The sequence below is a fragment of the Stappia indica genome (assembly GCF_009789575.1).
GTDB lineage: Bacteria > Pseudomonadota > Alphaproteobacteria > Rhizobiales > Stappiaceae > Stappia > Stappia indica_A.
The window spans coordinates 1803863-1914509 of sequence record NZ_CP046908.1; the positions used below are offsets into that span (position 1 = coordinate 1803863).

The following is a 110647-nucleotide window of genomic DNA, read 5'->3' on the forward strand; positions in this document are numbered from 1 at the left end:
CCGGGGGCGGAAGCGCGCGGACGGCTGGCGCTGGAGATCCTGCGCGAGCGGATCGCAGCAGGCGGCGTGCCCTATCTGGAGACGCGCGGCGACCTGATCGGCGTCGACGCGATCCTCGGCGGATCGAACTCCGGCGCCCATGAGGCGCGCGAGGTGCGGGTGCGCTTTGCCGCGCGCGCCAGCACGGCGGAGGAGGCCCGGCTGGTCGCCGACGAGGTGGAGAGCCTCTATCTCAACGGACCGGCGGCCGGCGGCGGCGTGACGCGCCAGGTGCGCGAGATCGTCGGCATTCTCTCCACCCTGATCCCGGAGGCCGAGGTCTCCCCCGCCCTGACCCTGATGGAAAGCTGAGCCATGCTGCTGCGCGACATCGCCCATTCGCGGACCGGCGACAAGGGCAACATCTCCAACGTCTCGGTCATCGCCTACGAGATGGCGAACTGGCCGCTGATCGAGGCGGCGGTGACGCCCGAGCGGTTGCGCGCCCATCTTTCCTGGCTGGAGATCGGCGAGATCGAGCGCTTCGCCCTGCCCCGGCTCGGCGCGCTCAACTTCGTGCTGCACGGCGCGCTGAAGGGCGGCGTCACCCGCTCGCTCGCGCTGGACGCGCACGGCAAGTGCCTGAGCTCGGCGATCCTCGACATGGAGATCGCCGGGCCGGCGTGATGCGTGCTCAGCGGCGCGGCACGGTCTCGGGGCGCAGGTGACGCTTCTGCGCGGCGATGCGGAACTGCGCATTGGCCGCGCCGTAGCCGCGATAGCCGCCGCGCCGCTCGACGATCTCGAAGAAGAAGCCTTCGCCGTAGTTCGGGCCGTAGAGCTGGAAATATTCGCCCTCCCCGTCCCGGTCGTAGAGGATGTTCTCGGCCCGCAGCCTGTCGGCGAAATCCGGATCGAGGCCGAAGCGCGCCTCCAGGTCGTCGTAATAGTTGCGCGAGATCTCCAGCGACGTGAAGCCGCAGGCCTTCAGCGCGGCGGCGGTCGCGAAGATGTCGCGGCTTTCGAAGGCGACATGCTGGACCGCCGAGCCGAAGCTTTCGGCGATGAAGCGGCCGGCGAGCGTGCGCCGGTTCTCCGCCCCGTTCAGCGTGATCCGCAAGGCCCCGTCCGCCGTCTCGATGGCCTGGCTGCGCACCAGCCCGGCCGGGTCGACCACATCCACCATCGGCGTCTTCGCTGTCGCGAAGATCGAGGTGTAGAACAGCGTCCAGGTCAGCATCTCCTCGTAGTTCATCGTCTGCGCCAGATGGTCGATGGAGACAAGCCCGGCGGCGGCGGCAGCCTGGCCGCCCTCGATGGGGCGGAAGTCGGTCTCCCACAGGCCGGCGAGCCCGCTCTTGCGGTCGATGAAATGCATCACGCCGCCGCCGACGCCCCGGATCGCGGGAATGGCGAGTTCGCCCGGGCCGACCGGCTGGTCGAACGTATCGGCGCCCAGCGCCCGCGCGCGCACCACGGTGGCTGCGGCATCGGCGACCCTAAGGCCGATGGCGCAAACGGACGTGCCGTGCACCAGGTAGGAGGAATGGGCAAAGCCCTCCCGCTCGGTGTTGATGAGCAGGTTGATCCCGCCCTGCCGCCACAAGGTGACGTCCTTGGAGACGTGGCGGCCGGCCTTGACGAAACCGAGGCCGGCGAACATGCGCGCCAGCTCCTCCGCCTCCGCCTCGTCGACGGCGAACTCGACGAACTCGATGCCGTCGGCCTCGATCCGGTCGGGCATCTCGGGCAGCGGAATGCGCAAGTCCGGCTCGCGCCTGCGCACCTGGTCCATCAGGTAGACGAGCGAGCGATGGCCGTCGACGGCGATGGATTTCGGCGAGCCGCCGCGGAACTGGTCGTTGAAGATCTCCAGCGACAGCACCCCGTCATAGCCGGTGGCGGCGACCGCCCGCATGAAGTCGGTGACCGCAAGGTCGCCCTCGCCCGGCATGTTGCGGAAGTGCCGGCTCCAGTAGAGCAGGTCCATGTCGATCATCGGCGCGTCGGCCAGCTGGACGATGAAGATCCGGTCGCCGGGGATCGCGCGGATCGTGTCGACATCGGTCTTGCGCGCCAGCGTGTGGAAACTGTCGAGGATGAGGCCGACATTCGGGTGGTCGGCCCGGCGCACCACCTCCCAGGCATCGCGGTGGTCGTTGACGTGCCGGCCCCAGGCCAGCGCCTCGTAGCCGACGCGAAGGCCGCGCGCCGCCGCCCGCCCGCCGAGCTCGGCGAAATCGTCGGCCGCGCGATTGATGCCGCCGAGCGAGACCGGCGAGACGTTGGAGCAGACCAGCATCAGGTCGGTGCCCAGCTCCTGCATCAGGTCGAACTTGCGCTCCGCCCGGTCGAAGGCGCGCGCCCGGTGCGGCTCCGGCATGCCCTCGAAATCGCGGAACGGCTGGAACAGCGTGATCTCCAGCCCGGCATCGCGGATCATCGCGCCGACATCGCGCGGGCTGCCGTCGAAGGCGAGGAAGTCGTTCTCGAAGATCTCGATCCCGTCGAAGCCGGCGGCCGAGATCGCCGCCAGCTTTTCCCGAAGGTCGCCGCTGATCGAAACGGTGGCGATGGACGTCTTCATGGGGCACCGGCCTTGCTGTGGGAGGAAAGGGAAACGCCTGAAACGGACGCAACGGCCGCGCCGAGCGGCGGGGCAACCTCGACCTCGCCGCCGGTCTCGGCCGCCCGGCGGATGGCGGCGAGCACGTCGAGCGTCGCAAGGCCCTCCTCGCCGGGGACCAGCGGCACGGCACGGCCGAGCGCGACCTCGCAGAAATGGCGCATCTGCAGCGCGAAGGGATCGCCGCCCTGGCGGGTCAGCACCTTGCGCGAGATCGGCTGCGCCCAGTCGGCGGCCCCCTCGTAGTGCCAGAGCCCGAGATCGGGCAGCGACAGCGACCCGGCCGTGCCGCCGATCGTGTAGCAGCTGGCCGAGGTTTCCGGATAATCCGGGTTCTCGCCGGCCGTCAGCTCCCAGCTCCAGGGCGCGGCGACCGCATCGGAAACGGTCATCGTGCCCAGCGCGCCATTGGCGAAGCGGAGCAGCACGGCCGCCGTATCCTCCACCGCGTGGCCGCGCGCCAGCGACGAGGCGCGCGCCTGCACGCTGGCGACGTCGCCGCACAGATGGCGGAGCAGGTCGATGTCGTGGATCAGGTTGGTGAGGATCGGCCCGCCGCCCGGCTGGGTGCGCCAGGGCACCTCGAAATAGCTGTCCGGCTTGCGGAACCAGCACAGCGCGTTGACCGCGACCAGCCGGCCGATGGCACCGCTCTCGATCTCGGCCCGCGCGGCCGCGATCAGCGGATTGTGCCGCCGGTGATGGCCGACGAGGAGCGCAACGCCGGCCGCACGCGCGGCCACCACCACCTCGCGCGCCGCCTCCGCCGTGTCGGCCAGCGGCTTTTCCACCAGCACCGGCACCCGGGCCGCGATGCAGGCGAGCGCCTGCGGCGCGTGCAGCCGGTTGGGCGTCGCCAGCACCACCCCGTCGGGGCGCAGCCGGGCCAGCATCTCGTCACAGCTCTCGAACCACGGCGCGCCAAAGGCCTCCGCCGCCTGCCGCCCGTCCGCGGACGGGTCGGCGACGCCGGCAAGCTCGCCCTCGCGAGCGACCTGAGCCATGTGCACGCGGCCGATCTTGCCGGCCCCGACAATGGCGATGCGGGCTTTCGTCTTCATCTCTTCGCTCTTTCGCGCCATGAGGCCCGCCCCTTTCCGGGCGCGGCCTCAGGTCTCCGGCAGATCGGCCCTGCCGGCGATCATCCCGCCCCGCGTCCCTGCGCCCGCCTTCCCCGCCATGCTTCGCGCGCCAATCGGCCGAGCGGCGTCTGCGAGATCAGCAGCGCCAGGAAGGCGATCAGCAGCACGCAGGAAATCGGATGCGACAGGAAATCCCAGATGAAGGTCGCCGGATCGTTGCGCGCCCCGATCATCGCCCGCCGATAGTTGGCGTCCATCATCGGGCCCAGGATGACGCCGAGGATCACCGGCCCGACCTGGAAGCCGTAGACCTTCAGGAAATAGCCGAACACGCCGAACAGCAGCATCCAGTAGATGTCGACCGGGTTGTTCTGGATGGCGTAGGAGCCGACCGCCGACAGGATGATGATCAGCGGCAACAGGATCGCCTTCGGGCACTCGACGATCTTGGTGAAGATGCGAATGCCGGTCAGGCCGAAGATCAGCAGGAAGACATTGGCGAGCGCCAGATTGCCGACCGTGAACCAGAACAGGTGCGGGGTCTCGACCAGGAGCAGGGGACCGGGCTTCAGCCCGTGGATGAACAGCGCGCCGATGATCACGGCGGTGACCGCATCGCCCGGAATGCCGAGCGTCAGCATCGGCACGAAGGCGCCGCCCACGGCCGCGTTGTTGGCCGCTTCCGGCGCCACCAGCCCTTCCTTGGCGCCCTCGCCGAAGGGCACTTCCGGGTTCTTCGTCGACCGCTTGGCATCGTCATAGGCCAGCAGGGCGGCGATGTCGCCGCCGGTGCCCGGCAGCGCTCCGATCACCGTGCCGATGCCCGAGGCGCGCAGGGCGACGCGGAAATAGCGGCGCACGTCGGCAAGGCGCGGGATCACCCGGTCGATCTTCTGCTTCACCGCCGGCAGGTCGAGCTGGTGCAGCTGCACGAAGGCCTCGGCGACGCCGAAGAAGCCGATCATCGCGACCACGTAAGGGATGCCGCCCATCAGGGTGATCGTGTCGAAGGTGAAGCGCCCTTCCGCCGTCATCGGATCGAGGCCGACCATGCCGATCAAGACGCCGAGCGCACCGGCAAAGACGCCCTTGGCGAAGCTCTCGCCGGACAGGGTGCCGACCAGCAGGATGCCGATCATCGCCAGCAGCAGGTAGTCGCGCGAAGTGAACATCAGCGCGAAGTCGGACAGCATCGGTGCGAACAGGGCGAGCGCCGCGACACCGACGAAGCCGCCGAACACCGACATCACCGTGGTCAGGCCGACCGCCTCGCCGGCCTCGCCGCGCTTGGCCATCGGGTAGCCGTCGAGCGCGGTTGCGATGGCGCTCGGCGCACCGGGAATGTTGAGCAGGATCGCGGTGCGCGACCCGCCATAGACGCCGCCGACATAGACGCCGGCAATCAGCGCCAGCGCGTCGTTGACGCTCCACTTGAAGGTGAAGGAGATCAGGATCGACACGGCCATCGTCACCGACAGGCCGGGGATCGCACCGACATAGATGCCGGCAAGCGTGCCCGCCGCCGTGAGCATCAGCAGCCAGGGGTCGAGCCAGGAGATCGCCAGGTATCCGAAGGACTCGAGCATGTCAGAACAGCCCCTGCAGCAGGGTGCCCTTGGGCAGCACCACCTGGAAGACGAGGCTGAACACCACGTGGATCGCCGCCAGTCCGGCAAGGCTGACCAGAGCTGTCAGCCAAACCGCCCGCCGCCACAGGAACTGGATCGACACGAAGAGGAAGAGGCCAGAGGCGGCGAGGAAGCCGAGCCAGGGCATCGCCAGGATATAGAGGCCGACCAGCACCACCATCACGGTCTGGCGCAGCGGCGTGATGTCGGTGAGGAAACGGCGCAGGCCCCCGCCGGCCGGGGTCATCGCCAGCGCCTTCAACAGGATCACCAGCGAGCAGACGACCATCAGCCCGGTCGCCAGCATCGGAAAGATGCCGGGGGTCGACAGGCCGGAAAAGCCGGAAATCTTGTAGGCTTCGGCGAACAGCCACAGGCTGAGCGCGAGAAGGGCGACGGCGAAGGCGAGCTCGCCCGGCCGCCGCTGGGCTCGCGAGGACATGATGACCCTCCTGGCAGCATGAGGGCTGCGGCCGGAACCCCGTCGTCCCGGCCGCAGCGCTGAGGCGTTACGGGCGCGGGATGCCCAGGCTCTCCGGGCTGACCTTGGCGGCGCCCGTGTCCTGCAGCGCCCAGGCCGTGACCTGCTGCCACTTGGCGAGGAAGGTTTCGGCCTCCTCGCCGGAGATGTTCATCATGACGTTGCCGCGATTGGCCATCAGCGTCTTGAATTCGTCGCTGCCGGCCGCCGTTGCGAAGGCGTCGACCAGCTTGGCCTTGACGTCGTCCGGCGTGTCCTTGCGCACGAAGACGCCGTAGAACGGGCCCCACGGCAGGTAGGACGACATGCCGGGAAGCGTGTCGGTCACCGCCGGAACGCCCGGCAGCGTGTCGACCGGCTCGGCATTGACCACGGCCAGCGCGCGCATCGTACCGGCCTTGATCTGCTCGGCCGCCGCCGACAGGCCCGACGGCATGAAGTCGACCTCGCCGCCCAGCATCGCGGTCAGGCCGGGGCCCTCGCCGTCGAAGGGAATGGCGGTGACGTCGAACGGCGCGGAGTTGGAGAGCAGCGCGCTGACCGTCGAGGGCAACCCGCCGGGGCCGGTGGAGCCCATCTTGACCTGGCCCGGATTGGCCTTGATGTCGTCCAGCAGCTCGGCCAGCGTCTGGTACTTGGAGGCCTGCGGCACGACGATCACGGCAACGCCGCGGCCGAGAATGTTGACCGGGTAGAAGTTCGAGTAGTCGAGCTTGCTGACGCCCATGATCGGGTGCAGCTGCGGGTTCTCGGCGCCATAGAGGAACGTGTAGCCGTCGGCGGGCGCCGCGTTCACATAGGCGGTGGAGATGGCGCCGGCGCCGCCGGACTTGTTGAGCACCACGATGGGCTTGCCGAGCGCGGCTTCGGCGGCCGGGTTGACCGCACGGGCGACGACGTCGGTGGCACCGCCCGCGCCCCACATCACCACGCCCAGCATCTCGCGCTCGGGGAAGTCGGCGCTGGCAACGCCGGCGGACAGGGCAAGAGCAGCGACTGCTCCGGCAAGACTGCGGATCATCATTTCCTCCCAGGATCGTTGTTGCGGCCTGCCGGGTCCTCCCAGACCCTGAAGATGGCGGCCGCTATTGCCTGTCAAAAATCGCATGCCGAAAAACTTAACGCAAATACCAATAATGAAGAGATCAATAACCTGTGGTTATGTCGCTGTCCGCCGGGTCGCCGCCTCCATCTCGCCGCGCAGCAGCTCGACAAAGGCCTCGGCAAAGCCGGAGATCTCCAGGTCCGAGCGCCGCGCCACATAGGTGCGGAACGGCGTCGGCTCGGCGATCGGGATCAGGCGGATGTCCGGCTCGACGCGTGGCAGATCGGCGACGGTGAAATTGTCGAGAACGGCAACGCCGAGGTTCTGCCGCACCAGCCCCAGCACCGTCGTGCCGAAGCGGGCGCGGATCTCGATGTGGAAGTCTAGGCCCTGGCGGGCGAAGATCTCGGCGAGGATCGCGCCGTAGGGGTCCGCCGGGTCGATGCCGATCAGCGGAAAGGCGGCGATCTCAGCCGCGCCGACGCTGCTGCGCGCGGCAAGCGGATGGTCGCGATGGGCGACGCAGAACAGGTGCCCCTGCGCCAGCGGCTCGAAGACGATGGAGGAATGCTCGAAGCGGTGGCTCATGCACACGAACTGGCCCTTGCCGAGCAGCAGGAAGTCGATGGCCTCCTCGATCTTCAGGATCTCGATGTTCATGCGGATGTCGGGATAGCGGGCCTTCAGCCCGGCCGCCGCCAGCGGCACCATCACATTGGCGATGCTGGGCACGGAGGCGAGCGAGATCTCGACGTCGTGGCCGCGCTCCAGCTGGCCGATGGAGAGCTGCAGATGGACGAGCTTCTTGTGAACCTCCTGCAGCTGCAGGAACACCTGCTGCGATTCCGGCGTCGGCACGTAGCGGCCGCCGCTGCGGGTGAACAGCTTGATGCCGAGCGAGGCTTCCAGATGCTTCATCGTCCGGCTGATGCCGGGCTGGGCGACGTTGAGAATGCGCGCGGCACCGGCAATCGAGCCCGCCACCATGACGGCGCGTAGCACTTCGATCTGGCGGAGCGTCAGCGGGGTCTCGTTGGCCATGCGCGGGCAAGGCTACAGCCGCGCCCGCCGCTTGGAAAGCGGCAGCTTGCGGAACGGTTCCTAGGCGAGAGAAAGGCCGTAGAGCGCCTTCACTGCCGCAGCGTCATCGTCGATGCCGAAGGCCTCGCGGCCGGCCGCCGCCCGGTCGTAGTCGACAATCGCCTCGTGCTGGGTGTGCGGCCAGTCGGTGCCCCAGACCACATGGTCCGGCGGCAACAGCGCAAGCAGCGCCCGCGCATGCGGAGCGACGTCGACCGGCGAGCGGTAGGGGGCGGAGAACTTCACGAAAAGCCGCGACAGGTCGCCGGCCTGCGCCAGTGCGCAAAGCCAGGGATCGCGGGCAGGATCGGCCTCCGCCGGCAGGCCGAAATGGTCGACGACGACGGTGACGCCGCGCGCAAGCAGCGGCCCGACGATGGCCGGCAGGCGCGGCCCCTCCAGCTGGATCTCCACATGCAGGCCGCGCTCGCGCAGGTGCTGAAGCAGCCCGGCGACGGCTGGGCTCTCAAGGTCGGGGAGCGGTGCCCCGCGCACCAGGTTCCAGCGGATGCCGCGAATGCCGGCGGCGACCAGCGTGTCGAGCGCGGCCGCGTCGATCTCGTCCGGCACGACAGCGACGCCGGCAAAGCGCTTTGGGTCGAGCCGCGACAGGGCATCGAGCAGCTGCGAATTGTCGAAACCGAGAAAGCTGACCTGGACGATGACGCCGCCGGAAAGGCCGTGCCGCGCCAGGCCGGCCTGCCAACTGGCGAGCGGCGCCGGCACCGCCGGCACGTAGCGCGCACCGCGCGTCGCCGTTACTTCCTCATAGACATGAACGTGGCAATCGAACCGGATCATCCGCAACTCCCGAGAAGAATTCATATATATGACTAGTTGACTGAATGGGTCAACGTCCGCTAAGGAAGATGCGGAGGAGGAGACGGAATGGCCCACAGGATACCCAGCGCGGACGAGCGGCTGCCGGCCTATGCCAGGCTGCGCGACGCCCTTGCCTCCCGCATCGCCAGCGGCGAGTGGGGCCCGAACCATCCGATCCCCTCCGAGGCGCGTCTGGCGCGCGAGTACGGCATCTCCATCGGCACGGTCCGCAAGGCGGTCGACGGGCTGGTGGCGGAAGGCCTGCTGGAACGGCGCCAGGGCTCTGGCACCTATTTGCGCCGCCCGTCCTTCGACGCGACGCTCTTCCGGTTCTTCCAGGTACGCGGCCCCGACGGCGCCCCCTCCTCCATCCCGACCAGCGAGCTGATCCTGCGCGCCCGCACCACGGCGCCGAAGGAGGCCGAGGTGGCGCTCGGCACGCACGACGTCATCGGCATCATCCGTCTGCGGTCCCTGTCGGACCAGCCGGTCCTCTTCGAAGAGCTCTACATTCGCGCGGATCGCTTTGCCGGCTTCGAAAGCCTGCCCGACAGCGCCTTCGGGCCGCTGCTGTATCCGCTCTACTTCGAGCGCTTCGGCGTGCTGGTGAAGCGCGCGACCGACGACCTGTCCTTCGGCCGCGCCGACGAGCAGGTCGCCGCCCGGCTGAAGCTCAAGGCCGGCGACCCGCTGGCGATCATCCGGCGAACCGCCTTCGACATCGACGGCACGCCCGTCGAGTGGCGCATCGCCCGCGGCAGTGCCGCGCAGTTCCACTACCGCAGCGAAATCGGCTGACAAAAGCCGCCTCACGGGAGAGAAACAACATGAAAATCAACAAGATCATTGTCGCAGCAGCCCTGCTCGGCTGCACCTCCATGCCCGCTCTTGCCGACTATCCCGAGCGCCCCATCGAACTCACCATCCCGGCCGGTGCCGGCGGCGGCACCGACACCAGCGCCCGCAAGCTGGCCCTGCTGCTGGAAGAGAAGCTCGGCACCTCGATCGCCGTGCTGAATGTCGGCGGCGGCGGCGGCTCGGTCGGCGCCTCGCAGTTCATGCAGGCCAAGCCCGACGGCTACGCGCTCTTCGCCACCTGGAACAGCCCGCTGACCACCGTGCCGCAGGTCCAGAACGTCGCCTACACGCTCGACAGCTTCACGCCCATCGCCTCGACCTCCGAAACGGCCTACACGCTCTGCGTCCATCCTGAGTTTCCGGCCGAGACGGGCGAAGAGTTCCTGGCCGAGCTCGCCGCCAACCCGGACAAGTACACCTACGGCAACGACGGCATCGGCGGCACGATGCAGCTGGCGGCGGAACGGATCTTCCAGGCGCGCGGCATCAAGGCGGTCGCCATCCCGTTCGGCGGCGCCGGCGAGACGCTGCAGAACTTCCTCGGCAAGCATGTCGACATCTATGGCGGCTCGATCTCGCCGGTCCTGCCCTACGTCGAAGAGAAGCAGGCCAAGTGCCTCGTCGTGACCTCGGCGGCCGACGTGCCGGCGCTGCCGCAGGCCGCCGGCCTTGCAAGCCTCGGCCTCGGCGACAAGGAGACCCTGCTGTGGCGCGCGATCCTGGGTCCGAAGGGCCTCGACCAGGCCATCGTCGACAAGCTCGCCGCCGTCATCGACGAGGCGGTCAACGACCCGTCCTATGTCGAGTTCCTGGCCTCCAAGGGCGAGGTTCCGAACGTGGTCAAGGGCGAGGCGCTCGGCGCGCGGCTGAAGACCGAGTTCGACGCGCTGGCCGTCGTCTCCAAGAACCTGGGCCTGGCGAAGTAAGATGGAGCGCAGCCAGGACCTGGCCCTCGGCCTGCTCTTCGCGGGCCTCGGCCTGGCGGCCGCATGGCAGGCCGGCTCCTACCAGGGAGCCGGCGGCACCTACCCGATGGTGCTGGGTGTGGTCCTGGCGCTGTGCGGCGCTCTGGTGATGCTGCGCGCCGCCCGATCCAAGACCGATGCGCCGCGGCGGCTCGTCGACGTGCCGGCCAACCTCGTCAAGGCACTGGCCGCCGGCGTCATCTACGTGGCGCTGATCCTACCGCTCGGCTTCTACACCGCCTCGGTGCTGCTGATGCTGGCGCTGCCGCCGATGCTGGGCTTCCGCCGGCCGCTCTACACGGCGATCGTGGCGGCGAGCTTCATCGCGCTGGTCTGGATCGTCTTCTCGCTGGTGCTCAACAAGCCGCTGCCGGCCGAGCTTTGGGCCGCCTCGCGCCTGGGAGGCTGAGATGGACTTCCTGCTGAACGCCGTCTCCGCCGTGATGGCAACCGGGCCGCTCGTCGCCATGCTGGGCGCGACGCTGCTCGGCGTGCTGATCGGCGCCCTGCCCGGCCTCAACCCGGTCATGGCCATCGCCCTCTTGCTGCCGCTGACCTACTCGATGGACCCGCTGGTGGCTCTGGCGATGGTCGCCGGCATCTACAACGGCTCGATGTATGGCGGCGCGATCCCGGCGATCCTGCTGCGCATTCCGGGCACCCCGGCTTCCATCGCCACCACCTTCGACGGCTTCCCGATGGCCGAGAAGGGCGAAGCGGCCAAGGCGCTGAAGATCGCCTGCTGGTCGTCGGCCATCGGCGGCATCGCCAGCGCGCTGGCCCTGATGACCGTCGGGCCGCTGCTGGCCCGCGCGACGCTGCATTTCGGCCCGGCCGAATATTTCTGGATCGCCATGTTCGGCATGGCCTCGGTCGGCGTCATGGTCGGCAGCGACCCGGTCAAGGGCGTGATGGCGGCGGTGCTCGGCCTGCTGCTCGGCACGGTCGGCATCGACCAGCTGTCGGGCCAGGCACGCTACACGTTCGACCAGCCGTGGCTGCTCGGCGGCCTCGACCTGGTGGTCGTGCTGGTCGGCCTCTACGCCTTGCCGCCGGTGCCGCAACTGGCCGAAAAGTGCGATCTCAAGGGCCTTTCGGCAGCCCAGCTGCGGCTGGCCAGCGTGCCGTTCCGCAAGGGCGAGGTCAAAGGCCTGCTGCCGACCTGGGGCCGCTCGTCGCTGATCGGCATCTTCGTCGGCATCCTGCCGGGAGCGGGCGGCAACATCGCCGCGTTCCTGAGCTACAACGCCGCCAAGAACGCCAGTTCCGAGCCCGAAAGCTTCGGCAAGGGCAACCCGCAGGGCGTGGCAGCGGCCGAATGCGGCAACAATGCCGACAACGCCGCCTCGATGATTCCGGCGCTGACCCTTGGCATTCCTGGCAATGTCGTCGCCGCGCTGGTGCTGAGCGCGCTGATGATCCACGGGCTGCAGCCGGGACCGCAGCTGTTCCACCAGAACCCGGTGCTGGTCGGCGGCTTCATGATCGAGATGCTGCTGACCTCGGTGCTGATCCTCCTGGTGGGCGGCGCCGCCGCAACCAGAATCTTCGCGCAAATTCAAAGGCTTCCGGGCGTCCTGCTGGTGCCCTCGATCCTGGTGCTGATGTGCGTCGGCGTCTATGTGATCAACGGACGGCCGGTCGATCTGTGGGTAATGCTGGCGGCCGGTGCTGCCGGCTACCTGCTCGAAAAGCTGAACGTGCCGCTGGCGCCGATCATCCTGGGCATGATCCTGGGGCCGATGGCCGAGCAGAGCGTGCGCCGCGCGCTGCTGATCAGCCGGGGCGACCCGGTGGAGCTGCTGACCCGGCCGATCTCTGCGGTGCTGGCCGCGGCGACGCTGGCAATGATCCTGTGGCCCGTGATGAAGGCGCTGAAGCGCCGGCGCGACAAAAAGATGAGCGAAAACAACGCTTGAGCGAATTTCGAGAATTTTCGAGACGGATTTTGCAAAATTTCGAGAAATCTTGACGCAAGCGCTCTCAATCGTCTCAAAAAACGACGCCCGGACGAAGACCCGTCCGGGCGTTGTCGTGTGCGGGGATATCTCGAACCTGTCCCCGCCCCCGCTCTCCAAGTAATCCCCGCCGGTCCGACCCGTGGCATGATGGCGACGGATCGGACGAGCGGGTTTGCCGATTGAGGCGGCGGCGTCTCAGGCGGTCGCTTCGGCCGTCTTGCCGGCGCGGGCCGCGTTCGCCTCGCCGATGTCCCAGAAGAGGCCGGCCATCATCGCCAGCGCTTCGCGGGTCATGGAATGGAGCGCGTGCTCGTTCGGCGCGTGCTGGGAGCAGCCGGGGTAGGAATGCGGCACCCAGACGGTCGGCAGGCCGAGAATGTCGGCGAAGGTCTCGTTCGGCAGCGAGCCGGCGAGGTTCGGCAGAATCGCCGGCTTCTTGCCCGTGGTCGCCTCGATGGAGGTCTTGACCCGCGTGACCCAGGGATGGTCGGGGTCGAGGCGCGTTGCATGGAAGAAGCCGCGGTCGGCGGGGACGATCTCGACCATCTGGAAGCCGTTGGCATCGAGATGACGACGCAGCGCCGGCAGGATGTCGTCGGGATCGGTGCCGACCACATAGCGCAGCTGGCAATGGGCATGGGCGCGGCCCGAAATGGCGTTGACCGGAGCGGACGGCACGCCGCTGGTCTGGGCGAGAATGGCGAAGCTGTTCCAGCCGAAGACGCGCTCGGACGGGGTGAGGCTCTCCTCGCCCCAGTCGGTGTCGACGGTGGGTCCGTCGAAACCGCCGACCGGGCAGTCCTTCAGCGCCTCGCGCACGGCCGGCGTCAGGCTGGTCGGGCGCCACTCCGGCACCTGGATCTGGCCGCGGCGGTCGGTGATCGAGGCGAGCGCATGGGCCAGCACCATGGCCGGGTCGCGCAGCAACCCGCCCCAGTTGCCCGAATGGTGGGCGCCCTCGCGCAGCTCGACGCGCAGGTCGAAATTGACCGCGCCGCGCGAGCCCATGAACAGGGTCGGACGGTCGGGATGCAGGCGCGGGCCGTCGGAGGCGATCAGCACGTCGGCGGCGAAGGTCTCGCGGTTCTGCGAGAACAGCTCGGCAAGGCCAGGCGAGCCGCATTCCTCGCCCATCTCGATGATGATCTTGCAGTTGAAGCCGAGCGAGCCGCGCTCCTCAAGGATCGTCCGCAGCGCCGCGATATTGATGCAGTGCTGCCCCTTGTTGTCGGCGGTGCCGCGCCCATAGAGCTTGTCGCCCTCGCGCACCAGGCGGAAGGGATGCAGCCCCTCGCGCCACTGGTCGGTCTGGGCGCGGATGACGTCGCCATGGCCGTAGGTGAGGACCGTCTCGAAGGCCGGGTCCTCGATGCGCTCGGCAAAGAGGAAGGGCACGGACGGGTCGACCGGGTTGGTCATGATGCGGCAGGCGAAGCCGAGCCCGGTGAGCTTGGGCTCCATCTCCTCGACCAGGTAGCGCATCAGCTCCGCCCGACGGGACGGGTCCTGGCTCTCGGTCTCGAAGGCGAGCATGCGGGCGAGCTCGGTCTCGTAACCGCCGCTCGAAAGGAAAGTGTCGATGCGCGCGATGACGCTCTCACGGTTTGCCACGTCAGGCTCCCTCGGTTTCGGGCACGGCGTCGCCCCATGGCGACATGATCTCCGTGCAGCCCATGTTGATGCCGTCCTGCCGCAGCACGCCGGCCGGGCAGGCGAAGGCATACGGGAAGACGGTGCGGCGGGTGGCCGTCACCGGATGGACGGCGGACAGCGCGGACACGACCGACTGCGGCAGCGTCTCGTCGGCGAGGATCGCCCCGCCGCCGCTGTTGTCGATGCGCGGCTGGTGAAAGGCCTCCTCCAGGGACATGTCGAAGTCCATCAGGAAGGAGGTGAGATTGAGCACGGCCGGCAGGATCTTGCGGCCGCCGGACGCGCCGATGGCGAAGCGCCGGCCGGCCTTCTCGCCGATGGCCGGGCAGACGTTCATCAGGCAGGCCTTGTTCGGCGCCAGCGAGTTCGGCTTGCCGGGCTCGGGGTCGAACCACATGATGCCGTTGTTCATCAGGAGGCCCGTGGAGGGCGAGACGACGCGAGACCCGAACACCGCCAGCAGGGTCTGGGTGACGGCGCACATGTTGCCGTGCCGGTCGACGACGCTGAAATGGGTGGTGCAGGACGGGGTGCCGGAGCCTTCCGCCTCGCCCGTGTCGCCCATTTCGCGCAGCCGCCGCTCGTAAGCGGCCGACAGCGCGCGGGCCATCTCGGCATAGCTGGTGCCGTCCGGCGCGGAGGTCGGCGTGAAGGCGGCCTCCATCATCGCAAGACATTCGACGAGATTGGCGCCCGCCGTCAGGCCGCGCGCCGCATGGATCGTGCCGCCGCGATAGGAAGTCTCCAGCGCCGGGGCGAGCACCGCCCGGTAGGCGGCAAGGTCGGCCTGCGACAGCGAACCGCCCTTGGCCTGCACGTCGGCGGCCATCGCCGCGGCGATATCGCCCTCGTAGAAGTCGCGCGCACCGGCCTCGGCGATGCGCCGCAGCGTGCCGGCCAGCCGGCCCTGGTCGAGGCGGATGTTGGGAACCGCGGTCCAGCCGGAGGATTTCGGCCAGACCCCGTCGTCGAGGAACATGGCCGCCGCATCCGGATCCTTGGCGAGCTCGCGCGCCACCGACGAAATGATCAGCGAGGCGTACCAGTCGACCAGCATGCCCTCGGCGGCAAGGTCGGCCGCCGGCATGACCAGGTCCTTCCACCCCATCCGGCCCCAGGTGGCGTGCGCCAGTTCCATGCCGGCAACGGTGCCGGGAACCGCGATCGCCGTGGCGCCCTGGACGTTGCGGTCCTCGACCACGGACGGCCAGGGGAAGAGGTCGTTCGACTTGCCTTCGCCCGACAGCGGGTAGTCGGCCGGATCGAGGGCGGCGGGCGAGCGCATGCCGAAATTGATGCTGTGCGCCTTCTGCTCGTCCTCGCGCCACAGGACCATGGCGCCGCCGCCCGCCGGGCCGCTCATCCACGGCTCCAGCACGCCGACGGCGAAGGAGACGGCAACCGCCGCATCCACCGCATCGCCCCCGGCGGCCAGGACGGCCGCGCCGGTCTCTGCGGCCACCCGGTGCTGCGAGGCGACGACGCCGCCGCGGGTCTCGATGACATGCTTGCGCACGGACTGGGTGCGCGAAAGATTGCTCATGGGATGTTCCTCACCACAGGCGGGACGACGGCGGGGCGACGATGGTCAGCGGGGCGGTGGTCAGCGGGCGGGCGCCGCGTGCAGATGGCAGTCGACATGGCCCTGCGGCCCGGCGACATGGGGCGGCGGGGTGGTCTTGCAGATGTCCATGACCTTCGCGCAGCGCGGATGGAAATGGCAGCCGGACGGCGGGTCGATGGGGTTGGGATAGGCCGCGCCGAGATGGGTGTCGGGCACCGAAAGGTTCGGGTCCGGCGTCAGCACGGATTCCAGCAGCGCCTGCGTGTAAGGGTGGCGCGGGCCGGCGAAGAGTTCGGACGCCGGAGCCTCCTCGACGATCTTGCCGAGATACATGACGGCAACGCGGGTCGCCAGGTGCTCGACCACCGCCAGATTGTGGCTGATGAACAGATAGGTGAGGCCCAGCTCCTCGCGCAGGTCGCCGAGCAGGTTGAGGATCTGCGACTGCACCGACACGTCGAGCGCCGAGGTCGGCTCGTCGCAGATGACGATCTCCGGGTTCATCACCAGGGCGCGGGCAATGGCGACGCGCTGGCGCTGGCCGCCCGACAACTGGTTGGGATAGCCGCGCAGCACGCGCTGCGGCAGGCCGACGAGATCGAGCATGCGCGCGACGGACTTGGCCCGCGAGGCGCTGTCGCCGATCTTGTGGACCACCAGCGGCAGGGCGATGATGTCCTCGATGCACTTGCGCGGATTGAGCGACGAGTACGGATCCTGGAAGATCGGCTGGATGCGCCGGGCGAGCACGGTGCGCTCGCGCGCGGTGACCTCGCGCCCGTCGATCAGCACCTTGCCGGAGGTCGGTGCCTCCAGGCCGAGCAGGATCTTGGCAAGGGTCGACTTGCCGCAACCGCTCTCGCCGACGAGGCCGAGCACGTCCTTGCGGTGGATCTTCAGGCTGACGCCGCCGAGCGCATTCAGGGGCTTTGCGGCAGAGAACATGCCCTGCTTGACCCGGTAGGTCTTGGTGACGCCGACAAGTTCGAGGACCGGAGCGGCGCCGGCTTCGGGTGCGGCGGTTTCGCGCGTGACGGTTTCGGGCGTGCTCATGACGGGGCTCCTGCCTGGACCTCGTGGATGCAGCGATACATGTGGTCCTCGCCGGTCCGGCGCACCGGGACGTCCGAGGCGCAGGCGGCCTCGGCAACGTCGCAGCGCGAGCGGAAGGCGCAGCCTTCCACCTTGCCGATCAGCGAGGGCACGATGCCGGGAATCGAGCCGAGATGCTCGCCGGGCTTGGTCTTGCCCGGAACCGGGATGCAGCGCAGCAGGCCGCGGGTGTAGGGATGGCGCGGGTTCTCGAAGATCTCGCGGGCGCTGCCCTTTTCCACCACCTCGCCGGCATACATCACCACCACCTTGTCGGCGATGCGGGCGACGACGCCGAGATCGTGGGTGACCAGGATCATCGCCATGTTCATCTCGCGCTGGAGATCGGCGAGCAGGCGCAGGATCTGCGCCTGGATCGTCACGTCGAGCGCGGTGGTCGGCTCGTCGGCGATGATCAGCTCCGGCTCGCACATCAGGGCCATGGCGATCATCACGCGCTGGCGCAGGCCGCCGGAGAGCTGGTGCGGATACTGGGAGAGGCGGCTTTCGGCCGCGGTGATGCCGACCTTGCCGAGCAGCTCGATGGCCCGGGCCCGCGCCTCGGCCCGGCTGACCGGACGGTGCAGCTGGAGCGCCTCCATCAGCTGGTCGCCGATGGTGTAGGCCGGGTTGAGCGAGGTCATCGGCTCCTGGAAGATCATCGCCATGCGGTCGCCGCGCAGGGCGCGCATCGCCCGCGGCGACTGCTTGCGCAGGTCGATGCCGGAAAAGTCGAGCCGCGCCGCATTGCAGCGCATCTTCTTCGACAGGAGGCCCATGATGGCGAGCGAGGTCAGCGACTTGCCGCTGCCGCTCTCGCCGACGATGCACAGGGTCTCGCCGCGCTTCAGCTCGAAGTCGATGCCGCGCACCGCATGCAGGGTGCCCTGCGCCATCGGGATGTCGATGGTGAGGTTGTCTACCTTGAGGACAGGTTCGCTCATGGATCTCAGCCCCTGTTTTCCGGTGCGGTGACGTCGCGCAGGCCGTCGCCGAGAAGGTTGATGGCCAGCACCAGGATGAACAGCGCGACGCCCGGAATGGCGATCAGCCAGGGCTCGAACAGCATCATCTGCTTGCCTTCGGAGATCATCAGGCCCCAGGACGGGGTCGGCGGCTGCACGCCGAGGCCGAGGAACGAGAGCGCCGCCTCCAGCAGGATGGCGTGCGCCATTTCCAGCGTCGCGACGACGATCAGGTTGTTGACCACGTTCGGCATGATCTCGCGCAGGATGATGCGACGGGTCGAGCAGCCGATGGCCCTGGCGGCGTTGACGTATTCGAGGTCGCGCACCTGCAGCACGGAGGAGCGCATCACAACCGCGAACCGGTCCCACAGCAGCAGGCCGAGGACGCAGACCACCACCTGCAGCGAGCCGCCGAGAATGGCGACGACGGCCAGCGCCACCAGCACCACCGGCATGGCGAGGCGCACGTTGATCAGGAAGGTGACGACGAGATCCACCCGGCCGCCGAAATAGCCGGCGGCAACGCCCATCGCCGTGCCGATGAGGCCGGAGATCAGCGCGGCGAACAGGCCGATGGCGAGCGAGATGCGCGCGCCGTAGAGCAGCCGCGCGAGATAGTCGCGCCCCAGATAGTCGGTGCCCAGCAGATGGTTCGGGTCCGAGCCCGCCATCCAGAACGGCGGCTTCATGCGCGCCATCAGGTCCTGGGCGTAGGGGTCGTGCGGCGTCAAGAGCGGGGCGAACAGCGCCAGCGCGACGATGATCGTCAGGACGACGATGCCGAAGACGAGACCGTAATGGCCGAAGATGCGCTTGCGCAGGAGCGCGGCCGGGCTCGGGGTGCGGAGGTCTTCCGCGACGGTTTCGATGGTGCGTGCCATGTCGGATCAGCCCACCCGGATGCGCGGATCGAGCCAGGCATTGACCAGATCCGACAGGAACGTGAAGACGATGTAGAACAGCGAGAAGATCAGGATCAGCGCCTGCACGGTCGGCAGGTCGTTGCGGGCGATCGACTCCCAGGCGAGATAGCCGGCGCCGTGCAGGGCGAAGATGGACTCCACCACGATGGAGCCGCCCAGCATGAAGCCCATCTGCACGGCGGCAAGGCTGACCACCGGCACCACCGCGTTGCGCAGCGCATGCTTGAACATCACCCGCGTCTCGCTGGCGCCCTTGGCGCGCGCGGTGCGGATGTAGTCGGCGTTCAACACCTCCAGCATGCCGGCGCGCGTCAGGCGCATGATCGCCGGCATGGCGTAGTAGCCGAGCACGACGGTCGGCATGATGAAGTGCTTCCAGGTCGAGGAGCCGGACGGCGGCAGCCAGCCGAGCTGGATCGAGAAGACGACGATCAGCACCAGGCCGAACCAGAAGCTCGGCATCGCCTGGCCCATCACCGACAGGAACAGCGCGGTGCGGTCGATCAGCGAGTTCGGGCGCATCGCCGCGGCAACGCCGAGCGGAATGGCGGTGACCAGCGCGAAGGAGATGCCGCACACGCCGAGCAGCATCGTCGTCGACAGGCGCTCGCCGATCAGCTGGGCGACCGGCACGCGGAAATAGTAGCTCTGCCCGAAATCGCCCGACAGCGCGCCGAACAGCCAGTCGGCATATTGCACCATGAACGGCCGGTCGAAGCCGTAGAGGACGCGGATCGCCTCGATGTCGGTGGCGGAGGCGTTCTCGCCGGCAATCGCCGAAGCCGGATCGCCGGACATGAACAGCAGGCTGAAGCTCAGCAGCGACACGGTGAAGGTCACCAGAATGGCGAGCCCCAGCCGTTTCAGGGTGAACATAAGCATCTCGGGTTCCGATCGTCAGGCGGCCGCATCATGCGGGGGCGGAGCGAAACGGGCTTGCCAATGGCGCAAGGAGCCGCGCTCCGGAACGGAAGGCGGACGCTCGCTCAGGCATGGCGAAGCTGCGAAAGGCACGATCCGCGCCCGGCGAGAGGAAGGCCGGGCGCGGGTCGCAGGTCTCGGCTCGGCGCTTAGTTCCAGCGAACGTGGAAGAAGCGCACGACCTCGTCCGGGGTCGGGGTGAAGGTCGCCTCCTTCGTGAACACGTAGTTCGCGTTGTAGGAGAACAGCGGCACCCAGTAGGCCTCGTCGGCGATCTTGTTCAGCGCCTTGGAGTAGTTCTCCTTGCGCACCGCCGGATCGACGGAGGTGTCGGCGACGTTGAGCCACTCCAGCACCTCGTCGTCACGGGCGAAGTCTTCCTTGCCGTGCTTGAAGAACTGGCTGGTGATCGCCGAGGCGTCGTTGACCGAGTAGGAGCCCCAGGTCTGGAAGCTCATGCTGGTCTCGCCCTTGTGGCGCATGTCGCGCAGGGCCGAGTACTGCAGGAACTTCAGGTTGGCCCGGATGCCGACATTGGCGAGGTAGGAGAGCATCGCCTCGGCATAGGGCCGGTCGCGGTAGGCGTAGAAGTCGACCTCGAAGCCGTCCGGATAGCCGGCCTCCGCGAGCAGCGCCTTGGCCTTCTCCGGATCGAACTCGTACTTGGTCACGTCGAGGTCGCAGCCGAACTGGCTCGGGAAGCAGGCCGAATGCACGACCTTCGAGGCGCCCTTGAGCAGGTTGTCGACGATGGCCTGGCGGTCGATGGCATGGGCGATGGCCTGGCGCACCTTGGTCTTGGTCATCGGGTTGTCGGCGCCGCTGCGGCCAGCCGCATCGAGCTCCAGATAGCCGACGCGCATGGTGCTCTCGTTGACGACGTTGACCCGGTCCATCATCGCCAGCTTCTCGGCCTGGTCGGCCGGCACGCCCCAGATGAAGTCGAGGCCGCCGCTGAACAGCTCGGCGAGCTGGGTGTTGATGTCGGGAATGGTGCGGATGTCGACGGTGCCGATATTCGCCATGCCCTTCGGGCCGCCGTGATAGCCCTCGTACTTCTTCAGCACGAAATGCTTGCCGGGCTCGACGCTCTCGACCTGGTAGGGACCGGTACCGACCGGCTTCAGCGCCATGCCGGCGGGACCGGCCTCGGCGTAATACTCGTTCGGATAGATCGAGACCGGGCCGGCGAGATACTCGAGCGCGGCCGGGAACGGACCATTGGTGAAGATGCGGACGGTGTACTTGTCGACCTTCTCCGCGCCCTTCATCCAGTTGACGTTGCGCTGGACGACGACGCCGTTCTCCGGCTTGGAGACGAACTCGACCGTGTAGACCACGTCGTCGGCGTCGAACTCCTCGCCGTTGTGGAACTTGACGCCCTCGCGCAGCTTCAGCTCCAGCGTGGTGTCGTCGACCCAGGTCCAGGAGGTCGCAAGGTTGCCCTCGTACTCGCCGGTCTCCTGGTTGAGATAGAGCAGGCCGTCCCAGATGGACCGCTGCAGGATCACGCCCTCGCGGGCGGAATTGAAGTAGCTGTCGACCGATTCCAGTTCCTTGGTGAAGGCGGCATTCAGCGTGTCGTTGGCCTTGTCGGCCATGGCGCTGCCGGCAGTCATGACGACGGCCAGGGCAACGGTGCTCATCAGGAGGCGTGTCTTCATCTGCTCAATCAACCGGCGCGGAACCGGTCCCTCTGGTTTTCGATTATTATATACTAATACGTTTGACCGTATTATGGTTGAGCGTATTGTCCAGTTTGGAACGTGTCAAGAATCCAAAACTCACGTCATCCGCAAGATTATTGCGCCAAAGACGGAGCGAAAGGACAGGAAGGGTCTATGCCGAAGGAAAAGCAGGACACTTTGTTCGTCGGCTCGCTCGACAAGGGGCTGCGCGTGCTCAGCCTGTTCAACGAGCATCACACGGTGCTGGGGCTGACCGAGATCGCCGAACTCACCGGGCTCGACAAGAGCGCGGCGCAGCGGCTGACCAACACGCTGCACAAGACCGGCTATCTCAACAAGGACCCGGAATCGCGGCGCTACAGCCCCTCGATCAAGTTCCTGGAGCTGGGCAACGCCTATCAATGGGCCGACCCGCTGGTGCAGCTCGCCATGCCCAAGGCGATCGAGCTGGGGCGCTCGCTGGGCGAGCGGGTCAACGTCGCCAGGCTCGCCGGCCAGGAGATCGTCTACGTGATCCGCATCCCGACCCAGCTCACCGCCTTCGGCGCGATGGTGTCCGGACGGCGGCTGTCGGCGCTGACCACCTCCAGCGGACGGGCGATGATCGCAAGGCTGAGCGAGGCGGAGCGCAAGGTGGCGGTCGAGACCTGGCCGATCAAGCCGCTGACGCCCAAGACGACGACCGACCGGGCCAAGATCGCCGAGGCCATCGAGGAGGCGGTCGCCTGCGGCTACGGGCTGACACATAGCGAGAACATCATGAACGAGATCGGCATCGCCGCGCCGATCATGTCCGGCGACGGGCGGCCGGTCGCCACCGTGCAATGCTCGGTCTCGAGCCTGAAATGGAGCGTGGAGCGGGTGCGCGGGGAACTGGCCCCGCACCTGATCGAGGTCGCCAACTCGATCCACCTGCCGCGCGGCGCGTAAGGCCTCGAGCCCCCGTCAGGCGGCTAAGTCAGGCGGCGAACCGGTCGAAGAGATCGAGCGGGCCGACCTGCCCGCCCTTGAGCATCAACCGCATGCCGTCGAGCGGCGTGCCCGGCGCATGGCCGCGGCAGACGGCAACGCCCGAACCGGCGCGGGCGACGAAGGAGAGACTCTCGAAGCCGAGGCGGCGCACCACCGCCCCCGAGGTATCGCCGCCGGCGACCGCCAGCGCGGCAACGGGATGCAGGGCGAGGATGCGCGCGGCGAGCTCGGCAAGGCTCTCGGAAAGGGCATCGGGCGCAAGGCCGTAATCGGCGTGCGGATCGAGATGGGCGAGCACGTTGGTGCCGCCGGCCAGCAGCTGGGCGCAGCGCGCCGCGAACAGCTCCCGCCCCTCCCCCGTGATGTCGGACGCGCCGAGGGCAAGGCGCGTGTAGCGCGTCGCCGTGGCGACCTGCGCCGCGGTTGCCGCCGAGCGGCTGCCGGCCAGCACCAGGCGCGGACCGGGAACCGGGCCGAGCGCAGACGCATCCGGGACGCTTTCGCCCCCCGTCTCTGCGGCCCTTCCCGCCACCGCCTCGGCAACGCCGCTGGCGCCGACCAGCAGCAGGGGCCGGCCATGGGTTTCCAGCAGCGACAGGGCAAGGCCCAGCATCTCGATATCCGTATCGTCGACCGCATCGACCAGCACGCGGCGCCCGCTGCCGTCCGCCATGGCGGCCACACTGGCTGCGGCATCCGCAAGCTCGGGCCGCGCCAGCAGCGCGACATCGCCGAGCCCTTGCGCGGCGAGATGACGGCGCAGGTCCGCCTCCCCCATCGGCGTGACCGGATGGCGGCTCATCACCGGATGGCGGTCGATGCGGTGCACCTGCCCGTCGGGGGCACGCGCGAACAACGTGCCGAACAGGCAGAAGCGCTGCAGGCTGGGCTGGCCGCCGACAATGACGGTGAGCGCCGGCGACAGCTCCTCCTCCAGCACGGCGACGGCCGCGCCGACATTGCCCACATGCGGGGCGGAATCGAAGGTGGAGCAGATCTTGTAGTGCACGAAACGGGGCAGGCATCCCCGCACCAGCGGCATCAGGGCGCGCAGGCGCGGCTCGACCTCAGACGGCGCGCCGGCGCGAAAGTCGGTGGCGATGCCGACGGCCGGAAACGCGCCCTTGCCGCGCGGCGTCTGCGGCAGACGGGCAAGGCCTTGCCGCTCCAGGCACAGGCGCGCGGCAATGCCGGCCTCGGCCAGCGTCGCCAGCGTGTCGGACGCGCCGGTGAAATCGTCTCCGATGAAGACGTAGCCGCTCATGCCCGTTACCCGGCCTTTTTCCCGAAGAAGGAGAGCGCCCCGGCAAGCTCCGGCCGGGAGCGTGCAGCCTGCTCCAGATCCTCGTTCGCGGCGACCGCCTCCCAGGCCTGGCGCAGGCTGGCGACGCCAGCCGCCGGGCCCGAAGGATGGGCGAGGATGCCCCCGCCCGCCATGAACAGGAAGTCGCTCGACCCGGCGGCCTGCGCCGTAACCGGCAGCGTGCCGGCCCACTGGCCGGAGGAGAAGGCCGGCATCACCGCGTCCGAGGCATCCGGTGCGTCAACGGCGAGCGGCTGGAGGCAGCGGCGCGCCGCCTCCTCCACCTCTTGGGGAGCGTCGGAGAACTTGCCGCCGATGCCGTGCACATGCATGTGGTCGACGCCGGCAAGGCGGTAGAGCGCCTGATAGGCGTCGAAGCCGATGCCGAGCAACGGATGGCGGGCGAAGGCGCCGAAGCCGTTGCGATGGCCGTGCACGACGAGCGGCGTGGACCGGCGCAGCGACTGCATCGCCGACAGGCCGCACCAGTTGAGGCTGGCCATGACGCAGGACCCGCCCTCGCGCTCCACCAGATCCGCATGGCGGCGCATGGCGTCGAGCTCGTCGGTGATGTTGAAGGCGACCATGACAGTGCGGCCGCTGCGCTCGCGATAGGCCCGCACCTGAGCCATCACCGCGCGGACCCGCGCCTCCAGCGGCGCATGGTCCGGGTCGGCGCAGATCTCGTCGTCCTTGATGAACTCGACGCCGGCCTCGCAAAGATCCGCCACCAGCGCGGCGATCTCGTCGGCGCTCAGGCCGACATTCGGCTTGATGATGGTGCCGAAGAGCGGCCGACCAGCCACGCCGAGCACCGCGCGGGTGCCGCCAACGCCGTGCAGCGGCAGGTCGAACCGGGTGCGGCAGGCCTGCGGCAGGGCGACATCGACGAGGCGAAGCCCGGTGACCTCGCCGAGATCGTAGAGATTGCCGGCGACCGTGGCGGCAAGGGTCGGCAGGTTGGTGCCGATATTGGCGAGCGGATAGGCGATGCGCACCCGTGCGCGCCGCCAGGGGCCGGGCGTGCCCTGCCGCTCGAGCCAGGCGCTGGCAAGGCTCGGGGCGCTCGCCGGCGCCAAGTCCTCGACGGACAGCACCTCGGCGCCGGCACGGGCGCGGAGTTCGTCGCTCTCGCCGGCAACACGCACGAAGGTGCCGCAGCTCTGCTCGCCGGCCATGATCGCCGCGACCTTTTCCGGCGCGAGCGGCGTCTCGATCAGATAGGTCGCCTCGACGCTGTCGGCTTTGAGGGGGATCGCCTGCATCGCCCGCCTCAGATCGCGGAAAGGTCGGGGAAGGGACGGACCGGATCGCTGCCGTCCCAGCCTTCCGAGGCAGCGCGGATCAGGTCGAACATCCGGCCCTTCGGCCCCATCACCTCGGACAGCTCGATCACCGTGCCGGGATGGGCCTCGCGGTCGAAATAGGCGAAGCGGCCGTTCGCCCCGACCTTGCCGCTCATCTTCACGCGGAAGCCTTCGGCCTCCATGCGGGCGAGATCCGCGTCGTAATCTTGCGTCCAGTAGGCGACATGCTGCAGCCCGCGATGGCCGGCGAGCCGGAAGTCGCGATACATCGACGGGGCGTCGTTGCGGGTCTGGATCAGCTCGACCTGCACCTCGCCGCTGTTGGCCAGCGCAACGGAATTGTGGACCTTGAAGGACTGGCCGTCATAGCGGTAGTCCTCGATGGGCACCTTGGGATTGTAGTACCACGGGCCGACGCCCATGACCTTGTGCCAATGCTCCATCGCCGCCTCGATGTCGTCGACCACGTAGCCGAGCTGGCGGATTGCGCCGAGAAACCTGCTCATGAAGAACCCTATTGCGAGAGAAGTCGGGGAAGCCACGTCGACACGGCCGGCACGGCCGAGACGACCAGCAGCGACAGCGCGAGGGGCAGGAAGAAGGGCAGCACGCCGCGGATGACCGAATGGACCGGCATCCTGGCGACGATGGAGACCATGTAGAGGCTCATGCCGATGGGCGGCGTCAGCAGCCCGATCATCAGGTTGAGCACGAAGACGATGCCGAGCTGCAGCGGATCGACGCCGGCCTGGTGCAGCGCCGGGGCGACGATGGGCGCGATGATCAGGATCGCCGCGATGGATTCCAGGAACATGCCGACGACGAGCAGCAGCACGTTGACCAGCAGCAGCAGCACGAGCGGATTGTCGGAAAGCCCCAGAAGCATCTGCCCGGCCATCGCCGGGACCTGGTCGAGCGTCAGCACCCAGGCGAAGACGGCGGCCGTCGACACGATGAACAGGATGCCGGCGGTCGCCTCCACCGTTTCGCGCAGGCTCTCCCACACGGCCTTGAGGGTGAGCGAACGGTAGACGAGGAAGCCGATGGCCAGCGCATAGGCGACCGTGACGCCGGCGACTTCGGTGGGGCCGAAATAGCCGCTGAGCAGCCCGCCGATCAGGATCACCGGGGCGACCAGCGCCGGCAGCGAGATCACCGCCTTGCGGGCGACGGCGCGCAGCGACGGGCTGACCGTGTCGCGCGGCAGGTTGTAGATGCGCGCCATGACGGCGACCTGCACCATCAGGAAGGCCGTGATCAGCAGCGCCGGGACGATGCCGGCGACCAGCAGCTGCACCGCCGAGACATTGGTGACGCTGGCATAGATGATCAGCGGGATGGAGGGCGGGAAGATCGGCCCGATGGTCGCCGCCGCGATGGTGATGCCGGCGGCGAAATCGCGCCGGTAGCCCTGCGCCGACATCTGGTCGATCTGGATCTTGCCGAGCGCGCCGATATCGGCGAGTGCGGCGCCCGAGACGCCGGAAAAGATCAGGCTGACGAGGATCGACACCTGCGCGACCGCGCCGCGGATGCGCCCGACGACGAGCCGCACCAGGTCGAAGATATGGGTTGTGACGCCCATCGCGTTGAGCAGGCTCGCCGCCAGGATGAACAGCGGCACGGCGAGCAGCGGCGTCGAATCGAGCGCGTTGATGCCGCGCTGCGCCAAGACATGCACCGGCAGGTCGAAGGCGGCGATGGCCAGTGCCGAGGCAAGGCCGAGGGCAACGGCAATCGGCGCGCCGAGCAGCAGCGCGGCGGAAAAGACGAGGAGAAGCAGGAGGCTCATGGCAGGGCCTGATCGGAACCGGGGAGCGTCTGGCCGCGAAGAAGCGCGAGCAGGCGGGCAAGGGTGACCAGCGCCAGCAGCACCATCGCGACGATGGCCGGCGCGTAGAACACCCAGTTGGGGATGCCGAGGGTCGGGGTGGCGAATTTCCACGCCCGGCCGAGAAAACGGTAGAGCCCGTAGAGGAAGAAGAGCGAGAAGGCGAGGACGCTGAGCTCGACCAGCAGGCCGGTCCAGCGGCGGGCAGGCGCCGGCAGCGACATCGGCACCAGATCCACCGCCACATGCCGGCCCTGCAGGGCGAGCAACGGCACGCAGAGGAAGACGAGCGCGACGCCGCAGAAGCGGGCGAGCTCGTCCGCCCAGGGCATGCCGAGATCGAGCAGGTTGCGGCCGAGCACCTGGCCGACGACCAGCACGCTCATCGCCATCAGCAGCAGCACGGCGAGGGTGCGGCAGCACGCCGCCGCACCTGCAAGGAGCCTGCCGCCCGGGGGGACGGGACCGGCCCCTCCGGAATCAGGGGAGACGGGGTCAGTCGCGCCGGTCATGGCCGCACTTCTCGCTCAACGTTCGGGCGATCAGGAGATCGCGCGGATCTTCTCATAGAGGGCGCCGTATTTTTCGCCGAAGCGCTCGTTGACGAGCTTGCTGACCGAGGCGCGGAAGGCCTCCACGTCGAGCCCGTCTTCCGGCCCGATCACCGTCATGCCGGCCTCGCGCAGCGCCTGAGTATCCTTGGCCTCGTTGTCCTGGATCGCCTTGGTGGCGCGCTCGCGGATCTCCAGCGCAGCGGCGGCAACCGCCTCCTTCTGGGCCGGCGACAGGGCCTGCCAGGCGTCCTCGTTCATCACCACGACCTCGGCATTGGACATGTGGCCGGTCAGCATCAGATGCGACTGCACGTCGTAGAGCTTGACGTTGAGGATGACGTTGACCGGGTTCTCCTGGCCGGCGACGACGCCGGTGGCAAGCGCGGTGGGCACTTCCGACCAGTCGACCGGAACCGGAGCTGCGCCCATGCCCTCGATGGCGGCCTGGTAGATCGGGAAAGGCACGGCGCGGATCTTCTCGCCGGCAAGGTCGGCCGGCTTGTAGACCGCCTTGTTGGCGGTGAGATTGCGGCGGCCGAAATAGTGGGCGTAGATCACGCGGACATTGGCCGCCTGGATCAGGCCCTGGTTGAGCTCCTGCATCACCGGCGAATTGATGTCCATCACCTTCATCAGGTGGTCGACGTCGCGATAGAGATAGGGCGTGTCGAGCGCCGCGAAGGGCTCGTAGAGCGAGCCGATGCCGCCGGCGGTGTTGTGCGAGAAGGCGATGGTGCCGAGCGAGACAGCCTCGGCCAGCTCCTGCAGCTTGCCGAGCTGGGAGGAGGGATAGACCTGCACGGCGACGTCGCCGCCCGAATGCTTGGCCACCGCTTCCGCGAACCAGTCGGCCTGGGCACCGGCGACGCTGGCCGGCTCGTTGTTGTGGCCGTAGCGCAGGGTGAGCGACTGGGCGCGGGCGAAGCCCGGCGCCATGGCGAAGGCACCCGCACCGAGACCGAGCGCAAGGGCGCCGCGCCGCGTGACGGAAAACAGCTGTCTGGTCATTGCATCCTCCCAAGATGGTTCCATGGCCCGGCTTTTCCGAAGGCTCATGAGGTATTTTGACGGCCTTGAATAGATGGAGACCGCCGAAATCCGTTCCTCTTGACAAAAGGCTACGAAGCCGTGAGCATCACGTCAAACATCAAATATTGAGGTATTTTGAGGTGCCCTCAGGAGAGATCCAGCTCCCGTCCCAGATCCCGTCCCAGATCCCATCCATGGCGGACCTGGCCGAAGCGGCCGGCGTGTCGCTGGCGACCGTCGACCGGGTGCTGAACCGCCGCAAGGGCGTCAAGGACCGCACGGTCGCCCGGGTGCTCGCGGCGGCGGTGGAGCTCGGCTACATGAGCGCGGAGGAGCGCGACAAGCTGGGCGGCCAGCGCCCGCCGAACGTCGCCTTCCTGCTGCCGATGGGCAGCAACCCCTATCTGCGCCTGCTGGGCGACAAGGTGCGCGGCGTCGCCGACACCCAGACGCGCGATGCATCGCCGCTGCGCTGCTTCTTCATCGAGAGCTTCGATGCCGGCGCGCTGGCCGCGGCCCTGCGCCACCACGCCCGCTGGGCCGACGGCATCGCCTTCATGGCCATCGACCACCCCTTGGTGCGCGAGGCGGCGGAAGAGGTGAGCGCGGCCGGCACCCGGCTCGTCACCATCGTCTCCGACCTGCCGCACCCGGCGCGCGAGGCCTATGTCGGGCTCGACAACCAGGCGGCCGGGCGCACGGCGGCCCTGCTGCTCGGCCGGTTCTGCGGCGCGCGCGAGGGCAGCGTCGCGCTGGTCGCCGGCAGCCGCACCTACCGCGCCCACGCGGAGCGCGAGATGGGGTTCCTCGGCCTGCTGGAGGAGAGCTACCCGGACCTCAGGGTCGTCGGCATGCGCGAGGGCCACGACGACCGCAACGAGAACTACAACCACACCCGCTCGCTGCTGGAGCAGAACCCGGACCTCGTCGGCATCTACAATGTCGGCGGCTCGTCCGACGGCATCGCCCGGGCGCTCGCCGAAAAGGGGATGGGCGAGCGGGTCGTGTTCATCGGCCACGGCCTGACCGCCGACACCCGCCGCCTGCTGATCGAGGGCACGATGGACGCGGTGATCAACTCCGACCCGGACCAGGTGATCGGCGAGACGCTGGCCCGTTTCGCGCAGCCGGCAGGCGGCGCCGGCCTGCGCCCGCCGCTGAAGATGGACCTGATCTTCCGCGAGAACATCCCCTCGCAATATCTTTAACCGGCTAATTCGGTTTTCTCCGGAAGCCCCTGCACCCGCTTGCAAACTTTCCGTAACGTCGCGGGAACCAAATCGCCCCGACGCACGTTCATCTCCCGACATCGCCTGTTTTGACAGGGCGGAACGGCGGCCACCGGCCGCGCCCCGCACCGCAAAGTGACGCGGTCGACCGACGAGCACGCCGCCTGCGCGGCCGCAAAAGGAGTATGAACATGGGTATCGAGGTGGGGGGCCTGCTCGGCCTCATCATTCTGGTTCTGGACGTCTACGCAATCATCAAGATCGTCGGCTCGGGTGCCTCCACGCTCGCGAAGGTCATCTGGGTCGTCCTGATCCTGGCACTGCCCGTCCTCGGCTTCCTCATCTGGCTTGTGGCCGGCCCGTCGCGCCCCGCAACCGTTTGAGCACCGTTCGCCAGCCCCGCAACGTCCGCATCGGTAAAAAGTACGGCGCCGGATGGAACCAAGTCCGACACCGCGCGTTTACGGTGCGGAGCTGAAGAAGGATTTGCTGCCTATGCTAAATTACAGCGAGAAGTCCCTGAAAAAAGCGCCGCCAAACGCATCGGATGGCGATGTCCACTCTCGCATCAGCAACCAGCTGCAAACCTACTACAACGAGGTGCTGACCCAGCCCCTGCCCCAAAGGTTCGAGGACCTGCTGAGGAAACTGGACGAAAACGGCGGTTCCGAGGGGGAGACCCGGTAATGAGCGAGCACAGCGTCGAGCTGAAAGACGAGATGGTGGCCTGCATTCCCAGCCTGCGCGCCTTCGCGGCGTCGCTGGTCGGGATGGGCGACCGCGCCGACGACCTGGTCCAGGAAGCCTTGATGAAGGCGTGGTCCAATCTCGGCCGCTTCGAGCCCGGCACCAACATGAAGGCCTGGCTGTTCACGATCCTGCGCAACACGCTCTACTCGACGCACCGCAAGCGCAAGCGCGAGGTGCAGGACGTGGACGGCCGCTATTCGGCAACGCTCGCCTCCCATCCCAATCAGATGGGGCATCTCGACCTCGACGACTTCTGCCGGGCTCTCGACCAGCTTCCCGACGACCAGCGCGAGGCCTTGATCCTCATCGGGGCCTCCGGCTTTTCCTATGAGGAGGCCGCCGAGATTTGCGGCTGTGCCATCGGCACGGTAAAAAGTCGCGTCAACCGCGCCCGCGCCCGGCTGGCCGACATCATGGGAACAGAGTCGACGAGCGAGTTCGGACCGGATCGAGCCGTGGAAGCTGTCCTCGCCCTTTCTCCCGGTTCGACGGTGAAGATCAGTGCCATGGAGTAAACTGCCGCCCAACAGCACCCGGCTTGATCGACGGCTGTTCGCGCATATTGCGGCAGCCCTCATCCCCCTCGCCGCTCTCGCCTTCCTGCTGTCCTATTCCGATCTCGAGCGACGGTCCCAGGAGGAGCACAGGCGCTTCCTGGACTATGCCCGCCTGATCGGACAGTCGAGCGCCAAGGCGATTGCGCGTGCCGAAGGCTATGCCAGCGCGCTGACCTCCCAGGACCCCCAGGTCCTGGGAGATTGCCGTCGTGTCTTCTCCGCCATGCGCGAGGACCTGATCGAGGCGACCGAACTTGCCATCTTCCGCGGCGAGGTGCCCGTGTGCAGCCTCGGCCTCGGCGAGGACGGTCAGGTGGTGCAGCGCCCGCTGGGAACGCCGGGCGACGCCGTTTCCGGCCCCTCCGCCAAGACCATCACGATCTCCAGGACCAACGAGGCCAGCGGCACCCGCATCGATATCGGCCTGCGGCCGCAGACGCTGCTGATCGCCCCGATCACCGCGACGGCGGCGACCAATATCGGCTTTGCCCTCGTCGACAAGAACAGTGCGGTGCTCGCCTCCCATGTCTACGAGGAGAACGACATCGGCAACTTCCTGCAGATCGTCGGCGAAACGCGCGCCGACGGGGCGGACTTTTCCGAAAGCGACCGCGGCTGGTTCGTTGGCTCCAGCGTGCTGCCCGGCACCGAATACCGGGTCGTGACCGCCAGCCGGTCGTCGGAACACCGGCTGGAACTGTGGCTGACCGTAATGCGCGCGCTGTTGCCGCCGCTCATCCTGCTGGCGGTCGTCTTCGTGGTGCTGCGCTACGGCATCCAGCGGTTCCTGCTGCGCTATCTCAGCCACATCTATTCGACCTTCCGCCAGTACGGCACGGGAAACACACGCGCGCGCGTCGGGCAACTGGCGGGCGCCGCGCCGGAGATCGACCTGCTCGGCGTGACCTTCGACATGATGGCCGACCGGATCGAACGGCGCACCCACGACACCGAGGCCGCCCTCGCCGAACAGCGCCGGCTGAGCCGGGAACTGCATCACCGCATCAAGAACACGCTGCAGATGATCATCAGCCTGGTCAGCATGCAGCGCCGCGACGCGACGGGCCCGCGCGAGAAGGCGGCCCTTCGGGTGACGCTGGAGCGGATCCTGGCGATCTCGGCCGCCTACCGGGTGTCCTACGCCTCGACCGAGGGCACCAATGTGGCGCTGACGGCGCTGGTGCACGAGGTGGTGGAGGCCTTGCGGGGACCGGCAACGCTGCCGCAGGGCCGTGTCCGCATCCAGACCAATGCCGGCGCCAATGCCGCGGAGATCGACCTCGACCGCGCGATCCCGCTCGCCTTCATCCTGGCCGAGCTGCTGCCGCCGCGGTTCGACTGCCTGCTGCCGGGAGAGGTCCTCACCATCGAACTGGCCGGGGCCGACAGGATCGCCATGGTGATTTCCGGCGCCAGCCAGATCAACGACACGCTGGACGGCAACGAGACGGGCACGCCGGCCTCGCTGCGCTCGCGCCTGGTCCATGCCTATCTCCACCAGCTCGACGCGACCTGCGGCATGGAGGATGCAACGGCCCGGCTGGAGATCCCGCTGCACCCGGTTCCCGGACCGCAGGCCTCCGCCTCGATGCACTGAGCGCCGCGCATCTCGTCTTCAATCTTTCGGGCCGGCAGGGATCTGTCGGCCTTTTTCGTCTGTCGTCCGGCACGAGGCGGCCCAACACAAAAAGGCGCCGCGGGGGTTGAGACCCCGCGGCGCAGCAGGCAGGCGGACAGACGAGGGAGGAGTGAGCAGGCCGCCTGCGTCGACGGTCGATGGCTGCTGTCAGACCGTCGGCGGGCGCCGGCCGCTGATGAGACCGTAGACCAGCGAAATCACGAAGAGGATGATCGCGATGACGAAGATGAGCTTGGCGATGCCCATGGCCGTACCGGCGATCCCGCCGAAACCCAACACCGCCGCAATCAACGCGACAACCAGGAAGGTCAGAGCCCAACCGAACATGTTATTTCTCCTTTGAACAGCGTCCCGGTAGCGCAAATCCGTTTCGCGGAACCGGTACTCGTGTCCCATGCGGCGACAAGAACGGGTCGATTACTGAAGCAACCCTGCTTGCCTTGCGCTTGCACCATCGTGCATGGTCATGAAGTCAACCCGCCAGCAGAAGATTTGTTCAATCCGGTCTGAACTTTTTTTGAAGAGGCGCGCGATCGACAGCGCCTCCCGCCCTGACAGGCCGGAACGCGGGAGAGCGGATCGGCCGGGCGAAGGCCGAAGCCGGACCGGCCGGCATTTTTTCCAAAAACACCTGCCGCAGGCGCAGGCTCGCCCCCCCTTACGCCCCCCTTTCGCGCGCGCCTTACGCGCGTGCATGACGCGCGCGTCAAGTCGCGCCCGCGCGCACCTGTTCTTTTTGCCGAGGCGCCCGCCACTGTTGCCGAGTGGCGCCTGCAGGACCTGCCCATAAAGAAGAAAAGCACACGGAAAATCGAAGAATCGTGATTGCGGCCGGAACCTTTCTCCGGCGAGAGGGTTCTTCTACCGTGACCGGAACGAAACCTGAGCCGAACCCAAGATCGGCACGCAGGTTCGGGTTACGAGACATCAATCAGGAGACTAAAGACATGATCCGCACGCTTCTGACGACCACCGCCCTCGCCGCCGCCCTGACCACCGGTGCCCTGGCGCAGGACCAGAAACTCAAGGAAGACACCGGCATGACCCCGGCGGCTCCCGAGATGAACGCGACGCAGCCGGCTCCGGCGGGTGACGCCGCCGCGCCTGCCGCTGCCCCGAGCGCGACCCCGAGCATGGACGCTCCGGCGACCACCGGCGACACGGCCGCCGCTCCCGCAACCCAGGAGCGCGACATCCTGGCCGAGGTCGGTGTGACCACCGCCGAGGAGCTGATCGGCAGCACCGTCTACAGCGCCGACGACAGCGACATCGGCGAGGTTTCCGATGTGGTCGTGTCGAGCGCCGGCAAGATCGAGTCCCTGGTGATCGACGTCGGCGGCTTCCTGGGCATCGGTGCCAAGCCGGTTGCCGTGGAGCTCTCCTCGCTGGAGGTCCGTCGCGACGAGAATGGCGATCCGCGCATCTACACCACGCAGACCCAGGAGACCCTGGAAGCGATGCCGGAGTTCTCGGCCGACGCCGTTGACGGTGTCCGCAACGCCGCGCCGGTCGAGTAATCGATCGACACAGGCAGTCAAAGGGAGGTGCCGGCGCAGTCGGCGCCTCCTTTCTCCGTTGCCCGCCGCAGGACGGCGGCAACGTTTCTTTCCTGAAGGAGACCCCCATGCCGACCACCGCCGACACCAAGTCTGCTGCCGCCACCGCCAAGGCCGCCCGCGCCGACGACGAAGCCGCGTCGATCCAGGAGAACATCGAGCGCCTGCGCGGCGACATCTCCTCCCTCGCCAAGTCGATCTCGCGCTACGGCACCGAGAAGACCGGCGAATATTCCGAGCGCGCCAGCAAGGCCGGCAAGGACATTGCCGACGTCTCGCAGCAGACGCTCGACAGCCTGCACGAGGAGCTCAACCGCCTCGAGCACTCGCTGACCTCCCATATCCGCCGCAAGCCGCTGCAGTCGCTCGGCATCGCCGCCGGCATCGGCTTCCTGATCGCCATGCTGGCGCGGCGTTGACCGCAATGTTGCGCCTTGCCTCTATCCTGGCATCGATCCTCTCGGTGGACCTCGGCGCAGCCCTGCGCCGAGCCCGCCGCTCGGCGCTGTTCTGGGCGCTGGCCGGGCTGTTCGCCCTGGCCGCCTATGCGGCCGCGCTCGTCGCCGCCGGCCTGGCGCTCGCAGCCCACTATCCGCCGGCGACCGCGGCGCTGATGGTCAGCCTGTCGCAGGTGGGACTGGCCGCACTGGCGCTGCTCGGCCTTGCGATCAGCAATGCGATGGAACGGCGGCGCCAGGAGAAGAGAGACAGCCAGAGGAACCTGGCAACGACGGCGGTGCTCGCCGCGGCGCTGCCGATGCTGCAGTCGCGCAAGGGCCTGGCCTTCGCCGCCCTCGCCGGCCTTGCCGTCATCCTGGCGACCCGGCGCGGCGACAGCGACGCGGACTGATGATCCTATACGGAGGAGCCCGCCGCCTCGTCCGCCTCGTCTTCGGGAAGCGCCATGAGCTCGCGCAGCCGCGCCCGCGCCCGGTGCACGCGGCTTTTCAGCGTTCCGGTAGCGCAGCCGCAGATCTCGGCCGCCTCCTCGTAGGAAAACCCGGACGCCCCGACGAGCACGATCGCCTCGCGCTGGTCGCTCGGCAGGGCATCGAGCGCGTGGCGGAATTCGTTCATGGCGATGGACGCGTGCTGGCTGGGCGCCACGGACAGCTGCCCGGCGAGCTTTTCGTCCTCGTCCTGGACCTCGCGGGAGGATTTGCGCAGGAGGCTGTAGAAGCAGTTGCGCAGGATGCGAAACAGCCAGGCGCGCATGTTGGTGCCGGCATTGAAGCTCGCCCTAGCTTTCCAGGCGTTGAGAATCGCGTCCTGGACAAGGTCGTCGGCCAGATCGGCGCGCCCGCACAGCGATACGGCGAAGGCCCGCAAGGCCGGAAGCTGCGCCAGCATCTCGCGCTTGAAATCGGCCGAGGAAAGCGCAGTCACCGCTGTCATTTGCCGGACTTCTCCGAGGCTGACTTCTCCGACGCCGCCTTCTCCGCCTCGTCGAGCTGTTCCAGCAAGTCGAGGAACCGGCCCGGGGTGCCCTCCTCCTGCACGGTGTCGTAAAGCTCCCGCAGGCGCTGCGTGATATATTCCTGGCTCGCGGCCTCGTGCGCCTCCGAGACGGCGGGCCCCGTTTTTCCCGGCCCCGCATTTCCCGGTCCCGTCTTCTTCGTTCCGTTCATCCCAAAGCACCCGGTTCGTCCGTTTGACCCACTATAACCACCGAAGAAAAAAAATGGGGCGAGGCAGGGAACTTTTCTCGGGCACCCACGTTAGATTGAGTGTTGAGCGCCCGGACGGGCAGACAGGGAGTTCCACATGCCACTTTCGAACCGCATTGCGCCCCACCTTCCCTACTTGCGTCGATACGCAAGAGCGGTGACGGGGTCGCAGCAGTCGGGCGATGCCTATGTCGCCACCACACTGGAGACGCTGATTGCGGACGTCTCCTCGTTTCCCGAGACCGGCAACGACCGCGTCTCGCTGTACAAGGTCTTCGCGGCCGTGTTCGGATCCGTCCAGATGGACATTCCGCCCCTCGATTCGCCCTTCGCCTGGGAACGCCGGGCAACGGCGAACCTGTCCATGCTCCCCTCGCCGGAGCGCCAGGCGTTTCTCCTGACATCCGTGGAAGGCTTCGCGCCGGAGGAAACCGCGCAGATCCTCGACGTACCGGTCGACGAGGTGGAGGTCCTGCTGTCGGACGCGGCCCGCAACATCTCCCAGCAGATCGCGACGGACATCCTCATCATCGAGGACGAGCCGCTGATCGCCATGGATATCGAGCATATCGTGACGGAGCTGGGCCACCGGGTCTGCGGCGTCGCCCGCACCCACAAGGAAGCCGTCGAGCTGTTCACCCGCAAGAAGCCGCGGATGATCCTCGCCGACATCCAGCTGGCCGACGGCAGCTCAGGGATCGACGCGGTGAACGACATTTTGAAGAGCGAGCCGATGCCGGCGATCTTCATCACCGCCTTCCCCGAGCGCCTGCTGACGGGCGAGCGCCCCGAGCCGGCCTTCCTGATCACCAAGCCGTTCAATCCCGACATGGTGCGGGCCCTGATCAGCCAGGCCCTGTTCTTCGACCAGACGGTCGAAGCCGCGGCCTGATCGGGCCTGAATGGTCTTGTCTGCCGTCCAGATCCGGCCCCGCGCCACCGATGAGGTGGCGCGGGGCATTTCATGCGGGGCGCCGGAGGCTTACGGACGGCTCAGCCAGTCGTCGACCTCGCGCTCGGCTTTCTCTTCCGCGATGCCGTAGCGCTCCTGGAGCTTGCCCACCAGCTGCTTCCGGTTGCCGGCAATCACGTCCATGTCGTCGCCGGTGAGGTCTCCCCAGCGCTCCTGGACCTTGCCCTTGAATTGTTCCCAGTTGCCTTCGATCTGGTTCCAGTTCATGAAACTCTCCTTGTACTTCAACGCGAGTTCGCCTCGCATGAAATGAACCCCCGGCCGGGAAAAAGGTTCCGCCGGGGCTGCAGACGTGCCGTTTCCGCGGGGGCCGCAGCGGGACGGAGCGCAGGCGAGGCTGCGCAAACGAGGGGCTTCGGCACGATGGAAAGATGACGTGATCCGGCTTCTGCCTCCGAGCATTCTGATCGTCGTCGCCCTGGCCGGCGCCGGGATGACGATGGTCGTGTACCGGGCGGAAAACGCCGCCGACCGGATCCGTTTCGAAACCATCGCGCAGGCGGCGGCCGACCGCGTCGTCAACCGCGCCCATCAGCACATCGCCCTGCTTGTTTCCACCCACGCCTTCTTCGTCGCCCACGAAGGCGAAGTGGCGCGCGAGGCCTTCGCGCGCTTCACCGCTTCGCTTGGCCTGACGGAGGACTACGAGGGCATCCGCGGCATCGGCTATGCGAGGCTGATCCGCACCGGCGAGGAGGCCGGGGCCGAGCGCGACATCGCCGAAGCCTACGGGATCGACCGGGCGGTCTGGCCGGACACCGCGATGGACCGGCGCACGCCGATCGTCATGCTGGAGCCGCCGGACGAGATGAACCGCGCCGCCCTCGGCTTCGACATGTTCAGCGAGGCGCGCCGGCGCGAGGCGATGCTGGCGGCGCTGGAAAGCGGCGCGCCGCGCGCCAGCGCGCCCGTCGAGCTTGCCCAGGAGATCACCCAGGAGATCGAGGAGGACAAGCAGGCCGGCTTCCTCGTCTACATCCCCTTCCGCGCGGCAGCGGACGGCCCGGTCGCCGGTTTCGTCTACTCCCCCTTCCGCGCCGGCGACCTGCATGCCGCCGCGCTCGGCGGTCCGGACCGCCTGCCGCTGACCTTCCAGACCGCCGACACGACCGGCGAGGAGCCTGTTCCCCTCTTCCGCTCGCAAGGCTTCGGCGAGAGCGAGCCCTTCAAGAACCTGAAGACCCAGCGCGTGATGGACATCGCCGGGCGCCAATGGACGTTCAGCGCCCATGCGACGCCGGACTTCCGCGGCCGGGACCAGCATCTCTATTCCATGGTGACGGGCGCGATCTCGCTGCTGCTGGCGCTGGCGCTGGCCATGTCGACGCGGTTCCAGATCAAGTCCGTGCAGGCGGCCCGCGCCCTGCAGGCCGCCTCGCAAAAGGCCGTGCAGGAAAAGGACCTGATGCTTCAGGAGATGAAGCACCGGATCAAGAACTCCATCTCCCGGGTGCTGGCCATCGCCCGCCAGACGGCTGCGAATTCCGAGAGCATCGACGAGTTCTCCCAGTCCTTCTCCGCCCGGTTGCACGCGATGGCGAATGCCCAGGACATGCTGACCCGCTCGCATTGGCGCCGGGCGGACCTGCGCGAGCTGCTGACGACCGAGCTGAACCAGGTGCTGGGCGCCGATTTCGGCGAGGAGCGGGTCGAGGGGCCCAAGGTCCTGCTCGACGAGCGCACCACCCAGGCGCTCGGCCTCACCTTCCACGAACTCGCCACCAACGCGCTGAAATACAGCGGCATCGCCAGCGGCGAAGGCGACTTGCGGATTTCCTGGACCCTCGCCGGCAAGCGCAGGCACCGGGAGCTGCAACTCGACTGGGTGGAGACCTCCTCCGCGCCGGTCGAGCCTTCGGGCAGCGCCGGCTTCGGCACGCGGCTGATCGACGCCAATATCCGCGGCGAACTGGGCGGCCGGCTGGAGCGCGAACATCGCCCCGACGGGGTGCGCGTGCACATGGCGATCCCGCTGAAGGATCTCTGAGACGAAGCGCCGCAAAGCCTCGCCCTTTCCCCTGTCCGCCGTGCCGCCCCGTCTTTTCCCAAGGGGAACCTTTTGCCGGCTTGCGCGTTGAACATCGGAGGTCGTGCGCCGCATGTTGTCGGGACAGTCGGGCGACCGGACGGGCGGGCCGCCGGGCGAAACCCTCGGCACCTTGCACGACCTGCATTCGCAACTTTCGGGGGAGACGACCTTGTCGGCAACGGATTGGGAAACGGTGCTGGCCAATGCGGCGCGCCTTGCGGTGATCGTCCTCGGCCTTCTGGCCCTGCTGCTGGCCATCGACCACGCCCAGATGATCCTCGCGCCGATCTTCCTCGCCGTGGTCATCGGGCTGATGTTCGGCCCGCTGTCGGACAGGATCGAGCAATTCGGCATTCCCAGCTGGATCTCGGCGCTCGGTGTCGTCGCCGCCTTCCTCACCCTCATCGCCATGACCGGGACCGCCTTCGCGGTGCCGCTGTCGGACTGGATGGACAAGCTGCCGGAGATCTGGGCGAAGCTGCAATCGCAGCTGACCAGCTGGCAGGGCGTCATCGCCTCCTTCGGCGGCATGCAGGAGGAACTGCGCTCCGCGCTCGGCCAGACGACGGGCATGAAGGTGGAGGTGGACGACACCTCGGCGGTGGAAAGCGTCGCCTATTTCGCCCCGGCGCTGACGGCGCAGATCGTTCTGTTTCTCGCCAGCATGTATTTCTTCATCGCCACCCGGAAGCAGTTCCGCGAGGCGGTGCTCGCCTTCTGCCCGACCTCGGCCCTGCGCGCCAGCGCCAGGCGCATCTTCGAGGATGTCGAGGCCAGGGTGTCGCGCTACCTGCTGTCGATCACGGCGGTGAACATCATCCTCGGCCTTGCCGTGTCGCTGGCCCTGTGGGTGCTGGGTGTGCCCTCGCCCATGCTGTGGGGCCTGCTCGCCGGGGTGCTGAACTACGTGATCTATATCGGCCCGGCGGTGATGGCCCTGCTGCTGACCGGCGTCGGCCTTGCCACCTCCGAGACGACCTTCGGCATCCTGGCGCCGCCCCTCGTCTACCTGTTCCTCAACCTGATGGAAGCGCAGTTCCTGACCCCGGCGGTGCTGGGGCGCACGATGACGCTGAACCCGTTCGTCGTGCTGCTGTCCATCGCCCTGTGGATCTGGCTGTGGGGGCCGGTCGGCGGCTTCATCGCCGTGCCCTGCCTGCTGATCCTCGACACGGTGCTGACCAACATCCTGCCGCTGAACGAGGTGACGCAGGACGAGAACGCGCCCGTCGGATTGCCCGTGCCGCGACCTGCCTCCGGCGCTTCGTCTCAGGCGCCGTCGGCGCCCTCGGGCAGCGCGTAGGTCGTCACGAACTGGCCCTCCAGCCGGTGCGCCGCGATGGGAATGTCGTAGATCGCCGTCAGGTTGGCGCCGGTCATCACCTCGCCGGCACTGCCGTGGCACAGCACCCGCCCGTCCTTCATGCCGATGATGCGGTCGGAGAAGTTTCCGGCGATGTCGATGTCGTGCAGGACCACCACCACCGCCTTGCCGAAGCGCCGCGAGGCATCGCGCAACAGGTGCATCATCGACACCGCATGGCGGATGTCGAGGCTGGCGAGCGGCTCGTCGAACAGCATGTAATCCGTGTCCTGGGCCAGCACCATGGCGACATAGGCGCGCTGGCGCTGGCCGCCGGAGAGCTCGTCGAGGAAGCGGTCGGCGATGGGCTCCAGCCCGAGATAGGAAAGCGCCCGGCCGATCATCGCGTGGTCCGCCTCCCCAAGGCGCCCGCGCGAATGCGGGTAGCGGCCGAAGGCGACGAGATCGCGCACGGTGAGCCGGGCGGCGATACTGTTGTCCTGCTTCAGGACCGAGAGCCGGCGCGACAGCGCCTCACCGGGCGTCGTGGCGACATTCAGCCCGTCGACGGTGATCGTGCCGCGATCGGCGGCGAGCAGCCGGGCGATGAGGCCGAGCAGGGTCGACTTGCCCGCCCCGTTCGGCCCGATGATGCCGGTGAGCCCGCCGCGCGGGATGGTCAGGCTGACGCCGTCGACGACGACATGCCCGTCATAGGCCTTGGTCAGTCCCTCGATCTCGATCAACGCGCCATTCCCCTCAGCAGCATGACGATGAACAGCACGCCGCCGATGAACTCGGTGACGATGCCGACCGCCGAGCCGAAGCCCAGCATCTGTTCCAGCACCAGCTGGCCGCCGGCCAGCAGCAGGATGCCGATGAGCGCCGCCCCGACCAGCACATGCGCATGGCGAAAGCCCGGCACCAGCAGATAGGCGACATTGGCGACCAGAAGGCCGAAGAAGCTGACCGGCTCGAAGCCGTTGAGCGGGCCGACAAGGGCGGTGGCGACGCAGACCTGCAGCGAGACGAGAATGAGGATCAGCGAGACGGTGCGCCGGTAATCGAGCCCCAGGTTGATCGCCTGGTCGCGGCCGAGCAGCAGCACGTCGAGCCGGCCGCGCAGGCGCCACAGCGCCAGCGACACGGCGACGATCACCAGCGTGGCGATACCCAGAAGGTCCGGCGCGACGCCGTTGAAACTGGCGAAGAGGCGGTCCTGCAGCACGACGAACTCGTTCGGATCGATGACCCGCTGCAGCAGCACCATCATGCCGCGGAACAACAGGCCGAAGACGACGCCGACCAGCAGCAGCACCTGCAGGCCCCGCCGCGCGCCGAGGAACAGCCAGCGATACAGCGCCAGCGAGAAAGCCAGCATCGCCAGCGTTTCCACCGCGAACAGAAGCCGGTTGTCGACGCTGGCAAGCCGCGCGGAGCCGAGGAAGAAGACGAAGCACGTCTGCAGCAGCGCATAGAGCGCGTCGAACCCCATGATCGAGGGCGTGAGGATGCGGTTGCCGGCAATCGTCTGGAAGATCACCGTCGAGATGGCGATGGCGCTCGCCACCACGCAGATCGCCAGCAGCTTGCGGCCGCGAAAGGCGAGCGCGAACTCCCAGTTGCCCTTGACCCCGACGGTCATGAAGGCGGCCGCCACGACGAGGACCGCCAGCGCCAGCAGCGACAGCACCACGGCGGGCCGGCGCAGGGCCGCCTTGAGGCCACTGCCGGAGGGCGCGGCCGAAAGGGCGCGGTCATGCGGCACGGGAGGGGCGCCCCAGCAGGAGATAGAGGAAGACGAGGCTGCCGAGCACGCCGAAGACGGTGCCGGCAGGGATCTCGTAAGGAGCGACGATGAGGCGGCCGGCAATGTCGCAGGCCAGCACCAGGCCGGCGCCGCACAGCGCCATCCAGGGCAGCGAGCGGCGCAGGTTGTCGCCCATGGCGAGGCTGACGAGATTGGGCACCACCAGCCCGAGGAAGGGAATCGAGCCGACCGTCGTCACCACCAGCGCCGAGATCAGCGAGACGATGACGAGGCCGACGGCGAGCGTGCGTCCGTGGTCGAGGCCGAGATTGCGGCTCATGTCGCGGCCGAGCCCGGCGATGGTGAAGCGGTCGGCGGCGAGATAGGCAAGGATGCTCAGGGCCAGCGTCAGCCACAACAGTTCGTAGCGGCCGGCGATCACCACCGAGAAGTCGCCGTTGCGCCAGGCGCCGAGCGACTGGATCAGCCCGTAGTGATGGGCGATGTAGGCGGTGAGCGAACCAATGATGCCGCCGAACATGATGCCGGTCAGCGGCACGAGAAGCGGCGAGCCGGGCGGTATCGCACGCAGCAGGCGCAGGAACAGCGCAGTGCCGGCACAGGCAAAGCCGGCAGAGACCAGCGACTTCACCACCACCGGGCTACCTGGAAAGAACAGCAGCATCACCAGCATGCCGAGGCCCGCCGCCTCCGTCGTGCCGGCGGTGGTCGGCTCGACGAAGCGGTTGCGCGTCAGCATCTGCATGATGACGCCGGCAATCGCCAGGCACGAGCCGGCCAGCATCAGCGCGGCGGTGCGCGGCAGCCGGCTCTCGAGAAGCGCGAGCATGGCCGCCTCGCGCGTTGCCGGATCGAGCAGCCGGCCGGGCGTCAGGTCGGCGACGCCGACGAAGAGGCTGACGCTCGCCAGCGCCAGCAGGGCGAGGAGCCCCACGGCAAGGCCTCCTGCCGCAAGGCCGTTCGGGGAGCCGGAACGTCTCGTCGCCATGTCAGGTGTCGCTGTTCATCGAAGGGGCCGCGCAGGACACGGTCAGTCGAGCGCGGCGGCGATCTCGTCCACCATCGCCTGCATGGCGGTGAGGCCGGTGCCGCTGAGATACCAGCTGTCGGGATCGAGATAGACCACCCGGCCGTTGCTCCAGGCCTTGGTCCGGCGGACGATCTCGTTGTCGAGCAGGACGCTGGCCGCCTGGCCGCGCTGGCCGATGGCCGCGTCGCGGTCGATGACGAAGAGCGTGTCCGGATCGGTCTTGAGGATGAACTCGTAGGAGACCGCCTGGCCGTGGGTCGCAACCGCAAGGTCGGCAGCAGCTGGCGCAACGCCGAACACCGTGTGGATGATGCCGAAGCGCGAGCCGGGGCCATAGGCGCTCATGCGCCCGCCCGTGGTCATGAGGATGAGGCCGGTGCCGGCGCCCTTCGCCTTGTCCTTGAGCGCGGCGATGGAGGCATCGAGCGCGGCGATGCGGCGCTCGGCCTCCTCCTCGCGCCGGGTGATGCGCGCCAGGAGCCGGACCTTGTCCTTGGCGTCCTCGATGTAGCGGGAGGCATCGACCGTGACGTCGACGGTCGGGGCGATGGCGGCAAGCTCGGCATATTTGGCGGCCGAGCGCCCGCCGGTGACGATGAGATCGGGCGCGGCGGCCGCGACCGCCTCGAAATCCGGCTCGAACAGCGAGCCGATCTTGGGATAGGCGGCCTCATTATAGTGGCGAAGATAGGCCGGCTTCACCCCTTCCGGCACACCGGCGACCGGAACGCCCAGCGTATCCAGCGTGTCGAGCGCGGCAAGGTCGAAGACGAGGATCGTCTTCGGGTCGAGCGGCACCTCGCTGGTGCCCTGCGCGTGCTGGATCGTGATCGTCTCGGCGTGCAGCGGCGCGGCAGGGGCAAGAAGCAGGGCGCAGGCCGCAAGGGCGGAGAACAGGGAGGAGCGGAAGCGGGCAGGAACGGGCATGTCGTCCATCCGTTGGATGTGGGAGGGGGGCATGGGCCGCGGGCTCACTCGGTGCAGTCGATGGCGAACTGCACCGCATCGAGCGCGGCAAGGATGCGGGACGTCTGGTGGGTGCGGCCCTCGTATTCCTCGTAGGAAAAGCGCAGGTGCCCCTCGCCCTTTTCCGCAACAAGGGCAGCAAGCGCGCGGGCATTGGTCACCATCGCGTTGTTGGCGATCCAGCGGCGGCGCGCCTCCGCCCCCTCGCCGGCGCGCGCGTCCTGCGGGCCGAACTCTTCCTCCGCGCCGCCGACGGTGACGCGAAGACCCGGCACGGGCGCATCGGCGGAGGCGGCCGGCGGGCGGGCGATGGCACGCTCCAGATCGGCCAAAATCTGCCGGTCGTCGACCCAGATCGAGGGGCTGCTCGCCGCATAGCAGGAGAAGCTGTCCGGATCCGTGGCGAGGCGGTGCAGCACCATCAGCCCGCCGAGCGAATGGCCGAACAGGGTCTGCGGCCCGGTGCTCTCGCCGAGCAGGCTGCGCACCAGCGGCTTCACCTCGTCCTCGATGAGGGCAAGGAAGGCATCGCCGCCGCCGAGCTGCGGCCAGGGCTGGCCGTTGGGCCGCTCCGGCATGACATGGGCGCCGCCCGCCCGCGATGTCGGCGGGGTCATGTCGTAAACGCGCCGGTCGATGCTGGCACGGCCCCTCGGCCAGGCGATGGCGACAATCGCGACCGGCGAGCGGCCCGTGCGCGCGGCCAGCGGATTGAGCGTGCGGGCGATGTCGGTGAGGAGCGCGAAACTGTCCTCTCCGTCGAAACTGTAGAGCACCGGCCAGCCGCCGGCCGGCGCCTTGCCTTGCGGCCGGTAGACCAGCAGGCGGAAGGCCTCGCCGCCCGCCTTGGCGGTGAAGGCGATCTCCACCGCGCCCTCGATCCGCACGGGCGCAGCGGAAGGCTCCGAAGCACGCGCGAGCGTGCCCGCCGCAATCAGCGCGGCGAGGGCAAGCACGATCAGGGATCGCAGGGCAGGCAGCGGCATCGAGGCTCAGTCCTTGGTTTCCCAGACGATCTCCGGCTTTTCCCGCCAGGAAAAGCGCTCGAGATGATCGTGGACGACGAATTTGGTGCGTGCCAGCGTCTCCTCGGTCTTCGAGACGCATTCGATCTTCAGCTGCTCCGCGTCCGCCCACAGGCGGCAATCGCCGAAGGGAAAGTCGACCTCGCCGCTCGTCGCGTCGAAACGGGCCTCCACCTTGTGGGCGAAGTGCTTGCACAGCTGCTGCAGGTAGCGCGACGCATTGGCGGTCGCAACGGTGGTCTGAATGCCCGGCATGAATGGCTGTCCGCTATCAGGTTGCGCGGGACGGGGCGACGTCATGTCTCCGCCCCGCCTGTGTCTTGTGGTGCTTCCTTGAGGAAGCGGTCAGAACTTCGCCGAAAGCCGGAAGGTCGCGCTGCGCGGCTCGCCGTAGAAGTTGAACACCGAATTGCCGCCGACGCGCGAATAGTACTTCTCGTCGAAGATGTTGTTCACGTTCAGCGTCGCGGTGAAGTTGTCGTTGATCCGGTAGCCGGCCATCAGGTCGGCGGTGACATAGCCCGGCGCCTTGATGGTGACACCGCCCGACACGCTCGAGAAGGAGCTGAACGCGGTGACGCCGCCGCCCACGAACACGCCCTCGAAGGCACCGAAGCGCTCGTCGAACGCGTATTTGGTCCACAGCTGGAACATGTGCTGCGGGGTGTAGGTGCTGAAGGTCTGGCCGGCCTGGGCCGTGTTGAGATAGGTGCTGTCGGTATAGGTGTAGCCGCCGGCGATCTCCCAGCCCGGCAGCGGCGAGCCCGAGGCCTCGACCTCGATGCCCTGCACCTCGACCTCGCCCTGGGCGATGGAGGCGCCCGGCGTCGTCGGATCGGCGACCGCCCGGTTCGTGTCGCGCAGGTTGAAATAGGCGAGCGAGGCGTTGACGCCGCTGTCGAACAGCTCCGCCTTCAGGCCCGCCTCGTACTGCCGGCCCTCGCGCGGGTCGATCATCTTGCCGGCGACGTCCGTCGCGGTCTGCGGCTGGAAGATCTCGGTGTAGCTGGAATAGGCGGAGAGCCAGTCGGTCAGGTCGAAGACGACGCCGGCATAGGGCGTGAACTTGGCATCGACGTCCTGCTTGCCCGTCACAGCACCGGTGATCAGGTTGGTCGTCGTGGCGCTGTACCAGCTGAAGCGGCCGCCGCCGATCAGGGTCAGGCGCTCGATCGGCTTCACCCGCAGCTGGCCGTAGACGCCGAAGCGGTCGGAATCGGTGCCTGTCTGGACGGTGTAGTTGACCGTGGGCTCGGGCAGCGCGGAGTTCCAGTTGTAGATGTTCTGGTTGCCGGCGATGGTGCCGGCGCCCTGCAGCAGCGTAGCGTCGGTGTTCTGGTAGTCGACGCCGACGATGATGTTGTGCTCCTGGCCGAACAGCTCGAACGGCTTGCTGACATGCGCATCGAGGGCGAGCGAGCCGGCCTGGTAGTCGCGCGCCAGCCAGCGGGTGTCGGCCGTGTCGCCGCCGCCGGAGACGATGTTGCCGCCCGCGCCGACATAGCCGTTGGCCCAGGCGTAGAGGAAGTCGACATCCGTATCCTGGTAGCGGGCCGAGACCTTGGCATGGCCGCCGTCGTCGAACTTGTGCTCCAGCTCGGCGATGTAATCGGTGACGGAATTGTCGAAGCGGTTCCAGTCGGCGCCGGTGAAGGTGGAGCGGTCGAGATCGAGCAGCGTGCCGTTCTGCGTCGTCGGCAGGCCGTTGAACGGGGTGATGTCGCGAACCTGGTGGCTGACCGACAAGGTCGCCGTGGTGCTCTCGCCGATATCGGCCTGGATCGTGCCGTAGGCGACGCCGACGCCGTTCTCCGTCGTGTCGACGAAGCCCTTGTCGTGCTGCAGGACGCCGACGAAGCGGCCGCGCACCGAGCCGGACTCGTTGAGGCGGCCGGTCACGTCGACCTCGCCGCGCTTGTGCTCCCACGAGCCGAACGCGCCCTCGAATCTAGCCTCGAAGTCGCTCTTGGCCTGCTTCAGGCGCATGTTGATGGCGCCCGCCGGCTCGCCGGCGCCGCCGAACAGGCCGGCCGGGCCGCGCAGGATTTCCACATGGTCGATGATTGCCATGTCGGGCTGGGTGCCGTAGACGCTCGACAGCGGCGCCGGCAGGCCGTTGAAGTAGAGATTGTCGAACTCGAAGCCGCGCGAGAACAGGCTGGACCGGCCGTTGTCGTTGTTCAGCACGACGATGCCGGGCGTCTCCCGCAGGGCCGTGTCGAGCGAGGTGTAGCCGCCGTCCTCCAGCCGCTCGCGGGTCAGGACGGTGGTCGACTGCGGGATCTGGCGGACGGGGACGACATCCTTCTCGCCGACGCTGACGAGATTGGTGGTGTAGCTGTCGCTCTCGTCCGTCTCGTAGCTGGCGCCCTGCACGACGATGCGCTCGAGCACGGTCGGAGCCACGTCCTGCGCCAGCGCCGAAGCGGGAAGGACGAGACCGAGCGCGGTCGTCGCGAGCAGAAGCCGGCCAATCCGGGGCGAAGCCTCGCCCGGTACCGCCTGGCGGCCAATCTTCGTAGTCATGCACACCCCCATACACTGCCCGGCAGCGGGTGCCGAGCAGAAACTTGATAAAAACACTCATGTTTGTTAGAGGAAGCACCCGACCAATGCCACCGCCGGACCTTTGCGCAGGCGTCAAAGATGTTTGCGCGGCCCGCGGTGCCCGCAGGAGAGGCGGCCACGACAATGTCAACCGGCTGCAATATCAGGGATAACGACGTTCTGGCGAACGACTTGCAGGACTGCGCGGCAGTTACCGGCCCCGGATTCCAGCTGTTGCGGCCGCTGAGATCCTCGCGCGCGGCGGTGCTGCACGGCGATCACCGGATGACGCGCCTGCGCACGGGGCTGAACGTCCACACCTCCGACACGGTGACGTTGCAGGACATCGCCACGACCATCGAGCAGCCGCCGGGGCTGACGATCATGATCTTCCTCGACGGCGGCGTCGACGCAACGATCGGCGGGGTGCCGCTGAATGTCGGCCGGCACGAGGACGAGCCGGTGCGCGGCGTGATGATGTCGCGCACGCGGCCCGACCGCTTCGTCCGCCATGCCCGCAAGGGCGACCGGCTGCGCAAGGTGATCGTCACCATGTCGCCGCAGTGGCTGGCGGAAAGCGGCATCGACGACATTGCCGGCTGCGAGACGGTGCGCGCGTTCTGCAACACGCATCTTGCCCGCTTCGACTGGGTCGCCAGCCCGGCGATGATCGCCATCGCCGAGCAGATGCTGCATCCCCCGCACGACGGCAGCTATCCCGAGAGCCTGTATCTGGAAAGCCGGGCGCTGGACCTGGTCGCCGAGGCCTTCGCCGCGCTGGCAAGCGAAGGGCGCGAGGCGCTGCGCACCGAGCTCTCGCCGGTCGAGCAGCGCCGCCTGCAGGCGATCAAGGACATGCTGGCCGACCCGGAAGCCGACGGCCTGTCGCTGGAACAGGTCGCGCGGCAATGCGGGGTCAGCGTCAGCAAGATGCAGCGCCTGTTCCGCCTCGCCCATGGCGGCACGGTCTCGGAATATGTCCGCAGCACCCGCCTGGTGCGGGCGCGGCAGCTGCTGGAGCGCGAGGGCATCACCGTCGCCGAGGCGGCGCATGGCGCCGGCTACAGCAGCCCGGCCAATTTCGCCACCGCCTTCAAGCGGATGTTCGGCATCTCCCCGCGCGAGGCGCGGCGCAGCGCCCGCGCCTGAGGCAGGAGAGGCATTTCCGCCCGGCACAAAACCTTGCGCCCCATGCAATCGGCCCGGAAACCGCGATGGGTCTCCGGGCCGATACCGTGTTTCAGACCGTCTGGTCGTCCTTGCCGCGCCGTGAAAGACGCAGCGCGCTTCAGACGCCGAGGAACGGGTGCGGCCCGTCGAACCGGCCGACCGGGATCCAGTGGCTGAGCAGCACGCCGTCGCGCAGCTCGTGCAGCATCATCGCGCCCGGCTCCACCGTCAGGCTGTTGCCGGCAGTGGCGCGCTGGTCGAGCGTCACCGCATGCGAGGTGCCGGGGCAGACCTGGCAGATGCGCCCGTCGACAAGACCGGCGATGGAGCGGTGCAAGTGGCCGCAGACGATGCGCACCTCGCCCTTGTAGCCGGCGATCACGTCGCGCAGCGCAGCCGCATTGTGGAGGTTGTTGGCGTCCATCGCGGCAATCCCCGAAGTGATCGGCGGATGGTGCAGGCCGAGCAGAACCGGCTTGTCGCCGAGGCTGGCGAGACGCGCCGACAGGCTCTCCAGGCTCTGCGGCGCCAGCTCGCCATGCGGGCGCCCCTCGACCAGCGTGTCGAGGCAGATCACCGCCAGGTCGTCGAACTCGGCCACCCAGTCGATGGGACCGCTTTCCGGCATCCAGCCGCTGGCGGCAAGGCTTTCGCGCATCGGCTCGCGGGCGTCATGGTTGCCCGGCACGGCGCGCCAGGGCAGCTGCAGCGGCGCCATGATCTCCTGGAAGCGGCGATATTCGGCTTCGGTACCGTGCTCGGTCACGTCGCCGGTGACGATGACCATCGCCACCGGACCGATGGCCGGCAGCCAGCGGTTGATGGTCGCGACCGTCTCTGCGAGCGCTGCGGCGGTATCGACCTTCTCGTAGGCCAGCTGGCCTTCGGGAACGATATGGATGTCTGAAATCTGGATGATCTTGGTCATGCGAAGAACAAGGCCCTGAGCTGGGATTTACGAGCGGTCCTGGGGAAGAACGAGAAGGTCGCCGGCATCGATGCGCAGGCGCACGCTGTCGCCCGGACGCGGCGCCTGCCGGCCCGGATGGGTGGCGAACAGCGTCTCCCCGGTGATGCCGGCAATGCCGATGCGGTAGTGGCCGCCGGAAAAGGCGACGGTCTCGACGGTGCCCGACAGCGGCCCCGCATCGTCGAGATGCACGTCCTCCGCCCGCACGAAGACCTCGGCGCCGGAAGTGCCGGCCGGCAGCGGCAGGTGCCCGCCGGGCAGCACCAGGCGCCCGTCGACGATGGAGCCGGGAAGCGGCATGGCATTGCCGATGAAGCGGGCGACGAAGGAGGAGACCGGCGTGCGGTAGAGCTCCTCCGGCGGTCCGACCTGCTGCATCCTGCCCTGCGACATGACCGCGATGCGGTCGGCGATGGCGAGCGCCTCGGCCTGGTCGTGGGTGACGAAGACCGCGGTGATGCGGAACTGGCGCAGCATCGCGGCAAGCTCGTCGCGCAGGCTGTCGCGCAGCGCCGCATCCAGCGCCGACAGCGGCTCGTCGAGCAGCAGGATGCGCGGTCGCGGCGCCATGGCACGGGCCAGCGCCACGCGCTGGCGCTGGCCGCCGGACAGCGCGGTCACCGCACGCTCGGCATAATCGCCGAGCCGGCACAGGGCCAGCACCTCGTCGACGCGCTGCTCGCGCTCGGCCCTCGGCACCTTCCGCACCTTGAGGCCGTAGCCGATATTGGCCCTGACCGACATGTTGGGGAACAGGGCGTAGGACTGGAACACCATGCCGACATTGCGGCGCTCGACGGCAAGCCGCGTCACGTCCTCGTCGTCGAAGCGCACCTCGGTACCGGCGTCCGGCGTCTCCAGCCCGGCGATGATGCGCAGCAGCGTGGTCTTGCCGCAGCCCGAGGGGCCGAGCAACGACAGGATCTCGCCCTGCCCGACCGTCAGGTCGGTCGGCAGCAGGGCGCGGGTGCCGTCGGGATAGGTCTTGCTGGCATTGCGGATGGTCAGCGTCATCGGGAAATCCTCTGTGCCCTGTCGGTGGCCCACTGCATCGCCATCAGCAGCGGCACGATCATCACGAAGAAGACGAGCGTGTAGGCCGAGGCGATCTCCAGGCGCATCGAGGCGTAGCTGTCGGCGAGGCCCACAGGCAGCGTCTTCAGGTAGGGGGTGTGCAGCATCCAGGTCAGGTTGAACTCGCCGATAGACAGCGTGACCACGGTCAGCGCGCCGGCGAGAATGCCCGGCATGGCATTGGGCACGACGATGGTGCGGAAGCGCGTGGGCGCCGAAGCGCCGAGCGTCGCCGCGCTTTCCTCCAGCGACTTCAGGTCCATCGCCATCAGCACGGCCAGCACCGAACGCACCATGAAGGGCAGCGTGTAGAGCACGTGGCCGACCAGGATGAAGGTCCAGGACGTGCGGAAACCGGTCATCGAGCCGTAGAGCTGCAGCAGGGCGAGCGCCAGGGCAAGGCCAGGCACCGCCAGCGGCAGCGAGATGAACTCCTCCAGGATCCGCGACAGGCGGCCGGGATTCTTGGCCAGCGCATAGGCCGCCGGCACGCCGATCACCAGCGTCACGCCAAGACAGGCGACGGCAAGGCCCATCGACAGCAGGATGCTGTCCGCATAGAGCCGCCAGACCTCGCCGACCCAGCGCAGGGTCATGCCCGACGACAGGCCGCGGAAATAGTTGACGGTGAGACCGGCGAGGATCGACTGGATCGCCGGGACGATGAGGAAGGCCGCCGTCAGCAGGGTGACGGCAAGCTGCAGGAACCGGGGAAGGGTCAGGCGCATCGCATCAGCCCCCCGCCGCGACGGTGGCACCGGCGAAACTGCGCGCGAGCAGCAAGAGCACCCAGGTGGCGATGCCGAGCAGCACCGACAGGGCCGAGGCCATGGCGATGTTCGCCGACAAGGTGAACTCGGTGTAGATCACCATCGGCAGCACGTCGATGTCGGTCGCCAGCGTGAAGGCCGTGCCGAACGCGCCCATGGCGGTGGCGAAGGCGATCGCCCCGGCCGCGACCAGCGAGGGCGCAAGTCCGGGCAGGATCACGTCGAAGATGATCCGGTAGGGCGAGGCACCGAGCGTGCGCGCGGCTTCCTCCAGCGAGGGATCCAGCTTCTCCGTCGCCGCCATCACCGTCAGCAGCACGCGCGGGATGGAGAAGTAGAGATACCCGAGGAACAGGCCGAGCAGCGAATAGGCGAAGACCACATGGCCCGGCAGCATCATGTTGAACAGGCCCTGGCGGCCGCCCAGCAGGATGATCAGGAAGCCGACCACCACGCCGGGAAAGGCGAGCGGCAGGGTCAGGATCGACAGCAGCGCACCGCGCCCGGGGAAACGGTTGCGCGCCAGGAACAGGCCTGCGGTGGTCGAGATCGCGAGCGCCGCGACGCTCACCGCCAGCGAGACGAGCACCGTCTGCAGCAGGGTCTGGAGATAGCGCGGGGTCTGCAGGATCTGCAGGTAGATGCCCCAGCCCTCGGTCCCCTCGCCAGAGGCCATCACCAGCCGCACCAGCGGCAGGGCGAGAAAGGCGAGCGAGAAGACGGCAAGCGGCAGCAGGCAGAGCGCAATGAAGGTGCGGTTGGCCATGGCGGTCCGTCGTCATGTTCATGTCGGAAGGCGCGCGCCGAAACCGGCACGCGGGCAAGACCCACGGGGTTCCGGGCGCACGTTGCCGCACGCCCGGTTCCCATGGGAGGATGGCAGCGTTACTTGACTTCGTTCAGGTAGCGCTCGCCGAAGGCCGCCTGGGCCTTTTCCATCTCGGCATAGTCGACCGCGACGGCCCGCTCGTAGTCCGAGGCGGGAAGGAACTTCGCCGCGACCTCGGCCGGCAGCTCGACCGGACGGGCCGGCTGCAGGTAGGCGTTGGTCCAGATCGCCTGGCCTTCGTCGGACAGGATGAAGTCGAGCACCTTCTTGCCCGTCTCCTCATGCGGCGCGCCGGCCACCAGGCTCATCACGTAAGGCACGCGGACCGAGCCCTCGCACGGCAGGACGAACTCGAAATTGCCGTCCTCCTCGTACTTGCCGCGATAGGCGTTGAAGTCGTAGTCGAACAGGATCGGGATCTCGCCGGACACGACGCGGGCGAACGAGGTCTGCTTGGGGACCATCGGATCGTTCTGCGCCAGCTCCTTGAAGAACTTGATGGCCGGATCGAAATTCGTCAGGTCGCCGCCGAAGGCGATGTTCGCAGCCACCGCACCGGCATAGCCGACAAAGGCCGAGGACGGGTCGAGATAGCCGACCATGCCGCGATATTCCGGCTTCTTCAGGTCGGCGAAGCACTGCGGCACCGGGGCCCCGCCCAGCGCGTCGACATTCACGAAGAAGCCGAGCGTGCCGTAATGGACGGCGAACCAGCGGCCGTCCGCATCCTTGAGGCCCGCGGGGATCTCGTCGAAGCCGGCCGGCTTGTAGGGCGTGACGACGCCCTCGTTGCCCGCCTTGATGCCGGTGGTCACGCCGTAATAGGCGACATCGGCCACCGGGCTCGCCTTCTCCGCCAGCAGCTGGCTGAGGGCCTGGCCCGAGTTCTTGTTGTCATGCGGCATCTTGACGCCGAGCTTCTCGTCGATGGCCTTCAGCATCGAGGCCCAGTCGGCCCATTGCGGCGGACAGTTGTAGCAGACGGCATCTTCGGCCTTTGCCGGCAAAACGGCGACCATTGTCATTGCGGTTGCAAAAAGCATATGTTTCACGGCGGTGACTCCTGCGGTTCGGTAGCTCGGGTTACTGTCTCGACGGCGGGGAAGTTGCCGCTTCTCCGCCGTCCGTGCTTCCCGGCGCAGGCGGTCCGAGACTGCCGCCTTGCCGGAAACTGAAAGTCCTGGCCGGATCCGGTCCTGCCGGCGGCGTCTCGCCGGCAAGCTGTGCCAGGACGGTGCGTGCCGCCCCCTCGCCCATCGCCCGCGGATCGGTCACCACGGTGGCAAGGTTCGGCTCCACCATCAGGCCCGTCGAGATGCCGTCGAAACCGACGATCGACAGGTCCTGGGGAATGCGCATGCCAAGGCCGCGAGCCGCCTTCATGGCCGCGAGCGCCAGGTAGTCGTTGGATGCGAAGATGCCGGTGACGTCCCGGTTGGCGGAGAGCAGGGCGCGCAGCAGTTCCAGCAGCTGGCCCTCCTGCTCGGCGATCTCCAGCAGCACGGGCGGCGCCATGCCGAGCGCAGCGCAGGCCTCGGCAAAGCCCTCGAAACGCTCGCGCGAACGGTCCGAGCGGCCGAATTCCAGCGCCAGGAAGCCGGTATGCCGATGGCCCCTTGCCGCGAATTCGCGCGCCACGGCCGCAGCGGCGGCCCGGTTGTCCACCGTCCAGGCGGGAAGATCGCCGCAGGAGCGGTTGTAGACCAGCGCGCAAGGCACGCCGCGCGCCCGCACCTGCTCCAGCCCCTCGCTCTCATCGACATTGCTGACCGTGACGATCAGCCCGTCGACCTGCTTGGCGAGCAGCGTGCGGATGGCCCGGCTCTCCAGCTCGGTGTCGTAGTCGGAACAGGCGAGGATGAGCTGGTAGCCGGCGCGGTTGGCCTGCGCCTGCGCGGCCTGCACCACATCGGCGAACACCGGATTGGCGAGCGAGGGCACGACGCAGCCGATGGTGCGGGTTGTGCTGCTTTGTAGCGAACGCCCGAGATCGCTGAACTCGAACCCGAGATCGGCGGCCGCGGCGAGCACCTTCTTGCGCGTCTTCTCGCTGGCCGGCCCCCGTCCGTTCAGGACGCGGCTGGCCGTCGCGATACCGCAAGCGGCGCGCTCTGCCACATCCTTGATCGTAGGTGGCCGAATTTTCACCAGTCCCTCCCAAGCCGGCTACGTATCGCTACAATACCGCCGAATTTCGAAAATGGAAACGTTTCCATTCTCAATATACCGGGCCGATGTCAGTTTGATGAAGGCACGGCCCCTGCCCGGCCCTGGACAGCCCCCTGCCTAGAAGCGAGGCAGTGCGGCCCGGACGGGACAATAAAAATGGCGCCGTCCGGAGACGGCGCCATTGTCGTGAGCACGGGAAAACAAGGCGTCAGCGGGAGAGGACCACGCCCTGTCCCGGCATCACGCGCAGCATCACATTGGTGCCGGCCGCACGCCGGTCGCCGCCGCGCCGGTGCACCTCGTCGACCAGCACCGAGCGGTCGCCGATCTCGACGAAGTAGCGAATCGTGTCGCCGAGGAACTCGCTGCCCGAGATGGTGCCAGGGATCGTACCGGCAATTTCGCCCGCGCCGTCATCCGCGAATTCCAGCCCGCGCGGCCGCAGCACGAAGCTCGCCTCGCCCTCACCATGCGTGCCTTGCAGCGGGATCGAGGAACGCTCGTCGAGCACGAAGCGGCAGGCGCCGTCGCGCACGATCACCCGGCCGTCGAGGATATTGGCCGTGCCCAGGAACCGCGCCACGAAGCTGTTGGCCGGCTGGTCGTAGACATGATCGGGCTCGCCGACCTGCTGCACCACCCCGTCCGACAGCACCGCGATCCGGTCGCAGATCGTGTTCGCCTCTTCCTGGTCGTGGGTCACGAAGATCGTCGTGATCCCGAGCCGGCGCTGCAGCGCCAGAAGGTCCTGGCGCATCTGGACACGCAGGTTGGCGTCGAGATTGGACAGCGGCTCGTCGAGCAGCAGCACCTTCGGCTCGATCACCACGGTGCGGGCCAGCGCCACGCGCTGCTGCTGGCCGCCCGACAGCTGCGAGGGATAGCGGTCGGCATAGGCGTCGAGCCCGACGAGCTCCAGCGCCTCGCGCACCCGGCGGCGGATCTCCTCCGCCGGCCGGCGCCGTTCCTCCAGCCCGTAGGCGACGTTCTGGCGGACGGTCATGTGCGGCCACAGCGCGTAGCTCTGGAACACCATGCCGACATCGCGCTTCCACGGCTGCAGGCCGATGACGTTGCGCTCGCCGAGCAGGATCTCGCCGCTCGGCCGCGGCCCGAAGCCGGCAATCGCCCGCAACAGGGTCGACTTGCCGGAGCCGGACGGGCCGAGGAAGGCGAAGAACTCGCCCGCGCCGATGTCGAGGTCGATGCCCTTGAGCACCTTGGTGGTGCCGAAGGACAGGGTCAGGTTGCGGATCCGGATCGGCGTCGCGCCGCTGGAGGCAGCAAGCTGGCCGGTGGTCTCAATCGCTTGAAGCATGGCTGTGCTCCCTGGTCAGTGCGAGCCGGCGGACGCGGATTGCTCCCGTCGCGCCTTCTCCACGAGATGTTGGGCGAAGTAGGTGGCAAGGCCGACGATCACGACCGTGATCACGCCGAGGGCAGCACCGGGCCCGCGCCCCGCCGCCGACTGCATGAACAGGTAGAGGCCGTAGGCGAGCGGCGCGTCGCTTTCCTGCGCCACCAGCATGATCGTCGCCGACAGTTCGACGGCGGCCGTTGCGAAGCTGGTGACGAAGCCGGCGACGAGACCGGCGGCCATCAGCGGCAGCACGATCCTGCGCACCGTGCGTACCTTCGGGGCACCGAGGTTCTCCGAGGCCTCCTCCAGCGACGGGCTCACCTGCTGCAGCGCCGCCGAACAGGAGCGCAGCGCATACGGCAGTCGCCGTGTCGCCAGCGCGATGACGATAATGCCCCACCATGTGGCGAGAGGCGCACCGGTGAACGGCATGTCGACGCTGTAGAACAGGCGCAGATAGCCGATGCCGAGCACGACGCCGGGAACCGCGAGCGCGGCCATGGCGATATAGTCCAGCCATTTGCGCCCGATCAGCGTCGTGCGCGCCGCCAGATAGGCGATGGCCGTGCCCAGCAGCACGTCGATCAGCGCGGCGATGCCGGCATAGAGCAGCGTGTTCTTGATGAAGGGCCAGGCCTTGTTGACCGCCACCGCATAGTGCTCGGTGGTGAAGCCGTCCGGCAGCACCGAGAAGGACCACACCGTGCCGAGCGACAGCAGCAGCAGGCCGATATGCGGCGCCAGCACGATGGCCAGCAGCGCCAGCACCACGAGATAGCAGCCGGCCGTTTCCAGCGCGCCGAGATCCCGCTTGGACAGCCCCCCGCCGCCCTTCTGGGTGGTGGAATAGTCCTTGCCGCGCATCGCGCTGATCGACACCCACATGGCGAAGATCGAGCAGACGATAAGGATGACCGAGATCACGTAGCCCATCGGGTCGGAAATGCCGACCGAGGAGATGCGCAGGTAAGCCTGCGGCGCCAGCATGTTGTTGACGTTGAGCAGCAGGGGCGTGCCGAGGTCGTCGAACACCTTGACGAAGACCAGCGAGGCGCCCGCGATGTAGCCCGGCATGGCCAGCGGCAGCACGATGCGGCGGAACAGCCGCATGCCGTGCGATCCGAGCATCTGCGCAGATTCTTCCATCGACCGGTCGATGTTGCGAAGGCTCGCCGACAGGTTGATCAGGATGAAGGGGAAGTAGTGGATCGACTGGACGAGGATCACCCCGTTCAGCCCTTCCATGAAGGGCAGCGTGATGCCGAACCAGTCGCGCAGCAGCAGGTTGACGCTGCCGTTGGAGCCGAACAGCAGCTGCATCGCCACCGCGCCGATGAAGGGCGGCATGATCAGCGGCACGAAGCCGAGCGTCTGGATCAGCACCGCGCCGCGGAAGTTGAAGCGCGAGGTGATGTAGGCGAGCGGCAGGGCGAAGACGGTGGCAAGGACCACCGACATCGCCGCCACGTAGAAGGAATTGTAGAAGGACTCGCGGAACAGCGCGCTCCGGAAGAAGTCCATGAAGTTGGCAAGCGTCAGCTGGCCGCTGCCGGGATCGGTGAAGGCGACATAGATCACCATCGCCACGGGCAGGATCAGGAAAGCGACAAGGAAGAGCAGGATACCGAGCGCGGCCGTCAGCGGCCCCCAGGATATGCGCTGCCCGAAACTTGCACGCGAAGAGACGGTCGACAGCGCAGCCATGCGCGGTCCTCCTCATCAACGGGCGGAATGTGCGGGACTTAAGGAACCGGGGCGGGCGATCCCGTGCCGGGACCGCCCGCAGACACTTTGGGGCGTCAGTTCGCGGACTTCGCCTTCTCGGCGAGGTCCACCGCCTTCGCATAGTTCTCGACGATGCGGGCGTCCCACTCCTGCTCGACCTCGGCCTGGCGACCGCTGGACTTGTCGTCCTCGCTCTTGCGCTTGGTCGTGAAGATCGCGCCGAAGGCCGGGTCGTTCGCCGTCTCCAGGTCGACCGGGGTCCAGGCCACCAGGGCGCGCGCCTCGGCAATCAGGTCCTTGGCTGCCTGCGAGCCGCCCTCGCCCACTGCCGCTTCGGCCTCGTGGATGGCCTTCACGGCCGCGGCCAGCTCCTTGTGGCGATAGGTGATCATGCTGTCGAACAGCGCGTTGACCGCGTTGTAATGCGCCTTGGAGGCGTCGCTGTCGAAGCTGACGCTGGCCTTGATCGTGTCGCCGACGAACGGGTTCGGGAAGCCTTCAGGCGCGTTGGCATAGGCTTCCGGATTGACCGGCAGACGCATGATCTTCGGATCGAGCAGCAGCTCCTGGCCCTTTGCCGACAGCAGGAAGTCGACGAACTTCCGGGCATTGTCCCCGTTCGGCGCGTTGGTCACGACGCCGACATTGGCCGGCACCAGGGCGGTCACGTCCGGATAGACGAAATCGACCGGGAAGCCCGAAGAGCGCGAGGAGAAGCCGAAGAAATCGATCACCACGCCGAAGCCGAAGGAGCCGGTGTTGACGCCGTCCGGCACGCCGAAGGAGCGCTCGGTGATGGTGTAGGAGTTGCCGCCGATCCACTTGATCTGCTCCCAGCCCTTCTCCCAGCCCTCGCCCTGCAGGATCGTCTCGATCGTCAGGTGCGTGGTGCCGGAGCGCGAGGGCGAGGAAATGCCGACATGGCCGAAATACTGCGCCTTGGTCAGGTCCGACCACTGCTTCGCCGGCTCGATGTCGTAGGACTGGGCATAGCGGGTGTTCCACATGATGCCGTAGCCCGACAGGGCGAAGCCCGTGTAGAAGCCGTCCGGATCGTTGATCGGATAGGCGCCGATCTTCGCCGGCAGGCCCTCGACCGACGAGGTGTACTTGACCAGCAGGCCGTCGGCCTTCAGCACCTCGAACGCATCCGGGGCCGAGGCCCAGAAGATGTCGGCGGAATTGTTCGACGCGGTTTCCTTCAGGAACTTGACGCCCGAGCTGGTGCTCTTGTTGACCACCTCGACGGTGACGCCGGGATTGGCCTGCTCGAAGGCGTTCTTGTAGACGTCGGTGACGTCGGCCGGATAGGACGTGACGATGGTCAGCTTGTCGCTGGCGAGCGCGAGCGTGGTCATGGACACGGACGCGAACAGAGCGGCCGCCCCCGCGGCTGCTTTCAGGGCAAAAGAGCTCACTTGTATTCCTCCCAATGGATCCGGCCTTGGCAGCCGGTGCCCTTTCCCCTCTCAAATGCCGTGCCAGAACCGAAAAGCCGGTCGAGAAAAACAATAGATCAATTATTTCAATTAACTATGGAGAAGGCGCGCAGGCGGCGCCCGGCGCACCTGTTGCGGAAATGACTCAGGTCGCCGGTTCGGAGTGAGTCGAAATCGACTCACTCAGCGGTGCCGCGCTCGGGCAGTTCGATGCCGAGCTTTTCCATCCGGAGATAGAGCTTCTTGCGCGGGATGCCGAGCTGGCGGGCGGCTGCCGACAGGTTGCCGGACGAGGCCTCGATGGCCTCGCGGATCGCCGCTTCCTCGAAACTGTAGAGCCGCTCCGGCAGGCTTGCCGCCGCCCCGCTCCCACCTGACGGCTGGCGGGACCCCAGGCCCAGCGCCAGCCGTTCGGCCCGGTTGCGCAGCTCGCGCACATTGCCCCGCCAGCGCTCGCCGATCAGCCCGGCCATCACCGCCGGCGCGATTGCCGGACATTCGCGCTGGCGCGCGGCCGCCGCCTCGCCGGCGAAATGGCGGAAGAGAACGGGAATGTCCTCCGCCCGCTCGCGCAGGCTCGGGATGCGGATCTCCGCCATGTTGAGGCGGTAGAACAGGTCCTCGCGGAATGTGCCCGCGTCCGCCGCCTCGCGCAGGTCGACCTTGGTCGCCGCCACCACCTTGACGTCGATGGGCACCGGCTCGTTGCTGCCGACCCGCTCGATGGCCCGCTCCTGCAGCGCGCGCAGCAGCTGGGTCTGCAGGTGCAGCGGCATGCTCTCGATCTCGTCGAGGAACAGCGTACCGCCGGAGGCATGCTCGAACCGGCCGATGCGCCGCTTCACCGCGCCGGTGAAGGCGCCGGCCTCGTGGCCGAACAGCTCGCTGGCGATGAGGTTCTCCGGGAGCGCGCCGCAGTTGATCGCGACGAACTGGCCCTGCCCGCGCGGGCTGAAGCGGTGCAGGCACCGCGCCACCAGCTCCTTGCCGGTGCCCGTCTCGCCGTGGATCAGCGTGTCGACATCGGCCGCGGCCACCGCCAGCACCTCGTCGCGCAAGAGCGCCATCGCCCGCGAGATGCCGATCAGAACGCCGGAGATCTCGCGGTCCGCGTCCCGCTCGCCGCGCAGGCGCCGGTTGTCGAGTTCCAGCGCCCGCAGCCGCAACGCATTGGCGGCGAGCGCGATCAGGTAGTCGGGATCGGCCGGCTTTTCCAGGAAATCGAAGGCGCCCGAGCGCATCGCCTCCACGGCGCGCGGCACGTCGCCATGGCCGGTCACCAGGATGACGGGGATCGCCGGGTCGATGCCATGCACCCGCGCCATCAGCTCCAGCCCGTCCATCTCCGGCATGCGCAGGTCCGAGACGACGACGCCGGCAAACCGGCTGTCGAGCCCGGCAAGCGCCGCCAGCGGCTCGCCATGGGCCCGCACCGCGTAGCCCTCCAGCATCAGGGTCTCGCGCATGGCCTCCAGCACGGCCGGATCGTCGTCCACCAGCACGACCGTGCCGCCACTTGCCCTAGACCCCGCCATGCGCCGCGCCTCGTGCCTCCTCGTCATCCGCCAGGTGCAATTCCAGGATGGCGCGCGTGCCGCCGCCCGTCGCAGGGGCAAGGCGCAGGCTGCCGTCGAAATCGCGGACGATGTTGTAGGTGATCGACAGGCCGAGACCAAGCCCTCGTCCCGGCCCCTTGGTGGTGAAGAACGGGTCGAACACCTTGTCGAGCACATCTTCGGAGATGCCGCAGCCGTTGTCCGCGACCTCGATCACCGCCCTCTCTCCGGCCGCGCGCACGCAGACGGCGACCCGCGGCGCCTCGCAGTCCTCGACCGCGTCGACCGCATTGCCGATCAGGTTGATCAGCACCTGTTCCAGCCGGTTGGCATCGGCCCGCACCAGGGGGCCGCCGGTATCCTGCGGCAGGTCGAAGGCGATGCGCGCCGCGCCGGGCTGCAGGCGGAACAGCTCCGCTGCCCTGAGCGCGATGGGCACCGGATCGCAGCTCGCCGCCTCGCGGGTGCGCCGGCGGGCAAGCGTCTTGAGGTGGTTGGACGTATCGGCCAGCCGCAGCACCAGGCCCGAGACCTGCTCCAGCTTCTCCCGCACCTTCTCGCTGTTGGCCTGGTCGAGATAGCGCCGGGCATTGTGCAGGTAGGAGCGCATGGCCGCGAGCGGCTGGTTGAACTCGTGGGCGATCCCTGCCGACAGCTGGCCGAGCGCGGCCATCTTGCCGGCCTGGACCAGCTCCTCCTGGGTTTCCAGCAGCTTGGCCTCCACCTGCCGGCGCTCGCCGATCTCGTGGGTGAGCCGCTCGTTGATCTCCACCAGTTCCAGCCGCCGCCGCCGGGCCAGCTGGCTGCGCCCCTGCAGCGTGCGCAGCGCATCGGCGAGCTGGCCCATCTCGTCCCGCCCGGTGACGTTGACCGGCGCGTCGAGCTGCCCTTCCGCAATGCTGCGCATGGATTTCAGCAGGCTGGACAGGCGCGGGATGAACTGCCGGCCGACCGTCAGCCAGCCGACGACCAGCGCCACCACGGCGAGCGAGCCGCCGAGGCCGAGCAGCAGCACCGTGCCGCGCCCCAGCGCATCGCGGGCCGAGGCCGCCGCCGCGACCGAACGCCGGCCGGCAGAGGCGACCGCCCCGCTGACCAGGCGCGACAGCCGGTCGAGCTTGTCGCCCGCCTCGTCGACGATCACCGCGCTTTCGCCCGCCAGCGCCGCCTCGCTGAGCTTCAGGTCGAACAGCTCGCCCCCCGGCGCGCCGAGCCTTGCGATATCCGCCAGCGCCTGGCGCAGGGTTACCGTGCTTGCCGCCTGCGCCAGCAGCGAGACCATGTCGCCGGTGCCGGCCACCGCCTCGCCGACGTCCTGGCGCAGCAGTTCGATCACGTCGCGGTCCTGCGCCTGGGCAACGCGAAGCAGCTTGCCGATCAACAGGTTCACATGGGCATGGGCGTCCCACAGCGTCTCGGCGAAACGCAGCTCGCCTTGCAGCAGCTCCGTGCGGGGCGCTGCCCCTTGCGCCGCCGGAGCCGCCCCCTCCAGCGCGTCGAGCGCAACGCGGATGTTGAAATCCGTATCGACGGTCAGCGGCTCGATCTCGCGCAAGGCCTCGTCATGCAGCCGGTTGAGGCGCACGACCAGCCCGTCGACCTGCTGGCGGATCTCCAGATGCCGGGCGACGTTCGCATCGATCCGGGCGATGTCGCCGGCGAGCGCCTGCGGCAGGTCGGCGGTCGCACCGGCGCTGCCGGGAAGATCGTCGTCGAGCGTCCGGCCGATGCGCTCCAGCAACTCGGCAAGGCTGCCGACGGCCGCCTCCAGCCGCGCACGGCTTTCCTGCCGTGTCTCCGTACCGCGCGCGAAAACGAGGCGCGGCATGTCGGCGCGAATGCCGGTCGCCACCTCGGCGAAGCGCGAGATGTCCGCCTGCCGCCCGCTTTCGATGGCGACCAGATCGCTCACCGTCTCGCCATAGCTGGAAAAGACGTAGACCGACAGCGCCGCCGTGCCGATGCCGACCGTCGCGATGATCGCCAGCGCCGCGATGAGACGGAAGCCGATGAAGGAGTGCAGCCGCTCCCGCCGCGAGGAAACGCCGTCCTGCCCACCGTCCTGCATGGCCATCGTCACCGGACTTCCGAAGGAACGACGAGGGCTGCCGCCATGCGTCGCTGGGCCTGCTCGACCAGCGCGCCGGCCTCGGCCAGCCGCTCGCGCGTCTCCCGGTGCCAGCTTTCCATCAGCCGCTCGCGAAAGGCGCGGTTTTCCAGCCGTTCCGGGCCACCGGGCGAGAACACCCGCACCAAGGCCGGATCATGCGCCATGAAGGCGCGCACGGGCACGCCGGTCGCCCGGCGATAGGCCCGGTCGAGCAGGGCGCGGGCCTGACGCGCCGCATCGCCCTCGCCCTGGCCCTCGCCCGGAACCATCGCCCCGACCTCCCGCCAGCGACGCCAGAACCGCCGGTGCTCGTCGAGCTGATAGGTCACCAGCTGGTCGAACAGCGCCACCACGACGTCCCGCCGGGTGGAGGCGAGCAGATAGTCGAACCGCTCCTCGAAGGGCGTTGCCTGCCGCGCCTCGGCCAGCGGAATGCGCGCCACCTGCGGCTCGGCCAGCAGCGCCTGTCCCGCCTCCCCTTGCAGGAAGGCGGCGAAGCGGCGCGCGCCTTGCGCGTGACGGGCGGTACTGAGCGCGGCAACGCCGGCCGGCAGCATCACGTCCTCGGGCACGGCGAGAAAGGCCAGCGGCTCGCCATTGGTCTGCTGCGTGCGGGCAAGGAAGCCGACACCGATGCCGACCGGAAACCGGCCATGCGCCAACCCCTCCGGCACGCCGAAGGAGCGCGCCGTCACCGTCGCCAGGTTGCCGGCCAGCTGCTGCAGATAGGCCCAGCCCTCCTCCCAGCCGAGCGATTGCAGCACCAGCTCGACGAAAAGCAGCGTGGTGCCCGAGCGCGCCGGCGCCGACATGGCGACCATCCCGGCATAGTCCGGCGCCAGCAGCGAGGCGAGGCCGGTGGGCGCGGGCAGCCCCTTGGCGCGGAGGAGATCCGGCCGCCACATGATGCCGAACTGCGAATAGGCGAAGGCATGCAGGCGCGGGGCGGACGGCGGCGCCGCGCCTCCCGCAGCACCGCCTGCAGGGACGGGCGGCGACAGCAGCCTCCCCCGCGCCAGCTCGGCAATGCCGATCGGCGAGCTCATCCACACCACATCGGCGCGCGGCAGGCGCTCGCTCGTCACATGCTCGATGATCGCGTGGGTCGACTTGTGCAGGAAGCGCAGCTCCTCGCCCGGATGGACGCGCGAATAGGCGACTGCCACCGCCTGGGCGAACGGTTCGGGATAGGAGGTCAACACGATGATCGGCGGTGTGTCCGGACTGTCGCCGGGCGCGCCGGCATCCTGCGCGACGAGAGGGCTGGGCAGCAGAGCAAGGGCGAACACCGCCAGTCCGGCAACGAGTCCGGCGACGATCATCCACGGGCGGCCGCCCCCTCCTCCCGGGGCGGACCGGACTGCAAGACGTGAGAGTGTCATTGTCTTTCCTGTGCCCGGCCCGGCGCGCTGCTCCTCCGCAGCGTCCGCAAGACCGGTCACGGTGATCACGATTGCGGCATTTGGCCACAAGGAAGCCGGCTCTTCAAGGCGTGCGCCCGCGCTTCTGACATCGGAATTTCTGCGCAGGCTTGCCTTGACGGCCGGACCATGCCCCTATTTGCAGGCATGAAATGTTCGATTTCGAACAAAACAGCGGAAGCTGAAGAGCTTCAAAGACCACGGGGCGGCAAGAGACACGGCGGATGCGGACGGACGAAAACCCCAAGAAGAAGACCCTGCGTCAGCAGCAGGTCATGAGCTTCCTGGAGAAATCCGGCTATGCCTCGGTCGAGGAACTGACCCAGCGCTTCGCCGTCACCTCGCAGACGATCCGTCGCGACATCGGCGAACTGGCGCAAACCGGCCGCGTTCGGCGCCACCACGGCGGCGTCGCGCTGGCGAGCCCCATCGACGCCCACACCTACCGCCAGCGGCGGGTCGAGCGCGCCAGCGCCAAGCGCCGCATCGCGCGGCGGGTTGCCGAACTGGTGCCGGACGGAGCCTCGGTCTTCCTCGACACCGGCTCGACCTGCGAGGCGGTTGCCGAGGCCCTGTGCGAGCGCACCGGACTGCGGGTCGTCACCTATGGCCTGCGCGCCGCGGTCACCCTGATCGACCGGACGGACTTCACCGTCGCCGTACCCGGCGGCTTCGTCCAGAACGTCGCCGGCAGCGTCAGGGGCGAGGACATCGCCGATTTCATTCGCCGGTTCCGCTTCGACGTGGCGATCATCGCCGTCAGCGGCATTGCCGAGGACGGCGGCATGGGCGACGACGACCAGAACGAAGTCTCCATCGTGCGCGCCGCCATCGGCCAGGCCCGCTCGACGCTGCTTGCCAGCGATTCCAGCAAGTTCTGCCGCACTGCCCTCGTGCATCTGGGGCCGGTGACCGAGGTTTCCGACCTCGTCACCGATGCGGCTCCCCAAGGTGCACTGCAGCAGATCCTTGCCTCATCTCAGGTCAGGCTGCACATTGCGTGACCGCACGTCGCCGGAAATCCGTTCGGCGGCTAAAAAATCTCGAAAGTTTCATTTAGACTGTTGTGAAGCCGCGCCATTTGCGCATTAAATGTCGCAAAAAGAAAAATGTTGTCTTTCGAACAGAGGAGAACCGAGATGCACCTGACAAAGCGGTCCGCACTGGCCGCCCTCGCAGCGATGATGCTGTCGGGCACGGCAATGGCCGACACGATCACGGTCTACACGTCCTATGAAGAGGACGAGGCCGCGGCCTTCCTCGAGGAGGCGAAGAAGGCGCTTCCCGATCTCGAGGTGAACATGCTGCGCCTGTCGACCGGCGATCTGGCGGCGCGCATCATCGCCGAAAAGGCGAATCCCCAGCACGACGTGCTGTGGGGCTTTGCCGTGACCTCGATGGTCAATCCGCAGATCCTCGAGGGTCTGGAAGCCTACAAGCCGGCCGGCATCGACCAGGTTCCCGAGCGTTTCCGCGATGCGGACGGCAAGTGGTTCGCCGTCACCGGCTACATGGCCGCGCTCTGCGTCAACAACGAGCGGCTGAAGGACAAGGGCCTGAAGATGCCCACCTCCTGGGCCGACCTGACCGACCCGTCCTTCAAGGACGAGGTGGTGATGCCCAACCCGGCCAGCTCCGGCACCGGCTACATCCAGATCAACTCGCTGCTGCAGCTGATGGGCGAGGAGAAGGGCTGGGAATTCCTCGACAAGCTGGACAAGAACGTCGCCCAGTACATCAAGTCGGGCTCGCGGCCCTGCAACGCCGCGTCCGCCGGCGAGTACACCGTCGGCGCGTCGTTCGGCCTGCGCGCGGTCAAGAACATCGAGGAAGGCTATCCGATCACGCTCGTGGTCCCCTCCGAAGGGGCAGGCAACGAGATGGAGGCCAACGCGCTGGTCGCCGCCTCCAAGAACAAGGACGCCGCCAAGCGCTTCCTCGACTGGACCTTGAGCGAGCAGGCCGCCAACGTCTATTACGACTGGAAGGCCATCGTCACCGTGCCGGGCGGCAAGATGCCCGAGCGCTTCACCTCTGCCGGCCTGCCGGACGACGTGTCGAAGGTCCTGTTCCCGGTCGACTTCAAGGCCGCGGCCGAGGAGCGCGCCCGGATCATCCAGACCTGGCAGGAAAAATACGAGCGTTGAGAACGGCTTGAGCCTGAACTCGTAGGGGGCATTCCGGCGGTCTTGCGCATGACGCGGGACCGCCGGGCGAGCCCCGCCTCGCGAGACGATGCTGCCGGCGCCGCCCCCTTGCGGGAGGGTGCCGGCCGCCGCCTTCGGGCGGTGCAGGCTTGCGCGCCCGTGCAAGCCTTGCTTCGCCGCCATCCTTTTGAAAAATCGCGCCCGCAGGGAAAGCCCCATGGACCTTTCGATCCACGATCTCGTCAAGCGCTTCGGCAAGCTGACCGCGCTCGACCATGTCTCGCTGGAGGTGGCCCAGGGCTCCTTCGTCTGCTTCCTCGGCCCTTCGGGCTGCGGCAAGACCACCTTGCTGCGCGTCATCGCCGGGCTGGAAGAGGCCGATGGCGGCAGCATTCGCCTCGGCGATTCGGACCTGTCCGCGATCCCCGCGCGGAACCGCAATTTCGGCGTCGTGTTCCAGTCCTACTCGCTGTTTCCCAACATGACGGCGGCCCGAAACGTCGGCTACGGGCTGGAATGCCGGCGCTGGGACAAGGCGAGAATGCAGTCCAGAATCAAGGAGATGCTCGATCTCGTGCATCTCGCCGACCAGGCCGAGAAGCTGCCCGCACAGATGTCCGGCGGCCAGCAGCAGCGCATCGCGCTGGCAAGGGCGCTAGCGCCCGACCCGTCCGCGCTGCTGCTCGACGAGCCGCTGTCGGCGCTCGACGCCAAGGTTCGCGAGGAACTGCGCATCGAGATTCGCGCGGTGCAGAAACGCCTCGGCATCACCACCATCATGGTCACCCACGACCAGGAGGAGGCGCTGGCCATGGCCGACCTGATCGTCGTCATGAGCAAGGGCCGGATCGAGCAGATCGGCACGCCGCAACAGCTCTACCGCGAGCCGGCCACCGCCTTCGTCGCCGACTTCATCGGCCGCATGAACGTGCTGCCGCTCGATCCCGAAACGGCCGGCGGGTTCAGCTTCGGCGGCATCCCGCTGGAAGTTGCAACGCATGCCAACGGCAGCGCAAGGCCCTCGGCGGCAGCCGCGCTCGGCATCCGTCCGGAGGCCGTCGCCCTGCAGGAGGCGGGCGCCTCCGGCCGCAATATCCTCGCGGCAGACGTGCGCTCCGTCTCCTTCCTCGGCAACATCACCCGCATCGAGCTCACGCCGGAAAACCGGCCGGAAACCGCCATTGTCGCCGAGCTGCACGGCACCGCCGCCATCCCGGAAGCCGGCGCGCGGCTGGCCGTCTCTCTCCCCGCCGACGCGCTGCGGGTGCTGTCATGAGCGCAACAGTCGAACGCGGATCGCAGTCGGTCGGCAGGACCGCCGGCTGGGCCAGCGATCGCTCGATCACCATGGGCCTGTCGGTCCTTGCGGCGATCCCGATCCTGCTGTTCCTGCTGCTGCCGCTGACCGGCATCCTGCTGCGCGGTTTCGAGACGCCGACGGGCTTCGGCATCGGCAACTTTACCGAGACCTTCGGCGCGGAGCGCTTCTGGCGGCTGGTCGGCAACAGCATCGCCATGTCGCTGACCGCGACGCTGGCCGCCGTCGGCCTTGCCTATTTCTACGCTTATGCCCTGCAGCGGGCATCGATCCCCTTCAAGCCGTTCCTGCGGATCGCCGTGCTGACGCCGCTCTTCGCCCCCTCGCTGGTGCAGGCGCAGGGGCTTATCCTCCTGCTCGGCCGCAACGGCGTGTTCAACCGTTTCCTCGGCTTCGACATTGATATCTATGGCTTTTGGGGCACGGCAATCGCCAATGCGCTCTACGCCTTTCCCTATGCCTACCTGATCCTGTCCGCGGCGCTGGCGGTGGCCGATGCGCGGATCTACGAGAGCGCCGAGACGCTCGGCGCGGGGCCGGCGCGCATCTTCCGGGACGTGACGCTGCCGGCCACCCGCTTCGGTCTGGCGGCGGCGATCTTCGTCGTCTTCACCCTGGTGATGACCGATTTCGGCAACCCGATGGTGATCGGCGGCGACTTCAGCGTCCTCGCCACCGAGGTCTACAACCAGGTGATCGGACAGGCGCAATTCGGTCTCGGCGCGGTGATCGGCATCGTCCTCCTGGTGCCGGCTATCCTCGCCAAGCTGATCGAGAAGCGCATCTCCAGCCGCCAGCACGCGCTGGTCACCGCCCAGTCCAAGCCCTTGGAAACAAAGCCGTCCCGCGGCCGCGACATCGCCTTCTCGCTCTATGCCTACGCGGTCGTGTCGCTGATCCTCAGCGTCCTTGTCATCGTCGTGGTGGCGAGCTTCGTGCGGCTGTGGCCCTACAACATGAGCTTCACGCTGAAGCACTACGAGTTCGACGTCCAGAACGGCACGGCGCCGCTGTGGAACAGCGTCGGCGTCTCGCTCGCCACCGCCATCCTCGGCGTCGCGATCACCGGCCTCACCGCCATCGTGGTGCAGAAGTTCAAGAACCCTCTCACCGGTCCGCTGTCGCTGCTGGCGATCCTGCCGGCGGCCGTTCCCGGCATGGTCCTGGGCCTCGGCTACGTGCTGACCTTCAACGAGCCGGCCAACCCGCTGAACGTGCTCTATGGCAGCTTCACGCTGATCGTTATCCTCAGCGTCTATTACAACCACGCCCACGCTTTCCTCATTTCCTCGACCAGTCTCAAGCAGATAGGCCCGGTCTTCGACGAGGCCTCGACGACGCTCGGCGGCAGCACGCTGACCACCTTGCGCAAGGTGACGCTGCCGCTTCTGTGGCCGACGCTGCTCGGCGTCGGCGTGTTCTATTTCATGCGCACGATGGTCTCGCTCTCGGCAGTTATCTTCCTGGTGACGCCGTCGACGCAGCTCGCCGCCGTCTCGGTGCTGCAGCTCTCCGACCGCGGCGCGGTGAACCAGGCGGCGGCCTTCTCGGTCTGCATCATGGCCATCGTGATCGGATGCCTTCTGGTCGTGCGCGCCATCCTGTGGCTGGCCGGCGCCAAGAACGTCACCCTGATCCGCTAGGGCGGGCGCGCGAAAATGCGAATGGATGCAAGGACTTGGCTCCTTGCCTCCGCGCAGGCGGCGCGGCTTGTCCCCGCACTCGGAAAATTGAGAAATTTCGAGACGGATTTTGCAAAATTGCGCGCCGAAACCGCCGCATTTCGAGAAAGGCGTCGCAATCTCCCCGTCCCCGGCAGGTCGCCGGAGAAAATGACGGAACCTCGTGGTGCCCGGCCGGTTAGGACCGTTCAACCACAGGAGTTCCGACATGGCCGAAAACCTCTGGCTGCTTGTTGTCCTCGGGGGGCCCGTGATCCTGGCCCTGTTCTTCTTCTACGTGCTGATGCGCCGGAGAAAGCGGGCCGAGCCGGCCGAGCGCCCGCGCGGCGAGGAGGCGACGAAGGAGCTGTACCGGAAGGACGCGACCGAGGGCGACCGCACCCACCCGCCGGAATACTGACGACAGGCGGCAGGGCCCATCCGCCGCTGCCCCTTACGCAGGGACAAATGCCGCCGCCCCCCGTGGACAAGTGGGGGGACAAGTGGGGGGGGACAAGTGGGGGACAAGTCGCGCTGTCCGCTATTCGGCAGCCTTGTAGGTGAGGTTCTCCGAAACCGCGTCGAGCGGGTTCGAGCTGCCGTCCTTGCGCAGCGCCGACCAGGGCGCATGCAGCGACCAGTAGAGCCCGTCCGGCCGATACTCCAGCGTCACGCTGGCCGAGAAGGCCGCCGCCGCATGCCGCTCGATGATCACCGAGCCGAAGCCGCTCCGTTCGGGCGGCGTGACGGGCGGCCCGCCCTCTTCCTTCCACTCCAGCAGCACACCCGGCTCGTCCCGCCGGTCGTCGGCGCTCGTCCAGGAGATGCGGATGCATCCGAGCGGGCTCTGCAGCGCACCGTACTTGATGGAATTGGTGGCAAGCTCGTGCAGCACGAGACCGAGATTCTGCACCGCGCTGACCCCGAGGACGAAATCCTCGCCGTCGATTGCCCGCTGGTTGAGCGACACGCCGACGGTCGTCAGATGCTGGTCGATCAGGCTGTGCATCGACACGCCGTACCAGTTTTCCTGGGCCAGCAGCTCGACGGACTGGGCAAGGCCCTGCAGCCGGCTGTCCGCTGCCTCCTGGAACTCTTCCTTGGTGGCGGACTGGCGCGCGATCTGCCGCAGGATCGCCTGCACCAGGGTCAGCACGTTCTTGGTGCGATGGACCAGCTCGCGCAGCAGCAGATGGACGCGGTTTTCCGCTTCGCTCCGGTCGAAGGAGGCGTTGCACAGCGCAACGGCGATCTGGTTCACCTCCAGCACCCGCGTCTCCAGCGGCGCGACGACCTCGCCGCGCCCCATCCGCTCGGCCATCCGCGACAGCTGCCGCACGGACCGGCTGAGCTGGCGGGCCACCAGATAGGCCAGCAGCATGCTCATGGCGATGAAGGCGATGCTGCCGAAGATCAGCAGCTTCCAGGTGACGACCGACGACTGCACCGAGGCGACCGGCCCCGACACGACCACCACCCAGGGAAAGCTGGGCAGCCGGGCGTAGCCGCTCACCATCGCCTCGCCGCCATGCTCGAACTCCACCGCATCGCTGTGCCGGCTGAAGCCGTTGTGCGGATCGGCGGGAAAGGCGGTCGCGGTAGGCAGGCCGCTGGCCCCGCTGGAGGCGATGACCATGTCGGTCTGGTCGATGACGGCGGCGCTCCAGCCGGGCGGGATCATCTCGCGCGACAGCACGGCCTGGACCTGGTCGGTGCCCTGGGTCAGGACGAGGGCGGCGCCGACATCGCGCAGGTTCTCGGGCAGCGGCATGGTGACGTTGAACACCCACTCTCCCCCGGTCTTGCCGAAGAAGATGTCGGAGACGGTGGTCTTGCCGCTCGAAAGGGCCGCTTGCAGCGCATCCTTGTTCGATGTGGGGCCGAGCGGCGTGCCGTAGGGCACACGGGTGTTGAGCAGCTGCTGCCCGGTCTCGTCCATCAGGATGAGATACATGGAATGCGACGACAGGATGTGCTGCGTCCGGTTCTGGAAGCCCCGAAGGTCGCCGTCCTCCAGTTCCGGAAAGACCGCCAGCAGCCGCAGCGTCGACGTCATGTCGGTGAGATGTCGCTCGACGATGCGCCCGAGCGCGCGTGCATCCGTGGTCGCCCGTTCGCGCAGCTCCTTTCGCTCGTTCGCCTCGATCTCCACGAAGAGAAAGGTCGCGAACGCGATCAAGGGCACGGCGATGGCGGCCGCGAGCAACGTCAGATACGACGTTATGGACGCCGTTGCCGGCGTAAGCGAGAACGCAGAAAAGAGTTTGCGCAAACGTGTCCGGTGCCGCCCCACGTCCGCACATGCCCCCACGCACGGCCCGACAGACACCACCCCTTTCCGGCTAGACGTTTACCCCCCGATCCGTTGCAAAACGTACTATCAAATTGCGGGCTTGGCCATAACGCCATTTTTGCGAAGCTGTGAACAAAGGAACATCGGCCGGCGCCGCGCGGTTCGAGAGGGTCGAAACCCAGCCGCAGGAGCACGAAATGGCGACACCCAACCGCAAGACCACGACCGAGGCGACCGCCGGACACCAGCGCAGGATCCAGGACGAGATAGACAAGGGCGGCAGCCCGGCGCACGCAAAGAGCGGCGCCATGCAGGCCGGCGCCAGGCTCTATCCCGAGCCGCCGCTGCCCGAGCAGCACCAGCCCAAGCCCGGCGCCGAATGGGCGCTCGATCCCCCGCCGATGTGCGATGCCCCCTATTACGAAGGCTCGCGCAAGCTCGCCGACAAGGTGGCGATCATCACCGGCGGGGATTCCGGCATCGGCCGCGCCGTCGCCATCCTGTTCGCCAGGGAAGGTGCGGATGTGGTGATCTCCTACCTGAGCGAAGACAGGGACGCCAAGGACACGGCCGAGATGGTGGAGAAGGAGGGCCGCCGCTGCCTGATGAGCCGGGGCGACCTGCGCGATCCCGCCTATTGCGCGCAGCTGGTGGACAAGACCGTCGACACGTTCGGCCGGCTCGATGTCCTGGTCAACAATGCCGCCTTCCAGGTGCATGCCGATGCGATCGAGGATCTGTCGACGGAGCATTTCACGGAGACCATCGAGACCAACCTGCACGGCCTGTTCCACATGTGCCGGGAAGCGGTGCCGCACATGAAGGCCGGCGCGGCGATCATCAACACCGGCTCGGTGGTCGGGCTCGAGGGCAAGGGACAGCTGCTCGACTACGCGATCACCAAGGGCGGCATCCACGCCTTCACCAAGTCGCTGGCCGAGCAACTGCTGCCGCGCGGCATCCGGGTGAACGCGGTCGCCCCCGGCCCGGTCTGGACGCCGCTCAACCCGTCCGACCAGGCGGCCGACAGGATCGCCCGGTTCGGCGCCTCGGTGCCGATGAAGCGTCCGGGCCAGCCGGAGGAACTGGCCCCGGCCTATGTCTTCCTGGCCTCGTCGCACTGCTCCAGCTACATCACCGGCGAGATCCTGCCCGTCGTCGGCGGCTGAGGGGCGGACAGGCAGCACACAGCACAGACGCGAAACGGGGCGGCCGAAGCCGCCCCGTCGTCTGCGTTGAAAGCCTGTTCCGGACCTGGCGGATCAGCTCGCCGCCGCCTGGTTGTGCGCCCCGCCGGGACGCACCACCCTGCCGAAGCCGATGCCCGTGACGGCCTGGTCCTGCTGCACCGCATCGGCCAGCGAGACGACGCCTGCCAGCCGCTTGTCGGCGTTCAACACCACGAGGCGGCGCACCTGGATGTCGCCCATGTTCATCACCACCTCCTCGATCTCGTCGTCCTCGCGGCAGTATTTCACGTCGCGCGACATGACGTCCCGCACGCGGGCCGAGCCGTCCAGCCCCCGCGCGACGCCGCGCACGACGATGTCCCGGTCGGTGATCATGCCGACCAGAGTGTCGCCCTCGCCGACGGGAAGCAGGCCGATGTCGCTTGCCGCCATGCGCGAGGCGATGGCTTCCAGCGTGTCGTCGGGGCTCGCGATCTGTACGTCCCGCGTCATGATCTGAGAAATCTTCATGTTGGTCTCCCGGTGTCTGATGCCAGCGGTACCGCTGCCGCGAGGGGCAGCGAGACCTGGAAAGGCCGGACCCGGCAGGTGGGTTCGTGTCCCGCGGCGGCCCGGCACCTCCCGAACCGCGGCCGCACCCGGAATGTTCCCGGCCGAAATCGCCCGATAGCGCCCGAGAGCGCCTGGAACATTCGCGCCTCCTGCCGGTTGTGCCCCGTGAAGAGGATCCGGCGAAGAGGATCCGAAACGGACCGAGCAAGGAGGCAAGCATGCCGTATCACGACGACGACGACATTCGGCGGGACGAGCGGGAGGGCCGCCGGCGCCGCCGCCATCCCGGCATCGGCGCGCTGTACGGGCCCTATCCGATGATCGGCGAAGGTCTCTATCCCCAGTATCCGGGCTATTACGGCGAGGATTACGACGACTACCGGCGCGGCGACCCGTGGCGCGGGCCGGGCCGACCGGAGCACCATGCCCGGCGCGGCCGCGATGAGCGCGGCGTCTGGGACCGCGCCAGCGACGAGGTCGCCTCCTGGTTCGGCGACGAGAGCGCCGAGCATCGCCGCGACATGGACAAGCACCGGGGCAAGGGGCCGCGCGGCTACAAGCGCTCGGATGCGCGCATCAGCGAGGATGTGCACGACCGGCTGAGCGACGATCCCTATCTCGACGCCAGCAACATCTCGGTCGAGGTCAACGACCGCGAGGTGACGCTGAGCGGGCTGGTCGACCATCGCCACGACAAGCGGCGGGCCGAGGACTGCGTCGACTCCGTCTCCGGCGTCACCCATGTGCAGAACAACCTGCGCGTTCGTCCGCATCCGGTGCCGCCGCAAAGCGACCTGGCATGACGGATGCCGCGGCCGGCCTCTCTCCCGTCTCCTCCCCTCCCCGGGAGACGGGAGCGGGAGCCGGCCGCCGGCGCTTTGGCGCCCTGCCTGCTTCAGCCCCCTTGCCTCTATTTCCGGTCGAGGACGGCGAGCAGCGGCAGGTGGTCGGAGGCAAGGCGTGCCAGCGGCGTGCGCAGGGCCGTGCAATCGAGGCAGCGCAGGCCCTTCGACAGGAAGATGTGATCGAGCCGCAGCAAGGGAAAGCGCGCGGGAAAGGTCGGCCCGGCAAGCCGGCCGGTTCTCGTGCGGGCCGAGGGGCGGGCCGAGGGGCGGGCAAGCTCCAGCACCGAGGCGACCTGCGCGAAGCTGGGAGAGGAGGGCACCGAGTTGAAATCCCCCATCAGCACCGCATCCTGCCCCCGGCACTCCGGATGGCCGAGCCAGGCCGGCCCGAGCAGCGTGCGCACCTGCGCCAGCCGCTCGCCCCGCCACAGGCCCAGATGCGTGTTGAAGACGTGGAGCGGGCGGCCCTCATGCTCGATCTCGCACCAGATCGCGCCGCGCGGCTCGCCCCGCGAGGGGATCGGCCCGGTCTTGACCACGCGCATCGGCAGCGAGGTGAGGATGGCATCGCCGTATTTTTCCTCCGCCATATGCATGGCGGGATGGAAGACGGAGGTCATCTCCAGCGCCGCGGCGATCTCCTCGGCCTGGTCGACGCCGCCGCTGCGCGAGCGGCCGACATCGAGTTCCTGCAGGGCGACGACATCCGGCTGCGCCTCGGCGATCACCTCGACGATGCGCGCAAGGTCGAGACGCCGGTCGCCGCCGACGCAGCCATGCACATTGTAGGACAGGAACCTCACTGCGCCGGCCTTAAAACCACGCCTTCAACATCCCGGTCAGGCGCGAGGCGGCAAAGCTGCCGACTTCGCGGAAGCGCTGCAGCGGCCAGTAGCGCCGCTTCGGATCGACGATGCCCGAGCCCAGATGCAGCAGGCCGGCGCGCTTGCGCGGATTGACCCGGTAGGGCCGCAGGCCGCGTTCGTTGACGTTGAGCTGGTCGATGACGGCGGCAAGCGAGCCGGTGCGCGCGATCACCTGTTCGACCGCGGCCGGGTCGGCGTCGAGATGCTCGGCCATCAGCGAGTTGCGCAAGCGCACGATCGCCTGCCGGCAGGCCTCGCCCTCCCCCTCGCTCTGGACCTCGCCCTGAACCTCGATCGCCAGGTCGCACTCCGTGTCGAAGCCTTCCGACCGGTTGTTGAGGTTCGACGAACCGACGCGCACGAAGCGGTCGTCGACGATCACCAGCTTGGCGTGGATGAGCACTTCCTGCTCGCCGCCCTCGCCGTCCGGCACCACGGCATAGGCGATGCGCAGCCGGCCCTCGCCATTGGCCCGCATCAGCCGGCGGATCGCCAGCGTGCGGCCATAGCCCATCGTCCACTGCTCCAGAAGGCCGCGCGTGTCGCGGGTGACGAGGATCACCACCTCCGGCCCGCCGGGCTCGCGCAGGCGCGCGGTCAGATGCCGGACCACCCGGGTCGAGACGAGGTACTGGGTCTCGATATAGATGCTCTCGCGCGCCGCATCGATGGCATCGCACGTGAGCTGGATCGGGTCCGTGCGCCGCTTGTGGTCGCTGTCGCCGGCCTCGGCCAGGGCGATGGCGATGTCGCACCCGGTGAGGTGCGGCTCCAGCTCTTCCGGCCAGCTCTCGTTTGGCCAGCTCTCGTTTGGCCAGCTCTCGTTCGGCGCCTCGGCGGAGGGAAGCGCGTCCGGAACCGCCCGTCCCCAGCGCCGGCGCACCACATCGGCAACGACGCGCGCGCCCTCGCCCGACAGCGCCACCTGGATGTCGTGCACGGGACCGTAGGGGTCGCCGTTCGGCCGGCAGCGCAGCGGGTTCTGCGCAAGGTGATCGGACGTGTCCCAGCGCTGCGAGGTCAGGTCGATGCCGCCGACGAAGGCGAGCTCCTCGTCGATCACCACGAGCTTCTGGTGATGGGAGGCGCGCAAGGGATGCTCGAAATCGTAATGCAGCGCGATGCGCGGATGCTCGCACCACTCAGTATCCTGCAGCACCGGAATGCGGCCGCTCGAATAGACCGGTCCCTCGCCCCACACGAGAATGCGGATGTCGAGATCCGGCAGCGCCTCGACCCGCGAGCGCAGCAATTCGCCGAGCGTCATCGCGCCCTCGTTCTGCGGCTGCAGGCGGATGTCGGGATCGAAGTCCCAGCCGACGATCCAGATGGAGCGGCGCGCCTGCATCAAGGCCGCCTCGACCTGACGGTAATAGGCATCGCCGTCCACCAGGAAGGCGAGGCGGTCGGCCCGCGCCACCCGCCAGGCGTTGCGGTCGGTATCGATGATCGGGGAAGGGTCGGAAAAGCTGTCTGTGCGTGTCATCCGGGGGCCGTTGCTGCCTTGAAACATCAAGAACGGGGAACATCAAGGGAAGGAGGCGCGCGCCGCGCGCCCTCTTCCGCAATTCGACGGACCGAAGTCAGCTGTCCCGTACGATCCGGTTGGACTCGTGATCCTGCCGCTGGTCGTTCTGCACGCCCTTGCTGTCGAGGCCGCGCTCCTTGCCGTGGCTGGCCTTGTCGCGGTTGGAAAGGGTCATGTTGTCGCCGAGGACGTCCTTGTCGGCGATGGTGCGCGCACCGCTGCCGCTGCCCTTGCCCTGCGAACCGGCGCCCATGTGCTTCTTGCTTGCGTTGGCCATCTGGTCCTGTCCTCCTGGTCTGTGCGGTCCGGCACGCGCCCGGATGGCGCCCGCCTCCAAGGATAAGTCGCGAGGCCGCAAATCGTTCCGACGGGCGCCCCGCCTCAGCCGGCGCGCAGGCTCGCGACCGGATGGTCCGTGTTGCGCTCGAGGGAGGAATGGGGCGAGCCCTCCCCCAGCTCTTCCAGCAGGCGGTGGCGGGCCCTGTTGAGCCGGCTCTTGATCGTGCCCATCGCGCAGCCGCAGATTTCCGTCGCCTCCTCGTAGGAGACGCCGCGCAGGCCGATGAGAACAAGAACCTCGCGCTGCTGTGCGGGAAGACGATCGATCGCCTCGGCGATCTCGTGGCCGCGGCACGACCATTCCTGCGTCGGGTCGGCGGCCGGGCGCAGGGACACGCAGTCGGCCGCCCCCGGCGCCTCGCGCGTGTCGATCTTGATCTTGGTGTAGAACGCATTGCGCATGATCGTGAACAGCCACGACTTCATGCTGGTACCCGGACGGAACTGGTGAATGCTGGTAAGCGCGCGGGTCAGGGTCTCCTGGACCAGGTCGTCGGCATGGGTCGGTTCCCGGTAGAACGTCCTTGCGAAGGCACGCAGGGCGGGGATCAGGTGGACGATCTCGGATTGCGGACCGCTTAGACGGGCGCGACTGCGTATTCCCGGCATCGGGGCTCCTCCTCGACTGCAAGATCTGGCTGGCCCCCGCTGCCCTCCCTGACTCAACTTGCCGTGAGCGGCATTGTTCCCCGGTTCGCGCCGATTTCTCGCAACCCTCCGCAGTCTTGCGGAGGCCGGCACGCCCGGAGCGCGCCACGGCCACGGGAACACGATGGTCGGGAACACGATTGCCGGCCGCGGGTTTGGAACAGTGTGGCCTGCGGCAACCGCGGCCGGCCGCGGCGGGCGGAAGGCCCGATGCGGATCACGGGCCTTCCGCCCGCATTGCCCCGGTTCCGGCCGGCGCGTGCCCGTTCCGCGCACAGCAAGGAGACAGGACATGTCGCAGCTGGAGCCGTTCGAACTGGAAGGCCGCCTCAACGGATTGCGCGATGCGCTGGAGATCGTCCTGCGCCACCTGATCGCCCAGGGCGGAGCGCAGGACCTGCGCGCCCAGCTGGAGGCGCGGCGGGAGCTTGCCGACCAGCAGGAGGATCCCGGCGCAGTGCCGCAGGCCGCCTTCGCCGTGGAGGCGGCGGCGGCACGCGAGATCAAGCTGTTGCTGGAACGGGTCGAGGCCGGCCTGGAGCAGCGCCAGACATGAGACAATGGCAGTCCGGCGGCAGCACTCCCGCCGCCGCCGGACCGGGTTGCCTGACCTTATTCGATGACGGCGCAGGCCCGCCGGTCGCCGGCATCGCCGGTCGGCTGGCTGGAATAGTCGTCCTTGCCGCCATGGATCATCAGCGCCTTGCCGCGAATGGCCTGCTCGCCATCGAGCGTCACCTTGGCGTTGAACACCTGCGCCCGCAGCGTGCCCGCGCCATCCACCCACTGGTTGGGCATGTCGCCGGCATGCGGGCCCTTTTCCGCAAGGTAGCCGTGATCGGCGCCGCCCGGATTGAAATGGCCGCCGGCCGACTTGTGGCCGTCGGAGGCATCGCAGGTGCCGGTCTCGTGCACATGGAAGGCGACCCACTGGCTGGTGGGAAGGCCGCTCACCTCGAGGTCGATGAGCACGCCGGCGGAGGTGCCGGTGAGGGTGGCGCGGCCGGTCTCCCGGCCGTCCTGGCCGATGAAGGTGGCGCTCGCCTCCTGCCGGGCCTCACCCTGCGCGGCCGCTGGCAGCGCGGCGATGGCAACGAGGCCGGCGGCGATCATGACAGTTTTCATCCCTTAGTCTCCTGCATTTGGCGGTGACGGCGAGCGAACGGCGACGGCCGCCGTCAGCCCGTCCCTGCCGAACCGGTCAGCGGCCGGCATGTTCCGCATTTCTTTCCCCCGCCTGGTCCCCCGTAGCCATCCTGCGGGGAACATGAGGCGCCCTTGCGGCGTTGGACTTGGAGAGTTGGGAAACGAAACCGGCCCGAACCAGGGAGGCTCCCGTGACACCAAGATCCGCACCTCTTTTCCTTGCCGCGCTGCTGGCCCTTGCCGGTCCGGCGAGCGCCCAGCAGCAGGACGCCGAGCCGCCCGCCATGGGCGACGAGCGCTGCCGCCTCAGCCCCGATCCGGACGGCGAGGGCCTCACCGGCCAGCCGGGCACCCAGCCGGGCACGGAGGGCGAAGGCGAGACGCTGTCCGGCATGCTGGACGCGTGCGGGGGCGTGCTGGAGCCGCCGCCTTCGAACAATGGCGAATTCGTCCAGCCGGCGCCCGATGCGGGCGAGACCCCGGTGATCCCGCCCCGCGCCCTGCCCGACCAGCAGACGCCGGGCGGCGAAACGACGACGCAGTAACGGAACGACGCGCAAGGTGAAGGTTCGCCAGACATGACCCGCAGGATCTACAAGCTCGTTCCCGTTGCCGCCGCAGGGGACCCGAACTGGGAGCGCGCCGGCGGCAGCGGCATCGTTCTGGTGCGCGCCGACTCGGCCGGCGATGCAAGGCTCGTCGCCAGCGAGGCCGAGCCCGATTTCCTCGACATCGACCGCAAGCCCTCGCACGGCGTCTCGACGCGCTTTGCCAGCGCCTTTCGCGACGAAAAGCTCTACGCGGTCGAGGATTGCGAGAGCTCCGGCCATTCCCCCGACGGCCCGCGCGAGGTGGTGGAAGGAACGATCAGGAATCCGCTTGAGGACTGACGGGAGGGGCGAGCGCCCCTCCCCGTCTTCGCGAGCGTCAGCTCTCGACCTCGGTCTGCGGCCGGTCGTTGCCCGCCTCCTGCTCGACATGCCAGGCGCCGGCCTCGTCCTGATATTCGATCCACTCCGCATCGCCCGGCCGGGTCTGTTCGCGGGCGGCCTGCAACGCGGCAAGGCGGGCCTCGTCGGCCGTGGCGAAGGTCTCGGAAAAGACGTCGGCGACGCGGTAGGCCCAGCCGCCGTCATGCTCGACGACGTGATAGACGACCTTGGTCATGGTGCGCTCCTTTGCGGTTGTCGGATGCTCAGCGGGCGCTGAGCATCATTTCGCGCACCCATCGCAGCAGCAGTTCGTCGTAGGAGCGCCGGCTTTCGGCGTCCGACAGGCCGTGGTCCGCGCCCTTGATGATGCGGTGGGTGATCGAGCAGGCATTGCTGAAGGCGGCGAGATAGCTGGCGATGGTGGGATGGGGAACGAGATGGTCGTTCTCCGATTCCACCACCAGCACGTCGCCGGAAAAATCCTGGCAGTGGCGCAGGGCCCGGTTGGCATCGCGCGCCACCTGCCGGCTGCGGTATTTCTGCAGCTCGCGCCGGTCGAGCGAGACCTTGGGCGTGTCCCAGTCTTCGTCGCGGTAGAGCGCCGGCACGCGCAGGGCCAGCCATCTGACCCGGCGCGAGGTCGCAAGAAAAGTGCTGAGATAGGCGCCGTAGCTGCTGGCGATGACCGCGATCGACGTGGTGTCGACGGCAGGATGCGAGGCAAGCACGTCATAGGCGGCGCAGATGTCGGCGAGATTGTCGGCGCGGCTGACCTTGGTCTTGTCGATATCCATCGCGCCATGGCCGCGCATGTCGAAGGTGAGGCAGATGCAGCCGAGTCGCGAGATGGCGCGCGAGCGCTTCTCGTCGCGCTTCTGGCTGCCGCCCCAGCCGTGAACGAAGAGAACGCCCGGCCAGCCGGTCTGCGGCTCGAAGATCTGGCCGGCAAGCCGGGCGCCTGCAACCTCGATATGTGTATCGGTCTTTCTCAAGGCGCGTCCTGTACGAAAGCGTATTTCAGGACCGGCCCGACCTCGGCATCGGTGCCGTGGAAGTAGAGCCTGGCGTTCTCAGGGGGAACGGCCGTGGCGCCGTATCGTTCCACCGAGGCGGCGACAACGTGGCGGCGCTCCGGATCGCGGTCCAGCACCTCCAGCGCGGCAAGCTCGGCCGGGCTCGCCCCGCCGACCCGCCAGGACTGTTCCAGCACCGCGCAGCGCGGCTCGCCGGACTGGTCGGTGCCGACGATGATGTCGTAGTTGCGCCGCGAGGCGACGAGGCCGAGCTCGCGCTCGGCCAGCCGGTCGAAGCGCATGGCCATGGCGCACAGTTTCGCCACGTCCGGCGGCACCAGCTTCAGCAGGTCGGCATAGCCGCCGCGGGCGACGAACAGGCGCGAGCCGCCATAGACCTCCTCGCCGGTGTTGCTGAGGGTGAGCTCCTGCGTGCCGACATAGGCCGCATGCAGGCCGCCGAGCATCACCTCGCCGACGCTGTAGGTCTTCACGTTCTCCAGATGCTCCTCCAGCACCAGCCCTTGCGCGAGCAGGCCGGTCTCCTCGACCCGCACCAGCACCCGGTCGAGCTCGTCCCGCGAGCGTGCCACGAACTGGCCGAGACCGCCGCTGGCGCCGACCGCCTTGATCCGCACCGGGCCGCGCTCGAGCAGCCGGCGGCCGACCTTCACCGCCCCGTCGGTGGTGAAGCTGCTCGCCCCCACCAGCACCACATCGCAGGCAGCTGCAGCAAAGGCGGCGGGCCAGCCCTCGGGCGGCGTTTCGCCGGGCGCCAGCGGATGGACGATGGCCTTGGTCGCCAGCAGCCCGGCCGGCACCCACCCGCCGAAGAAGCGCGACGGATCGGGCCCGGCGGGGCCGAACACCGCCGCGCCGTCGTCGGCAAGCAGCGTGCTGCGGGGAATGCAATAGCAGGCCTCGGCGCCTGCGACATCCTCCAGGCGGCCGCCGTAGCGGCGGCGCAGGAGCTCGGCCGCATGCCGGGCAAGGGCCATATGGGTCTGCGCCTGATGGGTCGGCGCGTCCTCGCACCCCCATGTCACGAGCAGACCCTCATCTGAAGATCCGCGATCTTCGGTGCTGGACGTCATCGCAGTGTCCCCAAGCATGCGCGGGGCCGGGGGGAGGCAGCCCTTGCAGGCCGCCTCCCCCGATCCGGCAACCGCCGATCCGCAGCGGTTACTCCTTGATCCAGCCGCAAGCCTGCTGGATGGACGCGGTGTGATCCGACTTCGCGGTCGGCAGCGCCGTGCCGGCGGGCGCCTGGCCACCGGCGGACCCGGTCGAGCCGGTCACGTCGCTGCCCGCACCCGGCGTCGTGGTGGCGCTGCTGGCGGTGTCGACGCTGGCGCAATGGGAGCGCACCCGGGCCTGCTGGTCGCTGGTGAGCGTGTCCCAGTTGGAACGCACCTCGGTCTCCGGGCGCAGCGTGCCGGTCTGCGGGTCGCTGAAGAAGGCATCGCCGATGGCGCCGTCCCAGCCCATCGGAAGGCCAGAACTGGTGCTGGTGCCGGCCGCTGCCGGGTCCGTGCCGGTCTGCGGCGCGGTCTGGGCCACGGCGCCGGTGGCAAGACCCAGCGAGAGCGAGGCGGCGATCAGAAACTTGCAAGACATGGACAGTCCTCCTGGTGTGTGGAGCCCTGCCAACACGTGGAGGCGGGTTATGTTCCGAAAGATCCGGCTGGGGACGACATTATTTGTCGGCTCGATTTTTCGGCTCGATTTTTCGGCTCACTGGCAGGTGGACAGGAAGAAGATGCCGGCAAAGGAAAAAACGCTGGCGCCAAGCGCCGCGACCGCCGCGAAATAGGCGAGCGTGTAGAGAAAGCCGCGGTCCTTCCAGCGCCTGAGCACCGCGACCACGGCCGCGCCCGCCGCCAGGTGCACCAGGAAGATCGCCGCGAGCTGCAGCCGCTGCAGCGACACCCCGCCGAGACTGCCGAGCGCGATCTCGTGCCAGCCGAAACGGCAGCCGACCGACAGCATGGCGTAAAGCGCGACGAAGGCGGCCGCCCAGACCGTGAAGCCGGCCCCGAGAAGAAGGATGCTGCGCGGTCTCACGAGCCCGCCCCCCCGGTTGCCGCCAGCCAGGCGAAGGCGAAGGAGGCACTGATCCCGATGAGGCCGGTGGCCGCGGCATAGTCGTGCCAGACCCGGCCGATGCGAAGGTCGAGGCTGCGCGCCGCCGACAGGAAGCCGGCCCGCCAGCGCCAGAGCCCATAGGCAGCAAGCAGCGCGCCGAAGCCGGCGCGAAGGCCGCACAGGGCAAGCAGAACCAGCGCCGTCGCGTTGTGCGCATGGGCGGTGGGCACCGGCACGCTTGCTGCCATCAGCGCGAACAACAGCGCCGCCCCGCCATGGGCGAGCGCGCAAAGGGCAAGGCGCAGGGTGGGCGAGCGCTGCTGAAGCAACGAGGCAAGACCGCCCCGCCCGAACAGCGCGGCAAGCACCAGGAGACCGCCGCAGGTGGCGGCAAGCAGCGGATCGGGCATGGCCGGGCGGGCCGGCGGCCATTGCGGGGCGACCAGCCACAGGAACAGTCCGCCGAACACGAGCGAGGAAAACAGCGTCGCCTCGGCGGCGCAGGTCAGCACCATCGCCCACCAGGAGGGCGGGCCATCGGTCTCCCAATGCGGGCGGGCGGAGGCGCCGTTGCCGATGGGAAGCGCGCCGGTGTCCTGCCGCGCGCCGGTGGCGCCGGTCCAGGCCAGCAGCGAGACGACGACCGCTGCAAAGGCGACCAGCGCCAGCCAGTAGAGCTTGGCAAGCAGGAACAGGACCAGGGCGGCGGTGAGAAGCCCGCTCCACAGCGGCAGGAAGCTCTGGCGCGGCAGGACGATGAGCTGGTCCGGCCGGCCGGCGACCATGTCGACGCCGAGCGTCTCCATCCAGCCATTGCGGGTGAAGCCGAGATAGCCGCGCCCGCCGGCAAGCCGCGCCCCCTCCGCGTCGGGCGCCAGCCGGTCGCCGCGCTCCTCGATATGCGGCAGCGAGGCGAAGCCGTAGGAGGCCGGCGGCGTCGGCATCGCCCATTCCAGCGTGCGCGCGCCCCACGGATTGCGCCGAAAACGGCGGCCGAAGCGCATGTGCACGACGAGGTCGACGACGAAGAGGGCAAAGCCGATGGTCATGACGAAGGAGCCGACGGAGGACAGCAGGTTGAGCCAGTCGAGCCGCGCCTCGACCGGGTAGCTGTCGACCCGGCGCGGCATGCCGCGCAGGCCCGTCAGGTGCATGTGCAAGAAGGTGAGGTTGAAGCCGAGGAAGATCAGCCAGAACGCGGTTTTCGACAGCCGGTGCTCGGCAAGCCGCCCGGTGAAATGCGGCAGCCAGTAATAGGTGGCGGCCATCATCGGGAAGACGAAGCCGCCGACCAGCACGTAGTGCAGATGCGCGACGACGAAATGCGTGTCGTGCGCCTGCCAGTTGAACGGCACCATCGCCAGCATGACGCCGGTAAGCCCGCCGACGACGAAGATGAAGAAGAAACCGCCGAGATAGAGCATCGGCACGTCGAAGCGCGGCCGCCCCGCCGCGAGCGTCGCGATCCAGGCGAAGATCTGCACCGCGGTGGGAATGGCCACCAGCCCGCTGGCGGCGGAAAAGAAGGCCAGCGCCAGATGCGGGATGCCGACGGTGAACATGTGGTGGACCCACAGGCCGAAGGACAGGAAGGCCATGGCGATCACCGCGAGGATGACGGCGCGGTAGCCGACCAGCTCGTGCCGGGCGAAGGTCGGGATCATCATCGAGATCGCCCCGGCCGCCGGCAGGAAGATGATGTAGACCTCCGGATGGCCGAACAGCCAGAACAGGTGCTGCCACAGGAGCGAGTCCCCGCCCCTGGTCGGATCGAAGAACGGCAGGTCGGCGGCCCGCTCCAGCTCCAGCAGGATCGAGCCGAGGATCAGCGGCGGGAAGCCGAACAGCATCATCAGGGCGGTGATCAGCAGGTACCAGGCCATGATCGGCATGCGGGCAAGGCTCATGCCCGGCGCGCGCACCTTCAGCACCGTCACCGTGATCTCGATGGCCGCCGACAGGGCCGAGATCTCCACGAAGGTGATGCCGAGCAGCCAGACGTCGGCATTGATGCCGGGCGAATAGGTGGAGGAGGACAGCGGCGTGTACATGAACCAGCCGCTGTCCGGCGCAACGCCGGCGAGCATGGCGAGAAGCAGGATCGAAGCGCCGAAGATGTAGCACCAGAAGCCGTAGGCGGTGAGGCGCGGGAAGGCGAGATCGCGCGCGCCCAGCAGCTTGGGCAGCAGGTAGATCGCAAACCCCTCGAACATCGGGATCGCGAACAGGAACATCATCACCGTGCCGTGCATGGTGAAGAGCTGGCCGTAGATCTCCGGCCCGACGAAACCCGTCCCGGAGGTGGCGAGCTGCACCCGGATCAGCATGGCGAGCAGCCCGCCGACGCCGAAGAAGAAGAAGGCGGCGAGAATGAACCGCTTGCCGAGGATGGTGTGGTTGACGGCGCCGAGCTGCTGCCAGCCGGCCGGCGTGTCCCAAAGGGCGGCAAGCTCCCGGTGCAGGCGGATCGGATTGGCGGGGAGCGGTGCGGGGGTCTTTTCCCCCTGCGGCGGCACGTTCCGGCTCATTGTCCGCCCTCCCCGTCCGGCGCCGTGTCCTGCCGCGTGTCGTCCGATGGCCCAACGATCCGCGCAAAGGCGTCCGGTTCGTGCGCCTCGACGGAAAAGCGCATCGGCGCATGGCCGATGCCGCAATATTCGGCGCAGACCCCGCCATAGGTGCCGGGCCGGTCTGCCCTGAGGCGGATGACGTTGACATGGCCGGGAATGGCGTCGAGCTTGCCGCCGAGACGCGGCACCCAGAAGCCGTGGATGACGTCCTCGCTGGTCAGGACGATGTCGACATCGCGCCCCGCCGGCAGATGCAGTAGGTCGTCGGTCTCGTACCCGCCGGGATAGCGGAAGCGCCAGGTCCACTGGCGGGCCACCGCCTCGATGCGCAGCGCCTCGCCCCGGCCGACCACCAGAACCCGTTCGCCCAGCGCAAGCGCCGCCGTCACAAGGCCGGAGAGAATGACCAGCGGAACGACGAGCCCGCCCCACAGGATCAGCCGCGCCTCGCCGAAACGGCGCAGCCAGGCGGGGCGGACGAAGGCCAGCATCAGGACCGAGGCGACGACGAGGAAAATCGCCGTTCCGGCCGCGAGCATGACCCACCACAAGGTGCCGATGCCACGCGCTGCCGGCCCCTCCGGCTGCAGCGCCGACAAGGGCCCGGCGCAGGCCGAGAGGGCGAGACCGCCGGCCGCAATCGCGCCGAAGCGGAACAAAACCCCCGCACCGCGACTTGTCCTGACAAAGGAAGGGACACCATGAACGAAATGGACGACACGGACAGCCCGGTCATCGAGGCGGTGGCCGACGAGCCGGTCGCCTCCACCGTTGCCGTTGCAGGGCACCCGCTGCACGCGATGAGCGTGCATTTCCCCATCGCCCTGGTCGTCGCGACGCTGGGCTGCGACGTGTTCTACTGGTGGTCCGGCGATGCGTTCTGGCTGCGTGCCGGCCTGTGGTCGGCGGGCATCGCCTTCTTCGCCGGCGTGGGGGCGGGACTTGTCGGGACCGCCGAGCTGCTGCTGGTGTCCGGCATCCGCATCCGCGTGGCGAGCTGGACCCATGCCGTTGCCGCGATGATGCTGATCGCGACCGCCGGCACCAACTGGGGCCTGCGGCTGACCGACCCCGATGCGGTGCTGCCGCAAGGCCTGATGCTGTCGGTGCTGGCCAGCGTCTTCACCGGGCTGGCGGGCTGGCATGGCGGCAAACTCGTGTTCGATCACGGCATCGGCCTCATCATCTCCGAAAAGGATTGAACGCGCCGGCAAGACGGCGGAGCCCGCCGGGCTCGGACAGGATGGCGGGGAGCAGGTCCGCAAGGTCCGGCTTGGCGAGCACCACGACGAGGATCGCGGCGGCCGTGACCGAGACGGCCGCCATGGCGACCATTCCCCGCCAGAGCGGATAGGCGCTGCCCCGCCGGAACAGCCCGATGATCACGGTCCCGGCCAGGACGTGCAGCGCGACCAGGACCGCGACGAAGGCGAGCTTGAGCTGGAACCACGCATCGAAGGTCTGCCGCAGGAACACCAGCGCGGTGCCGCTGCCGACGGCGAGGAAGGCCGCCGGGGAGACGATCGCCACATAGAGGAACCGCACGGTGACGTGCAGGGAGTTGAAGGCGGTCTCGTCGCGCATATGGGCGCGGCGCAGGTAGAGCCCCGGCAGGCAGAACAGCCCGGCGACCCAGACGGCGATGGCGGCGATGTGCAGCGCCTTGACCCACAACATCAGCGCACGCGCCGCGAGGCGGGCGCCAGCTGCACGGAGAGCAGCAGGAGCGCGCCCGCCAGATAGGGCAGCGAGGCGGGAACCCACATGATCAGGCCGGCAAGCTGCTGGTCCGCGAGCGGCGACAGGCCGAAGGGCTGCGTGGTGAGCGAATGCGCCGCATAGAGCGGCGTGCGGGCGAAGGTGAGCAGCGCACCGAGCATGCCCATCTGCACCATGGTCGCAAGCAGCGCGAACACGGCAGAGCCTAGATGGGCGGACGGCGCGAGCACCGCGCGCCACAGGGCGAAGGCCGCACCAAGCAGGCTGAGCTGCATGGTCCAGTAGGGCAATGCGCCGACGATGGCGACGTCATAGACCTGCGGCACATGCCAGAACCACAGCAGCAGCGCGTTGAGCACGGTCAGCACGCTGAGCGGCAAGGCGGGCGCGGGCAAACGGACGCTGCGAAAGGCGAGCGCCAGCAACGGCGCGGCAACGCCGATCAGCAGCGCATGATGGGCGACACGGGCGGAAAACAGCGAAACGGTGAGGGCGCAAAGGGGCGAGAGAAACAGCAGCGCCAGCACGCCGGTGCCGGCAAAGGCCATCCCCCGTCCGTTCCGCCGGCCGGACGCGGCGTGGACTGCAAGAATGGCCGCGCACAGGCCGAGCGCGACCGGATCGAAGTTCCAGGCAAAGAGCAGGGTCTGCGGCGCTGGCGCCGGTCCGCAATAGACGTCTGGCATATCGGTTTCCCCCTCGCGGTCGAAACCGAAACGCCTTTCCGGCCGGATTGTTCCCGAACCTGCAGCGGGCAGAGCGAAGAAACGGGCCCGTCAGGCCCGTTTCGTTCCCGCTTCACCCCTTGCCGGGACCGCCGTTTTCCGGCTTGCCGCCGCGCTTGTCGTGCTGCTCGGCCAGCGCTCTCTCCAGCTGATGCGCAAGGTCGAGAAGCCGGTCCGGTACGGGCTCGTTTTCGACGTTTTTCAGAAGATCGGCGAAATAGCGCCCGCCCAGCGGGCTGGGCTGGTTGGGCTGACGTGCCTTGCCCGGACGGCTCTTCCTGGAGTTGTCGTCATCAAAGGTCATGTCGATCCTGCATTCCTGCGCCTCGTTCCCGGCGCCTCGTTCCGCCGCCATCGCGGCCTTGGCGAGCAGGTCACCATAGACCTTGCCCGACCAGGCGGGCATATCGCCCCGCCCTTTCCATGCATCTCGTGCATGTTGCGGTGGATTGTCGGTTTCGTCCGGATTGGGCAAAGGGTCCTCGTCCGGCAGCCGCCCGGGATCCGGCTCGCGCACGGGCGGGGGTGGAAAGGGCGTCGGCGTCGGTGTCGGCCCCGGCTCGGGACGGGGGTTTTCGATGCTCATGGCTCTGCCTCCTATCGCATAACCTGAGCCGGCCCGGCTTGTTCCCGCCGCATGCGATCTTTTCCCGGCAGCGAGACGGGCTCGCCCAGGACCCGGCCGACCCAGACCTGCTTGGCCACCACCAGGCAGACCACGGCGAGCGGCGTTGCCAGCAGGACCCCCAAGGGTCCGAACAGCACGCCGAAGGCGAGCAGCGCGAACATCGTCACGGCGGGAGGAAGCGAGACGGCCTGCTGCTGGATCAGGGGGTTGAGCACATTGCCCTCGAACTGCTGGACCGCGAGATAGAGCAGAAAAACCCAGATCGCCGTCGAGGTGTCGACCGCAAGAGCGAGCGCGACCGCAGGCGCAATGGCCAGAACCGGGCCGAAGAAGGGGATGAACTCCAGGATGCCGGCGATAAAGGCGAGCGCCAGTGCCGCCTCGATCCCGATGGCCCAAAGACCCAGGAAGATCAGCGTGCCGACCACCACCATCGAGGCGAGCTGACCCAACAGCCAACGCTGCAGCGCGCTGCCCAGCGCATCCATCGTGGCGGCGGCGCCCTTGCGCGCCCGCCGCGGAAACAGCATCAGCAACCCGCCGCGGTAAAGACCCGGCCGATAGCCGATGTAAAGACCGGCCGCCGCGACCAGGACCACATTGGCAAGCAGCGTGACGGCCCAGCCGGAGAGGCCGGCGATCCGGCTCATCACCGCCCCTTCCGAGACCATGGCCTCCGCCCGCTCGACCAGCCATTCGCCGACATCGCCGCTGCCGAGCCAATCCTCCACCGGCGCCAGCAGCTCCGGCAGCCGGTCGCGCAACTCCAGCAGCTGTGCCTGCAGCTGGGCGCCGAGCACGGTGACGAAGAGGGCCACCGCCAGCACGGCCGTCACCGTGGCGACGACGAAGGACCAGCCCTCGCCAAGGCCCGTCGGCCGCGCGACAATGGCGGAAAGGCTGCGCAGGACGATGGCGAACAGGATGGCGGCAAAGACCAGGAGCAGCAGGCTGCGCAGGTACCACAGGGCCAGCGCGGCGACGATGATGAGGGTGACGGCGACGAGCCGCTGCGTGAAGCTGCCGAGGGCGACAGGAGAGGATTGCACGGTCATCGGCAGGCCGCCCCCCTCCGGTTCGCGGATCGGTCCCTGACCTGGTCCTTCGGCGTCCCCGTTCCTGGCGGCCAACTGTCGATGATGCTCATTGCGGCGTCCCCGTTTGCGGTTCTGGTTCGGGAGCACAACTGCCGGGCGCGCCAAATGTTCGCGCAGGACCGGAGGGAACATTCGCGCGGGCAATCAGTTGAAAGGGCTGCGACACCCGGGTGGGAGAGAGAAGATGCCCGCAAAATCCAAGTCCCAGCAGAAGGCCGCCGGCGCCGCCCTGTCGGCGAAACGCGGCGAGACCGACAAGAGCGACCTGAAGGGGGCCTCCAGGGAAATGGTGGAGTCCATGACCGAGAAGGAACTGGAGGAGCTGGCCTCCACCTCCCGCAAGGGCAAGCCCGACCACGCGTCCAAGTCGTAGGACCCCAGGTCACAGGAGACGGACATGGTTCAAAAAGACAGGCGGTTTTTCGGCGAGGCCCCCGAATTTCTTTCCGAGCGCGCGGCCGCCGCCGAGATGGAACACCAGGTGGCCTCGGCGCTGGCGAACGACGGCACAGTCGACGCCTCGGACGTGACGGTGACCGCCGATCACGGCGGCATCACCCTGGCCGGAACGGTGGCCAGCACGCAGGAGATCGCCAGGTGTTCGCAGATCGCCCTGGAGATCGGCGGCGTGCGCCACGTTCGCAACATCATCGGGATCTGGGGATCGAAGATGTAGGGAGGGCCGTGAAAACCTCGCCCGCTCCCGCAAGCTGCCGCCCGCAAGCCGAGAAGGCCCGACCTATTCGGTCGCGCCCTCCGGCTCGCGTTTCAGCGTCTCGTCCGGCAGCACCGGGGATGAGGGTTCGTAGCGCTCGCCGCCGGAAGTTGCCTCGGCAGCCGGCTCCTCGGGAGCGAGCGCCGCCTCCCGGTAGATGTCGAGCCCCCACCAGGCGATCAGCGCCAGCACGAGCGACACCACCAGCAGGATCAGGATGCGGGGCGAGCCCGTTCCCTGACGTGCCCTGCCGGGCGACACTTCGAGCGGTTCGGTTCGTTTGTTCTGGTTCTCGGCCATCCTGTCTCCTTTGCGTTGACGATCATGGGTTGACGGGGTCACGCCCCTTTCGTCAGGCCGCGGGCAGCGGCGGCCTCAGCCGAAGCCGAGGAAGGAAAGAATGGCGAGAACGACCACGATGAGGCCGACGAGATAAATGATGTTGTGCACGGACTTTCTCCTCGTTGCTGAATGCCCTCTCTCAACGCCGCGACCGGCCGGGTTGTTCCATCGAGGCCGGCGCGCGCTCCCTCACACCTCGTCGAAACGCCCGCCTTCCCGCGACGGATTGCGGTCGATCACCGCCTCTGCCTCGTCGTCCGGCAGGGCCTCGTCGCTGCGCTGATACGGATTGTCGGCCTCCTCGCCGGGCAGCTCGCCATCCGGCTCGGCAAGCGGCAGCTCGGGGAGCGGCCGCCCGTTTTCGTCCGCCGGAACCCGGCCGGCGAAGGGCGCCGCGCCTTCCAGCGCGGCCCAATCCTGCTGCTCCAGCTGCGGGCCGTCCTCGCGCGTTTCCTCTTGCGCCGGACGGGCGGGTTTCTTCAGCGGATCCATTTCGTGTCTCCTCAAGGCTCCTGGCGAAGGAACAGTCCGGCAGGCAGCAACGCGCCGGACCTATTCCCCCCATCAAACTCCCCTGATGAACCCGGAAAGGGCGGGCAATGTTCCCCCGCCGGTCTTCCTCGTTTCGGCACGCGGTTCGGCGCATGAGGATTTTTGCAGCTTTCCGGAACCTCGGCGGCTCCTGACGGTTCGGGAGGCGACAAGACCGGAAAGGAGACCCCCATGGGCACATGCCACCAATGCGGAAACGACTACGACAAGTCCTTCGAGGTGACGATGGCGGGCAAGACCTATGTCTTCGACAGTTTCGAATGCGCCATTCACGCGCTCGCGCCGAGCTGCGCGCATTGCGGCTGCCGGGTGATCGGCCACGGCGTCGAACAGGGCGAGACGATCTATTGCTGCGCCCATTGCGCCGCCCACGAGGGCGCGACCGACCTGACGGACAGGGTGCCCTGACCGCCGGCCGGCGGGCGGAACAAATCGGCCGCCGGCGGCGTTGGTCATGTAACCGGACATCCGCCAGCTCCAGCAGGAAGCTTCGCTCCATGACCCAATTGTCGAGCCCTCCATCTCCCGTTCCCCCAAGCGACATTCCCTCGGCCCTGGCAGGCACGGCCGCCACGCCGGACGCCTCCGCGCATCTGGAGGAGACCGGCGGCGATGCGGAGACCGGCCGGCTGGTCATCGTCTCCAACCGCGTCGCCAACCTGCGCAGCACCGGCCAGGCCGGCGGCCTGGCGGTCGGGCTGGCGGAAACGCTGAAGGAGCGGGACGGCATCTGGTTCGGCTGGAACGGCGCCCCCGACGGCGTCACCGGAGGCGAGGTGCAGGTGGAGCGGGTCGGCCCGGCCGAGCAGGTGACGGTGCCGCTGTCGCCGAAGGACGTTGCCGGCTACTATCTCGGCTATGCCAACAGCGTGCTGTGGCCGCTCTTCCACTACCGGCTCGACCTCGTCGACTACCGGCCGGCCTTCTACGAGAGCTACCAGCGGGTCAACGAGACCTTCGCGCGGCAGCTGGCGCCCTTCCTGAAGGACGACGACCTCATCTGGGTGCACGACTATCACCTGATCCCGCTCGCCCGCTGCCTGCGCAAGGCCGGTTGCCGCCAGCGGATCGGCTTCTTCCTGCACATCCCCTTCCCCCCGCCCGACATCCTGGTGGCCTCGCCCAACCATGCCGAGCTGGTCGAGGCGCTGCTGGACTACGACGTGATCGGCTTCCAGACCCAGGCGGATGCGGTCAACCTGAAGGCCTATCTCGCCGAGCGCAGCCCGGCCGTGCAGCTGGACGACACCCGGTTCCGCGTCGGAACCCGCACGGTGACGATCGACCGCTTCCCCATCGGCATCGACGCGAAGGGCTTTGCCGCCATGACCCGCGAGGCGGACGACGAGGTGCAGATCGACCTGATGCGCCGGCAGGTGCTCGGCCGGCGCCAGATCATCGGCGTCGACCGGCTCGACTATTCCAAGGGCCTGCCGGAGCGGCTGAAGGCCTTCGACCGGCTGATGGCGCAGCATCCGGAGTTGGAAAAATCGGTGACCTATCTGCAGGTCGCCCCGCCGACCCGCGAGAAAGTCGGCGCCTATGGCGACATCCGCGCCGAGCTGGAGGCGCTGGTCGGCGCGATCAACGGCCGGCTCGCCGACTTCAACTGGACGCCGATCCGCTACATCCACCGGAGCGTCGACCGCGCCAAGCTGGCTCCCCTGATGCGCGGCAGCCAGGTCGGCTTCGTCACCCCCTTGCGCGACGGCATGAATCTGGTCGCCAAGGAATACGTGGCGGCGCAGGACCCGGCCGATCCCGGCGTCCTCGTCCTGTCGCGCTTTGCCGGAGCGGCCGAGGAGATGCACGAGGCGCTGCTCGTCAACCCCTACGACATCGACGAGATGGCACGAACGCTCTACCAGGCGCTGACCATGCCCCTGGCCGAACGCCGGCGCCGCCACGAGGCGCTGCTCGACCATGTCATGCGCCACGATGCCCGCGCCTGGCAGGAGGCGTTCCTCGCCGCCCTCAGCGGGGCGACAGGCAGCGCCGCACGCCCGCAGCAGGCGCCGTCGTAAAGCCGAGCGGTACCCGAGAGGAGAGACCAGGCGCATGACGGCACGGGCCATCTGGAAGGGGCATCTCAGCGTCGGCGAGCTGTCCTGCGGCATCGCGCTCTATTCCGCCGCGACCACGTCCGAGCGCATCTCCTTCCACTATGTGAACCGCAGGAGCGGCAACCGCCTGCGCCGGGAGTTCGTCGACGAGGCGACCGGCAAGCCGGTGGAGCGCGACGACCAGGTCAAGGGCTACGAGACGGCGAAGGATGCCTATGTGGTGCTGGAGCCGGACGACATCGCCGATGCGGTGCCCAAGGGCGACAAGACGCTGGAAATCTGCGAGTTCATCGCCTGCGACGATGTCGACACGGTCTATTTCGACAAGCCCTATTTCCTGAAGCCCGCCGACGAGGCGGACGAGGAGGCCTTCGCGCTGATCCGCGAGGGCATGCGCGCCAAGAAGGTCGCAGCGCTCGCCCGGGCGGTGCTGTTCCGGCGGGTCCGCTCCATGCTGATCCGCCCGCGCGGCTGCGGGTTGCTCGGCCATACGCTGCATTTCGACTACGAGGTGCGTGCAGCGGGCGAGGCGTTTAACGACATTGCCGACATCGCGATCACGGGCGAGATGCGCTCGCTGGCCAAGCACATCATCGAGACCAAGACCGGCAGCTTCGATCCGTCCGCCTTCGACGACCGCTACGATGCGGCCCTTGCCGAGCTGGTCAAGGCCAAGGCCGAGGGGCGCGAGATCCCGAAACCGAAGGCGCAAGACGAGGCCAAGGTGGTCGATCTGATGGAGGCGCTGCGCGAAAGCGCGGCCGCCGCCGACAAGCAGAAGAAGACCGGTCGGAAGAAGCCCGGAGAGAAACGCGCCGCCCCGCAAGGGCGCAAGGCGGGCTGAGCCATGTCGCTGGAAACCTATCGCCGCAAGCGGGATTTCGCCGCGACGCCAGAGCCGAAGGGAGAGCCGGAGGGAAAGGCCTCCAGGGGCGCCGCGAAGCACAGTTTCGTCATCCAGGAGCATCACGCCCGGCGGCTGCATTACGACCTGCGGCTGGAGCTCGGCGGCGTCTACAAGAGCTGGGCGGTGACGCGGGGGCCGAGCCTCGTCGCCGGGGTCAAGCGCCTCGCCGTCGAGGTGGAGGACCACCCGCTCGCCTATGGCAGTTTCGAAGGCACGATCCCGAAGGGCGAATACGGCGCCGGCACGGTGACGATCTGGGACAAGGGCAGCTGGGCGCCCGAAGGCGATGCTGAAAAGTCCCTCGCCAAGGGGCATCTGGAATTCACGCTGTCGGGCAACAAGCTGAAGGGCCGGTGGCATCTGGTGCGCATGGCCCGCAAGGGCCGGGAAAAGCGCAACAACTGGCTGCTGATCAAGAGCGAGGACGAACACGCGCGGGACGAAGATGCGCCCGATATCCTGGACGAGGACGGCACGGCCGAGGCGGCCGACCGGGAAAAGCCCGCCGCGACCGTCAAGGGCTCGAAGACGGCGAAGATGCCGGACTTCGTGCCGCCGCAGCTGGCGACGCTGAAACGGCACGCCCCGACGGGCAAGGGGTGGATCCACGAGATCAAGTTCGACGGCTACCGGCTGCAGGCGAGGATCGAGGACGGCAAGGCGGTGCTGCTGACCCGCAGCGGGCTCGACTGGACGGAGCGGTTCGGCCCCAAGGTCGCCGAGGCGCTGGCCGCCCTCCCCGTGCAGCAGGCCGTGCTCGACGGCGAACTGGTGGTCGAGGCCTCCGGCGGGGCCTCCGACTTTTCCGCGCTGCAGGCCGATCTCAGTGCCGGCCGCACGGACCGTTTCGTCTATGTCGCCTTCGATCTTCTCCATCTCGACGGCCGCGACCTCACCGGCGTGCGCCTCGATGCGCGCAAGGCCGCGCTGCAACGGCTGCTGGGCACAGCGCCGGAGGTGCTGCGCTACAGCGAGCATTTCGAGGAAGACGGCGAGATGGTGCTGCGCCATGCCTGCCGGCTGAGCCTGGAAGGCGTGATCTCCAAGCGCGCCTCCGGCCCCTATCGCTCCGGCCGCAGCAAGGACTGGATCAAGTCGAAATGCGGCGAACGGCAGGAGATGGTGATTGCCGGCTATATGCCCTCCTCCACTTCGGACGAGGCCATCGGCTCGCTGATGCTCGGTGTTTATGAGGACGGCAAGCTGCGCCATGCCGGGCGGGTCGGCACCGGCTTTTCCCGCGCCGTCGCCGAGGACCTCTACAAGCGCCTGCACGCGATCGAGCGCAAGACCTCGCCCTTTGCCGAGCGGCTGGATGCCACCGCCCGGCGCGGTGTCCGCTTCGTCAAGCCGGAGCTGGTCGCCGAGGTCGAGTTCCGCAGCTGGACGGCGGACCGGCGCGTGCGCCACGCCTCGTTCCGGGGCCTGCGCGAGGACAAACCCGCGCGCGACGTCACCCGCGAAGCGCCGGCAGGCAGGGACGATCCCCCGGCGCAGCCGCGGCCGAGCATCAAGCTGACCCATCCCGACCGGGTCTACTGGGCAGACGCCGGCGTGACCAAGGAAGGGCTTGCCGACTATTACACGCAGGTCTGGCGCTTCATGGCGCCGCTGGTCGTCTCGCGCCCCCTCGCCCTGCTGCGCTGCCCGCGCGGAACGGCGCAGAAATGCTTCTTCCAGAAACACGCGTGGAAGGGCATGAACGGCGAGATCCTGACCCGGCAGGACCCGCTCGGCGAGGAGGGCGACAGCCTGATCGCCATCGACTCGCTGGATGGGCTGATCGGCCTCGTCCAGGGCGCGGCGCTGGAGATCCATCCCTGGCAGGCCTCGCTCGACGATCTGGAGAAGCCCGACCAGGTGGTGATCGACCTCGATCCGGGCGAGGGCGTCGACTGGCCGGTGATGCTGGACGCCGCCCGCCAGGTGCGGGACCGGCTGCAGGATGCGGGCCTCGTGCCCTTCGTCAAGACCACCGGCGGCAAGGGCCTGCATGTGGTCGCGCCCTTGAAGCCGAAGGCCGGCTGGGACGAGGTGAAGGGCTTTGCCCGCGACCTTGCCGATGCGATGGAGGCGGACGATCCGGAGCTTTTCATCGCCAGGTCGACCAAGGCGGCACGCAAGGGGCGGATCTTCGTCGACTACCTGCGCAACGGGCGCAACAACACCGCCATCGCGCCCTATTCGTCCCGTGCCCGCGAAGGCGCGACGGTCGCGATGCCGCTCGCCTGGGACGAGCTCGACCCGTCCATCGGCTCCGGCCATTTCACGGTCGCCAACGCCATGGCCCGGCTCGACAGCCTGGACGAGGACCCCTGGGCGGATTTCCGCAAGGCGGAGGCACCGCTGAAACCGAAGGCGGGCAGGAAGCGCAAAGGCTAGTGTGGTGAATTTGAAATACGCCTCACTTTGGCAGCACACCCAGAGCGTATTTCAAATTCGAAAACCACACTAGAAACATAAACTTGCCAGTCACCCTTTTAAATCTGAAGTTCGTTCAGAGCATGCCGCAAAATGCGACGAACTTCAGATTCGGGTGACTAGCGGCGCGATTTGCCTGTTGATTTCTTGTCCGCCCCCTTTTCCGCCGCAACGCTCTTGCGCAGGGCGTCCATGATCGACACCACGTTGCCGGATGTCTCCTGCGGCGCATCGCCCTCGTCGTGTTTTGCAGACTTGCGGGGCGCCTTCGGCTTCTGCTTGCGCTTCTTCGCCGCGATGATCGCCTTCAGGCGCTTCTGCACTGGATCGCTGACCATCTCGCCGGACCAGTCGGCCGTGCGCTCCTCGATCAGCTTGCCGATCAGCTTCAGCGCCTTGGGCTCGGGCCGGGATGTGTCGATGTCGGCGAAATAGTCCTCCGCCTCGCGGACCTCGTCGCCGTAGCGCAGCGTCCACACGACGATGCCCTTGCCGCGCGGCTCCAGCATCACCGCCCGCTCGCGGCGATAGAGCACCAGCCGGGCGATGCCGACCGTGCCGGTTGCGGCCATCGCCTCGCGGATGACGGCGAAGGCCTCCTCGGCGATCTTGTCGTCCGGCGTCAGGTAGTGGGCGTCGTCGAGATAGATCCAGCCGATATCCTCGCGCGGAACGAAGGTCTCGATGTCGATCATGCGGGTGCTGTCGAGCGCCACCGCGTCGAGCTCCTCGTCCTCCATCACGATCAGCTTGTCCTCGGAGACGGGATAGCCGCGCCGCTGGTCCTGCTCGCGCACCGGCTTGCCGGTCTTCTCGTCGACATAGCGGCTCTCCACCCGGTTGCCGGTGGCGCGGTTCAGCGTGTGGAAGCGGATCTTCTTTCGCGTGGTGGTGGCCGGCATCATCGCCACCCGGCAGGTGACGAGCGAAAGCCGCAGATAGCCCTTCCAGAAGCTGCGCGGTGCCATGCCGTTCTCCCCTCTCGCCTGCCGAGCCAGTCCCAGGACAGGCCAAAGAACCCGAACGCGCCGGGGCGGGTCCGTGTTCCCTGCTTCGCCGTCGAGCGGAACACGGAGGCTCCTGCCGTGTTGGGATCGACAGGAGGACCGACAGATGTGGAACCGACTGCAAGGTTTGATGGCCGAATTGCTGCCCGGCTGGGCGCGGGACCATGCCCTGCGCCGCGAGCGCCGCCGGGCGCTCCGCAATGCCGCTTACCCCGCCGCGGACGAGGCGACGGCGGCGCGCCCGGCCTCACGCGAGGAGCAGCGGCCGGAAGATCGCCGGCCGGGAACATAAGCGCGCCGCGCAAGCCTCAATAGACGAGGCCGGCTTCCTTGCAGGCCCGCAAGATGACGGAGGCCAGGTCGTCGCCTGTGCCGTCGCCTGTGTCGGCGTTGCTCCCTCCCTCTCCGCTCTCGCCTCCGTCTGCCGATGTGCCGGGCGGACGGGTGCCGCTGCCGCCTCCGTCCCCGGACGCAGCGCTTCCCTCGCCGGACGAGGCGAGCGCGTCGACCGACAGCGACAGGGCAGCGCGGTCGACGGGGTCGGCGGGTGCCTCTCCGGAGGGTTCGGCCGGGGCGGCCTCGCCTCGCGGCATCTGCTCGGCGGCAGGTGTCGCCGGCGATGCCTCGGGGGTTGCCGAACCGCGGGTGAAGGCGGCCGCCTGCTGCGCATCCGGTGCTGCCGCGGCAAGCGAGGCGCAGCGCTCAATCGCCGAGCGAACCTGGCCGCGATCCTCCGTGTCGACTTCATGCTCGCCGAGATAGAGCGTCTGCGCCGCCGCGGGAGCGGCCAGCAGCAGGGCGAGAGCGGGAACGCAGAGCGCCGGGACGGGAAACTTCCGGGTCATCGCATGACCTCACTTCTCCTCGAGATGTTCGCGCATGTCCTCGACCTCGCCGGCCGAGACGGGGCCGGCCTTTCGGTCCGAGACCGCGCGCAGATAGGTGACGACATCGGCCACCTGCTGGTCGGTCAGCTTCCAGGCGAAGCCCGGCATGGCGATCTGGCTCGGAACCGCCTCGGTCTGCTGCGCCCGCGCGCCGCCGAGGATGATGCGGATGACCGTCGCCGGATCTTCCGCCGTCAGCTTGTTGGAGCTTTCCAGCGAGGCGAAGATGTCGGGAACGCCCGAGCGGTCGGCCGAATGGCAGGCGGCGCAATTGTCGAAATAGATCGCCTCGCCGGTCTCGAGGCGCGCCTGCGCCGGGGCTTCGGCCTCCTCGCGCGGGGCATCGTCGAGGCTCTTGAGATAGACCGCGATCGCCATCAGGTCCTCGTCCCGCAGATGCTGGGTGGACAGGCCGACGACCTCGCCCATGCGCTGCATCGGCGCGGTGTGGCGCGAGCGCCCCTCGCCGAGGAAGCGGACGATGTCCTCCGCCTCCCAGTCGGCAAGGCCGCCGTTGACGCCGCCGCGAATATTGGGGGCGTACCAGTTGTCGAGGGTTCCCCCGCGCAGGTATTCGTCCTCCTTGTCGGCGCCCAGCAGGTTCTTGCCCGTGTGGCAGGCGCCGCAATGGGCCAGCGCATCGACGAGGTAGCGGCCGCGGTTCCACTCCTGCGACTGGTCCGGATCGACCGCGAAGTCCACCTTGTCGAAGAACAGCAGCTTCCAACCCGCCACCGACATGCGGATGCTGAGCGGGAAGGGCAGCGCGTTCTCCGGGATCTCCGCCGTCACCGGCTCCAGCGTGCGCAGATAGGCGAAGATCGCATCCGCGTCCTCGCGGGACATCTTGGTGAAGTGCGGATAGGGCATGGCCGGATAGAGATGCGACCCGTCCCGGCTGATCCCCTCGTTGAGCGCCCGGTAGAACTCGTCGCGGCTCCAGCCGCCGAGGCCCGTCGCCTCGTCCGGCGTCAGGTTGCTGGAATAGATCGTGCCGAACGGCGTCTCCAGCCCGCGCCCGCCGGCATAGCGTTTGCCGCCCTCCTCGATATTGGTGTGGCAGGCGACGCAGTCGCTGGCGGTCGCAAGGTAGCGGCCGCGCTCCACCTGCGAGAAGGAGAGTTCCTGCGCCATTGCCGCGGAAGCTATCCAAAGGCCCAGCGCGCCGGCGAACGTGCCCGCCAGCAAGGCATTGCGAAGCCGGCTCATGGGCGCACCAGGGGGCCGGGATCCGGCAGATACCGGTTGATGATGGCATCCACCGACCAGTAGGCCAGCGCGCCCACCGTGCCGGTCGGATTGTAGCCGGCGTTTTGCGGGAAGAGCCCGGCGCCGGTGACGAACAGGTTCGGCAGGTCCCAGCTCTGGCCGTAGCGGTTGACGACGCTGCTTGCCGGATCGGTCCCCATGATGGTGCCTCCCGTGTTGTGCGTGGTCTGATAGGGCTCGCTGTCGTAGGAGCCGCGGCGGGCGTTGACCTTCACATGCGCCCCGCCCATGCCGTGGGCGATCTCCTCGGCAACCGGCGTCAGGTGCTCGGTCAGGCGCCGGTCGTTGAGCGTGAAGTCGTAGGTCATCCGCAGGAGCGGGCGGCCCCACACGTCCTTGTAGGTCGGGTCGAGATCGAGATGGTTGCTGCGATGGGCCATCGACGAGCCGTGCACGCCGACGCTGGTCGTCTTCAGGAAGTTCTCCCGCACTGCCCGTTTCCAGGCCGAGCCCCAGCGCGGCACGTCCTCGGGCACCGGGTGGCTCTCGATCGGCCGGGCATTGGTGGTGCCGCAGGCGATATAGCCGCCGCCGATGAAGCCGAGCCCCGAATGGTCGAAATTGTCGCCATTATAGTCGTCGACGACCATGCCGAGCGCGCCCGCGCCGACGAAGCCGTTGGTGTATTCGTCCTCGAAGAACACCGTCGCCGAGGACATCACCTGGTAACAGTAGTTCTTGCCGACGACCCCTTCGCCGGTGCGCGGGTCGTAGGGCGTGCCGATCTCCGACAGGAGCAGCAGCCGCGTGTTCTGCAGCGGATAGGCACACAGGATGACGATGTCGGCGGGCTGGAACCAGACCTCGCCGCTGGTGTCCACATAGGTGACGCCGGTCGCATGCTTGCCGTCGGGCGTCTTTTCCACCGACAGCACCTCGGAATTGGTGCGCAGGCCGAAATTCGGCCGCTGCATCAGCACGGGAATGATCGTCGTCTGCGGCGAGGCCTTGGAATAGTTGCCGCAGCCGTGCTTTTCGCAGAAGCCGCAATAGGTGCAGGGGGCGAGCTGCATGCCGAGCGGATTGACATAGGCGCGCGACATGTTGGCGGAGGGGACGGGAAAGGGATTGAGCCCCAGCGCCCGCGCCGAGGCCGCGAACCGGTCCTGCGAGAAGGTCATGCGCATCGGCGGATTGGGATACTGGTCGCTGCGCATGCCCTCGAACGGGTTGCCGCCCTCGATTGTCTCGCCGTCGACGTTGCCGGCCTGGCCGCAAATGCCGCAGATCTTCTCGAAATAGTCGAAATGCGGCTCCAACTCCTCGTAGGTGACGCCGTAGTCCTGCACTGTCATGTCCGCGGGCAGCGGGCCGTAGCGCTCCTCGTTATGGCTGCGCGCGACGAAGTCGGAGGGAAGAAAGCGATAGGTCTGGCCGTTCCAGTGGACGCCGGCCCCGCCGACGCCGTTGCCGGGCAGGAACGAGCCCCAGCGCCGCATCGGCAGCGCCGTCTGGGCGCTGTTGTTGCGGAAGGTCAGGGTGTCCTGCGAGGCCTCCTGGAACATGCCGTGCCGCCAGTAGTAGCGCAGCTCGTCCTGGGCGAAGGTGGTGGCGAAGTCGGACGGCGTGTCGCGCCAGGGCCCGCGCTCCAGCGCCAGCACGTCGAGGCCGGCGGCCGTGAGCTTTTCGGCGAAGATCGCCCCGGTCCAGCCGAAGCCGACCAGAACCACATCGACGCGCGGAAGTTGCTTGGTCATGGGTCTCCCTCTGGCTGTTGGGTCAGGGTTGCGACCAGCCCGGACGCCCCTGCAGGCTGACGGGCTCGAGCGGAATGGCCGCGCCGTTGTGGCCGACGAAGTCGCGGTAGTCGTAGCGGGTGCCGGGAAAGCCGACATAGCGCCAGCCGATCATGTCGCGGTTGCCGCCGTAGATCGGGTCGGCGAAGAAGCCTTCGACGGTGTTTTCCAGGATGAGGTCGAAGAAGGTCTTGGCGGAGACGCGCTCGAACGCGATTTCCTCCTCGTCGAGCCCGGTGAGGACCGCGTCCTGGTCTTCCTCGGTCAGTTCGGCGAAGGGACCGCCCATCTGCGAGCGGCAATGCTCGTCGAGCTCGGCAAGGGCGAGGCGGTACAGCATCGCCGGCGGGTGTTCGCTCTGGTAGCCCTGCGTCGAGGTGCCTTCGGCGAAGGGGCCTTGCATGTACCAGTGCTGGGCCCGGCCGTAGAAGCCGGCCATCTGGCGGTCGATGAAGGTGACGACATCGGCCTCGCTCGCGCCCGGGCCGTCGTCGTCGCTGGGGATGAGCCTTGCGCAGATCGCCGCCACCGCCCGTCGCTCCTCGTGGCTGAAGAAGCGCTCGCTGCCGGTGCCGTAATACGGCACCTCCCCCGACATCGGCGACCAGGGCATGCCCGCCCCGCGCCCGTAGTCGGAGGCGAGGACGCGAGATGCCGCAAGGGCGGTGCCCGCCATCAGCATGAGTCTCAGTGTCTGTCTCCGCGTGTAGTGCGTCACGGTGCCCTCCGGGTTTCTGCCTGCCGAACAGGTTGGCCCGGCGGATGTTCCCGCGATCCCTGCCGTTTTTGCAGCACCCGTTGCGGATGCCGGTCGCAGGGATAGGCAAAACGCCGAGGGCCGCGACGTTGCCGCCGCGGCCCCCGAACCCTTGCGCAATCCTGCGCCCTGCCCGGTCAGCGCGTGTCCATGCCCGACCAGAACTCGTCGACCGGACCGCGGGACTTCTCCCGCGTGCCGGGGTTGCGGAACTCGGCCGGGTCGACGGTCGGCGCCTGCTCGAGTTCCTCCTGGCTGAGGGTCAGGACGATGGTCTCAAGGCCCGGCGTTGCATGCAGCCGCTCCCAGGGCACGGCCACATATTCCTCGCCAAGGCCGAGGAAGCCGCCGCGCGCGACCAGCACGTAGGAGACGCTGCCCGTCGCCGGGTCGAGCACCACGTCGTGAACGCTGCCGAGGGTCTCGTCGTCGATGTTGCGCACGTCGGTGCCGGTCAGATTGTCGATGCGATAGGACCGCATGCCCTCGACCTCGTCGATCGGCTGGGCAAGAGCCAGCTGCTCGCGGCGCCAGTCGGTCACTTCCGACGGCTCGACGCCGGCCGAAGTGAGCTGGCTCGTGTAGTCGTCATAGACCGCATCGAGCTGGCCGGCGACATAGTCGCAGCCCTCCTGCTCGCCGCGCTGGGAGAGGATATGGGCGGCGAAGTACAGCGTGCGGATCTGCTCGCGCGGGGAATAGGCGCCTTCTACCGTACCGCGCGGATCGCCGGCCATCGGCTGACGAACGCCGGTCGGCGAAGCGGGCGTCTCGGCGCCCGGCCGCGCGGCGCCGTCCGGCGCGGCAGTGGGCGTACCCACGGGCCGCGTGCCGTAGCCGGCGCCCCAGCCCGTCAGCCAGAACTGATCCTCGCGCATGCGCTCGGCCGACTGTTCCAGCCGCTCCTGGCACTGGCCCGCGACCTGGGCATTGGCCTGCCGGCCGGCCTGACCTGCGTTCTGGCCGGCCTTCTGATCCTGGCCCTGCTGGCGCATCTGCTGCTCCTGGCCTGCCGGCGCATTCCCCTGCTGGGCAAATGCTGCATGCGGCAGCAGCGACAGCGCGGTGGCGGCGAGCAGAACGCCGGCGGTCTTGGTTGCGTAGCGGGTCATTCGTTACCTCCTTCTTGGTGTGACTTTTCCCGGGGCACGGCATCGCCGCGCCGCCCGGTCTGCCCTGCCAACACCTGTCCCCCGGCGGATGTTCCGTTGCGCCCCGCCGGATCCTTGCAGCCGCAGATGCACGGACGCGGAGGGAACAATCCCTGCGGCGAGACGTTCGCACACCGCACCGTCCGGCGGTGACCAACACGAGAAAGGAAAACGCAATGGCCAAGGAAAAGACCCTCGAAGACCTGTTCCACGACACGCTCAAGGACATCTATTACGCCGAGCGCAAGATCCTGAAGACGCTGCCGAAGATGCAGCGGGCGGCGCAGTCCGACGATCTGAAGAAGGCCTTCGAGACGCATCGCGAGGAGACCGAAGGCCATGTCGAGCGCCTGCAGAAGGTGTTCGAGATCCTCGGCAAGGCCCCGCGCGGCAAGACCTGCGATGCCATCGAGGGCATCATCGCGGAAGGCGAGGAGATCATCGACGAGTTCAAGGGCACCCCTGCCCTCGATGCCGGTCTGATCTCGTCCGCGCAGGCGGTCGAGCACTACGAGATCACCCGCTACGGCACCCTGCACCGCTGGGCCAACGAGCTGGGTCTCAAGGATGCGGCCAAGCTGCTCCAGGACACCTTGAAGGAAGAGGCGAAGACCGACGAGAGCCTGACCAAGCTCGCCGACGCCTCGGCCAACGCGCGCGCCAAGGCGGCCTGACCGACCCCGGATCTGCCGGTCATCGGCCCGGCGGGCCTGTGATCGGCTCGCCGGCGAGACGAGCGGCTTTTCCCCTCCGCCATCCGGGGTGGGGAAGAAGATGCGCAAGGGGCGAGCGGCAGAGCCGCCGCCCCGCTCGCGCCGGGGCGGGTCGAGTTGGGTTGAGTTGGCGGGGGCCGGCCAGAAAGAGAGACGAATGTCGTTCTACAAGTTGTTTCTTCGGCTCGTGATCGTGATGGCGATCGCCGGTGCAGCCTATCTGCTCTACCGGACGCTGAGCCAGTATTCGCTCGCCGAGATCATGGACTCCGTCCGCGCCATTCCGGCCGCGTATCTTGCCCGCGCCTTCGCCTTTGCCGCAGCGTCCTATCTTTGCCTCACCTTTTTCGACTGGCTGGCCGTGCGCTATGCCGGCAAGCCGCTCGCTTGGCGCCGCACGGCGCTCGCCTCCTTCACTGCCCTGTCCATCGGCCACAATGTCGGGGTCGCGGCGCTGTCCAGCGGCGCCATCCGCTACCGCTTCTATGCGCGCTGGGGCCTTGGCGTCGGGGATGTCGCCAAGGTGATCCTGTTCTGCGGCATCACCGTCGGGCTGGGACTGGCGACGATGGGCGGCATCGCTCTCTTGCTCTATCCCTCGACGGCGGAAGGGCTGATGGGCGTCAACGGGCCGGAGCTGAAGGGCATGGCGATCGTCTGCCTGTCGCTGCCCCTGGCCTGGATCGTCCTCTCCGCCTTCGTGCGCGGCGAACTGTCGGTCCGCAAATGGTCGGTGAAACTGCCGCCGCTGCCGCTTGCCATCGGCCAGGTCGCAGCGGGCACGGCCAACTATGCCTGCGTCGCCGCCTGCCTGCACCAGCTGCTCGCGGCAACCTCGGAGGTCAACTATCTCGAGGTGGCGGCGATCTATGTGATCGGCATCCTCGCCTCGCTGATCAGCCACGTGCCGGGCGGGCTGGGCGTGCTGGAGGCAACCGTGCTCTATCTGCAGCCCGGCGCGGAAGCCGTCGGCGCGCTGCTCGTCTTCCGCCTGGTGTATTTCCTGGTGCCGCTGGCGCTCGGCCTGCCGACCCTGCTGGCGAGCGAGTATCTCCTGCGCCCGGCAGGCAAGCGGCAGCAGCGCGCGGAAACGCCGTCCGGGGCGACGCCTGCCGCCGACCGCCGGTCCTGATCCGCAATTTCGAAACGCAAGAGATCGGGCCGGCACGAACGGCCGGCCCGCACGCCTCACATGGCGTTGAGACGCAGCGCGATCTTGTTCAGCGCCTCGACCTTCGCCTCCGCGGAGCCGCCCGCATAGGCAGTCTCCAGCGTCTGCAGCAGATCGCGGAACTGCTCCAGCGCCTGGCCGGCGACGTCGAGCGTCAGCGGCTGGTCGTCATAGGCATCGACGAAAGCCTGGGCCGCGCGCGACACCAGCAGCCAGGCGACAGCATGCTCCGGCTCGCCGGCGATGCGGGCACGAGCCTCGCGCGCGCACGCCTCGAAGCTCCGCACGCTCGCGCTGTGCTCGGTCAGACCATTCGCAACCTCAATGAACATCACGCTCTCCCTTGAAGAAGATTTTTTGCCGGCTTGGCCGCCGGCCCTTACGACCTGCGGGCCGCGACCGTCCAGCGGACCGGCACCATGGGATCGAAAACCGTGACCGTGCCGTCGCCCGTCACCACCTTGTCCGGCACCGGGACCGGCGCCTCGCGCTTTTCCAGCACGAGTTGGCCCTCGTTCGGCGGCAGACGGTAGAAGGCCGGCCCGTTGAGCGAGGCGAAGGCCTCGAGCTTGTCGAGCGCGCCCTCCTCCTCGAAGACATGGGCAAGGCAGGCCATCGCGTTCGGCGCGGTGTAGATGCCGGCGCAGCCGCAGCCGCATTCCTTCGCCGGGTCCACATGCGGGGCCGAATCGGTGCCGAGGAAGAAGCGCGCATCGCCCGAGGTCGCCGCCTCGCGCAGCGCCAGCCGGTGCTCCTCGCGCTTGGCGACGGGCAGGCAGTAGTAGTGCGGGCGGATGCCGCCGGCGAAGATCGCATTGCGGTTGATCATCAGGTGATGAACCGTGATCGTCGCGGCGAGATCCTTCTCCTGCGAGCGCACATACTCGACGCCGTTGCGCGTCGTCACATGCTCCAGCACGACGCGCAGGCCCGGAACGCGCCGACGCAGCGGATCGAGCACCTTTTCCAGGAACACCGCCTCACGGTCGAAGATGTCGACGGAAGGGTCCGTCACTTCGCCGTGCACGCAGAGCGGCAGGCCGATCTCGGCCATGCGCTCCAGCACCGCGGTGACCTTGGAAAAGTCGCGCACGCCGCCATGCGAATTGGTGGTGGCTCCGGCCGGATAGAGCTTCACCGCCTTGACGAGACCGCTGCGGAAACCGGCCTCGACATCGTCCGCCTCGGTGCCTTCCGTCAGATAGAGCACCATCAGGGGCGTGAAGTCGTGCCCCTCGGGCAGGGCGGCGAGAATGCGCTGGCGATAGGCTTCCGCATGAGCGGTGGTGACCACCGGCGGCACCAGGTTCGGCATGATGATCGCACGCGCGAAGTCGGCGGAGCTGTGCGGCAGGACGCCGGCGAGCATCGCCCCGTCGCGCAGGTGGAGATGCCAGTCGTCGGGCGTCCGGATCGTCAGCTGTGTCATGGCGCAACCATAAGATATTGATGGACGATATCGGTGGCGGAAAGGAGATCGGGCAGCTCCATCGCCTCCTGCGGATTGTGCGAGCCGTTGCGATTGCGCACGAAGACCATGCCGGCCGGCACGCCGGCGGCCGAGAAGACCGCCGCATCGTGTCCGCCGCCGCTCGCCATCACGAACGGCTCCTGGCCGACTGTCTCCATGGCCTTGCTCAGGCGCGCGACGAGACCGGCATCGCACAGGGCGGGGGCAACGCGCAACTCCTCGTCGAGCTCGAAGCGCACTTTCCGGTCCCGCTCGATCTGCGCCATCTCCGTCTTCAGCAGGTCGCGCATCTCGTCCAGCACCCGCGCGCTCTGGCTGCGGATGTCGAGACTGAAGGACACCTGGTCGGGAATGCGCGTCATCGCGTGCTTTTCCGGGTCGGTGCCGACGATGCCGCTGGTCAGCACCAGATCGTCGCCCTTGGCGAGAATCGTTGCCCAGCTTTCGTCGAGCCGCACCAGGAGGTCGGCCATGGCCAGCACCGGATCGCGGCGGAAGGCACGCGGCACGGCGCCCGAATGGCCGGCCTCGCCGATGCAGCGCAGGGAGCGGTAGCGGATGTTGCCGCGAATGCCGGAGACCACGGCGGCCGGGACCGCCTTGCCGATCAGCAGCGGCCCCTGCTCGATATGCACCTCGAGATAGGCCTCGATCCGCGACAGGTCGATCAGCGGCTTGCCGGCGCGCACCGGCGCCATGTCGATGCCGATGGCTTCCATATGCGCATCGAGCGTGCGGCCGTCGCCCTTGTGGCGGGCGGCAAGGTCGGAGGCGGACAGCGTGCCGGTCAGCGCCTTGGAGCCGATATAGCACGGGCCGAACCAGGCGCTTTCCTCGCCGCGCATGGCAAGCACATGCACCGGGAAGGCGAACTTGCGCCCCTCGCGCCGCGCCCGCACCAGGCACAGCAGCCCGGCGACGACACCGGCGAGACCGTCGAAATTGCCGCCGAAGGGGACGCTGTCGACATGCGAGCCGATGACCGTGTAGCGCGCGGCCTCGCGGTCGCCCGGCAGGCAGAAATTGGCGTTGAGCCCGGCATCGTACCAGACCTCCAGCCCCTCGCGGCGGGCGAAGTCCTCCAGGAAGGACAGCGTCCTGGTCTCGATGTCGGAAAAGGCCGGACGGCTGACGCCTTCCACGTCCGGCGACATGCGCGCGATCTCGTCGAAGAGGAAGCCGGCAAGGCGCAGCTCCTCCGCGCGGTCGTAAGCCCCGGTCTTCCTCAGCGCGGTCACGGTGCCGCCTCCATGAACACGACGCCCTCCTTCTGCTCCTCGTCGATCAGCGTGCCGATCAGGTCGCGGACGGACGAGAGCTTCTCGCGCTCCAGATAGCTCTCCAGCTCGGCGATGACGGTGACCATCGCGGTCGGATTGATGAAGGTGGCGGTGCCCACCTGCACGGCGGTGGCACCGGCAATGAGGAACTCGATCACGTCCTCGGCGGTGGAGATGCCGCCGCAGCCGATCACCGGAATGGTCGTCGACTTGGCGCACTGATAGGCCATGCGCAGAGCGATGGGCTTCAGCGAGGGACCCGACAGGCCGCCCATCAGGTTGCCGAGCTTCGGCCGGCGGGTGCGGATGTCGATGGCCATGGCCAGCAACGTGTTGGCGACGACCAGCGCATCGGCGCCGCCTTCCTGCGCCGCGCGCGCCACTTCCGGCGTCTCGCCGGTGTTGGGCGTCAGCTTGGCCCACAGCGGCAGATGCGTCGCCGCACGCAGCTTCTGCATCACGTCGTAGGTCGAGGAGGGACGGATGGCGAAGGCCTTGCCGTCTTCCTCGATGTTCGGACAGGAGATGTTGACCTCGATGGCGGCAACGCCCTCCACCGTCACTTCCGAGCACAGGCGGGCGAACTCGTCCGCCGTGTTGCCGGAGATCGACACGACCAGCGGCGTCTCGTAGGCCTGGTAGAACGGCACCACCTTGTCGAGGAAGGCGCCGACGCCCTTGCTCGGGATGCCGATGGAATTGAGCATCGACGAGCCGACCTCGCACACGCGCGGCGTCGGGTTGCCGTCGCGCAGGCCCCTTGTGATCGTCTTGGTCACATGGGCGCCGAGGCACTCGATGTCGAAGACCTCGGCCAGTTCCTCCGAGAATGTCCCGGAGGCCGGCATGATCGGGTTCTTCAGCGTCAAGCTGCCGATGTCGACGGACAGGTCTACCATGGCATGGCCTCCTGGATATCGAAGACGGGTCCTTCGCGGCACACGCGCAGCTGCACGGTCTTGTCGCCCTTGCGGAACGGCCGGACGCAGCAGTGGCACATGCCCAGGCCACAGGCCATCTGCTGCTCCAGCGCGATCTCGCCCGGAATGCCGTGGCGCTTGCCGATGCGCTGCAACAGGGTCAGCAGGCGGTTGGAGCCGCAGGTGTAGAAGGCATCGATGCCGGGACCTGCGATCCTCTCCTCGATCACCTTTTCCAGGTTCTCGAGCGACGAGGTGCCTTCCGCGTCGGTGACCGGGATGATCTCGGCCCCCAGCTCGCGGAAATAGTCGATGGACATCAACAGGTCCGGATGGCGGGCGCTGCAGATCGCGGTCAGATGCCGGCCGAGGCGGTTGGCCTCCAGCGCCAGCGGCGCCAGCGTTGCAAGGCCGACGCCGCGGGCGACGAGAACCAGCCGCTGCCAGTCGTCGTCGATGCGGAAGCCCTGGCCGAGCGGGCCCATGACGTTGAGCGCATCGCCCGCGCCAAGCTGCGAAAGCGCCCGGGTGCCGGCGCCCGTAACCTTGTAGAGGAAGTGCAGCTCGCCGCGCTCGGGATAGAAGCCGTAGATGCTCATCGGCCGCCGCAGATAGGGCGTCTCGCCGCCGAGCGCCGGGCACAGCAGGTTGAAGAACTGGCCGGCCCGGCAGAGATCGAGCATCTCGCGCGGGGCCGCCAGGACGAGGCGCATGTACTCGCCGTTGACCGGGTCGTTGGAGAGCACATCGAGGTCCCGCTCGAAGACGACGGGCTGGGCCCGTCCGCCGGCAGCGGAAGCGGGTCTTGTCAGAACGCTGGTCATCCGAACACCAGATTGGGCAGGAAGGTGGAGATCGACGGGATGTAGGTGATGATCCCGAGCGCAACGAGGTTGGCGATCACGAAGGGCCAGATACCGGAAATGATCGTCATCACCGGCTTGCCGAGCGTCGAGGACGCCACGAACAGATCCAGCCCGAAGGGTGGCGTGATCATGCCGGCGGAGATGTTGAGCGTGACGATCATGCCGAAATGCACCGGGTCGATGCCCATCGCCATCGCCACCGGATAGAGCGGCGGCACGAGGATCAGCAGCGCCGAATTCGGATCGATGAACATGCCCGCGATCAGGAAGACGACGTTGACCACCAGCAGGAAGACGATCGGCCCGGCATCGACGGCGGCCAGGAACTCCAGGATCTGCCCGGGGATCTGCGCCAGCGTGATGAAGTAGGAGAGCAGGCCGCCGAGCGCCAGCAGGATGAAGATGATGGCGGTGGACACGGCCGCCCGCTCGGTCACCTTGAACAGCTTCGCCAGGGTCAGCTCGCGGAACACGACCATCTCCACGAAGATGGCGTAGACGACGCTGACGGCAGCGGCCTCGGTCGGGGTGAAGACGCCAGAATAGATGCCGCCGAGGATGATCGCCGGCATGCCGAGCGCCCAGCCGGAATGTACGACGGCACGCAGCCGGTCGCCCCAGGAGGTGCGCTCTCCGGCCGAAACCCCGGCGCGGCGCGCCTCGATGGCGACCATGATGGCGAAGACCAGGCCGAGCACCAGGCCGACGGCCATGCCGGCGACGAACAGGCGCGCGACCGAGGTGCCGGTCATCCAGCCGTAGATGATGAAGGTGATCGACGGCGGGATCAGCAGCGCCGTCTCGGCGCTGGAGGCGATGAGGCCGAGCGAGAACTTGTCGCTGAAGCCGGCCTTGCGCATTTCCGGATAGACCAGCCGGCCCATCGCCGCCACCGTCGCCGGCGCCGAGCCGGACACGGAGCCGAAGGCCATCGAGCCGCCGACGATGGTGTAGCCGATGCCGCCCTTGCGATGGCCGAGCAGCGACTGGACGAGGCTGGTGAGCCGGCGGGCGATCTGGCCCTCGCCCATCAGCTCCGCCGCCAGGATGAAGAAGGGGATGGCGAGCAGCGTCGAATGGTTGATGCCGCCGAGGATCTTCTGCACCACGACCGGATCCGGCAGGGAGCCGTAGAAGAACTGCTTGATCA

At 68.1% G+C, this 110647-nt stretch carries 114 protein-coding genes (2 of these 114 cut by a window edge); 39 read left to right on the forward strand and 75 right to left on the reverse strand.

What is annotated here, in order from left to right; translation table 11 throughout:
• Positions 1-351, forward strand: partial view of an acyclic terpene utilization AtuA family protein gene (locus tag GH266_RS08490; protein ID WP_158193506.1) — the 3' end only. 987 nt of this gene lie to the left of the window's left edge; 351 of the gene's 1338 nt are visible here — the last part of the coding sequence; its start codon lies beyond the left edge, outside the window; the stop codon is at positions 349-351.
• 3 nt (positions 352-354) lie between these two features.
• Positions 355-666 carry an AtuA-related protein gene (locus GH266_RS08495; protein ID WP_158193507.1) on the forward strand — a complete coding sequence of 104 codons (312 nt, stop codon included), beginning with the start codon at positions 355-357 and terminating at the stop codon, positions 664-666.
• A gap of 7 nt (positions 667-673) precedes the next feature.
• On the opposite strand, the gene GH266_RS08500 is transcribed toward GH266_RS08495, so the two are convergent.
• The 7 genes from GH266_RS08500 to GH266_RS08530 form a co-directional block, all read right to left on the reverse strand.
• Entirely contained in the window at positions 674-2566 is a 1893-nt protein-coding gene (locus tag GH266_RS08500) for a bifunctional sugar phosphate isomerase/epimerase/4-hydroxyphenylpyruvate dioxygenase family protein (protein WP_158193508.1), read from the reverse strand.
• The gene (locus GH266_RS08505; protein WP_158193509.1) at positions 2563-3666 is read right to left on the reverse strand and encodes a Gfo/Idh/MocA family protein; all 1104 of its coding nucleotides are present in this window, start codon (positions 3664-3666) and stop codon (positions 2563-2565) included. Before GH266_RS08505 ends, GH266_RS08500 begins: the two co-directional genes overlap by 4 nt.
• 80 nt (positions 3667-3746) lie before the next feature.
• Entirely contained in the window at positions 3747-5273 is a 1527-nt protein-coding gene (locus tag GH266_RS08510) for a tripartite tricarboxylate transporter permease (protein WP_158193510.1), read from the reverse strand.
• Between the two features lies 1 nt (position 5274).
• On the reverse strand, positions 5275-5757 hold the full coding sequence (locus GH266_RS08515) for a tripartite tricarboxylate transporter TctB family protein (protein ID WP_158193511.1): 483 nt from the start codon (positions 5755-5757) through the stop codon (positions 5275-5277).
• A gap of 67 nt (positions 5758-5824) precedes the next feature.
• Positions 5825-6817 carry a tripartite tricarboxylate transporter substrate binding protein gene (locus GH266_RS08520; RefSeq protein ID WP_199270481.1) on the reverse strand — a complete coding sequence of 331 codons (993 nt, stop codon included), beginning with the start codon at positions 6815-6817 and terminating at the stop codon, positions 5825-5827.
• 138 nt (positions 6818-6955) lie between these two features.
• A complete protein-coding gene (locus GH266_RS08525) occupies positions 6956-7882 on the reverse strand; it encodes a LysR family transcriptional regulator (protein WP_158193512.1) in 927 nt (308 codons plus the stop codon).
• A 60-nt stretch (positions 7883-7942) separates the two neighbouring features.
• Positions 7943-8722 (reverse strand): amidohydrolase family protein, encoded by a 780-nt coding sequence (locus GH266_RS08530; protein ID WP_158193513.1) that lies wholly within the window; start codon positions 8720-8722, stop codon positions 7943-7945.
• 87 nt (positions 8723-8809) lie between these two features.
• Between GH266_RS08530 and GH266_RS08535 the strand changes: the two genes are divergently transcribed.
• Genes GH266_RS08535 through GH266_RS08550 form a run of 4 tightly spaced genes read left to right on the forward strand, consistent with a single transcriptional unit; the run spans position 8810 to position 12485 of the window.
• Positions 8810-9541, forward strand: coding sequence for a GntR family transcriptional regulator (locus tag GH266_RS08535; protein ID WP_158193514.1), 732 nt, complete (start codon positions 8810-8812; stop codon positions 9539-9541).
• 29 nt (positions 9542-9570) lie between these two features.
• Entirely contained in the window at positions 9571-10527 is a 957-nt protein-coding gene (locus tag GH266_RS08540; protein ID WP_199270482.1) for a tripartite tricarboxylate transporter substrate binding protein, read from the forward strand.
• 1 nt (position 10528) lies between these two features.
• Positions 10529-10975 carry a tripartite tricarboxylate transporter TctB family protein gene (locus GH266_RS08545; RefSeq protein ID WP_158193515.1) on the forward strand — a complete coding sequence of 149 codons (447 nt, stop codon included), beginning with the start codon at positions 10529-10531 and terminating at the stop codon, positions 10973-10975.
• A gap of 1 nt (position 10976) precedes the next feature.
• A complete protein-coding gene (locus GH266_RS08550; RefSeq protein WP_158193516.1) occupies positions 10977-12485 on the forward strand; it encodes a tripartite tricarboxylate transporter permease in 1509 nt (502 codons plus the stop codon).
• Between the two features lie 237 nt (positions 12486-12722).
• On the opposite strand, the gene GH266_RS08555 is transcribed toward GH266_RS08550, so the two are convergent.
• From GH266_RS08555 to GH266_RS08585, 7 genes are all read right to left on the reverse strand, one after another.
• Positions 12723-14138, reverse strand: a complete 1416-nt coding sequence (locus tag GH266_RS08555; RefSeq protein ID WP_244953797.1) for a M20 family metallopeptidase — start codon at positions 14136-14138, stop codon at positions 12723-12725.
• Between the two features lies 1 nt (position 14139).
• A complete protein-coding gene (locus GH266_RS08560; protein WP_158193518.1) occupies positions 14140-15723 on the reverse strand; it encodes a gamma-glutamyltransferase in 1584 nt (527 codons plus the stop codon).
• Positions 15724-15783: 60 nt separating this feature from the next.
• Positions 15784-16797 (reverse strand): ABC transporter ATP-binding protein, encoded by a 1014-nt coding sequence (locus GH266_RS08565; protein WP_158193519.1) that lies wholly within the window; start codon positions 16795-16797, stop codon positions 15784-15786.
• Positions 16794-17780: an ABC transporter ATP-binding protein gene (locus GH266_RS08570; protein ID WP_158193520.1), complete on the reverse strand. Its 987-nt coding sequence runs from the start codon at positions 17778-17780 to the stop codon at positions 16794-16796. The genes GH266_RS08565 and GH266_RS08570 overlap by 4 nt, the downstream gene beginning before the upstream one ends.
• 5 nt (positions 17781-17785) lie before the next feature.
• Positions 17786-18685: an ABC transporter permease gene (locus GH266_RS08575; protein ID WP_158193521.1), complete on the reverse strand. Its 900-nt coding sequence runs from the start codon at positions 18683-18685 to the stop codon at positions 17786-17788.
• 6 nt (positions 18686-18691) lie between these two features.
• The gene (locus GH266_RS08580) at positions 18692-19609 is read right to left on the reverse strand and encodes an ABC transporter permease (RefSeq protein ID WP_158193522.1); all 918 of its coding nucleotides are present in this window, start codon (positions 19607-19609) and stop codon (positions 18692-18694) included.
• Positions 19610-19797: 188 nt separating this feature from the next.
• A complete protein-coding gene (locus GH266_RS08585) occupies positions 19798-21294 on the reverse strand; it encodes an ABC transporter substrate-binding protein (protein WP_244953798.1) in 1497 nt (498 codons plus the stop codon).
• A 195-nt stretch (positions 21295-21489) separates the two neighbouring features.
• On the opposite strand from GH266_RS08585, the gene GH266_RS08590 reads away from it, so the two are divergent.
• Positions 21490-22266: an IclR family transcriptional regulator gene (locus tag GH266_RS08590; protein ID WP_158193524.1), complete on the forward strand. Its 777-nt coding sequence runs from the start codon at positions 21490-21492 to the stop codon at positions 22264-22266.
• A gap of 28 nt (positions 22267-22294) precedes the next feature.
• On the opposite strand, the gene GH266_RS08595 is transcribed toward GH266_RS08590, so the two are convergent.
• From GH266_RS08595 to GH266_RS08620, 6 genes are read right to left on the reverse strand one after another with little or no spacing between them, the layout of a single operon-like run.
• A complete protein-coding gene (locus GH266_RS08595; protein ID WP_158193525.1) occupies positions 22295-23572 on the reverse strand; it encodes a four-carbon acid sugar kinase family protein in 1278 nt (425 codons plus the stop codon).
• A 5-nt stretch (positions 23573-23577) separates the two neighbouring features.
• A complete protein-coding gene (locus GH266_RS08600; RefSeq protein ID WP_199270483.1) occupies positions 23578-24876 on the reverse strand; it encodes a ribulose-bisphosphate carboxylase large subunit family protein in 1299 nt (432 codons plus the stop codon).
• An 8-nt stretch (positions 24877-24884) separates the two neighbouring features.
• Complete coding sequence (locus GH266_RS08605; protein WP_158193526.1) at positions 24885-25424, reverse strand: VOC family protein; 540 nt, start codon at positions 25422-25424, stop codon at positions 24885-24887.
• A gap of 8 nt (positions 25425-25432) precedes the next feature.
• Entirely contained in the window at positions 25433-26710 is a 1278-nt protein-coding gene (locus GH266_RS08610; RefSeq protein ID WP_158193527.1) for a TRAP transporter large permease, read from the reverse strand.
• Positions 26707-27261, reverse strand: a complete 555-nt coding sequence (locus GH266_RS08615) for a TRAP transporter small permease (protein WP_158193528.1) — start codon at positions 27259-27261, stop codon at positions 26707-26709. The genes GH266_RS08610 and GH266_RS08615 overlap by 4 nt, the downstream gene beginning before the upstream one ends.
• A gap of 30 nt (positions 27262-27291) precedes the next feature.
• On the reverse strand, positions 27292-28311 hold the full coding sequence (locus GH266_RS08620; RefSeq protein ID WP_158193529.1) for a TRAP transporter substrate-binding protein: 1020 nt from the start codon (positions 28309-28311) through the stop codon (positions 27292-27294).
• A 215-nt stretch (positions 28312-28526) separates the two neighbouring features.
• Between GH266_RS08620 and GH266_RS08625 the strand changes: the two genes are divergently transcribed.
• The 5 genes from GH266_RS08625 to GH266_RS08645 all read left to right on the forward strand — a co-directional run bounded on the left by GH266_RS08625 (position 28527) and on the right by GH266_RS08645 (position 32465).
• Positions 28527-29540, forward strand: a complete 1014-nt coding sequence (locus GH266_RS08625; protein WP_158193530.1) for a LacI family DNA-binding transcriptional regulator — start codon at positions 28527-28529, stop codon at positions 29538-29540.
• A gap of 212 nt (positions 29541-29752) precedes the next feature.
• On the forward strand, positions 29753-29944 hold the full coding sequence (locus GH266_RS08630; protein WP_158193531.1) for a PLD nuclease N-terminal domain-containing protein: 192 nt from the start codon (positions 29753-29755) through the stop codon (positions 29942-29944).
• Positions 29945-29996: 52 nt separating this feature from the next.
• Complete coding sequence (locus tag GH266_RS08635) at positions 29997-30248, forward strand: NepR family anti-sigma factor (RefSeq protein ID WP_158193532.1); 252 nt, start codon at positions 29997-29999, stop codon at positions 30246-30248.
• Positions 30248-30826, forward strand: a complete 579-nt coding sequence (locus tag GH266_RS08640; protein WP_158193533.1) for a sigma-70 family RNA polymerase sigma factor — start codon at positions 30248-30250, stop codon at positions 30824-30826. The genes GH266_RS08635 and GH266_RS08640 overlap by 1 nt, the downstream gene beginning before the upstream one ends.
• Positions 30813-32465, forward strand: a complete 1653-nt coding sequence (locus GH266_RS08645; RefSeq protein ID WP_158193534.1) for a sensor histidine kinase — start codon at positions 30813-30815, stop codon at positions 32463-32465. Before GH266_RS08640 ends, GH266_RS08645 begins: the two co-directional genes overlap by 14 nt.
• A 189-nt stretch (positions 32466-32654) precedes the next feature.
• On the opposite strand, the gene GH266_RS08650 is transcribed toward GH266_RS08645, so the two are convergent.
• A complete protein-coding gene (locus tag GH266_RS08650) occupies positions 32655-32834 on the reverse strand; it encodes a DUF1328 domain-containing protein (protein WP_158193535.1) in 180 nt (59 codons plus the stop codon).
• A gap of 620 nt (positions 32835-33454) precedes the next feature.
• Between GH266_RS08650 and GH266_RS08655 the strand changes: the two genes are divergently transcribed.
• The 3 genes from GH266_RS08655 (at position 33455) to GH266_RS08665 (ending at position 34913) form a co-directional block, all read left to right on the forward strand.
• Positions 33455-34024: a PRC-barrel domain-containing protein gene (locus GH266_RS08655; RefSeq protein WP_158193536.1), complete on the forward strand. Its 570-nt coding sequence runs from the start codon at positions 33455-33457 to the stop codon at positions 34022-34024.
• Between the two features lie 107 nt (positions 34025-34131).
• Positions 34132-34482, forward strand: a complete 351-nt coding sequence (locus GH266_RS08660) for an ElaB/YgaM/YqjD family protein (RefSeq protein ID WP_158193537.1) — start codon at positions 34132-34134, stop codon at positions 34480-34482.
• A 5-nt stretch (positions 34483-34487) separates the two neighbouring features.
• Positions 34488-34913 carry a hypothetical protein gene (locus tag GH266_RS08665; protein ID WP_158193538.1) on the forward strand — a complete coding sequence of 142 codons (426 nt, stop codon included), beginning with the start codon at positions 34488-34490 and terminating at the stop codon, positions 34911-34913.
• A gap of 5 nt (positions 34914-34918) precedes the next feature.
• On the opposite strand, the gene GH266_RS08670 is transcribed toward GH266_RS08665, so the two are convergent.
• Both GH266_RS08670 and GH266_RS08675 read right to left on the reverse strand, forming a co-directional pair.
• Complete coding sequence (locus tag GH266_RS08670) at positions 34919-35458, reverse strand: sigma-70 family RNA polymerase sigma factor (protein WP_158193539.1); 540 nt, start codon at positions 35456-35458, stop codon at positions 34919-34921.
• Complete coding sequence (locus tag GH266_RS08675) at positions 35455-35691, reverse strand: NepR family anti-sigma factor (protein WP_158193540.1); 237 nt, start codon at positions 35689-35691, stop codon at positions 35455-35457. Before GH266_RS08675 ends, GH266_RS08670 begins: the two co-directional genes overlap by 4 nt.
• Before the next feature lie 136 nt (positions 35692-35827).
• Here GH266_RS08675 and GH266_RS08680 point away from each other — a divergent pair, with 136 nt between their 5' ends.
• Positions 35828-36622 carry a response regulator gene (locus GH266_RS08680; RefSeq protein ID WP_158193541.1) on the forward strand — a complete coding sequence of 265 codons (795 nt, stop codon included), beginning with the start codon at positions 35828-35830 and terminating at the stop codon, positions 36620-36622.
• Positions 36623-36712: 90 nt separating this feature from the next.
• Here the strand turns inward: GH266_RS08680 and GH266_RS08685 are convergent, their stop codons facing one another.
• On the reverse strand, positions 36713-36910 hold the full coding sequence (locus GH266_RS08685) for a CsbD family protein (protein WP_158193542.1): 198 nt from the start codon (positions 36908-36910) through the stop codon (positions 36713-36715).
• A gap of 169 nt (positions 36911-37079) precedes the next feature.
• On the opposite strand from GH266_RS08685, the gene GH266_RS08690 reads away from it, so the two are divergent.
• Together GH266_RS08690 and GH266_RS08695 are read left to right on the forward strand one after the other, a co-directional pair.
• Positions 37080-38690, forward strand: a complete 1611-nt coding sequence (locus tag GH266_RS08690; protein WP_158193543.1) for a CHASE domain-containing protein — start codon at positions 37080-37082, stop codon at positions 38688-38690.
• A gap of 112 nt (positions 38691-38802) precedes the next feature.
• Positions 38803-40035: an AI-2E family transporter gene (locus GH266_RS08695; RefSeq protein WP_158193544.1), complete on the forward strand. Its 1233-nt coding sequence runs from the start codon at positions 38803-38805 to the stop codon at positions 40033-40035.
• Here GH266_RS08695 and GH266_RS08700 read toward each other — a convergent pair.
• The 7 genes from GH266_RS08700 to GH266_RS08730 form a co-directional block, all read right to left on the reverse strand.
• Positions 40002-40781, reverse strand: a complete 780-nt coding sequence (locus tag GH266_RS08700; protein WP_158193545.1) for an iron ABC transporter ATP-binding protein — start codon at positions 40779-40781, stop codon at positions 40002-40004. The genes GH266_RS08695 and GH266_RS08700 overlap by 34 nt on opposite strands.
• Positions 40778-41803: an iron chelate uptake ABC transporter family permease subunit gene (locus tag GH266_RS08705; protein WP_199270484.1), complete on the reverse strand. Its 1026-nt coding sequence runs from the start codon at positions 41801-41803 to the stop codon at positions 40778-40780. The genes GH266_RS08700 and GH266_RS08705 overlap by 4 nt, the downstream gene beginning before the upstream one ends.
• Positions 41793-42794 (reverse strand): ABC transporter permease, encoded by a 1002-nt coding sequence (locus GH266_RS08710; protein ID WP_158193546.1) that lies wholly within the window; start codon positions 42792-42794, stop codon positions 41793-41795. The genes GH266_RS08705 and GH266_RS08710 overlap by 11 nt, the downstream gene beginning before the upstream one ends.
• A gap of 42 nt (positions 42795-42836) precedes the next feature.
• The gene (locus GH266_RS08715; RefSeq protein WP_158193547.1) at positions 42837-43763 is read right to left on the reverse strand and encodes a siderophore ABC transporter substrate-binding protein; all 927 of its coding nucleotides are present in this window, start codon (positions 43761-43763) and stop codon (positions 42837-42839) included.
• Between the two features lie 44 nt (positions 43764-43807).
• On the reverse strand, positions 43808-44788 hold the full coding sequence (locus GH266_RS08720) for an alpha/beta hydrolase (protein WP_158193548.1): 981 nt from the start codon (positions 44786-44788) through the stop codon (positions 43808-43810).
• Between the two features lie 6 nt (positions 44789-44794).
• A complete protein-coding gene (locus GH266_RS08725; protein ID WP_158193549.1) occupies positions 44795-45082 on the reverse strand; it encodes a DUF2218 domain-containing protein in 288 nt (95 codons plus the stop codon).
• Positions 45083-45172: 90 nt separating this feature from the next.
• Positions 45173-47353 carry a TonB-dependent siderophore receptor gene (locus tag GH266_RS08730; RefSeq protein WP_158193550.1) on the reverse strand — a complete coding sequence of 727 codons (2181 nt, stop codon included), beginning with the start codon at positions 47351-47353 and terminating at the stop codon, positions 45173-45175.
• Between the two features lie 255 nt (positions 47354-47608).
• On the opposite strand from GH266_RS08730, the gene GH266_RS08735 reads away from it, so the two are divergent.
• On the forward strand, positions 47609-48523 hold the full coding sequence (locus GH266_RS08735) for a helix-turn-helix transcriptional regulator (RefSeq protein ID WP_158193551.1): 915 nt from the start codon (positions 47609-47611) through the stop codon (positions 48521-48523).
• Positions 48524-48662: 139 nt separating this feature from the next.
• Here GH266_RS08735 and GH266_RS08740 read toward each other — a convergent pair whose 3' ends face one another.
• The 12 genes from GH266_RS08740 to GH266_RS08795 form a co-directional block, all read right to left on the reverse strand.
• Positions 48663-49472, reverse strand: coding sequence for a phosphodiesterase (locus tag GH266_RS08740; protein ID WP_158193552.1), 810 nt, complete (start codon positions 49470-49472; stop codon positions 48663-48665).
• A 27-nt stretch (positions 49473-49499) separates the two neighbouring features.
• The gene (locus tag GH266_RS08745) at positions 49500-50528 is read right to left on the reverse strand and encodes an ABC transporter ATP-binding protein (protein ID WP_158193553.1); all 1029 of its coding nucleotides are present in this window, start codon (positions 50526-50528) and stop codon (positions 49500-49502) included.
• Positions 50525-51316: an ABC transporter permease gene (locus GH266_RS08750; protein ID WP_158193554.1), complete on the reverse strand. Its 792-nt coding sequence runs from the start codon at positions 51314-51316 to the stop codon at positions 50525-50527. Before GH266_RS08750 ends, GH266_RS08745 begins: the two co-directional genes overlap by 4 nt.
• Before the next feature lie 4 nt (positions 51317-51320).
• Positions 51321-52124, reverse strand: coding sequence for an ABC transporter permease (locus tag GH266_RS08755; RefSeq protein WP_158193555.1), 804 nt, complete (start codon positions 52122-52124; stop codon positions 51321-51323).
• Between the two features lie 119 nt (positions 52125-52243).
• Positions 52244-53230: an ABC transporter substrate-binding protein gene (locus GH266_RS08760; RefSeq protein WP_209001632.1), complete on the reverse strand. Its 987-nt coding sequence runs from the start codon at positions 53228-53230 to the stop codon at positions 52244-52246.
• A 40-nt stretch (positions 53231-53270) separates the two neighbouring features.
• Entirely contained in the window at positions 53271-54335 is a 1065-nt protein-coding gene (locus tag GH266_RS08765) for a LacI family DNA-binding transcriptional regulator (RefSeq protein WP_158193556.1), read from the reverse strand.
• A 229-nt stretch (positions 54336-54564) separates the two neighbouring features.
• Positions 54565-55674, reverse strand: coding sequence for an ABC transporter ATP-binding protein (locus GH266_RS08770; RefSeq protein ID WP_158193557.1), 1110 nt, complete (start codon positions 55672-55674; stop codon positions 54565-54567).
• 15 nt (positions 55675-55689) lie between these two features.
• A complete protein-coding gene (locus GH266_RS08775; protein WP_158193558.1) occupies positions 55690-57420 on the reverse strand; it encodes an ABC transporter permease in 1731 nt (576 codons plus the stop codon).
• 95 nt (positions 57421-57515) lie between these two features.
• Positions 57516-58859: an ABC transporter substrate-binding protein gene (locus GH266_RS08780; protein WP_244953799.1), complete on the reverse strand. Its 1344-nt coding sequence runs from the start codon at positions 58857-58859 to the stop codon at positions 57516-57518.
• A gap of 200 nt (positions 58860-59059) precedes the next feature.
• Positions 59060-60415, reverse strand: coding sequence for a sigma-54-dependent transcriptional regulator (locus GH266_RS08785; protein ID WP_158193559.1), 1356 nt, complete (start codon positions 60413-60415; stop codon positions 59060-59062).
• Positions 60402-62510, reverse strand: a complete 2109-nt coding sequence (locus GH266_RS08790) for an ATP-binding protein (RefSeq protein WP_158193560.1) — start codon at positions 62508-62510, stop codon at positions 60402-60404. The genes GH266_RS08785 and GH266_RS08790 overlap by 14 nt, the downstream gene beginning before the upstream one ends.
• 2 nt (positions 62511-62512) lie before the next feature.
• Entirely contained in the window at positions 62513-63868 is a 1356-nt protein-coding gene (locus GH266_RS08795) for an ABC transporter substrate-binding protein (protein ID WP_158193561.1), read from the reverse strand.
• Positions 63869-64191: 323 nt separating this feature from the next.
• On the opposite strand from GH266_RS08795, the gene GH266_RS08800 reads away from it, so the two are divergent.
• The 5 genes from GH266_RS08800 to GH266_RS08820 all read left to right on the forward strand — a co-directional run bounded on the left by GH266_RS08800 (position 64192) and on the right by GH266_RS08820 (position 69514).
• Positions 64192-64971, forward strand: coding sequence for a DeoR/GlpR family DNA-binding transcription regulator (locus tag GH266_RS08800; RefSeq protein ID WP_158193562.1), 780 nt, complete (start codon positions 64192-64194; stop codon positions 64969-64971).
• A 135-nt stretch (positions 64972-65106) separates the two neighbouring features.
• Entirely contained in the window at positions 65107-66114 is a 1008-nt protein-coding gene (locus GH266_RS08805; protein ID WP_158193563.1) for an ABC transporter substrate-binding protein, read from the forward strand.
• A gap of 217 nt (positions 66115-66331) precedes the next feature.
• Positions 66332-67390: a putative 2-aminoethylphosphonate ABC transporter ATP-binding protein gene (locus GH266_RS08810; RefSeq protein ID WP_158193564.1), complete on the forward strand. Its 1059-nt coding sequence runs from the start codon at positions 66332-66334 to the stop codon at positions 67388-67390.
• Entirely contained in the window at positions 67387-69075 is a 1689-nt protein-coding gene (locus GH266_RS08815) for an ABC transporter permease subunit (RefSeq protein ID WP_158193565.1), read from the forward strand. Before GH266_RS08810 ends, GH266_RS08815 begins: the two co-directional genes overlap by 4 nt.
• Positions 69076-69322: 247 nt before the next feature.
• Positions 69323-69514, forward strand: coding sequence for an LPXTG cell wall anchor domain-containing protein (locus GH266_RS08820; protein WP_158193566.1), 192 nt, complete (start codon positions 69323-69325; stop codon positions 69512-69514).
• 120 nt (positions 69515-69634) lie between these two features.
• Here GH266_RS08820 and GH266_RS08825 read toward each other — a convergent pair whose 3' ends face one another.
• Entirely contained in the window at positions 69635-71278 is a 1644-nt protein-coding gene (locus tag GH266_RS08825) for a sensor histidine kinase (RefSeq protein ID WP_199270485.1), read from the reverse strand.
• A 305-nt stretch (positions 71279-71583) separates the two neighbouring features.
• Between GH266_RS08825 and GH266_RS08830 the strand changes: the two genes are divergently transcribed.
• The gene (locus GH266_RS08830) at positions 71584-72555 is read left to right on the forward strand and encodes an SDR family oxidoreductase (protein ID WP_158193568.1); all 972 of its coding nucleotides are present in this window, start codon (positions 71584-71586) and stop codon (positions 72553-72555) included.
• A 93-nt stretch (positions 72556-72648) separates the two neighbouring features.
• Here the strand turns inward: GH266_RS08830 and GH266_RS08835 are convergent, their stop codons facing one another.
• Positions 72649-73086 (reverse strand): CBS domain-containing protein, encoded by a 438-nt coding sequence (locus GH266_RS08835; protein WP_158193569.1) that lies wholly within the window; start codon positions 73084-73086, stop codon positions 72649-72651.
• A 260-nt stretch (positions 73087-73346) separates the two neighbouring features.
• Here GH266_RS08835 and GH266_RS08840 point away from each other — a divergent pair, with 260 nt between their 5' ends.
• Positions 73347-73931 (forward strand): BON domain-containing protein, encoded by a 585-nt coding sequence (locus GH266_RS08840; protein ID WP_158193570.1) that lies wholly within the window; start codon positions 73347-73349, stop codon positions 73929-73931.
• A 107-nt stretch (positions 73932-74038) separates the two neighbouring features.
• On the opposite strand, the gene GH266_RS08845 is transcribed toward GH266_RS08840, so the two are convergent.
• The 4 genes from GH266_RS08845 to GH266_RS08860 form a co-directional block, all read right to left on the reverse strand.
• Positions 74039-74776 (reverse strand): endonuclease/exonuclease/phosphatase family protein, encoded by a 738-nt coding sequence (locus GH266_RS08845; protein ID WP_158193571.1) that lies wholly within the window; start codon positions 74774-74776, stop codon positions 74039-74041.
• Positions 74777-74786: 10 nt separating this feature from the next.
• A complete protein-coding gene (locus GH266_RS08850; RefSeq protein ID WP_158193572.1) occupies positions 74787-76325 on the reverse strand; it encodes a phospholipase D-like domain-containing protein in 1539 nt (512 codons plus the stop codon).
• A gap of 97 nt (positions 76326-76422) precedes the next feature.
• Positions 76423-76644 (reverse strand): hypothetical protein, encoded by a 222-nt coding sequence (locus GH266_RS08855; protein WP_158193573.1) that lies wholly within the window; start codon positions 76642-76644, stop codon positions 76423-76425.
• A gap of 104 nt (positions 76645-76748) precedes the next feature.
• A complete protein-coding gene (locus GH266_RS08860; RefSeq protein WP_158193574.1) occupies positions 76749-77315 on the reverse strand; it encodes a sigma-70 family RNA polymerase sigma factor in 567 nt (188 codons plus the stop codon).
• 331 nt (positions 77316-77646) lie between these two features.
• Between GH266_RS08860 and GH266_RS08865 the strand changes: the two genes are divergently transcribed.
• Positions 77647-77910, forward strand: a complete 264-nt coding sequence (locus GH266_RS08865; protein ID WP_158193575.1) for a hypothetical protein — start codon at positions 77647-77649, stop codon at positions 77908-77910.
• A gap of 56 nt (positions 77911-77966) precedes the next feature.
• On the opposite strand, the gene GH266_RS08870 is transcribed toward GH266_RS08865, so the two are convergent.
• Positions 77967-78479, reverse strand: coding sequence for a superoxide dismutase family protein (locus GH266_RS08870; RefSeq protein WP_158193576.1), 513 nt, complete (start codon positions 78477-78479; stop codon positions 77967-77969).
• A gap of 212 nt (positions 78480-78691) precedes the next feature.
• Here GH266_RS08870 and GH266_RS08875 point away from each other — a divergent pair, with 212 nt between their 5' ends.
• Positions 78692-79045, forward strand: a complete 354-nt coding sequence (locus tag GH266_RS08875) for a hypothetical protein (RefSeq protein WP_158193577.1) — start codon at positions 78692-78694, stop codon at positions 79043-79045.
• 33 nt (positions 79046-79078) lie between these two features.
• The gene (locus GH266_RS08880) at positions 79079-79390 is read left to right on the forward strand and encodes a hypothetical protein (RefSeq protein ID WP_158193578.1); all 312 of its coding nucleotides are present in this window, start codon (positions 79079-79081) and stop codon (positions 79388-79390) included.
• Between the two features lie 37 nt (positions 79391-79427).
• Here GH266_RS08880 and GH266_RS08885 read toward each other — a convergent pair whose 3' ends face one another.
• From GH266_RS08885 to coxB, 7 genes are all read right to left on the reverse strand, one after another.
• A complete protein-coding gene (locus GH266_RS08885; protein WP_158193579.1) occupies positions 79428-79667 on the reverse strand; it encodes a DUF2188 domain-containing protein in 240 nt (79 codons plus the stop codon).
• A 28-nt stretch (positions 79668-79695) separates the two neighbouring features.
• Positions 79696-80424, reverse strand: a complete 729-nt coding sequence (locus tag GH266_RS08890) for an alpha/beta hydrolase family protein (protein WP_158193580.1) — start codon at positions 80422-80424, stop codon at positions 79696-79698.
• On the reverse strand, positions 80421-81539 hold the full coding sequence (locus tag GH266_RS08895; protein ID WP_158193581.1) for a DUF3182 family protein: 1119 nt from the start codon (positions 81537-81539) through the stop codon (positions 80421-80423). The genes GH266_RS08890 and GH266_RS08895 overlap by 4 nt, the downstream gene beginning before the upstream one ends.
• 88 nt (positions 81540-81627) lie before the next feature.
• Positions 81628-82062 (reverse strand): hypothetical protein, encoded by a 435-nt coding sequence (locus tag GH266_RS08900; protein WP_158193582.1) that lies wholly within the window; start codon positions 82060-82062, stop codon positions 81628-81630.
• A 117-nt stretch (positions 82063-82179) separates the two neighbouring features.
• Positions 82180-82509, reverse strand: coding sequence for a hypothetical protein (locus GH266_RS08905; RefSeq protein WP_158193583.1), 330 nt, complete (start codon positions 82507-82509; stop codon positions 82180-82182).
• Complete coding sequence (ctaD, locus tag GH266_RS08910) at positions 82506-85058, reverse strand: cytochrome c oxidase subunit I (RefSeq protein WP_158193584.1); 2553 nt, start codon at positions 85056-85058, stop codon at positions 82506-82508. Before ctaD ends, GH266_RS08905 begins: the two co-directional genes overlap by 4 nt.
• Positions 85055-85759 carry a cytochrome c oxidase subunit II gene (coxB, locus tag GH266_RS08915; protein ID WP_244953800.1) on the reverse strand — a complete coding sequence of 235 codons (705 nt, stop codon included), beginning with the start codon at positions 85757-85759 and terminating at the stop codon, positions 85055-85057. Before coxB ends, ctaD begins: the two co-directional genes overlap by 4 nt.
• A 51-nt stretch (positions 85760-85810) precedes the next feature.
• On the opposite strand from coxB, the gene GH266_RS08920 reads away from it, so the two are divergent.
• Positions 85811-86302 (forward strand): DUF2231 domain-containing protein, encoded by a 492-nt coding sequence (locus GH266_RS08920; RefSeq protein WP_425329567.1) that lies wholly within the window; start codon positions 85811-85813, stop codon positions 86300-86302.
• Here GH266_RS08920 and GH266_RS08925 read toward each other — a convergent pair.
• The 4 genes from GH266_RS08925 to GH266_RS08940 all read right to left on the reverse strand — a co-directional run bounded on the left by GH266_RS08925 (position 86283) and on the right by GH266_RS08940 (position 89227).
• Positions 86283-86777, reverse strand: coding sequence for a CopD family protein (locus GH266_RS08925; protein WP_158193587.1), 495 nt, complete (start codon positions 86775-86777; stop codon positions 86283-86285). The two genes, GH266_RS08920 and GH266_RS08925, sit on opposite strands and share 20 nt — an antisense overlap.
• Positions 86777-87505, reverse strand: a complete 729-nt coding sequence (locus GH266_RS08930) for a cytochrome c oxidase assembly protein (RefSeq protein ID WP_158193588.1) — start codon at positions 87503-87505, stop codon at positions 86777-86779. The genes GH266_RS08925 and GH266_RS08930 overlap by 1 nt, the downstream gene beginning before the upstream one ends.
• A 112-nt stretch (positions 87506-87617) precedes the next feature.
• Positions 87618-88130: a hypothetical protein gene (locus GH266_RS08935; RefSeq protein ID WP_158193589.1), complete on the reverse strand. Its 513-nt coding sequence runs from the start codon at positions 88128-88130 to the stop codon at positions 87618-87620.
• An 11-nt stretch (positions 88131-88141) separates the two neighbouring features.
• Entirely contained in the window at positions 88142-89227 is a 1086-nt protein-coding gene (locus tag GH266_RS08940) for an AI-2E family transporter (protein WP_158193590.1), read from the reverse strand.
• A gap of 226 nt (positions 89228-89453) precedes the next feature.
• Here GH266_RS08940 and GH266_RS08945 point away from each other — a divergent pair, with 226 nt between their 5' ends.
• Both GH266_RS08945 and GH266_RS08950 read left to right on the forward strand, forming a co-directional pair.
• The gene (locus tag GH266_RS08945; RefSeq protein ID WP_158193591.1) at positions 89454-89642 is read left to right on the forward strand and encodes a DUF3008 family protein; all 189 of its coding nucleotides are present in this window, start codon (positions 89454-89456) and stop codon (positions 89640-89642) included.
• A 24-nt stretch (positions 89643-89666) separates the two neighbouring features.
• Positions 89667-89945, forward strand: a complete 279-nt coding sequence (locus GH266_RS08950) for a BON domain-containing protein (RefSeq protein ID WP_158193592.1) — start codon at positions 89667-89669, stop codon at positions 89943-89945.
• Between the two features lie 63 nt (positions 89946-90008).
• On the opposite strand, the gene GH266_RS08955 is transcribed toward GH266_RS08950, so the two are convergent.
• Together GH266_RS08955 and GH266_RS08960 are read right to left on the reverse strand one after the other, a co-directional pair.
• On the reverse strand, positions 90009-90284 hold the full coding sequence (locus tag GH266_RS08955; RefSeq protein WP_158193593.1) for a hypothetical protein: 276 nt from the start codon (positions 90282-90284) through the stop codon (positions 90009-90011).
• 231 nt (positions 90285-90515) lie between these two features.
• Complete coding sequence (locus GH266_RS08960; RefSeq protein ID WP_158193594.1) at positions 90516-90818, reverse strand: hypothetical protein; 303 nt, start codon at positions 90816-90818, stop codon at positions 90516-90518.
• Positions 90819-91049: 231 nt separating this feature from the next.
• On the opposite strand from GH266_RS08960, the gene GH266_RS08965 reads away from it, so the two are divergent.
• The 4 genes from GH266_RS08965 to ligD all read left to right on the forward strand — a co-directional run bounded on the left by GH266_RS08965 (position 91050) and on the right by ligD (position 96230).
• Complete coding sequence (locus GH266_RS08965; RefSeq protein ID WP_158193595.1) at positions 91050-91286, forward strand: hypothetical protein; 237 nt, start codon at positions 91050-91052, stop codon at positions 91284-91286.
• An 89-nt stretch (positions 91287-91375) separates the two neighbouring features.
• The gene (locus tag GH266_RS08970; protein WP_158193596.1) at positions 91376-92902 is read left to right on the forward strand and encodes an alpha,alpha-trehalose-phosphate synthase (UDP-forming); all 1527 of its coding nucleotides are present in this window, start codon (positions 91376-91378) and stop codon (positions 92900-92902) included.
• Positions 92903-92936: 34 nt separating this feature from the next.
• Positions 92937-93785, forward strand: coding sequence for a non-homologous end joining protein Ku (gene ku / locus GH266_RS08975; protein WP_158193597.1), 849 nt, complete (start codon positions 92937-92939; stop codon positions 93783-93785).
• Positions 93786-93788: 3 nt separating this feature from the next.
• Entirely contained in the window at positions 93789-96230 is a 2442-nt protein-coding gene (ligD, locus tag GH266_RS08980) for a DNA ligase D (protein ID WP_158193598.1), read from the forward strand.
• Between the two features lie 158 nt (positions 96231-96388).
• On the opposite strand, the gene ku (GH266_RS08985) is transcribed toward ligD, so the two are convergent.
• Positions 96389-97237 (reverse strand): non-homologous end joining protein Ku, encoded by an 849-nt coding sequence (gene ku / locus GH266_RS08985; protein WP_158193599.1) that lies wholly within the window; start codon positions 97235-97237, stop codon positions 96389-96391.
• A 145-nt stretch (positions 97238-97382) separates the two neighbouring features.
• Between ku (GH266_RS08985) and GH266_RS08990 the strand changes: the two genes are divergently transcribed.
• Positions 97383-97568 (forward strand): hypothetical protein, encoded by a 186-nt coding sequence (locus GH266_RS08990; RefSeq protein WP_158193600.1) that lies wholly within the window; start codon positions 97383-97385, stop codon positions 97566-97568.
• 16 nt (positions 97569-97584) lie between these two features.
• Here the strand turns inward: GH266_RS08990 and GH266_RS08995 are convergent, their stop codons facing one another.
• From GH266_RS08995 to GH266_RS09015, 5 genes are all read right to left on the reverse strand, one after another.
• The gene (locus tag GH266_RS08995; RefSeq protein ID WP_158193601.1) at positions 97585-98121 is read right to left on the reverse strand and encodes a hypothetical protein; all 537 of its coding nucleotides are present in this window, start codon (positions 98119-98121) and stop codon (positions 97585-97587) included.
• Between the two features lie 9 nt (positions 98122-98130).
• Positions 98131-99372: a cytochrome c gene (locus GH266_RS09000; protein WP_158193602.1), complete on the reverse strand. Its 1242-nt coding sequence runs from the start codon at positions 99370-99372 to the stop codon at positions 98131-98133.
• Positions 99369-101129: a GMC family oxidoreductase gene (locus tag GH266_RS09005; RefSeq protein ID WP_158193603.1), complete on the reverse strand. Its 1761-nt coding sequence runs from the start codon at positions 101127-101129 to the stop codon at positions 99369-99371. Before GH266_RS09005 ends, GH266_RS09000 begins: the two co-directional genes overlap by 4 nt.
• 22 nt (positions 101130-101151) lie before the next feature.
• A complete protein-coding gene (locus tag GH266_RS09010) occupies positions 101152-101844 on the reverse strand; it encodes a gluconate 2-dehydrogenase subunit 3 family protein (RefSeq protein WP_158193604.1) in 693 nt (230 codons plus the stop codon).
• A gap of 218 nt (positions 101845-102062) precedes the next feature.
• Entirely contained in the window at positions 102063-103037 is a 975-nt protein-coding gene (locus tag GH266_RS09015; RefSeq protein WP_158193605.1) for a PRC-barrel domain-containing protein, read from the reverse strand.
• A 215-nt stretch (positions 103038-103252) separates the two neighbouring features.
• On the opposite strand from GH266_RS09015, the gene GH266_RS09020 reads away from it, so the two are divergent.
• On the forward strand, positions 103253-103750 hold the full coding sequence (locus tag GH266_RS09020; protein WP_158193606.1) for a YciE/YciF ferroxidase family protein: 498 nt from the start codon (positions 103253-103255) through the stop codon (positions 103748-103750).
• Positions 103751-103946: 196 nt separating this feature from the next.
• Positions 103947-104921 carry a lysylphosphatidylglycerol synthase domain-containing protein gene (locus GH266_RS09025; RefSeq protein ID WP_158193607.1) on the forward strand — a complete coding sequence of 325 codons (975 nt, stop codon included), beginning with the start codon at positions 103947-103949 and terminating at the stop codon, positions 104919-104921.
• 56 nt (positions 104922-104977) lie between these two features.
• Here GH266_RS09025 and GH266_RS09030 read toward each other — a convergent pair whose 3' ends face one another.
• The 6 genes in view from GH266_RS09030 to GH266_RS09055 are tightly spaced (at most 47 nt apart) and all read right to left on the reverse strand, a layout consistent with a single transcriptional unit that may run on beyond the window.
• Positions 104978-105292 (reverse strand): hypothetical protein, encoded by a 315-nt coding sequence (locus GH266_RS09030; protein WP_158193608.1) that lies wholly within the window; start codon positions 105290-105292, stop codon positions 104978-104980.
• A gap of 47 nt (positions 105293-105339) precedes the next feature.
• On the reverse strand, positions 105340-106389 hold the full coding sequence (gene pyrC / locus GH266_RS09035) for a dihydroorotase (RefSeq protein ID WP_158193609.1): 1050 nt from the start codon (positions 106387-106389) through the stop codon (positions 105340-105342).
• Positions 106386-107669, reverse strand: coding sequence for a Zn-dependent hydrolase (locus GH266_RS09040; protein WP_199270487.1), 1284 nt, complete (start codon positions 107667-107669; stop codon positions 106386-106388). The genes pyrC and GH266_RS09040 overlap by 4 nt, the downstream gene beginning before the upstream one ends.
• Positions 107666-108610: a dihydroorotate dehydrogenase gene (locus GH266_RS09045; protein WP_158193610.1), complete on the reverse strand. Its 945-nt coding sequence runs from the start codon at positions 108608-108610 to the stop codon at positions 107666-107668. Before GH266_RS09045 ends, GH266_RS09040 begins: the two co-directional genes overlap by 4 nt.
• Positions 108604-109455: a dihydroorotate dehydrogenase electron transfer subunit gene (locus GH266_RS09050; protein ID WP_158193611.1), complete on the reverse strand. Its 852-nt coding sequence runs from the start codon at positions 109453-109455 to the stop codon at positions 108604-108606. The genes GH266_RS09045 and GH266_RS09050 overlap by 7 nt, the downstream gene beginning before the upstream one ends.
• On the reverse strand, positions 109452-110647 hold the 3' portion of the coding sequence (locus GH266_RS09055; RefSeq protein WP_158193612.1) for a TRAP transporter large permease. 91 nt of this gene lie beyond the right edge of the window; the window shows 1196 of its 1287 coding nt (coding positions 92-1287); its start codon lies off the right edge, out of view; its stop codon occupies positions 109452-109454. Before GH266_RS09055 ends, GH266_RS09050 begins: the two co-directional genes overlap by 4 nt.

Bases quoted from the DNA above. Each gene is read 5' to 3' on its own strand.
- GH266_RS08495 (WP_158193507.1), top strand. From the start codon at position 355: ATGCTGCTGCGCGACATCGCCCATTCGCGGACCGGCGACAAGGGCAAC.
- GH266_RS08500 (WP_158193508.1), bottom strand. From the start codon at position 2,566: ATGAAGACGTCCATCGCCACCGTTTCGATCAGCGGCGACCTTCGGGAA.
- GH266_RS08505 (WP_158193509.1), bottom strand. From the start codon at position 3,666: ATGAAGACGAAAGCCCGCATCGCCATTGTCGGGGCCGGCAAGATCGGC.
- GH266_RS08510 (WP_158193510.1), bottom strand. From the start codon at position 5,273: ATGCTCGAGTCCTTCGGATACCTGGCGATCTCCTGGCTCGACCCCTGG.
- GH266_RS08515 (WP_158193511.1), bottom strand. From the start codon at position 5,757: ATGTCCTCGCGAGCCCAGCGGCGGCCGGGCGAGCTCGCCTTCGCCGTC.
- GH266_RS08520 (WP_199270481.1), bottom strand. From the start codon at position 6,817: ATGATCCGCAGTCTTGCCGGAGCAGTCGCTGCTCTTGCCCTGTCCGCC.
- GH266_RS08525 (WP_158193512.1), bottom strand. From the start codon at position 7,882: ATGGCCAACGAGACCCCGCTGACGCTCCGCCAGATCGAAGTGCTACGC.
- GH266_RS08530 (WP_158193513.1), bottom strand. From the start codon at position 8,722: ATGATCCGGTTCGATTGCCACGTTCATGTCTATGAGGAAGTAACGGCG.
- GH266_RS08535 (WP_158193514.1), top strand. From the start codon at position 8,810: ATGGCCCACAGGATACCCAGCGCGGACGAGCGGCTGCCGGCCTATGCC.
- GH266_RS08540 (WP_199270482.1), top strand. From the start codon at position 9,571: ATGAAAATCAACAAGATCATTGTCGCAGCAGCCCTGCTCGGCTGCACC.
- GH266_RS08545 (WP_158193515.1), top strand. From the start codon at position 10,529: ATGGAGCGCAGCCAGGACCTGGCCCTCGGCCTGCTCTTCGCGGGCCTC.
- GH266_RS08550 (WP_158193516.1), top strand. From the start codon at position 10,977: ATGGACTTCCTGCTGAACGCCGTCTCCGCCGTGATGGCAACCGGGCCG.
- GH266_RS08560 (WP_158193518.1), bottom strand. From the start codon at position 15,723: ATGAGCAATCTTTCGCGCACCCAGTCCGTGCGCAAGCATGTCATCGAG.
- GH266_RS08565 (WP_158193519.1), bottom strand. From the start codon at position 16,797: ATGAGCACGCCCGAAACCGTCACGCGCGAAACCGCCGCACCCGAAGCC.
- GH266_RS08570 (WP_158193520.1), bottom strand. From the start codon at position 17,780: ATGAGCGAACCTGTCCTCAAGGTAGACAACCTCACCATCGACATCCCG.
- GH266_RS08575 (WP_158193521.1), bottom strand. From the start codon at position 18,685: ATGGCACGCACCATCGAAACCGTCGCGGAAGACCTCCGCACCCCGAGC.
- GH266_RS08580 (WP_158193522.1), bottom strand. From the start codon at position 19,609: ATGCTTATGTTCACCCTGAAACGGCTGGGGCTCGCCATTCTGGTGACC.
- GH266_RS08585 (WP_244953798.1), bottom strand. From the start codon at position 21,294: ATGAGCACCGTTGCCCTGGCCGTCGTCATGACTGCCGGCAGCGCCATG.
- GH266_RS08590 (WP_158193524.1), top strand. From the start codon at position 21,490: ATGCCGAAGGAAAAGCAGGACACTTTGTTCGTCGGCTCGCTCGACAAG.
- GH266_RS08595 (WP_158193525.1), bottom strand. From the start codon at position 23,572: ATGAGCGGCTACGTCTTCATCGGAGACGATTTCACCGGCGCGTCCGAC.
- GH266_RS08600 (WP_199270483.1), bottom strand. From the start codon at position 24,876: ATGCAGGCGATCCCCCTCAAAGCCGACAGCGTCGAGGCGACCTATCTG.
- GH266_RS08605 (WP_158193526.1), bottom strand. From the start codon at position 25,424: ATGAGCAGGTTTCTCGGCGCAATCCGCCAGCTCGGCTACGTGGTCGAC.
- GH266_RS08610 (WP_158193527.1), bottom strand. From the start codon at position 26,710: ATGAGCCTCCTGCTTCTCCTCGTCTTTTCCGCCGCGCTGCTGCTCGGC.
- GH266_RS08615 (WP_158193528.1), bottom strand. From the start codon at position 27,261: ATGACCGGCGCGACTGACCCCGTCTCCCCTGATTCCGGAGGGGCCGGT.
- GH266_RS08620 (WP_158193529.1), bottom strand. From the start codon at position 28,311: ATGACCAGACAGCTGTTTTCCGTCACGCGGCGCGGCGCCCTTGCGCTC.
- GH266_RS08625 (WP_158193530.1), top strand. From the start codon at position 28,527: ATGGCGGACCTGGCCGAAGCGGCCGGCGTGTCGCTGGCGACCGTCGAC.
- GH266_RS08630 (WP_158193531.1), top strand. From the start codon at position 29,753: ATGGGTATCGAGGTGGGGGGCCTGCTCGGCCTCATCATTCTGGTTCTG.
- GH266_RS08635 (WP_158193532.1), top strand. From the start codon at position 29,997: ATGGAACCAAGTCCGACACCGCGCGTTTACGGTGCGGAGCTGAAGAAG.
- GH266_RS08640 (WP_158193533.1), top strand. From the start codon at position 30,248: ATGAGCGAGCACAGCGTCGAGCTGAAAGACGAGATGGTGGCCTGCATT.
- GH266_RS08650 (WP_158193535.1), bottom strand. From the start codon at position 32,834: ATGTTCGGTTGGGCTCTGACCTTCCTGGTTGTCGCGTTGATTGCGGCG.
- GH266_RS08655 (WP_158193536.1), top strand. From the start codon at position 33,455: ATGATCCGCACGCTTCTGACGACCACCGCCCTCGCCGCCGCCCTGACC.
- GH266_RS08660 (WP_158193537.1), top strand. From the start codon at position 34,132: ATGCCGACCACCGCCGACACCAAGTCTGCTGCCGCCACCGCCAAGGCC.
- GH266_RS08665 (WP_158193538.1), top strand. From the start codon at position 34,488: ATGTTGCGCCTTGCCTCTATCCTGGCATCGATCCTCTCGGTGGACCTC.
- GH266_RS08670 (WP_158193539.1), bottom strand. From the start codon at position 35,458: ATGACAGCGGTGACTGCGCTTTCCTCGGCCGATTTCAAGCGCGAGATG.
- GH266_RS08675 (WP_158193540.1), bottom strand. From the start codon at position 35,691: ATGAACGGAACGAAGAAGACGGGACCGGGAAATGCGGGGCCGGGAAAA.
- GH266_RS08680 (WP_158193541.1), top strand. From the start codon at position 35,828: ATGCCACTTTCGAACCGCATTGCGCCCCACCTTCCCTACTTGCGTCGA.
- GH266_RS08685 (WP_158193542.1), bottom strand. From the start codon at position 36,910: ATGAACTGGAACCAGATCGAAGGCAACTGGGAACAATTCAAGGGCAAG.
- GH266_RS08695 (WP_158193544.1), top strand. From the start codon at position 38,803: ATGTTGTCGGGACAGTCGGGCGACCGGACGGGCGGGCCGCCGGGCGAA.
- GH266_RS08710 (WP_158193546.1), bottom strand. From the start codon at position 42,794: ATGGCGACGAGACGTTCCGGCTCCCCGAACGGCCTTGCGGCAGGAGGC.
- GH266_RS08715 (WP_158193547.1), bottom strand. From the start codon at position 43,763: ATGCCCGTTCCTGCCCGCTTCCGCTCCTCCCTGTTCTCCGCCCTTGCG.
- GH266_RS08720 (WP_158193548.1), bottom strand. From the start codon at position 44,788: ATGCCGCTGCCTGCCCTGCGATCCCTGATCGTGCTTGCCCTCGCCGCG.
- GH266_RS08725 (WP_158193549.1), bottom strand. From the start codon at position 45,082: ATGCCGGGCATTCAGACCACCGTTGCGACCGCCAATGCGTCGCGCTAC.
- GH266_RS08730 (WP_158193550.1), bottom strand. From the start codon at position 47,353: ATGACTACGAAGATTGGCCGCCAGGCGGTACCGGGCGAGGCTTCGCCC.
- GH266_RS08740 (WP_158193552.1), bottom strand. From the start codon at position 49,472: ATGACCAAGATCATCCAGATTTCAGACATCCATATCGTTCCCGAAGGC.
- GH266_RS08745 (WP_158193553.1), bottom strand. From the start codon at position 50,528: ATGACGCTGACCATCCGCAATGCCAGCAAGACCTATCCCGACGGCACC.
- GH266_RS08750 (WP_158193554.1), bottom strand. From the start codon at position 51,316: ATGCGCCTGACCCTTCCCCGGTTCCTGCAGCTTGCCGTCACCCTGCTG.
- GH266_RS08755 (WP_158193555.1), bottom strand. From the start codon at position 52,124: ATGGCCAACCGCACCTTCATTGCGCTCTGCCTGCTGCCGCTTGCCGTC.
- GH266_RS08760 (WP_209001632.1), bottom strand. From the start codon at position 53,230: ATGCTTTTTGCAACCGCAATGACAATGGTCGCCGTTTTGCCGGCAAAG.
- GH266_RS08770 (WP_158193557.1), bottom strand. From the start codon at position 55,674: ATGCTTCAAGCGATTGAGACCACCGGCCAGCTTGCTGCCTCCAGCGGC.
- GH266_RS08775 (WP_158193558.1), bottom strand. From the start codon at position 57,420: ATGGCTGCGCTGTCGACCGTCTCTTCGCGTGCAAGTTTCGGGCAGCGC.
- GH266_RS08785 (WP_158193559.1), bottom strand. From the start codon at position 60,415: ATGGCGGGGTCTAGGGCAAGTGGCGGCACGGTCGTGCTGGTGGACGAC.
- GH266_RS08790 (WP_158193560.1), bottom strand. From the start codon at position 62,510: ATGGCCATGCAGGACGGTGGGCAGGACGGCGTTTCCTCGCGGCGGGAG.
- GH266_RS08795 (WP_158193561.1), bottom strand. From the start codon at position 63,868: ATGATCGTCGCCGGACTCGTTGCCGGACTGGCGGTGTTCGCCCTTGCT.
- GH266_RS08800 (WP_158193562.1), top strand. From the start codon at position 64,192: ATGCGGACGGACGAAAACCCCAAGAAGAAGACCCTGCGTCAGCAGCAG.
- GH266_RS08805 (WP_158193563.1), top strand. From the start codon at position 65,107: ATGCACCTGACAAAGCGGTCCGCACTGGCCGCCCTCGCAGCGATGATG.
- GH266_RS08810 (WP_158193564.1), top strand. From the start codon at position 66,332: ATGGACCTTTCGATCCACGATCTCGTCAAGCGCTTCGGCAAGCTGACC.
- GH266_RS08815 (WP_158193565.1), top strand. From the start codon at position 67,387: ATGAGCGCAACAGTCGAACGCGGATCGCAGTCGGTCGGCAGGACCGCC.
- GH266_RS08820 (WP_158193566.1), top strand. From the start codon at position 69,323: ATGGCCGAAAACCTCTGGCTGCTTGTTGTCCTCGGGGGGCCCGTGATC.
- GH266_RS08830 (WP_158193568.1), top strand. From the start codon at position 71,584: ATGGCGACACCCAACCGCAAGACCACGACCGAGGCGACCGCCGGACAC.
- GH266_RS08835 (WP_158193569.1), bottom strand. From the start codon at position 73,086: ATGAAGATTTCTCAGATCATGACGCGGGACGTACAGATCGCGAGCCCC.
- GH266_RS08840 (WP_158193570.1), top strand. From the start codon at position 73,347: ATGCCGTATCACGACGACGACGACATTCGGCGGGACGAGCGGGAGGGC.
- GH266_RS08850 (WP_158193572.1), bottom strand. From the start codon at position 76,325: ATGACACGCACAGACAGCTTTTCCGACCCTTCCCCGATCATCGATACC.
- GH266_RS08855 (WP_158193573.1), bottom strand. From the start codon at position 76,644: ATGGCCAACGCAAGCAAGAAGCACATGGGCGCCGGTTCGCAGGGCAAG.
- GH266_RS08860 (WP_158193574.1), bottom strand. From the start codon at position 77,315: ATGCCGGGAATACGCAGTCGCGCCCGTCTAAGCGGTCCGCAATCCGAG.
- GH266_RS08865 (WP_158193575.1), top strand. From the start codon at position 77,647: ATGTCGCAGCTGGAGCCGTTCGAACTGGAAGGCCGCCTCAACGGATTG.
- GH266_RS08870 (WP_158193576.1), bottom strand. From the start codon at position 78,479: ATGAAAACTGTCATGATCGCCGCCGGCCTCGTTGCCATCGCCGCGCTG.
- GH266_RS08880 (WP_158193578.1), top strand. From the start codon at position 79,079: ATGACCCGCAGGATCTACAAGCTCGTTCCCGTTGCCGCCGCAGGGGAC.
- GH266_RS08885 (WP_158193579.1), bottom strand. From the start codon at position 79,667: ATGACCAAGGTCGTCTATCACGTCGTCGAGCATGACGGCGGCTGGGCC.
- GH266_RS08895 (WP_158193581.1), bottom strand. From the start codon at position 81,539: ATGACGTCCAGCACCGAAGATCGCGGATCTTCAGATGAGGGTCTGCTC.
- GH266_RS08900 (WP_158193582.1), bottom strand. From the start codon at position 82,062: ATGTCTTGCAAGTTTCTGATCGCCGCCTCGCTCTCGCTGGGTCTTGCC.
- ctaD (WP_158193584.1), bottom strand. From the start codon at position 85,058: ATGAGCCGGAACGTGCCGCCGCAGGGGGAAAAGACCCCCGCACCGCTC.
- GH266_RS08920 (WP_425329567.1), top strand. From the start codon at position 85,811: ATGGACGACACGGACAGCCCGGTCATCGAGGCGGTGGCCGACGAGCCG.
- GH266_RS08925 (WP_158193587.1), bottom strand. From the start codon at position 86,777: ATGTTGTGGGTCAAGGCGCTGCACATCGCCGCCATCGCCGTCTGGGTC.
- GH266_RS08930 (WP_158193588.1), bottom strand. From the start codon at position 87,505: ATGCCAGACGTCTATTGCGGACCGGCGCCAGCGCCGCAGACCCTGCTC.
- GH266_RS08935 (WP_158193589.1), bottom strand. From the start codon at position 88,130: ATGAGCATCGAAAACCCCCGTCCCGAGCCGGGGCCGACACCGACGCCG.
- GH266_RS08940 (WP_158193590.1), bottom strand. From the start codon at position 89,227: ATGACCGTGCAATCCTCTCCTGTCGCCCTCGGCAGCTTCACGCAGCGG.
- GH266_RS08945 (WP_158193591.1), top strand. From the start codon at position 89,454: ATGCCCGCAAAATCCAAGTCCCAGCAGAAGGCCGCCGGCGCCGCCCTG.
- GH266_RS08950 (WP_158193592.1), top strand. From the start codon at position 89,667: ATGGTTCAAAAAGACAGGCGGTTTTTCGGCGAGGCCCCCGAATTTCTT.
- GH266_RS08955 (WP_158193593.1), bottom strand. From the start codon at position 90,284: ATGGCCGAGAACCAGAACAAACGAACCGAACCGCTCGAAGTGTCGCCC.
- GH266_RS08960 (WP_158193594.1), bottom strand. From the start codon at position 90,818: ATGGATCCGCTGAAGAAACCCGCCCGTCCGGCGCAAGAGGAAACGCGC.
- GH266_RS08965 (WP_158193595.1), top strand. From the start codon at position 91,050: ATGGGCACATGCCACCAATGCGGAAACGACTACGACAAGTCCTTCGAG.
- GH266_RS08970 (WP_158193596.1), top strand. From the start codon at position 91,376: ATGACCCAATTGTCGAGCCCTCCATCTCCCGTTCCCCCAAGCGACATT.
- ku (WP_158193597.1), top strand. From the start codon at position 92,937: ATGACGGCACGGGCCATCTGGAAGGGGCATCTCAGCGTCGGCGAGCTG.
- ligD (WP_158193598.1), top strand. From the start codon at position 93,789: ATGTCGCTGGAAACCTATCGCCGCAAGCGGGATTTCGCCGCGACGCCA.
- ku (WP_158193599.1), bottom strand. From the start codon at position 97,237: ATGGCACCGCGCAGCTTCTGGAAGGGCTATCTGCGGCTTTCGCTCGTC.
- GH266_RS08990 (WP_158193600.1), top strand. From the start codon at position 97,383: ATGTGGAACCGACTGCAAGGTTTGATGGCCGAATTGCTGCCCGGCTGG.
- GH266_RS08995 (WP_158193601.1), bottom strand. From the start codon at position 98,121: ATGACCCGGAAGTTTCCCGTCCCGGCGCTCTGCGTTCCCGCTCTCGCC.
- GH266_RS09000 (WP_158193602.1), bottom strand. From the start codon at position 99,372: ATGAGCCGGCTTCGCAATGCCTTGCTGGCGGGCACGTTCGCCGGCGCG.
- GH266_RS09005 (WP_158193603.1), bottom strand. From the start codon at position 101,129: ATGACCAAGCAACTTCCGCGCGTCGATGTGGTTCTGGTCGGCTTCGGC.
- GH266_RS09010 (WP_158193604.1), bottom strand. From the start codon at position 101,844: ATGGCGGGCACCGCCCTTGCGGCATCTCGCGTCCTCGCCTCCGACTAC.
- GH266_RS09015 (WP_158193605.1), bottom strand. From the start codon at position 103,037: ATGACCCGCTACGCAACCAAGACCGCCGGCGTTCTGCTCGCCGCCACC.
- GH266_RS09020 (WP_158193606.1), top strand. From the start codon at position 103,253: ATGGCCAAGGAAAAGACCCTCGAAGACCTGTTCCACGACACGCTCAAG.
- GH266_RS09025 (WP_158193607.1), top strand. From the start codon at position 103,947: ATGTCGTTCTACAAGTTGTTTCTTCGGCTCGTGATCGTGATGGCGATC.
- GH266_RS09030 (WP_158193608.1), bottom strand. From the start codon at position 105,292: ATGTTCATTGAGGTTGCGAATGGTCTGACCGAGCACAGCGCGAGCGTG.
- pyrC (WP_158193609.1), bottom strand. From the start codon at position 106,389: ATGACACAGCTGACGATCCGGACGCCCGACGACTGGCATCTCCACCTG.
- GH266_RS09045 (WP_158193610.1), bottom strand. From the start codon at position 108,610: ATGGTAGACCTGTCCGTCGACATCGGCAGCTTGACGCTGAAGAACCCG.
- GH266_RS09050 (WP_158193611.1), bottom strand. From the start codon at position 109,455: ATGACCAGCGTTCTGACAAGACCCGCTTCCGCTGCCGGCGGACGGGCC.